The sequence below is a fragment of the Streptomyces sp. x-80 genome, assembly GCF_046549095.1.
Taxonomy (GTDB): domain Bacteria; phylum Actinomycetota; class Actinomycetes; order Streptomycetales; family Streptomycetaceae; genus Streptomyces; species Streptomyces celluloflavus.
Genome location: NZ_JAJPWM010000004.1, coordinates 57,672 through 173,014 on the forward strand (window position 1 = coordinate 57,672; position 115,343 = coordinate 173,014).

Sequence of the window (115,343 nt, forward strand, 5' to 3'; positions counted from 1 at the left end):
GCGGACGGTACACCGTGACGAGCGAACAGGTCGCGCGCGATGGCCTTGTTGCGGCAGACCTGCATCACCTCCGGCGCCACGGTGGGCAGACCAAGCTGCCGCGCGAGGCGGGCGACGGGGACGAGGTACCACTCCGTCCACGTCATCACCCCCGCCAGCCGGTGTCGCTCGGAAAGGACCCGCCCGGCGGTGGCCAGGGCCGACGGGTCCGCGGGATCGGCGACCTCGTAGTCGGTGACCAGGGGACGTTCCCAGGTCGGGTCGGCACCGGCGATAAGGACGACGTCGAAGTGGGCGGCCACGCTCTCCAGGCAGTAGGAGCGGTACGCCTTGGCCTGCATATCGGCGGCAGCGACGACCACGATCGCGGGACGATCGGACATAGGAAACTCCAGCAGAAGCAGACGGGCAACGGAGGTCGGGAAAAGGACGGTTCAGCCGCTGGCCGCGCGGACAGCGGGGTGGGCTCGCAGCCGTGCGAAGGCAGTGGCCAGGCCGACGGCCTGAATGACGGCGCAGCCGGTGATGACGTGGTCGAGCATGCTGGGCGGAGTCGCGGCGACCAGGAGGCCGGCGAGGGGGAAGGGCAGCAGGAGCAGCAGGATGGTCAGGGAGAGGGTGCCGGCGGCCTTCTCGGGCGGGATGAGGCGGGAGCGCAGGGTGCGCAGCACCACGGTCATTCCTCCCTCCCCCGCCATGAGGACGGCGATCACCATGAGGTAGGTGGCGTAGCTGTGCGCGGTAGCGACCGCCAGGCACGCCGAGGCCGCGATCAGCGCCGACACCGCGCCGACGGGCCACAGGCCGTAGCGGCCGATCGCAGTGCGGCAGAGGATGACGGCGAGCAGGGAGGTGACGGCGGCCGCCGACCAGACCAGGCCCACGTCGGCGCTGGAGTGCCCCAGTTCGGTGACAACGATGACGGGGGCGGCGGCCTGGAGCAGGCCGACCGCGAGATTGGACACGGTCAGCCCCGCCACCAGCCAGGCCAGGGCCGGCAGGGAGCGCAGGGTGGCCCAGCCGGTGCGCAGCCCCCTGACGACCGACAGTGGACCGGCTGGCGACGGCCGGCGTGGCTGCTTGGGGGCGAGGGCCGCGCCGAGCAGCGAGAAGCAGGCGATCGCGGCCAGCATCCCGGCAGCTCCGGTCCATTGCAGCAGCAGACCGGCGAGTGCGGGCCCGGCGAGGGTGGCGACCTGGTCGATCCCCAGCAGGACCGACTGCACCCGGTGGGCGCTCTCGCCTGCTTCACGACTGGCGGCGGCGCCCGCAGTCTCGGCCGCGAGGTAGCTGAACTGCGTGAGCGCGCCCGTCAAAGCGGCGAGCACCATCACGGTGACCGTCGTGCCACTCCCGTGCGTTTGCGCGGGGAGGACGAGGGCGGCGGCCAGGGCGACCAGGGCCCGCGCCACCGAGGCGAGCCGGAACACCGCCGTGGTGCCGTACCGGTCGACCATCGCCCCGGCCAGCGCGAAGGACGCAAGGCGCGGGATCCACTCCAGCGCGAACGCCAGCCCGGTCAGCGCCGCAGAGCGGGTGGTGGCCAGGACCAGCAGCGGAATCCCGTACGTCGCCATGGCCAGCGCCCCGGCGTCGGCGCTGCGCGGCAGGTAGATGCCGCGCAGCAGACCGGACACCGCACCGCGGCCATGTCCTGGCCCAGGGCCGGATCTCACGCAGCGCACTCCATGTCGTCCGCTGTGGAGTGGTGCACGGCTGTCGCAAGGAGGGAGGGGTGTGCCCCGATCCACCGGGACAACGATGCCCACGGCCGGTGCAGCCCCCGCACCGCATCGGCAGTCGGCAGCAGACCGGCGTCCACCACCCGCCCGGCCGCCCTCGTGTCGTCGACCGCACCGATCACGGCACAAAGGACCGGTCCCCGGCCGAGCAGTGTGAGGGTGTCCTGGACGCGGGTGACGAAGTCGCTTGTGAGCGCAGGGTAGTTGTGGGCTCGGGCCCAGCGGGCGGCCTGGTCGTAGACGTCAGCGAGGCCGGCGCCGCTCTCGGTGAGCAGGTAGCAGGGCCTGTTCTTGTGTCCCGCGCGTACCAGGCCGTGCTCCCGGCCGGCCGCGAGGGCATGGCGGACCTGGTGGCGGCCGAGGTCGGCGAAGGTGCGCCCCAGCATGCGGTGCCGAATAGGGCCGTTGTCGTCGATTTCGCTGACCAGCCGGATCAGACCGGGGTGGGAGAGCATGGTGACCGCGTGGGCCGTCTGCTCGGCGGTGGGCATCGGGATGTGGCTCATCGGCGGTGGCCTCCTGCCGGGGAAGGGGAAAGGGGGCGGGCAGGGATCTGATGCGAGAAGAGGTCACCGGCCTTCCAACGGGCGGCAGGCGGCTGCGTCGACAGCGCCGGGCCGGCCGGCACGGCCGGTGACGCGGCTGTCGGCAGGCGGGACTCCTGCGTGATCCACGTGCCCGGCCCGGCCTGGGACGGGGCCGGCCCCTGCCCCCACACCGGATGGGCGGCGGCCTCGGCAAGCGGGCGCCCGGCCGCCCACGCCGACACCGCCCCGTAGACGGGCGCCAGGGCACGGCCATGGGTGGAGAGCCGGACATCGAGGGTGTCGCGGATCTCGACGAGGCCGTCGGCGGCCAGCCGCCGCAGTGGCGGATAGACGGCGCTCAGGCCGTGGTCCGGCATCGCCATCGCTCTCACCGTCGCGGCGCTGGTGGCACCTGCGCGTGCTTGAAGGGCCCACAGAATCGGGGTGGCGTGGCGGGGCGTGAGCAGCATGATGGTGTCCTCGGCGTTCTGGGCCGGAGGGATGCGTTCGGGCCCCGCCACGCCGGTGGTCTTGTCGACGACGAGGTCTTTCTCCAGGTGCGTGTTGCCCCACGTGGCAATCACGGTCAGGACAGGTATCAGGGCGGCGCCGCGGTCGGTGAGGCCGTAAGTGACATGCCGCGGGGTGTATTGGGTTCGCTCGACCAGGCCGGCCTCGGTGAGCTTGCGCAGCCTGGGGTGGAGCTGGCCGTCATGGAGCCAGGGAAGACGAGGTTTGACCTCCGCGTAGCGCAGCGGCTTCGCGGACAAGGTCATCAGCACCCACACGCTCCAGAGCGGGCTGATCATCTCCAATGACTCGGTGACGCGCGAGAGATCGGCATCGGTGGCGGGAGGCAAACCGGTGGTGGCCAAGGGGGAACTCCTGGACGAGGGGCAGGGTAGGCAGGTCAGCGAGTACGGGCGGCGGCAGAGGCCGGAGCAGGAACGAGAGCAGCGGACGGGGCCGGCGTCGTCAGCGGGGTCTGCGGGACGGGAACGCGGTGCAGGCTCTGGAGGACCGCGCTCACACTTTTGGCGTGGGCGTCGCGGACGACGACGGATTCGGAGATGCGGCGCGCGCAGTCGGCGATGTGACCTGCCTCGTGGGAGCCGATCTGTCGTTCCTTGGCGGCCAGTTGCCGCAGCCGCTGGAGCTGGAAGTCGATGTTGCGCTCGGCGAAGGCCAGGTCAGTGTGGCTGCCGAGCAGGGCGGCCAGCATGCTCTCGCGGGGGTTGGTGTCAGCGAGGGCTTCGAGCTGGGCGAGTGGCGCTCCGTACAGGTCCTCGATGCGTTCGCCGATGGTCTGGGCGGTGGGGTACATCAATCAGCAGGGCTTTCACGGTCGGCGGGCCTGCGCTGCCCCGGCACGCGCGGGTGCCGGGGCAGCAGGGGCAGCGGGAGGCAGGGCCATGGTGATCTTCGGCTGGGCGAACTGCACGGGCCTGGCCAGTGCCGGGCCCGGTGGGGGCATGGTCCGCAGCAGCTCACCCAGGGCAACGCGGTAGTCGTCGCGGATGCTGAGGGCGGCCTTCAGCAACTCGGCGTCCATCCGCAGGTCATCGGCGGACAGTTCGCCCATGTCACGGCCGGCGGCGGTGGCCTCGTGGACCCGGTCGCGGACACGGGCGACCTGTTCCTCGGCCACGGCCAGGAACGAGCGCAGCTCCAGCGCCCGCCGCAGGGCCGCAGTCGCCTCGGGAACGGTCGCAGCCTCGTACAGGTCGCCGACGGGGGACCCGAAGACTCCTTCGAGCAGGCCGTCCTGGCTGCTGGGCTTGACGCTCACACTCACCGCGACACTCCCCGGACCGATGCAGCCGGGACGACAGGGCGTGCCGGGGAGCTGGTCTGCAACGCCGGCCCCCGGTGGGCGCTCGCGGCCACGTCGCGCCAGGCACCGGGACCACGCCTACCCGGGGCGTCCGGGTCGAGGAGGAACCGCACGACCATGGCCCGCCCGTCCCGTACGGTCACTGCGGCATTCACCTGATGCGCGAGAGCCATCGCGGGATCGTCGAGTTCACCGGTCTCGGTGCCGAGCACGGCGACGAGGGCGTCCTCGGCCTTCTCCAGTGCCTCCTGCGCCTGGGCGAGGTGGCCGTACCAGCGGACGGCTTCCGTGGCCTCGCGGTGGGCCTGCGGAGCCGCCGCCACGGCACGGCGCAATTCCGGAAGGCTCATGTGAAAGCGTCGCTCGATCTGCTCGGTGATGACGCCCATCACGTCGCCGACATCGTCAGACACAGCGAATTCCTTTCGTCTCCGGGGAAAACGGACAGGTACAGGCTCCGGGCCAGAAATAGCCACCCGCCCGGAGGGCCGCTTAGTGGAGGCAGGTGTAGACGGTGGGGTGGACGTAGATTCCGGAAACCCAGCCCTTCACTCCGGTCGTCTTGTCCGTGATGGAGACCCATTCGCCGTACTTGGTCGTCGTGTGGACCGTGAACTTATGGGACTTGTAGAGGATGCCGAGCGCCGTGGAGTTCACCGTTGCCTTGGAGCGGATGGTCACCGCGCTCGTGTGGACCGTGTAGGGGCCGACCTTGTTGCAGGATGCGGCTGTGGCAGTGGCTGGAGCCGCGGCGGTGGCGGCCGGGGCGGTGACGACAGGCAGGGCCAGTGCTGCGGTCACGGCGGCGGCACTGGCAATTCGGGAAAGACGCAAGGGAGTTCTCCTTAAAGGTGGGGTGAAATGGAGGATGCAGATGTCACTGCGGTGGCAGGGCTAGTCGAGGCGCATGCGGATCTCGTGGAGAATCGGTGCGCATAAGAAGGGCCTCCAACAGGAACGCGGAATGCGACCCGGGCAGATGCCGTGCGGGCCAAGTTCAAGAGTCCGGAGAATCCCCGGTTTCGCTAACCGGGCATTGGCCGCTATGCTCCGGCCGCGGCGCTTGTGGTAGGCCGCGCCAAAAGGTGTGCGCGAAATTCACCGCCCGCGGCCGCGGGGCGGTGTGGCAGGAATGGGGCGCGCCGGTGCGGCGGGCAGGGTGGTGCGGTGCCCGGATGGTGGTGCGGTCAGTGCGGGCGTGTCCTCGCCCGCCCACCAGTTCTCCCACCACTCGCTGGCGGCCTCCGCGGTGGCGAAGCCGCCTTCTCGCAAGGTGTGTGTCCCGTTGCCGAGGTCGGCTTCCTCCAGCAGGATTCGGAACGGAAGCGGTGTGCGTTCGTCGGTGGCTCGCAGGAGCACCGTGGTCTGTGGATTCGCGGAGGTGTCGTCGGTGTGGCTGTGCAGGAGGGCGAAGTGATCGCCCCGGTCGCTCATCAGCCGCTGTTCCAGGGCCCTGGTGGCGTCATCCGCCGCGGTGGTCATGCCCGGCCGGAGGCCGATGGCGTCCGGCGGGCAGCCGCGGGCGATCAGCCAGGACTGGGCCATGGACGGGAGCGGCAGAGTCGCGTGCTGGAAGCGGAACGTGCGGTCTTGCGTGTCGCGGTGCAGGTGGAGGGCGACGAGCGGGGGCTCGCCGGGGATCCCCCAGGTCACGGACCCGTCGTGGATGACGTAGTAGCTGTGGCGGTCACCGTCGGTGTGGTGCTCGGCCAAGGCGGTGAACGTGTCCCGGTTGATCTCGATGCTCTGCCAGAAATGTTTCTCGACATGAGCGGTGGCAGGGTCGTATCCGTCGAGGCGGAAATCAATTTCGGCTGGAGGCATAGGACCTTTCGGATCCGGAGCGGCGGACAGGCACGGACTGAGTCGCGGTCAGCGGCGGGAGTGGCCCTGGGCAGGCCAGGCACCGGCCCGCTGCGCGGGGGCGGTGGCACTCACGCTCGTGCGGCGTGAACTGGCGAGGGTGGTGCGGCCGGCGTCGGTGAGGGCGATGGGCTGCCCGGCGTGGACGGGGTGGGAGGCGTCACGCACCAGCAGGCCGGCCTCTTCCAGGCGCTGAAACTGGCTGTAGGCGACGCGGGTGCCGGAGGCAGTGACCACCGACAGGCGGTGGGTGAGCAGGTGCTCATGCAGCTTGGCGCCCTGGGCGACGGCCAGCAGCGCGGCAATGTCCGGCGCGGGCAGCTCCGGTGCCTCGCTGGGGCCCTGCGTGTCCACACCCCTCTCGATGGGCTCCAGCGCGGCCAGGACCTTCCCTTGGCGGTCGTCGCGAGTGGCCGCCGCATCCTCCAGCTGGCAAGTGGTGCGACCGATGCGTTTGAGGAGGGCTGCTTCGACGGGGACCTCTCCGGAGGTCAGGCGATGGAGCAGGACCCGGTAGAAGGTCACCGACGTCTCAGCCTGGACAAGGTCGCGGTGGGCATCGGCCAGACGCGTGCGCGGCGCGTCGAGGAGATCACGGTCGCGGTGCTCCCACAGCCGGTCGATGCTGTGGCTCACGGCCGCTTCGATCCGGTGATCGAGGGCAGTCGGCGCCTTCTTCGCCGCAGGCGGCGCAGGGGTGGAGGGCATGGAAAAGCGGTTCCTCTAGGTGGTGTCACGGCGGCCTGCGGCCTGGGCAGGAGTCCCGCGGGATGCGGATTTCGAAGTGGTGCCGTCGCGTGTGTGCCGTGTGGCCCGAGGCCACGGGGAGCCGGAACACCGGGCGGTTCGCTCCTGTGCGGGGCGTGACCCGGTGAGGCGGGTGGTCAGTGGGAAGGGGCCGGCAGGGCGGCGAGCAGTGCACCGCGCCGGTAGGACTTGCGGCGGCGTCCGTCGGTCAGAGTGATGTCCCGGGTGGAGACCTCGTACTGGGCCAGGAGCTGCGCGAGGCGGGGCTCGGTGAGGTCGGCGTAGCGCCAGCGGCCCTCGGCCACCCCCGGCAGATCCCGGAGTGCGGCAACAAGGTCAGCGGATGCCACGGCGTCTGGATCGCCGAGCTCGGCGAAGACCCGGAGGGTTGCGCGCACGATGCTGTCCGGCTGCGGGCGTTCACCGGGGCAGGAGGGGAAGTCATCGTCTTCGGTGTCGTTCTCACCGTCAGTGCTGGCGCAGCAGCAGGCTGTGGAGAGCAGTCGGGCGAGTTCGTCTCCCGCCGTGAGGCGTTCGACAAGTAGATCGGTAAGCGTCTCCAGCTGCTCGGTGGCACTGGCGCCGGGAGCGCCGGCGCGTTCCGCTAGGTCGAGGAGCTCCTGATCGAGAAGCTGTATGTCGGTGAAGGTGTCGAGGATTGCGCGGTGGTGAGGTATCTCCGGCGGCGGTTCGGTCTCCAGCAGGGCGGCGAGGGAGTTGAGGAGAGCGGGGAACGTCGTCATCGGAGGGGGCCCTTCGGTTTGGGGGAGGGTGCGGGGTGGGGCAGGCCGGGCATCGCGTAGGGCGGGGCTGGCTTGGGGATCGGGCGCGTGTCCAGTTGCGGGGAGCGGGCGCGGGCGGCGTGGGTGAGTGCGCTCACGGGCCGGCGGTTCATGCCCAGGCGTGCGGCGACCGTGTCGTATACGTCGTTGCGGGCCCTGGGCCGTACGGCCACCACGTGTATCTCGGTGGTGTGGGTGGAGGTCGCCGGGGCCGGGCGCTGGGTGTAGACGACGCGCCAGGCGTTGCGCGAGTCGACGTACAGCTTGCGCAGGCCGGACAGGTCGCCGGTGAGCTTGCTCCCGAACAGGTCGGCGTTGACGACGTCCTGGAGCTGGGCCAGGGCCAAGTCGCGGATGTCACCGGGGGCTTGGAGAAGATCGGTCAGGGCCCGGGGATCGAAGCTGAGACCGAACGCCGGCTGTCCTCCGGTCATGCCGCGGCCTCGCCCGGCTCCCCGTCCTCCGGCTCGTGGGCGCCGGTGCGGGAAGTCCGGGCGGACGGCTTCGGTCCGGGCAGCACACGGTGAGCGGGCCTGTCCGGGTCAGTCATGCACGCGGACAGCGGCCCGCCCGGGGCCCGGACGGTGGCCATGGCGTGGGTGAGGAAGTCGCGGTGCCACACGAACAGACCGCTGAGGCCGGCTTCGGGGTCCTTGTGCTGCTGGTAGGCCATCCACAGGGCGTGCAGCCAGGCCACGACGTCGTCGTGCTCCTGCCACTGCTCGCACCACGGCGCGGCGGTAGTGACCTCCGCTCCGTAGACCGCCATGAGGCAGTCGTCCACCCAGTCGCTGAGGGTGTCGAGTTCGTTCTCGTACTCCTCGTCCTCCAGCTCCAGGATGGGCCGCGGCTCCGGTGGCGCAGACTGCACCGGCATGCCCGGCAGCCCCGGCATGCCGAAGGCGGGGAACGGGGACGGCGCGGGCGCGAAAGCGAGGCTGTCGAGCTGCCGGGCCTGTTCCGCAGACTGGTCAAAAAGCTTGCGGACGCTCGCCTCGATGCTCTCCAGGCTGGAATCGGGCAAGCGGATCGGTTCCATTGTCCCGTCGTCGCGGGGGTCTATGGATTCAGGCACGAATGGTCTCCTTACAGCCGCAGCCTGTGTGGGGAAATATGGCTTCAACCATCCGGACGATCCCCGGTTTCGCTAACCGGGGATTTCCTGCTATCTAGCCCCGGTGCCGGGAAGGGGCGGGTATCCACGACGCATCTGCCCGCCCCTGATGCGCGGCGAAGACGTTTAGGCGGACAGGACGAAATCGTCCTGGGAGAGGGTCTGTTGAATGGTCTCGGTGAGCCGGTCGGCGGCAATCTCTGCGTAGTGCCGGGTCTTCTCGACGCCGATGAAGTCGCGTCCCTCCAGCAGAGCTGCCACTCCCGTCGAGCCGCTGCCGGCGCAGAAGTCGAGCACCGTGCCGCCGTCCGGGCAGATCTTCACCAGTTCACGCATCACTTCGACGGGCTTTTGCGTGATGTGCTGCCGACTCTTGCCCGAGGGCTGTGAGGCGCTGTAGAGGCCGGGCAAATAGACCGGGTTACGGGAGCCGTCGATGCCGCCGTTGGACGCCCAGACGACGAACTCGCAGTTCTGGGTGAACCGTCCCTTCTGGGGCCTGGCCTGCGGCTTGTGCCAGGCCAGGACACCACGCCACAGCCAGCCGGCGGCCTGGATCGCGTCCGTGGTGACCGGCAGCTGACGCCAGTCGGTGAACAGCAGCGCGGTGCCGCCGGTCTTGGTCAGGCGATGGGCTTCGGTCATGATCTGTGTCAGCCAGAACCCGTAGGAGCGCTGGTCCATGTTCTCGCCCGTGAAGTCCGGCAGGGCGTGCCCGGCGTCGGCGGAGGTGTACTTCTGCCGCGCGGTGCGGCCCGTACGTTCCTTCGCGGTCCGACCGCCGGAGTTGTACGGCGGGTCGGTGATGACGGAGTCGACGCAGTCGTCCGGCAGTCCGGCCAGGACGCTCAGCGCGTCACCCTCGTGCAGGGAAAAAGGCAAAGGTGTACCCCAATTCGGGTCGGGAGGTGAGAGAGAAGCACTCCGGCTCTCGCGTATGGTCCCCGCGACTGAAGGCGGGCAGGATGAACCCGCGGGCCGTATGGCGGGGTGCGAGGGGAGGTACCAAAACAGTAGGCCACGAATGCCGGTTGAGCAGTGTCGCCACCGAAGGCCCTCGGATCACGAGGTCATTACCGGCTATTTCGCCAGCCGGGAATCGTCGCCTACTGTTTTGGAACTGCCCGGCGAACACCGCCGATGGCGCTCCCCGCTCATGCCCTGGAGGCAATCTCTGTCCCGGTACACCTGACCCGCCACCCGGCTCGCGGCGCGAGAGGCAACTCGCGCCCGCCGCCCGGCCCCGATTCACCCACCACCGGCCGCCGCACCCTTTCCACCCCTGCATATGCGCCGCCGGGCTTCACTTCCAAGGACACCCGCTGTGACACGCCCCTGCCCTCCCCTGCCTGAATGCCGACCCGCAGCCAACCGCCGCCTGCCGGGAGGCGGAAGGGATTGAAAGGCGCGGCAGCCGTTGTCGGCATCATCTGCCTTTCCTCTCTCCTCCTCGCCGGTACCGCCGCGATGGCCTCGGCCGGAAGCAGCGCCGCCTCACACACCGCCTCCTGCGCTACGGGCGCGGGCATCGACACCGGTGCCGTCGCCAAGCAGGTCGCCGCGATCCTCGGCGGCAAGAGCGCCGACAAGAACGTCCATGTCGAGGGCCTGGACCTGCCCGCCGAGCAGATCCCGAACGCCAAGGCCATCGTGGCCACCGGCATCTCGCTCAAAGTGCCCGACCGCGGCCAGGTCGTCGCACTGACGACCGCGATGCAGGAATCCCGCCTGCGGAACCTGAACTACGGCGACAGGGACTCGCTCGGTCTGTTCCAGCAGCGCCCCAGCCAGGGCTGGGGCACCGCCGAACAGGTCCGCGATCCGGTCTACGCGAGCACGAAGTTCTACACCGCCCTGCTCGCCGTGCACGGCTGGCAGCAGCTGACCGTCACCCAGGCCGCACAGATGGTCCAGAAGTCGGGATTTCCCGATGCCTACGCGCAATGGGAACAGCTCGCGCGGGCCTTGCAGAAGGCCATCGCCGCGACCCTTCCCAAGAGCGACACGGACAAGCCCGGCGGTAGCGAGGGCGCGGCCGGCGTCGGCGGCTGTGCGCCGGGCGAGGACGGCTCCGGGTACGGGCCCATCCCCGAAGGCACCGTCCCCAAGGGATACAGGATCCCGGGGAGTGCTCCGGCCACGGCCCGCACCGCTCTGACCTGGGCAATGCACCAGCTCGGCACCCCGTACCAATGGGGCGGCCACTGCACCGACTCCCATGGCCCCGACCCCATGGGCCGCTGCGATTGCAGCAGCCTCATGCAACAGGCGTACGCCCACGCCGGCATCAAGCTCACCCGCACCACGTACACGCAGGTGGGCGAAGGGAAGGCGGTCTCCCCGAAGGCCCTGCAGCCAGGTGATCTCCTGTTCGCCCGCGGCACCGCCGCCCGGCCCGAACACGTGGGCATGTACATGGGGCAGGGGCTCGTGATCGAGGCGCCGCGCACATCCAAGCCCGTCCGGATCACGCCGATCAAGGACTGGGCAATCCTCGCCGCCCGCCGCGTCATCTGACGCCGTGCCCGCCCGGACACCGTGCGGCCGCCCCCTCTTCTTCCCCCTTCCTGCGCATGCAAGGAGTTCCCCATACCCATGTCTCTCGCAGACCGCGTCTACCTCGCCTTCGACCCAGGCATTTCGCCGAAGGAGGGAGGGCTGCCCGGCCTGTCCGTGCTGAAGAACGTCGTCAGCAGCGTCAACCTGTTCGGGATCGTGGCCGTCGTCGGTGCCCTGGCCATCTCGCTCGGCGTGTGGGCCTGGGGCCACCACACCGGTGGCCACCAAGCCGAAGCCAACGGTAAGAAGGGCGCACTCGTGTCCGCTGGTGCCGCACTCGGCTTGGGCGCAGCAAACGGGATCGTGGCCTTCTTCTCGGCCATGGGAACGCAGGTCCACTGATGCCAAAGCGTTCGCGCCCCTCACTGTCGGGCTTTGGCGCCCGGTGGTCGGCCAATCAGCGCATCCTGATCGTCGCGCTCGTCGTCGCCGTGCTGCTCGTCGTCGCCGGACTCGCCGCTGTCTTCACCGGCCGCAGCGACCAGCGTGACAAGCCCCCCGCGCCCGCCACTACGGCGGGCCCCACGCCGTCCGAGACGGCGCCGAAGCCAGCGCCGGGTTCGGGCTCGGTGCCAGGGCCTGCGCGGATCAGCGAGCCGGTCGCCTATGCCAAGGCCGCGGCCGCCATGCTGTGGTCCTACGACACCCGCGACACCAGCCGTGACCAGCAGCTTGCCGGCATGACCGCGTGGATGACGAAGGAGACCAAGTACACCGACTGGTCCTCCCTCTCCGCGCAGGTCCCCGACCCGGTGCTGTGGTCGCGGATGGCCGACAACGCGCAGCACGCCACCGCGACCGTCACCGAGGCGCACTATCCATCGGCATTCCAGCAGGCTCTGGCCAACGATCCGTCCGCGCTGACCGAGGCGTACATCTACGCCGTCACCGTCACCGGCAAGCAGCAGATCGTCTGGAAGAACGGCGGCGGCGGAGCGGAGGACCGGTCCCTCACCCTCGCCGTCCAGTGCCGCCCCTCTCACGACTGCGCCCTGGTCTCCCTCGCTCCCCGCGTCGCGCCCTGATGCGCCACTGACTCAGACAAGGAGGCATCTCCGCAGTGGACTTCTGCTCCATACCCGTCGCGGGCAAGCTCTGCGACGCCGCCGACGCGATCGACTTCGTCACCGACCCCGGCAAGGCTATCGGCGCCTGGATCGCCAAGAGCAGCGGCGAGCTAGCCGCTACGGCGGCAGACCTGGCCGCCAAGGCCGTCGACGCCACCACCAAGGTGGACCTGAACGCTGGCTGGTTCCGCGACAATTACGCACTCATCCTGCCGATCGGCTTGGTCCTGCTGGTCGCCACCTTCTGCGCCCAGCTCATCCGCGCCGCCGTCCGCCGCGACGGGCAGGCCCTGGCCCAGGCATTCACGGGCACCGCGGGCGGAGTGCTCTTCGCCTTCGCCGCCATAGCGCTGACCACCGTCGCCATCGAAGTCGTCGACGCTTTGTCTGCCGGGCTTTTCAAGGCCGCGGGCAGCAGCATCGAAGAAGCCGTTCGGCGCATCGTCCAGGTCTCCGAGATCGGCTTCATATCCGGCCTCGGCTGGATGGTGACCTCCATCGCCGCCATCGGCGCCGCCATCGGCGCCGTCCTCTACTGGTGCGTAATGATGGTCCGCAAGGTCGGCATTCTCGTTCTGGTCACCCTCGCCGTGTTCGCCGGCGCGGGAGGCGGCTGGGAAGCTGCCCGCCGCTGGCGCAAGGGCTGGATCGAAGCCACCGCCACCCTCGTGGTCAGCAAGCTGCTGATGACGATCGTATTTCTGCTCGGTATCTCCGCCATGGGCCGGACCGAGGCCAAGGACGGACTCGCCGCCCTGGCCGATGTGATGTCCGGCATCGTCGTCATGGTCCTGGTGCTGCTCTGCCCCTACGCCACTTTCAAGTTCGTGCACTGGGCGGCTGAGGGATCGGACGGCGAATCCCTCCACCGCGCCGGTGGAGCCGGTGCCCAGATCGCCAAGCAGCACGGCGAACGCGCCGGCCGCAAGGTCGCCTCCATGGCCGCCACCGCCGGAAGCGGCGGCGCGGCAGCAGGAGCGGGCGCCGCTCCCCAGGGCCCCGACTCGGTACCCGGTGGACAGTTCCCCGGCGACATCGCTGCCAACCCCACAAGTGGCGGCCAGGACAGCAAGGAGGGCAGCGGCTCGGGCATCTCGCCTGGCGGTGATGCGCTCAAGACCAGTCTGGAGAAGGTCGTGCAGCCCCCGCCGACCAGCGCAAGCCAGGACACCAGCAGTCAGTTCGGCGGCGCTCCCGGACAGGGCAGGCCCGCCTCCGGATCCCCGGCCAGCCAGGGCGGCGAATGGATCTCCCAGCCTGCGGCCGACACCTCGGCACCCCCGCCGCAAGGCGCTCCCCCGGCCCCGGACTCGGCTGGGGGCCCCTCGGTCCCGCCGCCTGTGCCCACCGGCATCTGATCTTCCCGACACCGGGCGGGACTCACCACGCCACTGCTGGTGTGTCCCGCCCCGGCCACCGCCCGCGCCTTACGGAACAGCCCTCTTGTCTGAACTCTCCGTCACACCCCTCACCGTCAAGTTTCCGCACAGGTCCCGACGCGGCATCCTTCTCGGTCTGTCCCTTCCCCAACTCGTCTTGGCCTCAGTCGCGTTGGCGCTGCTCATGGTCACCGTCGTCAGCACCGGCATCCTCGGCGCGCTCACCCTCACCCCCCTGTGGGCGGTGGTCGCCGCCCTAGTCGTGATCCGCCGTCACGGACGCTCCCTGATCGACTGGGCCCCGATTGTCGTCCGCTACGCCCACCGCCGGCGCACCGGGCAGACCATGTGGCTGGCCCGGCCCGCGTCCCGCCCCCGCCACGACGGCCTGCTGCACCTGCCCGGCACCAATGCCTCGCTGCGAGTTGTCACCCCCGGCGACTCAGCGACCCAGGCCGCCGCTGTCCACGACCCGCACCACCAGACCCTGACCGCCGTCGCCCGCGTCTCCTCCCGTGCCTTCGCCCTTCTCGACCCGGCCGCCCAAAACCACCACGTCGCCGGATGGGGCCGGGCCCTGGCAGGCATCGCCCGCACCGGACACGTCGCCACCGTCCAAGTGCTGGAGCGCACTGTCCCCGACTCCGGTGACACCCTCGCCCGCCACTGGGCCCAGCAAGGCCGGCCCCAAACCCCAGTCGCCGGAAAGGTCTACGCCGACCTCGTCGCCTCCGCCGGCCCAGCCGCCGCCCCGCACGAGACGTATCTGGCGATCTCCCTCGACCTCAAAGCCGCCAAGCGGCTCGTCTCGCAGGCCGGCGGCGGACTCACGGGCGCATTCACCGTGATGCAGCAGACCACGTCGTCGATCGCACAGGCAGCACGCGGTGCCGGGCTGACGGTGACCGGCTGGCTCAGCGCCCGCGAGATCGCCGCCGTCATCCGCACCGCATACGACCCCAAGGCGCTCTCCGGCCTCCAGCAGTGGTCCCAGACCGGCCGGGCCGAAGCCGACCCGGCGGCGGCCGGGCCCGTCGTCCAGGTCGAGGAGTACGACCGAGTGATCACCGACTCAGCCCGCCACACCACCTACTGGGTCGAAGACTGGCCACGGACCGAAACCAGCCCGGGGTTCTTGCACGGGCTGATGTTCACCGCCGGGGTACGACGGAGCCTGTCCCTCATCTATGCGCCACAGGCACTTGAGTCGGCGCTGCGCGATGTCCAGCGCAAGAAAGCCACCATCATCGCCGACGCCACCGAACGGCGCCGCCGCGGCCAAGTCGACTCCGAAGCCGACAGCATCGAATACTCCGACACCAAGATTCGCGAACGCCAGCTCATCGCGGGACACGCCGACGTCGCACTGACCGGACTTCTCACCGTCAGCGCGGAGACCGACGCCCTGCTCTCCGCGGCCTGCGCGCAGATCGAAACCGCCGCCGTCACCGCCCAAGTCGACCTGCGCCGACTCTACTTCCAGCAGCCCGATGCCCTCACCCTGGGCGCCCTCCCCCTCGCCAGAACCGCCCTGTGACCCACAGCTTCCGCACATCAACGAGGTCCAGCTGCTTGATCCGCTGCGCACGCAGCCCCCTCCTAGGGGCGGTGGCGGGTGGAGATCCGCAGTCCACAAGACACCGGCCCCACGCGACGCGGACAACGTGACCGGCCAAAGCCACCCAAGCCCCCGCACGCCGCCAACCTACGTCGGCCTGCGGCACGAGCAGGCCCGCACCCTGGCCACCCGCACCGCCTCCGCCGACGCACCTCTCTCCCGGCCGGCCCCGCATCACGCCCGCGCCGCTCGGGCTGCCCCTGGTTGGACCGACCGTCACTGCCCCTGCCATTGCGGCAGGAAGGATCCCCCTCTTGTCCTCTCCCTCCCCTGCCGGTGACGCGCACCCCTATCTTCGCGCCGCGACCGCCGGCCTACGCCACCACGCCCGCTCCCTGAGCACCGCCGCGCCGTCACCGCCCCGTCCCGCCGACCGCGTCCATCTCGATCTTCTCCATGCGCACCTCACCGTGCTGCACCAGCTGCTCGACCAGCTCGCCGCAGCGGCTCGGCCGCCACACCCAGCAACCGGTCGGCACTTGGCCACCGCGCACACCCGGCTGTGGCAAGCCACCGCCGCCGTCCACGACGCCTTCCACACCCAACCGACCATGCAAGACCAGGAGTGCCACCCCGAACGGCTGCCGGAAGGCCCGCCAGTACTGACCATCTGCCAGCGCCACCTCGCCGTCAGCCATACCGTCCGCCGCAAAACCACCCCCACCGACCTCAGCAGCCCCCTCCACGGCCACACCACCACCTGCACCGTGTGAGCGGACCGCCGCCGAAACGAGCCCTCGATGACCCACCGGCCCGCGCGCCGCGCCCGACGCGCCAGCGCCAGCCCGCTGTTCACCCCGCACGGCACCGACCGCGCCAGCCGCAAGGCCGCGCGCAAACAGCTCGTCGAAGCCACCGTCAAGGCCCGCGTCGAGGCCGCCGCACCAGCCGGACACGAATCAGCCGAAGAGGACATGCCACTCGCCCTCTACCCGGCAGCCGGCCGCCCCGGACCCGCCTCCGCCCGCGGCAACAAACTCAAGCTCGCCGCCCACCGCATGACCACCGCCACCGCTTCCGGGGCCTACCCCTTCCTCGCCGAAGGCGGCCTCGGCGCCGACGGCACCTACATCGGCCGCGACGTCCACGCCGAAGCCGCCTTCTGTTTCGACCCGTTCGCGCTGTACGGCAAGGTCGAAGGCTTCACCAACCCGAACGTTTTGCTGGCCGGGGTGATCGGGCAGGGCAAGAGCGCGCTCGCGAAGTCCTTCGCGCTGCGCAGCGTGGCCTTCGGCTACCGCGTCTACGTCCCGTGCGACCCCAAGGGCGAATGGACACCGGTGGCCACCGCGCTCGGCGGCACTTCCATCGCGCTCGGCCCCGGCCTGCCCGGCAAGCTCAACCCTCTTGACGCCGCCCCGCGCCCCGCGTCGGTCTCCGAGGCCGACTGGGCAGGCGAGATCCGCAAGCGCCGCCTCTTGCTGCTCGGTTCCCTGGCCCGCACCGTCCTCGGTCGCGACCTCATGCCGATGGAGCACACCGCCCTCGACGTCGCCCTCGATGCCGTCGTCACCCAGGCCACCGCCACCGCCCGCACTCCGTTGCTCGGTGACGTCGCCGCCACCCTCAACAACCCCGGAGCGCTGGATGCCGCCGGCGGAGCCATGTCGGGACGCCTGGGCGACGCCGCCCGCGATCTCGCCCACGCCCTGCGCCGGATGGTCCACGGCGACCTCGCCGGGATGTTCGACGCGCCCTCGACCGTGGCCTTCGACCCCCACTCACCGATGCTCACCATCGACCTATCCCGCCTCGGCGGCTCCGGCGACGACACCGCCCTCGTCCTGGCCATGACCTGTGCCTCGGCCTGGATGGAATCAGCGCTCACCGACCCGAACGGCGGCCGGCGCTGGATCGTCTACGACGAAGCCTGGCGCCTCATGCGCCACCCCGGCCTCCTTCAGCGCATGCAGTCCCAATGGAAGCTCTCACGCGGCCTGGGCATCGCCAACCTCATGGTCATCCATCGCCTATCCGACCTGCTCACCGCCGGCGACGCCGGATCCCGCGGACGGGCCCTCGCCGAAGGGCTCCTGGCCGACTGCTCCACCCGCATCGTCTACCGGCAGGAAACCGACCAGCTCCACGCCGCAGCCGCCCTGCTCGGCCTCACCTCCGTGGAAACCGAGGCCATCGCCCACCTCAACCGGGGCCGCGGCCTGTGGAAAGTCGCCAGCCGGTCCTTCATCGTCCAGCACCTTCTCCACCCCCACGAAAGTCACCTCTTCGACACCGACGCCCGGATGCATTGAGCCCCCCGTGAATTCACGAATCCCGACTTCACGATCCCAATGAGTCCAAAGGTCAGCGAGTTCGCCTATGCCCAACATCACCCACCCCGACTCCCCCTCGCGCACCCGCCCCGAGATCACGGTCGTCATCGCGACCCGTCTGCGCGAGGACCGTCTCGGCTACCTCACCGCCATGCACGCCAGCCTGACCCGGCAATCGGTCCCGTGGGAAGCGGTGATCGCCGTCGACGGCGCCGACCCAGACCGCCTCCCCGCCCCGCTCGCCGCCGACGATCGCGTACGCACCATCGCCCTGCCGCGTCCGGTCGGCGCCTCCTGCGCCCGCAATCTCGCCCTCAACGAAGTCCGTACCCCGTTCGTGAACTGGGCGGACGACGACGACGTTTTCCCGGATCACGCGATGGCTGCACGCCTCGACACCCTGCAGTCGACCGGGGTGGGCTGGTGCGCCGGCTGGAGCGAGGACCTCCACCCCGACGGCACCACCACGCTGTGGCGCTGCCCGACGCCGCCCGGCCGGCACGAGGCCGGCGACGTGTGGACGTACTGGCCAACGCCTGCCGACACCATCCCGATCGGACCGACTACGATCCTCGCCCGCACCGAGCTGGTACGTGCCGCCCCGATGGGCGGACTCGTCCAGGGCGAGGACTACATGACCGCGGTCGGCATCACCGGCCTCGCCCCTGGCATATCGCTGCGCCTGCCCGTCTACCGCTACCGCAAACATGCAGGTCAGATGACTGCCCAGCCTGAGTTCGACCAGCTGGAGGCTGCCGTCCGCGAGCACGCCTGGCAGTACGGACGCGCCCTGCGTTCCGCCGTCCACCGGATGCCGGCACACCTGGCGCTCGCCCCGCACGTCCCCGCCGAAGGAACCGCTCTGTGAACCTCACCGAACTCGCCCTATCTGCTGCGTCAGGTAGAGGCGACGCCGGACAAGCCTGCGAGATCACGCTGTTCACCAGTGCCCGCGACGGTGTCATCGCACTCGTCGACGGCGACAACTGGCGCTGGGCACGTACCGCTCTGGACGTCGCAGGGTTCGAGAAGTCCACCGACGGCAACCATGCTCTCCCGCTGAGGGACCTCGACCGCGCCCGAGAGGCCCTGCTCACCCTCGGCGTGGTCGCCCAGACGGCCCAGACCAAGATCACACCGAGCAGCGAGACCTACATCGGCGACTTCGCCCGCGACCTGGCCGAGCACCTTCCCGGCCAGTGGCGCGTGAAGGTCGAGAGCTACGCGATGCGCGTCTGGCAGGAGGACCTCGCCGACGGCATGTGGAGCACCGGTCCCATCGCCGCCACGCTGCATTCCTACCGTGTGCGGTGGGCGGCCGTGCTGCTGCGTGACGACGGGGCCGAACTCGCCATCATCCGCGACCCGCAGCACGACCTGTACCACGTCGGCGCAATCCACCCCAGCAACCTGCTGCCCGACGGGCTCGTCACCCCTCCCGCAGGCGTGACCGTCCAGCCGATGCCGGGCACAGCTGCCAAGCACATCCGCTCCCACCTGCTGCCCGCCTACACGCGAGCCGTGCTCCACTGTCAGGTCAACTCCCTGGAGGAGGACCTGGCCTGGACACACAAGGCGTACGCGTCGGGCGCGGTCCCGGAGCCGCCGCCGACGGATCTCGTCGACGCCTTCGCCCGGTTCACCACGACGGCGCCGCACGTCACCGCCGCTGTGCGCGCCCTGGCCGCACTTAACGAGGACGACGCCGCATTCATCCAGCGGGTGGACGATGTCATCGCCGCACCGGCGCAGACCACTGACGCGACCACTGCTGCGGTCCCCCACGCCGATCCGATGACCTGGTGGTTCGCCGACGGCGGCGCGGGCCTCATCGACCTGGCCCGCCGCGCCGTTCCCGACAGCGAGCCGCCCGCCACCGAGGCATCCCTCCGAACTTGTGCCCCCACACATGCCCTGCCGCCCGCACCAGCCCGGCGCGCCACCGGCCCTCGCCACTGACCTGCGGCGCCCTCACCGGAAGGAGACTCTTCCTCTTTGGATCCTGACACCCACTTCGTTATCGGCACCCACCCCCAGCACGGCTACGTCGCCGCCTTCAACTCCTCGATTCCCACCCATCTCGCCGACTGGTTCCTCACCCGGGTTGGGTTCGAGTCTGTCCCTGGTGAGCCGGGCCTGTACCGGCTCACCGAACCCGAGTACGACGGTCCGCGCCGCGCCCGCCAGGCCGCCCAAGCCCTGAGCACGCAGAATTACGCCGTACACGTCGACGCCGATGTCGCCCACGCACCGGCCAGCCCACCTCGCTCGCCCCGGCCGAGCGGAGTCGCCGAACACCGCAGCCGCATCGCCCAGGCTGCCGCCGGCCGATCGCCCCAGCTCAGTGCGGCGCCGACGACTCCGTCGCCCGCCACGCGCCCGATTCCGCCGAAGCCTACTTATGCGCCCACCGTCCACCTCACCGCCTCTGCTGCCGGACGCAGCCGATGAGCCCCGCTCCGGGGCCGATCCTCATCACCCGGGGGCAAGGCGGCGAGGTCGACGTCGAAGGCGCCTTCGACGCCTTCGCCGGACAGATCCTGCTCCGGGCGGGCTTCCTCTTTGAACCGTCACTGCGCGGCCACTGGGTCCGGCTGCCATTCGACATGGGACGAGCCTGGGAGAACGAACGGTCGACCTGGGCCGCGGAGATGCTCACCACCGCCCGCTACCCCGTGCACCTCGACCCGGGACTCGACACCCGTCTCACCCCACCCACCACGTCCTCGGGCCCGATCCGTCCGCCCGCCCGCGATGACCGACCAAACACCCAGTTGCGAGCATCACGCCGCTGAACCCGACCAGGAGGACCCGATCACCGACGCCCCCGATCTGTCAGACATCCGCGAACTCATGGCGAAGAGCGGTGACTTCCGGGTAAGGATGGCACTCCTAGACCGCGAGACCGAGACGGCGCTCGACGCCGTCCGAGACCGGTACGGGCGCACCGTCCGCCCCCAGGAAGCAGCCGCGATCCGCACCCGCCGCACCCAGGCAGCTCTCGCCGGCTACCAGATCGACCTCGCCTCCTCCGCTGGCCCCCTGCTGGCCGCGGCCCGCAACGCCCTCGACGCGATCCCGGCCACCGCCCACACCCAGGCGTGGCGCGACGTCCTCGACTCCCTCGCCACCTCGCACACGGAGATCCTGCGCGCCGCCGGCCAACCCACCGGGCGTGAGCAGCAGGCGGTGTGGGCGCACCTAGCGCACTGGGCGGAGCACGGCTCGATCGCCGCCCACCTCGCCGACCAGCACCACCAGTGCGGGCCCGAATTCACTGCCGAGGACCAGCAGATGTGGACCGTGAAGGCCCGAGCGGCGCGGGGCCGAGGTGAGCTGGACCTGATCGAGTCCTGGTACGCGGCCGACGGCCGGCGCATCACCCTCGCCTACCTGATCCAGGACGACACCTCCGAAGTGATCGCCCTGGCCGGGGACCCCGACGCACCCGGCTGGTGCGTGATCGGCCGATACGACAACGAGTACGTCGCGGGAAAGGCGCTGCCCCGACCGGTACCGCCCGGTGTCCTTCGCCCCGACGGCGCCTCCCGGTTCGGCCGCCCGGAGCCCGCTCCAGAGCTCCCCGTGCAGGAACTGCTCCGCGACGTCGCCGAGGCACGCTGCACGGGGGACGTCTCCGAGGCCCTGCTCGCGGCCACCGACCAGGGCCACGCCCCCGGACCACTGACGCACCTCCAGCACCTCGTCAGCGATGCGGCCGACTTCTCCCACGCTCTGGAAACCGTGCAAGGCCAGCGCATCGGCGCCCGGCTCGACGCCCTCGGCCGGCAACTCGGCCTGCTCGCCCGCGAGATCCACGACGCGGCAGAGGACCTCGGCGCGACCGTCGCCGTCCTGCCCCCGCACCGCACCCCCAAACCGCCCCGGACCCGCTCGCGCCCCGCCCTGGAGACGACGCCTCCGACCGCACCGCCGCAGCCCACCACGACGAACGCGCACCGCCCATAGCGGCGGCCCCCGTTCCAGAATGCTCCCGTTGCCCCTGCCCCTCGACGGCCCCGTCACCATGCATCACCTGCCGCGCGATGCCGGGCAGCCCCCACGTCTCCCGCCCCTCGGGGGCACCCTCACCGGCCGCCTTCCCAACGGCATCGCACCGTTGGAGGCCGGGCTTCGGGCCTCGCGGCCGAGCGTGCTCCCCGACCGCAGCTACCGCACGCCGCCCTCGCCTCCACGTGCAGCCCTGCTATCACCACCGCCGCCCTTGGCCTGGCCAGCACCCTCATCGTCGTGACCGCGCCACCGCAGTCACCACCGCCGTACCCACGCCTGAGCAGGCACCCCAACTTCCCGTTGCCGTACGTCATTAAGGAGAGATTCATCTATGGCTGTTGTTGGTACACCCGGCTATCAGAACGTGCGGAAAGGCAAGTCAGGTAGCTGCGGGGCGGTGAGGCCCGCCCTGGAGCGTGTCGGCAGTCATTGCCCATCGTTCGTGGTCCAGCCACGCACCGTTGATGTGCTGGAAGCTCCGGGCCCGCCTCGCCTTCGCCCAACACCCCACCGCTTTCCCGCCACCACCGATAGGAGATCCGCCTTGCCCGACGCACCAGCAGAGCCGTTCATGACGATCCGGCACACCATCACCGGCGAGATCACCACCACCGGCTACAACGCCGCTGCCCGGCGGATCCTGCTCCAGGCCGGCTTCGAAGAGACGCCAGGCTGCGCCTGCCGAGCGACGGAACCCGGTACGGAGCGGACGCACGGGCCTGCTCGGCAGCCAGCGAGCTGCTCGTCGCCGGCCATCCCCTGCACCTGGACCGAGCCCTCGGTCGGCCGGTGAGCGCCGACGGTACGCCCCGGTTGGCCCGGTCGCCGATGGCGGCACAGTCCGTGATCCGCTCCGAGAGCGGCCAGCCTCTCCAGCGCATCGCCAACCCCGCCCGCACCCGCACCTGTTGAAGGGGCCTCGTTTTGACCACGCCCGGAACGCCTACCAGTCCAGCCCGCACCAAGGGCGGCGAACTACGGGCCAAGGTGGCCCGACTGCTGGCCGACCGGCCGGCGGACACGCTCACCATCGGGGACATGGCCAGGCAGCTGGGCCACTCCCACGGCGCCGTCCGTAACGCCGCCCTCACCCTGGTGCGACGCGGCGAGGCCGACCAAGGCGGAACCGGACAACCGGAGTTCCGCGCGAACGCGAAAACCGCCGCAGCCGCGCAGACCGCTGTGATCAGCCCACCGGGCACCCATTCTCCCCGCGCCCAGCCAGCCACGGCCCGCACGACCATTCCCGCAGCAGCCACGCCCAGGCAGACCGGCCCGATCCGCCGCGCGGGGGGCCAGCTCTACCACCCCCGGGAGCTGGCCGATCTGCCCGACGTCGAGGCGTTGAATCGCTTGCGCGACGCCGACGTGCCGGTGCTGCTCTACGGCCCTCCGGGCACCGGCAAGACGAGTCTGGTCGAGGCGGCGTTCCCGGACCTGCTCACCGTCGCCGGTGACGGCGACACCACGGTCGGCGACTTGATCGGCGAGTACACACAGGACGACGCGGGAGCCTACGTCTTCCAGTACGGTCCGCTGGTCACCGCGATGACCGAGGGCCGCGCCCTGCTGATCGACGATGCCACCTTGATCTCACCGAAGGTCCTGGCGGCGCTGTATCCCGCGATGGACGGGCGCAGGCAGATCCAGGTCAAGGCCCACAAGGGCGAGACCATCAAGGCCGAGCCGGGCTTCTACGTGGTAGCGGGCCACAATCCCGGCGTCCACGGGGCGGTTTTGACGGAGGCGCTCGCGAGCCGGTTCAGCGTGCAAATCCAGATCGGCACGGACTATGACCTCGCCCTGGCGCTGAGGGTCGATGCCCGGGTGGTCCGGGTCGCCCGACACCTCGCCCACCAGGTCGAACTCGGCGAGCTGGGCTGGGCCCCCCAACTGCGAGAGCTGCTCAGCTACCAGAAGACCGAGGCCGTCCTCGGCACCAAAGCCGCGCTCGCGAACCTGGTCGGCATCGCTCCTGTGGAGGATCGCGACGCCGTCGCCGCCGCCGTCATCAAGGCTGCCGGCGTCAAGAAGGTCGCGCCCCTCACCCTCGGCAAGCAGCTCCCCGCCTCAGCCGCCCGGCAGCCCCCGGGCAGCACCGGCTCCGCACACCGGGGCCGCTCGCGATGAGCGCCCACCACCACGTCCAGTCCCCCGCCACCACGCCGGACGACGACGCCGACCTCGCGCGCTGGGACGACGACGGCGCCCCGCCCGCGCAACCCCGTTCCTCCCCGGACGCGTGGCTGCGCGTGGGAGCCGAACTCGGCGATCGGCTGGTCGCCCTCTCCGGCCGCCAGGACCTCCTCGTCACCTGCCGCCCCGGCACGCGCAGCGGCGCACCGGCCGCGTTCTTCCCCACTCTGGGCGAGGTCGAGTTCGACGCCGGCCTGTTCGCCCCGCTCCAGCCCCACGAGATCCATCCGCGGATCGTGGGCGACGAGGAGCGGTATCCCGCCGCCTGGGGAGTGTTCGTCCACGAGGCCGCGCACGCGGCCCACTCCGTCTGGACGGAGCCTGCCGGAGTGAACCCCCGTGTCGTCGAGGCCGCGCTCCTGCTGGAGGAGAGCCGTGTCGAAGGCGCACACCTGATCACGCGGCCCACGGACCGCACGTACCTGCGCACCAGTGCCCGAACCCTGGTCATGCCCGACATCGCCCACCCCACCCTCCAGGGCATCGAGCACGCCGCCGCCGTGGCGGCCCTGGTCCTCGGCCGCCGTGACGTCGGCATCCTGGACGCCGGCGAGACCCGGGCCGTCGCCGATCTGTGCGAAAAGGTGCTGGGCGCAAACCTGCTGGCCACACTCACCCGCATCTGGACCGCAGCCCACCAGTGCGCCGACCACGACGCCACGACCATGCTCGCGCACGCTCAAAAATGGTGCGACGCTCTGGACACCGCGGCCCCCGCCCTGCCCGTGCCGGAGAACCTCACCGATCTGCTGTCCGGCGCCGTGGGGGTCGTCATGGACAGCACGGCAGCCACCGACGCCGCCGACCTCGCGGCACAGGCCGCAGCGACCAACGCCATGGCCGCGCAGTCCAAGGCGCAGGCTCAGGACCGCGCCCAGCGGGCCGGCCAGCGACGCAAAGCCGCCGCCACCGCCAAGTCGGTCTTCAACGCCCGTGGCACCACCGTCACCCCCGACGGCACACCGGCGCCCCGCGGCAACCCGGTCACCGGCACCCGCAGGCCCACCGCCGCCGAGCAGAGTGCCGCCGCGCGCCTGAGCCGCGCCCTGCGTGCCGCCGCCTACCGCGAGCGGACCGAGGAGCGGACCACCAGCCCCACCCCGCCCGGCCGCCTCAACATGCGCGCGGCCCTCGCCCGCGACGCTCAGCGCGCGGCCGGGTCGGTCCCCACCGCGGAACCGTTTACCCACACCCGCCGCCGGAACTCCCCCACCCCACCGCTGCGTGTGGGTATCGCCGTCGACGTCTCCGCCTCCATGCGTGCCGCCTGCGCGCCCGTCGCGTCCGCTGCCTGGATCGTGGCACGCGCAGCAGCCCTGACCGACCCCGACTCCCTTACCGCCACCATCGCCTATGACATGCACCTGACCGCATTGACCCGACCCACCCACCGAGCACCAGAGCGCGTGACGACGTTCGATGCCAACGGCCGCCACCACAACCTCGGCGACGCCATCGACGCACTCGACCACGGCCTCGAACTCAGCCGCCCCGGCGCCGGCCGCCTCCTCGTGATCGTCACCGACGCCCGGTACGGCAGCGACGAAACCGCTCAAGCCGTCACCCGCGTCAAGCAGCTCACGACCGCCGGCTGCGCCGTACTCCAGCTCACCCTCACCGCCAAGTCCCACCACTTGCCGGGGACCACCTTGCTGCACCTGCCCCAGCCCTCCAGCGCTCCCGTCGCCATCGCCACGGCGGCCACAGACGCCATCCGCAGGACACGCTGAGACGACGCAGAAGGCGGAAGCGTCCCCGAGACCACCGCCAAGCACTCCAGACCACCTCCGTCCGCCGCATGAATCGTGCATCTGATGCACGACCCTCCGCAACGACGCAGGCCACCACCCCAACCGCCAACGAAAGGCACTCGATTTGAAGCCCCAGACCAGCAGCCCGACCTCGAACGTAACGCCCATCAAACGGAATTCCCCGGGGGTCCGTAAGCAGTGGACCGTCGAGCACCCATGTGGCCACGCGATCGTCCATGACCTGTCCGACCGCCCCGCCGACCGCCGGGCCGGATTCGCCCGCTGGCTTGCGACACGCGACTGCACCGACTGCTGGAAGGCCGCCCGCGACAGCGAGGGCGCCAGCAAGGAGGAATGGCTCGCCGCAAAGCGCGCCGAGGAGCAGCAAGCCGCGAAGGAGTGGGCCCAGCAGTTCGACATGCCTCCTCTGGAAGGGCCGGAGCGCGCCCTGGACTGGGGCGAGCGCTCGCGCCACCAGCTGGTCACCGCCGCGCACACCGCCCTGGTCATCGAGGGCAGCTGGGACGAGGCGGACTGGTCCGGCCTGGAGGAAAAGGCCCGTGCTCTCATGCAGGCCGGGTGGTGGATCGACCAACGGGAAGCCGATGGCGCTGACCTGCTGGAACTGCTCGACGCCGCGACCGACGACGACCGCGGTACGGAGAATCCGTACCGGTAGACCGCCCGCTCGTAACCGACGATCCCCGGTTAGCGAAACCGGGATTTCTCCGGACTCTTGAATCCTCCCCACCGCCAACCGCGCTGTTCATGGAAGGACTCCCTCTGTGCCCGACGGCCTCATTCGCCCGCCGTACGTCCCCGTCGACGTCCTCACCCCCGACCGGGACATCGTCCACGGCCATTTCACGCCCGGCGACCAGGTTGTGATCCTCAAGGGCGTGGCCGGCGGGGAGTTGTGGGGCGACGCCATGACGGTCGTTACCCCCTCGTGGCACACCCCGACCGACGAGGACGGCTGGCGGCTGCGCGACCCCAACGGCGGGGAGCGCACCTACGTCACCGGCCACCCCCGCTACCTCGTCCACCTCTCCCGCCGCTGCCCCGACTGCCTCATCTACCTGCGCGCCATGGAGGACTACCTGCTGCCCAAACTCGCCGACACCGCCCGTATCGACTGCGGCTGGTACAGCCTGACCGCTCTCGACCAGCTGGTCCACGTCAACGACGCCCGGAGTGGCCGGTGACATGCTCCGGCAACCGCCCGGATCGTGACGTGGCCTTGGAGAAGGTGCGCGCCACCGCCTGTGCCTCGATGGCCTCTGGCGAGCACTGGCCACGGAGGCTGGCGGGCCTGCTCGGTGACGTCGGTGCCACCTGGCAGGAGTCCGCCGAGGTGTGTGCCGATCTTGCCTGGCGGGCACGCGCTGAGGGACACAGCGCGCTGTTGCTGCTGGAGCCGGACCAGGTGAGCCGTGCCGACGCGGACCCGGTTACGGCGCGTACGTATCGGCACGTGTACGCGGGAACGCTGCGCTACGACTTCCGCTGCCGCAGCATCGAAACCCTCTTCCACAACATGCCAGGCGTGGACCACCTGGACTGCTACAGCCGCGCACTGTGGGCCTTCGCGTTGCTTGGACAGTCCCGTACCGCCGGAGTCGCTCTTGAGCAGCGGGTTCTCGACGAAGCCGGCGACCACCCGAAATCCCTGCACGTGCTGCTGCACGGACTGTGGCTGGGACACGCCCTGCCTGGCCGTGAAGAGCTCATGCTCCAGGTGCTGTCCAGGCCGCCGTTCGCCGCGCGCACTGACCCGATCGCCCTGTTCCGCGAGGCATCAGTCCTGCGTCGCTTGGGCCGCTACCGTGCCGCGCTGGCATCGATCAACCGTGCCCTGGACCTGCTGCCGCCCGGCGACCCCGCCGTGCACACCGACTTTGTCCGCGAGCGTGCGCTGGTCTGCGCCGCCGACGACCTCGCCCGGATCAGCGGTCACGGCGCGGAAGGAGGCCCGGCGTGATTGCGCGCGTACGTGCCCGGGGCATCGACGCCACCGAGACCCTTGCCGAGGCCCTCGACCGACCCGTCTCCGACCAGGAGGGCCTGGCCGAGTACACCGTGGCCGCGCACTGGCCCGGCCTCGACTACTACACCCCCGACGACGAGCAGAGAACTTGGCTGTCGACCGACTGGGCCGACCACCTGGACGATCCCTCCTGGCAGCACCCTTACGTCGCCAGCCCTCAGGACGACCGCCGCGCCATCTGGCACGCCGACGTATGCCTGGACCTCAGCGACCGCACCCTCACCGGCCTCGAATGGTCCGAGATCGCGCACCGGCTCGCCCGCACCGCAGGCATCCACACCCCCGGTGACGAGAACGGTTGCCGCTGGATCGCCGTGCAGGCCCAGACCGGCCGCCTCGACCTGATCGCCAACCTGATACGCCCTGACGAGACGTGGACACAGCAGCCGCACCGGCTCGGTCAGCTCCTGAGCGACGAGTGCCGCCGCATCGAGAGCGACCTCGGCCTCATCACGCCTCGCACCGGCCCCGACCCTGCACAGGCCGCTCGCTTCGCTGCCCGCCACATCGCAGGCCAGGACGAGCCCTCAGCGGAATCCGTCGAGGCCGCCGCACAACTGGGCCAGCTATTGAAGCGACTCGCCGACGAACACACCGGGCCACTGGCCACCGTCCGCGGCCTGGTCGAACACGCCGCACACCGCCTCGACCGTCTCCCGCACGCCTACGGCCCAGCAGCCGGACACCAACTGGAGCTGATCGCTCGCCGGTTGCACGGCCTCCAACTGGACCTCGACGTCACCGCCGCGGCCCTGCCCACAGCCACACGGACGCCGCCTCCCGTCGCCCGGCCCCCCGCAGTCGCCGCGGCCGGCCGAGGCCGACTGCCCCGCTGACCACCATCAGAGAGAACCACCGACTTGGCCCTTGCCGACCGCACCCTGACCCTGCGGCGCGATGTGCACTCCGAGGAAGTCCTCGCCCGCGGAGGGGACCCCGAAGCCCACAGCATCCTTCAGCGCACCGGCTTCGTCCCCGTCGTCCGGTACCACGAGACCTACCACCGCCTGCCCACCGGGCTGGACGCGGCCGAGGAGAAACGTCTCGCCACCCGGGTCGTGGCCCGCCTGCGAGCCGTCCGCTATCACGTCGGCTGCGACGACGCCTTCGCCACCGGTCTGCGCGAACCGCACTACATCCCTCTCGGCACCCGAGTCGCGTACCTCGCCGAGCGCATCCGCGAAGCCGAGAGCACCGAAGACGTCGCCGATGCCCTCACGGAGCTGACCGCCGCCCACGACGGCATCCTGACCGCTTTCGCCGACGTCCTCACCGCCACGTCCGGCTTCTACCAGGACCTCGGGCGCAAGGCCGACCCCCACATTGCGGAGCGGCTGCGATACCTCGCCGCCGAAGCGCTCGGCGTCATCACCTCCGACCTCCGGCACACCCGCAACGAACTCGCCGACCGGCACGAGGCGCACCCGCGACGCACTACGTGCAGCGGTGAAGTACCGCCCCGTGAACGCGAGGCGTCCGCCGTCTGTGCCTGCCCACCCCCGCCCTCCCTGCGCCGTCGCCCGGACGCCGGCGCTGAACTCCCCTGCACCGAGGAGACCATGCCCGCCCTGAGAGACAACCGCGACCTCGAATCGTTCGCCGCCGCCCTCGCCGACGAACTGCCAGGCCAGTGGCACAGCCAGTACCGCCGACACACCGAGTATCGCGACCAGTTCGCCCTCGTCGAAGACGTCTGGGACATGAACATGGTCGCCCACGCCATCGTCGACGGGGTCCTGGAACACGACGCCGTGCTGACCCGCGACGACGGTGCCCGCCTGTATGTCATCGGCCGACCGCGCCACGACAACGAATTCCTCGTCGGCGCCATGGCCCCCGGCTTCGCCCCGGAGGCATTCCGGGGCGTGCGCGAGCCGGACGGCATCGCCGTCCCCGACGACCCGTACTGCGCGGCGGACGACATCACCGTCGATCTGCTGCCCCGCTACGACAAGGCCGTCGCGAAGGTCCAGCACAACGCCACCCACCCCACGCCGCCCGCACCGGCACCTGCTCCAGCCCCGGAGCACGTGGTCCTGACGTGGTTCGGCGACGGACTCCTGGCCGCAACGACCAAGAGCCCGGAAGCGGCGAAAGCCCTGCACGACAACGGATTTACCTGGGATCCCCGCGAAATGGCGTTCGTCCTGTCCGGCGACGACACCACCCACCAAGCCCACTGTGTGCAGGAGGCCGGGGCGCAGCTGGCCCGCCACGGCATCGGCGTCATCACTCGCCACCCGCCGACCCGGTCCGCGCTGGAGACCACAACTCCGCCCGCGCCACCGCACCTCAAGCCAGCCTCTCACAGCCGATGAACACCGGCAATGAATGACTGCTCTGCGACGTCACCATCGACCGAGCGCCGAAGCCCACGACGTCGCGGCGTACCGGCGAGATCACCGCTCCCATGACGGACTGCTGCCCCACCCAATCCAGACACTGATCGCCGCCTGGACGCCCTGAGCGCAGCACCCGGGCGGCCCAGGGCGCGGACGGGGCCTCGCCCAGCAGCTGATGCACACCGCCACCCGTCCTCCCATGCCGGCAGACCGAGAAGATCCGCAGCCAGCGGTGCCGAAGAGCGCCTGGCCGCCTCAGCCCCCGCACCACGCCTTCCACGGGCGATGGCCCGAACCACGAACAGGAGCCCACGTGGGAACCCGTGCCGACGAATACGGCACCGACGTCGAGATCTACCGCAAACCTCTGACCTCCACCCTCCACGCCGACACCGCCACCGGCGCCCCCGAAAAGCTCCTCGCGCTCCTCGACAGCCTCGGACTGGAGCGCAAGACCGTAACAACCGCTGGACCCGTCTACGTCTGGCACGAAGCCCCCGAGCAACTCACCGAAGCCGAGCAGAACAAGCTCGTCAGCCGCGCGGTCCCCTCCCTGCTCGTGTCCGGATACCTCGTCAACATCTCCTCCGACGCCTTCGACCCAGACGCCTACAGCGAAGCCGCCGACGAGGTCAGAGCCAAACGCTCCGGGGCGTCCACTGCGGCGTCCTCCCCGGCTGCCGTCCAGCCCCCCTCCACCAGCCCAGGGCGCTCCCGCCGCAGCGCCTGACGCCGCGCCGTCCCGGCCTCGTCCGAGCCGGGGCGGCGCCCTACCACACACTCCTGGAGCACCCTCGATCCCCGAACCCCACCGCACACCACCCCCGATCACGGCTACGCGCCGGCCCCGCCTGGCCGCCTTCCTCTTCCGCCACTACCTGCACCCCTGCGCCGTCGGAAGCAGCACACACGCCATGTCTCTCGCCGCCCGCCGCCGCGGCCTCCGTTCCTGACCCTTCGCCCTCCGGCTGCCTCGATTCCTTGTCCGGGAGGACCATGATCGACACCACGCCCTACCCCGTACGCCTCGCCCACGACATCGCCCGCCTGATCGACACGCTCGACGATCACCTCGTCCAGGCACCGGCACAGGATGCCGCTCTCATCCTCGGAGAGGTCCTCGACGCCGAAGACGGCGTCCTCGGCCGGCTGACAGCCCTTCTTGCCACGGGCTCCTACGTCACGATGAACCACGCCCAGCGCGGGACGCTCCCGCCCGAGATGGGCCCGGCTCTCGGCCGCGCCTCCAACGAACTGTACGACCTGTGTCTCAACCTCGAAGAGCACGCCGCCACTCTGCGGAAGCCCCCGGCACCAGCAACCACCGCGACCAGCATGCCGCCGACGCCACCGGCACCGGCTACCGAAGCCAGGCGGCGTCGATGAAACGGCAGCAACGGAATAGCTGGGGTCCCACCCACCAGCAGGCCGAGCAGCACTACCTCGTCGAGCCCCGCCACCTCGCGGGTGGCGGCGACCTACGGCACGTCACCGAATACCTGCGCGCCTCCGGGTGGAAGGACCGCTCCAAGTCCCGCGGTCCGATCGTCTTCGACAGCCCCGACCGCATGGTCCGCGTCGGCTTCGACCCCACTACCCCACCCGGAGGCTGGGCAATCCGCGCAAACGCCACCAAGTACCAGGACGCCTGGCACGCGATCCTCGGCCCGCAGGTTCCCGTCGAGATCGTCGCCGGTTTCACCGACGCCCTCACCAAGCCCCGCTCCGCGCATGCCCCCGACGTGTGGGAGCCGTTGCAGCAGCGCGGCTGGAAGACCAAGCAAGGAGCGCACTTCACCGCTACCAGCCCGGACGGCAACGCATTCATGCAGTTCCATCGGTCCGCTCCCGGCCAGGCGCACTGGTGGGCAGGGGCCCGCACCGAGCATGGCCGGACCTGGGACGCGACGTTCACCCCGACCACTCCGATGCATCTCCTCCAGAGTTTCTCCGCCGCGCTGGCCGACCCGCAGCCGGTCATGCGACCGCGCGGACACGTCCCGCACAGCACCCGGATCCGCACGACCTCCGTGTCCGTGCTGCCCTCCGAACTGGGCACCTGGCAGCAGGCTCGTATCACCGCCGCCCGCGCCGCCGCCTGGGCCCGCACCGCCTGGGCCACCACTCAGCCCCGCAGGGCTCCCGCCGCCAGCGCGTACGCCTCCCGGACCGGGAGCGCCCGGTGAGCCACGAACACTTCTACTCCCGCACCAACGGCCCCACCATCCACCGCATCAACCAGGTGCGCTACCTCGACGAGGTGGCCCCGCGACACCTCGCCGGTGGCGGCGACCCACGGCACGTGACCGAGTACCTGCTCGCCGCGGGGTGGAGCAACCACTCGGTGCCCGGCTACCCCCACGTCCTGCTGGAAAGCCCAGACCGGCAACTGCACCTCACCCTGGAGCCCACCGCGCCCGAGGAACGCGACACCTGGTGGCGCGTCCACCCCGCCGAACGCACCAGCTGGTCCGCGCATTTCGGCGGCCACACCCCCGTCGAGATCATCGCCGGCTTCACTGATGCCCTGGCCCACCAGGCGCCACGAGCGAGGACGGAGACGACCGACCTGTGGCACATCGCCGCGAGCCACGGCTGGCCCAAGCAGCTGGAAGGCACCAACCAGGCGGCCCTCTCACCCGATGAGACCGCAATCCTCGCGCGAGTTCAGGCCCCGGGTCTCCACGACACCTCGACCTGGCGGTGGAAAACCGAAGTCTCCGTCCCCCTCGCCGAGCAGCGCCGCCGGTGGCTGTGGGGGGCCTCCATCGACGACACGGCCCCCGCCGCGGCACTCACCGGATTCGTCACCGCCCTTACCGATCCCGCGCCCCTGCTTCGGGACGAGGGCCAGACCACCGGCCACACCTTCGGATACCTCAATTCCACCAGGAGTGCCGTCTCACCGGAGCACAACCGCCGGCTCCACCTGCAACGGCTCGAAGCCGCCCAGCGCTCCAGGCCATCCCAGCCGCCCCCGGTCGGCCGGATCTCGCCCCCGGGACCGGCACACCGACGCAAGCGCCGCTAGCCGAACTTCCGGACCCGACGGACCGACACTCCCCATCGCACAAGGACATTGATGCCCAACACCCCTGCACCCAGCCCCGAGCAGGTCGCGCAGGCCACGGACACCCTGGCCCAGGTCAAGGACTACCTGCGCGCCGGCCCGCCCCTGGCCGACGTGCTGCCGCTGCTCGCTCCGCTCCTCGACGAGGACACCGGCGTGCCCGTCCTGCTCGGTGACGTCCTGCGCGGCACCGCCCACCTCGTAGCCCAGCAGGCCACCCGGCCCCTGACCGACAAGACCCGCCGGATCATCGACAGCCTGCTGGAATCCTCCCGTGACGTCACCGACTGGCTCATCCTGCACTATGACGTGCAGCGGCTGAACGCCCAGTCCGTCGATACCGCCAACGCATCGGACAACCGGTGAGCGACTTTCCGGAAGCCCCCATGCCTGCGCCTGCTTCTTCCCCCGCCCCGCGTGCGCCCAGCGCCACCGAGATCTCCAAGGCGCTGGACGTCCTGTATTACGCCGAGCTGTATCTGCGCGAGCCGACGTCCGTCCCTGATGCGCGGGCGGTGCTGGCCCAAGTCCTGGATGAGGAATACGGCGTGCCCATGGCGCTCGGCAACATCCTGCGTTCCGCTGCACGTCTGATCGAGGGGCACGCGCTCCTGCCATGGCCCGTCGAGATCCGCGACATCATCGCCAGGCTCAGAGCAGCTGCCCCTGAAGTGACCGACTGCCATGACCTGCACTGGGACATTCACCGCCTCGGCGGTCTGCCGTTCGACTCCATAGTCCCGTCGAGCAGCGGCAAGTGAGCCACCCGTACATCTCCACTCGCGCAAACGAGCCGCACCACACCATCTGGCTCGAGACTCATCCTCGGCACCTGGCCGGGCGCGGCGACCCTCGGCGGGTCACGCAGACGCTGCGGGCCGCGGGGTGGAGGAACCACTCCGACCCGGACTATCCCCACGTCGTCCTGGCCAGCCCCGACTACCGGCACACCCTGGTACTGGAACCCGAGCCGAAATCGTACGCCTCCTGGTGGCGGATCTGCGGGCAACACGAGGACCGCCTGTGGTACACGGAGTTCGGCGCCAACACCCCGTCGAAATCCTCGCTGCCCTGACTGACGCCCTCCGCGGACCGCAGGGCGAGCAGCTCGCCGCCGCCCACGAAGCACGTCTCAAGACCGTCCGCGCCACCGCCCGCAAGGCCCGGCGGACCGCAGCGCTACAGACCAGCGACGCCCCGGTACCCACCGCCGCATTCGCCACGCCCGCCCGGAACCGCTAGCCGCGAGCTGGGCGCCGACGGCGCCCAGCTCGCCTCCCCCTGCCCCGCCGGGCCCCGCCTTCCGCGAGAACGCCCTCGCCAAGCACCACGCCAACTGCTGGGACTCCCTCGATGACTGGGCCACCCACGGTCATGCCCTCCGTGAGATCAGCCACGCCGCACGACATGCCCCCTCGCCCCTGGCCCCGCCGCCGACCCGGCCGGCCATCCCCGCCCCCAGCCGGACCGTCTCGGTGCGGAGGTGACCGTGCCACAGTCCCGCTCGACCGTCGAGGTCTCCACTTGCCGACCCGAGCCCGCTTCCGCGTACCGGCAGCCCGAGCAGCCTCCCCACGCTCAACCCGAATCTCGTCACCCACACATGGCGGGAAGTGACCGCATTCCAGGCCGTCTTCGACCCGGAAGACCACATACGCGCACTCGCCACCCGCCACGCCGCCCTGCCTGCAAGGCCGAGCGCACCGCACCGGCCGCCAGCCAGCCCCAGTCGCAGCCGCTGCTCCCTTCGCCCCCGAACCGAAGCACGTAGCCCTTTGCCTCCTTCCTCCACCAACAGCACCGACGGGTACGACATCGCCTTCCGCCTCCTTCTCGGAGTCCTCGCTGTCGTCGTCCCCCTGTCCCACCTCGCCTGGCTGTCCGGCAACATCACCGCGCACTTCACCGGAGCCGCCTGGGCACCCTACGAGCCCACCACCGCCCTGCTCCACCCGAACCAGCTCTGGCCTCAGGCCGGGGAAACATCTCTGCTGATCAGCACCCGCATCGTCCCTGTCACCGTCCTTCTCGCCCTCGGCGCCGCGGCCGGCCTCCTGTGGGCCCGCCACAAGAACCACAGCGGCGGCCGGAAGAAGATCGCCGGGATGGCCAAAGCCCGAGACATCGAACCGCTGATGGCCAAGGCGATCACCAGCAAGGCCCGGTCCCTGCGTCCGAGTCTGAAGAACGCCAAGTACATCGACGCGAAGGACACGGGCGTCCTCCTCGGCAACCTTCAGGAGACGAAGCACGAGGTCCGCATGGGGTACGAGGACGTAGCCGTCGCGATCATGGCCCCGCGGTCCGGCAAGACCACCTCCCTTGCCATCCCCTCGATCCTCAGCGCACCCGGACCGGTCGTGCTCACCAGCAACAAAGCAGCAGGCGACGCCTACACCGCCACCCTCGACGCCCGCAGAGCAGTGGGACGGGTGTGGTCGATGGACCCGCAGCAGATCGCTCACGCCACCCGCGGCATGTGGTGGAACCCCCTCGCCGACGCCACGAGCCTCGACGGCGCCGGCAGGTTGGCAGGGCACTTCCTCGCCGCCTCCGTGGACGCCTCACAGCAGGGCGACTTCTGGTCCAAGGCCGGCAGCAACATCCTCTCGCAGCTCTTCCTCGCGGCAGCGCTCGACGACCGGCCGATCACCGACGTGATGCAGTGGCTCGCCTTCCCCGCCGACCGAACCCCACTGGACATCCTCCGCGACCACGGCTTCGCCGCCGTCGCCTCTCAGCTCAAGGGCACCGTCGAGGGGCCGCCGGAGACCCGAGACGGCATCTACGAAACCGCCCGCCAGTACGCCGCAGCCCTCCTCAACTCCGACATCGCCGCGTGGGTGACTCCGCAGAAGGATGTGGAGGAATTCAGGCCGAGAGAGTTCGTCACCTCGACGGCCACCCTGTACTTGCTGTCGAAGGACGGCGGCGGCGGCGCGGCGGCACTGATCGCGGCATGCGCGGACAGCGTGATGCGCGCCGCGACTGCTCAGGCCGAGCGTGCCGGCGGACGTCTGGACCCGCCGATGCTCGCGATCCTCGACGAGGCCGCCAACGTCTGCAAGATCTCGGACCTGCCGGACCTGTACTCCCACCTCGGGTCGCGCGGCATCATCCCGATCACCATCCTGCAGTCCTACCGCCAGGGCCAGAAGGTCTGGGGCGATGCGGGCATGGACGCCATGTGGTCCGCTTCGACCGTGAAGGTCATCGGCTCCGGCATCGACGACCCGGATTTCGCCGACAAGCTGAGCCGGCTGATCGGCGACCACGACGTAGAGACCACCTCCACCTCGCACTCCGAGTCGGGGAAGTCGACCTCGGTGTCCATGCGACAGGAGCGGATCCTGCCCGCCGACGCAATCCGTGCCCTGCCCAAGGGCACCGCCCTGTGCTTCGCCACCGGCATGCGCGCCGCCATGCTCGACCTGCGCCCCTGGTATCTGGAGCCCGGCTCGGAGGAATTGTCCGCCGCGTCCGCCCGCGTATCGGAGGCGATCACCGCCCGCGCCCTCGCCAAGCACACGCCGACCCAGTCCGACTTCGGGAAGGCCGCGTGAGCGACAGCAGACGCGGCCACCCTCCGTGACGACCTCCGGACATCGCGCCTCCAAGCGCATGGGTGCCTCGATAACGCACTGCACACCCGCGCCCACCGGCCGACACACGAGTCAACACCGACGGCCTTGCCGAGGGTTGCCGGCCATCCACCGCACTACCGGGGCCGCTGACCACCTCACCCCGCCATTGGACCTGCCACGTCATCCGCTCGCTTCCTCTCCCCCTCCCTCGTCCTCGTCTCACCGCTGCACGCCGCTGGCGAAGGCGCCAGCCTCGGCGTTTTCAGAGCGATCAAGAGCCAAGCCCCCAACTGGAGTCACCGGTCACACTCAGGCACCGGGGAGATCACCATGAAATCCCCGGACGGCGCCACGACGCTCAGCTACCACATGCTGGCTTCCGGCCCGGCTCCCCGCTGGACCGTCGCCCACACCGGCCCCCGCCCCTGGACCGCGAACGTCTCATGCAACACACCACGCGAGCTGGCCCACGCCCTACTGAGGCCGATGACACGGCCCATCTCTCAACCCATCAGTGATACCCGCCCGTTGGAAGATCTGGCCGACGACCTCAACAGAGCACGATGGAAGCGCACCGCGTACGGCACGCGGACGGTATATCTCTCCCCCGACCGCCTGTGCATCCTCGCCCACACCCCCCACGAGGAGACCGCCTGGCAGATCGTGACCCAGGCACCGACCGGCGACGGCTCCGAGCGCTGGAATCTCTCCCTGAGCCAGGATGCTCCGCCGCATCTCGCCCGCAGCGCCGTCAGCCAACTCGTGCGCGACGAACCGGTATTGCGTCGTCTGCGGGAGATCCCTCGCCCGCTGCACCGCTACGCCGGCATTGCCCCCATCGCCCACCTGTCAGGGCCACCGTCTCCGCCCGATCCCCCCAAACCCCCACCGGGCCGGGGCAGATGAGACGAAGGACCCTCATTTGGCGAGCCCCAACCACGACCTGGAGACGCCCTGCATACCTACGAACCCATAGACCTCGAAGACATGTCCCCGAGCCAAGCCGTGGACGCCGTGATCGCCGACATCCGCGATCACCACATCACTGCCGATGAAACCGGTCTGTTCAACGCCATGCGGCACATAGATCGACCTACTGTGCGATCCGACCGCCCGCATGGCCGCAGACGTCGAGCACCAGCTCCCCCCTGACATGAGCGGCCTCCAGCCTGCCGAGCCCCTCGCCGAGACGGCCGCCCACCTCAGCCGGGCCGTCATCCACTACGCCCAGGCCCTCGCCCCGCTCATCACCCTCACCACCGGCCCACAGGACACACTCCAGCAGCAGCTCGACTCGCAGGACCACCACAGCCGTCTGCGTCTGCGGGTCCACCTCGACGGCGCCAGCCGCGCCCTGGCAGCAGCCCGCACCGCGCTGGAGGCGCCCCAGCCCCCTGCTGTCCCGAACGCGCCCGCCCCGGCGCCGGCACACGCCCCGGCCGCCCGCCGTCGCACATGACGACCACCTCTGTAGCCGCACCCAAGGCCCCTGTGGCGCAGGGTGCGCGCCGGTGGCTTACCCCGCGCCTAAAAGCCCCGCCCTTCTCGTCCCCTTTCTCGGAGTCGACCATTCCCGCATACGAACCCCACGACCTCGACGACCTGACCAGTGCCGAGGCCCTCGACGCCGTCCTCGATGACCTCCGCACCTATCGGGTTAACCCAGGTGCCGGCGGCCACTTCAACGCCCTGCGCCAGGCCGACCTCCTGGGCCACCTGGCTCTGCGGTTCGCCGGCGACGCCTACCACACCCACACCGGCGACATTGAGTCCGCCAACCCCACCCAGGATGCCCTCACCGCGCATCAGACAGCCGCCACGATCGGACGGGCCTTCGCCCACTACACCCAAGCCCTGCCCGCCCTGACCAAGGCCAGCGACCCTGCCAACCAGAGCACCCTCAAAGGGCAGGTGGAGGCCCTCACGCACCACTCCGCTCTGCGCCGGCACCTCGACGCCGCCCAACGCACGCTCGATGAAGCCCGGCACGTATTCAACGGCGTCACCCCCCTGCCGACGAACAGCCCGGCCCCAACCGTCACGAAGCCGCCTGCACCGCCCAACCCGCCGCACGGTCACGGCCGGTAGAAGGGTGCTGGATGTAGGGATATACGTGCCGGGGAAACGGATGGAACGGGGAACCGATCGCATATATCGACACTATTTTTGCATTCCCTGGGCTGAAGGGGTACTTGGCCGTGCCCAACGGGAAAGGGCAGCGACCAATGGGACTGCCGCGCAGCCGCGTCGACATGTGGCAACTTTTCCACTACCGCCTATCGACTTCGGGAGCTGACAGCCCGAAGAGCCTTCCACGTGGAGTTCAATTGAGGGGTTTGCCGCCCTCGCCTGTTTCCCTAACTGACATCGAGGTCCGGATCGACCGAGCCTTCGAGCCCCCCAGCGATGAGGGTTCTTCATGCCCGGATTAGGAGACACACCATAGCCGCGACCGCCGCACGCGGCCCGATCCGTTGGCTACATCTCCTTGGAGTCACAACGCCTTCCGACACCCCGACAGCGCACGACCTCGCCCGCGCCCTCGCCGACCAGATCCACCCCGACGCCGCGCCCCGTGACGTGATCGTCAGCTTCCGCGTCCGGCCGCAGGCGGCAGCCAAATTCGGCCACCGCTCCCGAGGCGGACCAGTCACGGTCTTCGCCCAAGCACTGCACGCCCACCTCTTCGGCCTCCCCGCGGACACCGGCCCGCTGCCCACGGCCCTCGATGCGCTCCTGCAAGCCACACACGCCGCGACCAGCCCAGAGCAGAAGACCGCGATCCTGCAACAGCTCGCTGACCAGCTCCGCAACGCCATCGCGATCATCCAGGGCTACCAGTACGCAGCCCAATGGGACCAACTCCCCAACGACATCGCTGAACAGCTCCGCCACGCCCACGACCAGGCCCAGCAGGTCGCCGAAACCCTCGACCGCGTCGCGCCCGCCCTCAGCAGCCGGCCCTCCACGGAAGCCTCACCCGGCCCGCAACCGCAACACCCCCACGTCCTGCGCGCCGCTACCCCCGCGACCGCCCTGGCTCCACCGGCCGGACGCCGCCGCTGACCTCCGGCGACAGCACCCCGGGAAAGCCCCTGCCCTGGCCGCCTCGTTCGCTTGGGCCCTGCACCCGACCGTCTTCGCAAAGACCCGTGCCTGATTCCCTCGCACCGGCCAAGGCCCTCTCCCACCTGACCATCGGCGGACTTGCCTGGGACCGTGCCTGCGGACCACGCACACACGCTGACTGCTCGGATCACCGACGCACAGGCCCTCGCTCGTGCCGCCCTGCGGCTGCTCCTCGACCTCGCATGGGGCCAGCCGCACACGCTGCCGGGGACCTGCTGCTCCTCGAACGCGTCGCGCAGAGCGCCAAGGCCGGCCAGGACGCGGGCGCCGAACTGACCGCAGCCCTCGCCCGCGCCGTGGCGAACAACACCGCTGTGCCGACGCCGCATCAGGGCCGGTCGTCCTCATCGGCCCCTCACCCCAGCAGTTCATCGAGTCGGCCGCCGACCTCCTCGACCGCATCCCCGCCCTCTACCACGCCGTACACCGCGACCGGCTGATGCCGCCAAATCCCTCACCACGCCAGCCGCTTTGAGGGCGCGCCTTCCGTTTCCCCTACACCAGGACAGACCATTTCAGATCAGCCTAGATTCCGTGCCCTTTCTCTGGGTGCGGGAGTTCAGTCCAGCACCCTCCTCGCCCTGTCGGCCAACGGCGTCCTACCGAAGGCCGATTACGCGATCTTCGCCGACACGGGCTGGGAGCCCAAGGCGGTTTACGCGCACCTCGATCGCCTCGAACGCGAGGTAGCCAAGCCCGCAGGCATACCGATTCTGCGCGTCTCCGCCGGGAACATCCGCAAGGATGCCTTGGACCCGGATCACCGTTTCGCCTCCATGCCCCTTTACGTCCTGAACAAGGATGGAAAGTCCGGGATGATGCGACGGCAATGCACCGGCGAGTATAAAATCAAGCCCATCAAGAAGAAGACGCGGGAAATCCTCGGTTACCCCTATCCCATGCGTGTCCCTCGGAGCGTATTTATCGAGCAGTGGGTCGGCATCTCGACCGACGAATTCCACCGCGCTAAGGACGCCGATGTCAAGTACATGCGCAACTGTCACCCGCTCATCGACATGGGCTGGTCCCGTGGCGATTGCGTCCGCTACCTCACGTCGCTAGGGCTGGCCGACACGCCGAAATCCTCGTGCCTTGGCTGCCCCTTCCACGGGAATGCGCAATGGCGGCATATCCGCGACACAAGCCCGGACGAGTGGCGCGACGTCGTCGAATTCGACGACGCCATCCGCAAGGGGAACGCCCGAGCAAACGCCGGCGGAAACACATTGCTGGGCGAGGCGTATCTCCACCGCTCCCGAGTGCCGCTGGCCCAGGCGCCGGTCGACCACGTCACCGCCGCCGAGCGGGCTGCCCGCCAGGACGAGCTGACGGATACGGACGAGGCGGAGCTGGGCGTGGTGGACGGCTGCTCGCCGTGGGCCTGCCGCGGTGAAGTCCAGGCGCAGCAGGACGACTTCGGGCTGGCCGCTTGATCCTCGACCTCTTTGCCGGACCGGGGGGATGGAGCCACTCACTGACCATGCTCGGGGTACGGGACGTGGGGCTGGAGTGGGATGAATGGGCCTGCAAAACACGCACCGCGGCGGGCCAGTTGACGATTCGGACCGATGTGGCGATGTATCCGACGTGGCCGTGGGTCGGCCGGACACAGGGATTGATCGCCAGTCCGCCCTGCCAGGCATGGTCGATGGCCGGCAAACGCCTGGGGCTGGTGGACCAACCGCTGGTGCACCAGGCGGTCGACGACCTCGCCGCCGGACGCGACACCCGCAGGCACCTCCTGGCCGCCTGCCGGGACGAGCGGTCCCTCCTGGCCGCCGAACCCATGCGCTACCTCCACGCCCTGCACGGAGGCGGTGAGCCGGAATGGGTCGTCATGGAGGAAGTACCACACGTCCTGCCCCTGTGGAAGCAATACGCGGTCATCCTGCGCAGCTGGGGATTCTCCGTGTGGACCGGCATCCTCAACGCCGCCGACTTCGGCGTACCGCAGACCCGGAGGCGGGCGATCCTGCTCGCCTCCCGGGTTCGCCCCGCCGTGCCCCCGCCGCCGACGCACGCCAAGGTCGCCGAGCCGGAGTCACTGTTCGGTCCAGGCCGAGCCCGGTGGGTCAGCATGGCGGATGCTCTGGGCTGGGGCGCTACCGACCGGCCCGTGCCCACCGTCTGCGCCGGCGGTGGGCCAGGCGGCGGGCCGGAGCCCTTCCCCTCCGGCTCCCGCCAGGCCCTCGCCGCCGCCCGCAACCATGGCCACTGGCAGCCCCAGCAGGACGACACGCACCAGGTCATCGAATCGCAGACGCGAGGAGCGGGCTGGACCACCCGGCACGGCCCCCGGGCCCCCACCCCCGCACACGCGCCGACGCACGCCCTCCCCAGCAAAGCCACCCAGTGGAAGTGGTCGCTGCGCAGCAACAACCAAACCAACGCCACTGTCAGGAGGTTCGACGAGCCGGCAGGGACCTTGTTCTTCGGGCACCGCGCGAACGAGTGCACCTGGGTCGCCGAACCCGCCGGCACGCTGAGCGAGGGGGCAGCCCGGACCGCGCCGGATCCGATCCGGATCACTGCCCGCGAGGCCGGTCTGTTGCAGACGTTTCCGGGTGACTATCCCTGGCAGGGCACCAAGGGCCGGCAGTTCGCCCAGATCGGCAACGCCGTCCCCCCGCTGCTCGCAGCCCACCTCCTCGCCCCGCACCTTCGCCGCGACGACTTCGCCCTGGCCGCCTGATGCCTCCCGTACCCGACCCCGGCGAGGACGCCCTCGACGTCCTCCCGTCGCCGACGCCGGGGGACTTCGCCGAGCAGGCCCTCCTCGGGGCCCTCCTCCTCGAACCTCAACGCCTGGGCGAGGTGGCCGAGATCGCGCCCGACTCGTTCGCCACTGCTGCGCACAGCGCCCTGTTCGGCGCGATCAGCTCCCTGCCGGCCCCCGCCCCAGTCGAGCACGCACAGAACACCATCTGGTTGGACAAGGTCCTCACCGTCGCCCGAAAGCAAGCCCGTGGGCTGAGCGCCTCCTACCTCCACACCCTGATCCAGGTCTGCCCACGGCCCCGGCACGCCCCCACCTACGCGCGGATGATCGTGGCCGAGCACTCCCGCCGTACCCTGCGCACAGGCGCCCAGCGCCTGGCGCAGACCGCCCGGGACCTCTCACTCCCCCACCCGGTCCCCGCCACCCTCACCGCCGCCGACGCCCTCGCCACCATCGTCGACGGCCTCGCCGCGACGTTCCCGCTACACCCTGGCCCCCTGCCCCGCACACCCCCACAGGCCCTGACGACAGCACACGACGACGGCGACGAAGCGGTCGACGAGGAGCGGCTGCTGCTCGCCACCGCGGCGGCACACCCCAGCGCCGCCGAGGAGATGCGGTGGCTGACCGCCTCGGACTTCACCCGCCCCGTGCACGCCGGGCTGTGGCAATCCCTGACCGCCCTGACCCGGCGCCGCACCCCCGTTGACCCGGTCACGATCCTGTGGGAGGCCCAGCAACGCGGCCTGCCGATTGCCGGCAGCGAACCCGCGGAACTGCTCGGCCTTCTCGGGGCACCGGCCGCCGACGCACCGCAGTACTGGGGCGAGAGGGTCCTCCAGCGCTCCCTCCTGACCACAGCACACCACGTGGGCCGCCGCATCGAGGCGTTCACCGACGACCCAGCCACCACGCCGTACCAGCTCACCGTCGGCAGCCGCCGCGCGCTCGCCGACCTGTCCGCCGTGCATACCCGATGGCAACACGCCACCTCACCCGAGCCGACGAGCAGACCCCCGCGCACCAAAGCCACAGCTACGCCCCGGGCCAGCCCCCCGCAGACCACCGCTCCACCCGCCGCACGTATCTCCCGCTGACCCAGAGCCCACCAGTGGCCGGCCCCATAGCCCGGCCGCCGCCAGAAAGGAGCCCTCTTGGCGACAACTCCCGCCATCAACGCGCACGTCCACCTCGACACACACCTCACACACCCCAGCGCCGTAACGGCCACCCTCACGGGCTCCCAGGCCCACATCCCCCTCCAGGGTCTAGAAGCCGCCGACTGGCACATCGTGGCCGAGAACACGCTGGTCCTGGCCCGCATCGACCACGAGGAGCCCTACTGGGCCGAGAAGGCCGCGCAGCACCTGGCCGCCGACGGGATCACCGTCGAGATCACCCCCCGGCTCCAGAAAGCGATCGACGAAGAATGGACGTGGGCCGACTACCCGATGCCCTGGTGCACCCGTACCGAGATCCGCGAAGTCTCCGTCGAGGCCCAGAAGATCTACGACGACATCCGTCACGGTCGCCTCCTCATCCACGCCCACGCCGAGGACAGCCACACCACCGTCGCGGTCGGCACTTACCTCGACAGCGGCAAAAGCGTCCACCTCCACGGCGAGAACCACCTGCGGCAGGTCACCGAAACCTTCGACTCGCCCGCCCGGGCTCTGGTGTCCTTCGAACGGTTCCACGGCGACACCATGCGCCTAGGACCCGCGCCGATGACCGACACCGAGCGCGCCGCTACGGAAGCCCGGACCTCACTCGGCGCACCGACCACCGCGCCCGAGCCACCCGGCCCGGGACCGGAGACTGTGCCCGCCTATGCCGCCGACCCCGGCGACCACGACGCCCTGCTCGACGAATTCCTCGGCACACACGGCAACTGAGGGAAGTGGCGCACCTGGTCCGACGACACCACCCACGCCATCCACGAATCCCAGACCCTGCGCATCGAGCTCGTTCACGAAGCCCCTACCCACGAGACCGCCTGGGTCGTGGCCGCGTACGAGACGCCCGTCTCGGACCACACGTGGCACCTCACCGCGACCGGCGCAACGCCCGCCCCCGTACTACAGGATCTGCTGGTTGACCTTGCCGACGGCGACGAGTGGAACATGGCCGGCGCCGCTCCCGTGGACGAGACGACTGTCGCCGCCGCCACGATGCCCCTCGCCGACGCCGGATGGAAGCACACCGCGGACGAGCGCTGGATCCGGTGGACATCCCCCGCCAGAGATGCGGGAGTCCAGTTCGACTCCTTCGTCGCCCAGTATCCGAACCAAAGCCTCGCCACCTGGACAGTCTGGGCAGGTCCGAGCCTCAACCGCGCCACCTGGATCCTCACAGCATCTGCCCACACCCCCAGCTCGCTGCTGGCCGGCCTCTACGAAAACCTCGCCCACGGAGACGGCACCCGCCGGCACAGTTCCGGCACGCGGCACAAGCCCCTTCATCTACCCACCGCACCGCCCGCGGTCACTTTGCCCGTCCCCGGAACCCGGCCAGGCCCACACCGCTGACCGGTGCTGACCCACAGCAGCCCAGCTCACGGACACGGATTCTGTGAGGCGGGCGGGGTCCGTGGGCGCCACTCCCACATCGGGGCTCGAAGCCCGGGGATAGCCTCGGGCGTACCACGGTCCGCCCGCCTCCCCCGCTCTGGCCGAGAGCGGGGGCCTTCACCGCCATACGGTGAACGCCTCCGGCATCGGCCTGGGGTGGGCGGTTTTTTCGTCGGGCTGTTACCGGGATCTCGGTCGGCCAAGGACGTGCCGGTAGATCGTCTGCGTGCTGACTCCGAACGCCCGTGCCGTTGCGGTGACGCTTGCCTGGGGGGCGGCAAGCATGTCGCGAGCGCGCACGATCTCCTCCTCGCTAAGCGGTTTCGCCCTCTGAAGAACAGGAGCATTGCGCGAGGAAGGGTCGTAGCCGAAGGCGATGCCATCGTCGTACGGCACATCGGAGGCCATGCAGTAGTAGAGGGAAAGGATCACTTTGCGTCCCAGCTTGCGCAGCGCCGTAGCATTCGTGTCGCCTGCGTCGCGACGCCGCCGGTAGTACGCCTGTGCGCCCGGCGAGTGATTGGCCATGGAGAAGGCGACCGTATGCATGGTGCTCCGTAGATGCGCCGATGACGCGCGACGGAACGCGACACTCACCGTCTGACCAGATGCCCAGGTGACAGGAGCCACTCCCGCATAGGCGGCGAGGGAGCGTCCACTGCCGAACCGTTCGACCGGCCGATCCCCTATCTCCGCAAGGAGATAGGCACCAAGGATCGCGCCGATCCCTGGAACGCGGGAGACCAATGCGTGATGCCGGTGCGCGGCGTAGCGATCAGCCAGCTCCGGCGCCAGGGCATCGGACCGCTGGACTGCCTGGTCCACGGCTGCGACAAAGTGCCTGATCCGTACGGCCTCAGCGGCTTCAACCTGGGGGTCGAGAAGCATGGACGGACGGCAGAAGATCAAGTGAAGCCGCTCCGCCTCGTCTTCCACTGCCCTCGTCCGGCCCGCCTGAGTCAGCAGTGCCGCCAAGCGCTCGCGGCCGAGGCCGGCTGCGGCGCTGGGGCTGGGGGAAGCCGCGAGGACACCACGCGCCTGGGCGCTCAGCAGCCCGCCGACGCTCGGCGGCCATGCGGACACGGCCGCCGGCCAGAGCCGGACGAGAGCTGCCCGCAGAGCGTGTGCCGCTTCGATACGGTCGGCCACGGCCGCCCGGTGGGCGTGCGCTACCACCCGAAGCGCTTCGGCTGCGGGTGAGTGTGAGACAACCGGGCGGCACTCTCCCGCCAGGACCAGGGACGCGATCAGCCGCGCATCGGCGCGATCCGTCTTGGGAATACCGCGGGCGGCGCGGTGACGGGCCGCGCGGGTGGGGTCCACGTGAACCACCGCCATTCCCGAGGCCGCCAGAGAGCGGGCGAAATGGATGTGAACGTCCTCGATTCCGAGGAGGGTAGCTCGCCACCTGCGCCCGAGCGGCGCCAGGAATTCCTTGTATCTGGCGACCGGATCCGGGCTGTCGGCGTAGACGATCCGCGTTTCCCCGAGAACTGCGCCTGACCGATCGAGGACAGCGATGTCCAACCATCGGTCTGACCAGTCGCACCCTGCGTACAGCATTCCCCACCCCCACGGTAGAAAAACCTACCATCGGTAGGAAAATCTACCACCATGGCGAGTACGGCAGGCGCTTCGGAGTCGGAGAGAATGGACACGTACATGCGGGATCAGCCGACGAGGACGACAGGGGCCGAGGTGGCACAGGAGGTCATCCCCCGGGAACACCTGGCCGACGGCGAGTGGCCAACCGGCACCCTCAGCCAGGACGCGCCTCTCGGTGCCTACCTGGGTCAAGCCATCGCCCGCACGCTCATGAACGCCGCCAGCGCGCAAGGGCTCAGCAGTGTCCGAGCACTCGCGCGGCGGGCGGGCGTCACCCATCCCACGGTCAAAGACATTCTGGAAGGGAAGAGGCTCCCGACCACTCACACCCTCCTCCTCCTGGAAGCCGCGGTGCAGACGCCGCTGTACCCGGCGGATCTTTTCCTCCAGGCAAAGAACTGACGCCCCAGCGGAGGCAATACGCCCCTGCTCGGCCGCTTACTACTCGGCCGCCAGGGCGTGCAAGGGTCAACCCCTGCGCTACCCAACAGGCACCGTACGCCCGACCACACCGCGCCCCTGCGGCATGGCGGAATCGGTCGGGATCCATGACAGACAGCGAACGGCGGGCACCGGCGTGCATCCTGGCGCTCTTCACTGACTTCGCAGATCGGGTGGACGGGCCCGGTTCGCCTGCGCGCCAACCACTCGCCACACTCGGCAATGCATCGGACTAGGCGGCTCTGCCCGGGTGGGCACTGGAATCCGCAGAAAACGGAGCGCCTTGGGAAGGCGGCAATCTAGCCATGGAGCCCCGGTTAGCGAAACCGGGGCTCCATCGGATCATTAATGGTCCACCGCCATCCCACGTCCGCGCGTCGAGAGGAAGCACCACGCCACCACCCCACAACTGCACAACCCACCCGGCCGTACGATCAGAAGAAGAGCAGCTACGCCGCGGCGTAGCTGAGGCGGAACAGGTCCCGGGCCCGCTCCAGATCCCGCTCGGTGCGCAGTTGCACCTCCAGGTCGCCGGTGCCGTGGTGGCCGAGCCCCGTCACGTCCCGGGTGAACCCGGGCATGAGGTCCAGCCCCTTCGGATCCGCCTTCAAGTAGACGAGCACCTTGGTTTGCTGGGGCGGGATGACGCAGGCGAAGTTCCGCAGCCGCTGGTAGGCCGCGTACTGCTTGCGCTGGACCCTGGTGACGCCGGCCCCGAGGCTGAGGAGCATCTCATCGGCGGCTTCGGCCAGTTGCGCCATCGCCCCGGCCTGCCTACGGGGTGATGGCGACCCGGCCGCGTGGCGGCGTGCCCGCCTGCTCGCAGTCGACTTTCCGGTGACCGAGGCCACGACCTCAAAGCCGATGTGGTCGTTGCCGAAGAACCGGTAGCGGATTAGGTCGATGCTGCGCCGGTGCTCGCGCACGGCGTGGGCGTCATAGCGGGTGAAGTCGCCGGCAACACAAATCAGCCTGGGTGCGCTCCACAGGACCTGGGCCGCCGCTGATGCCCCGAGCCGGTCGCGGACCAGGCTGTCGAAGGCGCTCCTGTGCGCCGTGAGCCACGACATGTAATACAGGCCCTGGTTGATCACACCGGCGTCGGTGCCACGCTTGTACTCGACGACGACCGGTGCGCCGTTCTCATCAATCCCCAGCGAGTCGATCCGCCCGCCTTCGACGCAGTCGATGACGTACTCGCTCGCCAGGAACCGCACACCCAGCATCGTCTCCATATGCGCCTCGACGAGGTTCTGCACATCCGCCTCGACCTCAGCAAGACGCGGCGTGACCTCAGTCACGCCGCACTTCGTATAGAACAGCTTCAGCCCCGACACTACCCCTCCCTGATCTTGCGGTGCCGAGGCGCAACGTCGCAGCCGGTGGGATTATTTCCCGGCCGGACGCCATAGGGTCATGGGGTCTAGGCATACCACCCTAAGCGGACATATGAACACATTCCGAGTTGTGGGACATGCGTGGGACCGTGCACCTAACACACCGTCAGATAGGTCCGTGACCTGCGAAAACAGCTGGGACACCGACGGCCTCCGGAGCCGTGTGCGCAGGTTCGAATCCTGCCGGGGGCACTTCGATGAAGTGCCTGAAGACCCCGCACTCAGCGAGTTCGCTGAATGCGGGGTCTTTCTGCATGTGCAGGCGAGTGCGGTTCGCCGCCGTCCGCGTACGTCACCGTGGCCAGCGGTTCCCGCGCCTGACGAGGGTTGGCGGCCGGCCGGCGGTCAACCTCCTGAACCGCCCGCTCGCTCCGCTTGCGGCTCTCCCGACTCGGCGGGTTCGAGGGCCGTATCTCCAACTCGACGCCGTATGCAAGGACATGGCAGACCACCACGCGCCGCCGCCGGTACGTCCGCGTGGTGGCAGGCCCCTCGTCGAGCTTGCGCGGAGGGCGATGGCCGTGGGTGGGCGCATATCGTCCCGGTCGGTCCTGACCGTGAAGGGTTCTCGCAGGTCGGCGCGGTGGCCGCCGACGACGCGTGCGACGGCCTCGGCCGGATGGTGCAGTGCAGCGGATGCCGGGCATCGGCCGCTTGCCGGGACTGTGGAGCGCCTGCGCAAGCCCTGTCTCGGAAGGCAGCGGCGTGGTCGCGGCAGTCGATCCGCGCCTCGGGATGAGCCCGCGGTCATGCCGCGGAGGTGTGCGCGGTGCGGTCCGCGAGAGCGTCGATGGGGCGGTGGGTGGTCATGTCGACGGGGATCGCCGCGTAGGTGCGGCGAGCTCGTCGGCCCCGGCGTCGAGGATCGCCTTGCGCGGCTCGTCCTGCCCGACGGGGCCCTGGCCGACGGGTATCTGCTCGCCCGTCGCCCGTCGCGGCCGCTGCCCGCCGGTGCCGGACGCGACGCGGGGTGCCCACGAGGATCGGTACGGGGGCGGGCCCGAGGAGAACGGCGGGGGCGTCGGAGACACCGTGCCGTTCCGCCGCTGGTCGCGGGAGGTGTTCTGTTCGTCCCGCGCCGCCGCGCTCGGGTGTTACTGTGACGCCCGATCGATCTCGATCGCAGGATTGTTACTCCCTGAGGACGTCACCGTCGTCGCCGCGTGCGATGCCACGGCGACGTGCCGCTTGAGGGGAGGCAAGGCCTGGGTGGCGCCGTGTGCGCGACCCGGGCCTTTTTTGTTGCCCGGATCCGGGCGTGAGAGATCGCGGACCGATGCAGGACGGCAAGAACCGAAGGATGCAAGGACGCATCATGAACACACCCGCACCGGGCCCCGACGCGCTGGCGGAGAAGATCCTCCGCGACGTCGGCGGACCCGAGAACATCGAGAGCCTCACGCACTGCGCGACGCGGCTGCGCTTCCAGCTCCATGACGGGGAGAAGGTCGACCAGGCCGCGCTGGACGCCCTCGACGGCGTCATGGGCACGGTGCCGCAGTCCGGCGACCGCTTCCAGATCGTGATCGGCGGAGCCGTCGCGAACGTCTACGCCAGGATCATGAACCAGCCGTCGATGGGCGGTGGCGGCAAGCCCCGCCCGCAGTCCGACGCCGAGGTCAAGGCCGCGATCCGCGCCAAGAGCCGGGGCCGCTTCGCCTGGCTCGACAACTTCTTCGAGTACCTCTCCGACTCGTTCCGCCCGCTCATGGGCGTGCTGCTGGGCGCCTCGCTGATCATCGCGATCGCCTCGGTCCTCGACGCCGTGGGCGTGATCGACTTCCGTGCCACGGACAAGTCCGCCACCTGGGTGTTCGTCGATGCGATGTGGCGCTCGGTGCTGCACTTCCTGCCGATCATGGTCGCCTACAACGCGGCCAAGAAGCTACAGATCGACCCGTGGGTGGGCGCCGCCGTGATGGCCGCGGTGATGACCCCGAACTTCACGAGCATGATCGGTGCGGACTCCAAGATCCCCGGCATCACCTGCACCACCAACGCGACGCTGGGCGCCGAGCAGTGCGTCGCGAGCGTCTTCGGGCTGCCGATGCAGCTGAACGACTACAGCGGCCAGGTGTTCGTGCCACTGCTGATGGTCGCCCTGCTCGCCCTGCTCTACAAGGGGCTGCAACGCATCTTCCCCGAGAACGTGCAACTGGTCTTCGTCCCGTTCTTCAGCATGCTGATCATGATCCCGGTGACCGCCTTCCTCATCGGCCCCCTGGGGGTCTGGGCCGGCAACGGCATCGGCGCGGGCCTGGCGTGGCTGAACGGCAACGCCCCGATCATCTTCGCGATCTTCATTCCGCTGCTGTACCCGTTCCTGGTGCCGCTGGGCCTGCACTGGCCGCTGAACGCGCTCATGCTGCAGAACATCAACACCATCGGCTACGACTTCATCCAGGGCCCGATGGGTACCTGGAACTTCGCCTGCTTCGGCGCGACCGCCGGCGTGCTGCTGCTCTCGATCCGCCACCGTGAGCAGATCATGCGCCAGACCGCCACCGGCGCCCTGGCCGCGGGCCTGTTCGGCGGCATCTCCGAGCCGTCGCTGTACGGCATTCATCTGCGCTTCAAGCGGATATACCCGCGCATGCTCGTGGGGTGCCTCGTGGGCGGTGTGATCGTGGGCGTCCTGGGCGGCGTGGACACCGGGGTCTTCGCCTTCACCTCCCTGCTGACCATTCCGGTCTTCTCCCCGATGGGCACCTACGTCATCGCGATCGCGGCGTCCTTCGTCACCTCGATGGCGCTCGTGTACCTCTCCGACTACCGCACCCCGGAGCAGCGCGCCCAGGCCAACGCCGAGCGCGACGCCGCCGAGGCCGCAGCAGCCGCCGCTCGCGGCGAGGCCGCGGCGGCCGATGACCGCGCGGTCGCGGCGGCCGATGACCGCGAGCTCGTCGGCGTCGGCGCCGCCGCGGGCGCCGTCGGTGCTTCCGCCGGCTCCGCCACGGGGTCCGCCGCCGCGGCCGCTGCTCCCGCCGCTGCCGGGGCGGGTTTCGAGCTCGCGGCGCCGGTCGCGGGCCGTGTGATCGGCCTCGACGAGGTCCGGGACCCGGTTTTCGCCTCCCGCGCGCTCGGCGAGGGCGTGGGCATCGAGCCGGCCGACGGCCATGTCGTCTCCCCGGTCGACGGTGAGCTGATCACCGTCGTCGGCACCGGCCACGCCTTCGGCATCCGCACCGTGGACGGCATCGAGGTGCTCATCCACATCGGCATCGACACGGTGCAGATGAAGGGGAAGGGCTTCGACGTGCGTGTCGAGTCCGGCCAGCAGGTCTCCGCCGGCGACCACCTCGTCGAGGTCGACCTCGACGCCGTGCGCGCCGCGGAGCACCCGACCGTCACCCTCATGACCGTCACCAACACCGCGGACCTCGCCTCGGTCGAGCCGCACACCGGGCAGGACGTCGCCGCCGGCGCCCCCGTGGTGACCGTGCGGCGGTGACGATCCGCCATCGATCCGGCGCGCGCACGCGCCCCCATGCGGGACGTGCGCGCGCCGCGTCGGTCCGGGAGCACGGACGGCGGGCGATGCGGGATCATCGGACAGGATCGGACCACGGACGGGAAGGCGGGCCGGCGGTGAAGGCGCTGCGTGTCCTCAACAACAACGTGGTCCTCGCGCGCGACAAGAAGGGCCAGGAGGTCATCCTCACCGGGCGCGGCATCGGCTTCAGCTCCCGCCAGGGCAAGCCCATCGACCCCGCGCTGATCGTGCGCGTCTTCGTCCCGGCCGATGGCCGCGACCCCGACCATCTGAGCGAGGCCCTCGCGCTCATCGATGAGGAGGTCCTGCGGGCCGTCGTGATCGCCCTCGGCGAGGCCGGCATCGAGGGGCGCGAGTCCACTCGCCCCACCCTCGCCATCGCCGTCGCCGACCACGTCGCCGGCGCGCTGGACCGGGCCGCGCGAGGCATCGTCATCGAGTACCCGCTGTGCGCCGAGGCCCGGACCCTGTACGCCACCGAGTACGCCCAGGCGCAGCTCCTGCTGGCGGCCGTCAACAAGCGCGTGAGCCCGCAACTGGCGGCCTCCGAGGCGACCGCGCTCGCGTTGCACCTGGTCAACGCGGGCTTCGCCTCGGGCGACCTGTCCTTCACGTACACGATGACCGGGGTCATCCAGCAGATGCTCGCCGTCGTGACGGAGCGGTACGGGCTGGACGTCTCCCAGGAGTCCATGAGCGCGGCGAGGTTCATCACCCATGTGCGCTACCTCTTCGTACGGATCCAGCAGCATCGGCAGCTGACGGGCCAGGAGTCCACGATCGGCAAGGGCATCCGCCAGCACTACCCGGAGGCGACCCGCACCGCGCAGCGGCTGGCGACGATCGTCGAGCTGCGTCTGGGGCAGCATCTGAGCGAGGACGAGGTCTCCTACCTGGCGCTCCACGTGGCCCGCATGACCATGGAGGCCGACGGCACGGCCGCGTGAGACCGCGACGGGCGCCGCAGGACCCGGTGTTCCGCTCAGTCGGGGCGGGCCGGGAGCCGCATGCGGACGCGGTAGCCGCCGCCGTCGGCGGGGCCCGCCTCGAAGGTGCCGTGCAGCATGTCGGCGCGTTCCTTGAGACCCACCAGGCCCTGCCGGGCGCTCGGGAGGGAGAGGGACGGCCGGGTCGGCGGAGTGTTGGTGACGGTCACCCCGATCTCGTCCGTGTCGTGCCCGAGTGCGACGCGGGCGGTGGCTCCGGGGGCATGTTTGCGTACGTTTGTCAGGGCTTCCTGCACCGTGCGGTAGAGGGCGCGTTGCGCGGGTGTGCCGACGGTGGCGGGGAGTTCGCCGGTCAGCTCGACGGGGATGCCGCTGGTCTCGACGAGCCGGTGCAGGTCGGCGAGGGTGGGCTGCGGGGTCAGTTCGGTGGCGGCGCCGCCGGAGGCGCGCAGCAGCGAGACCATGGTGCGCAGTTCGTCGAGGGTGCCGACGCTCAGTGCGCGGATGGTGCGCGCGGCCTCGACGGTGTCGGTGTCCTTGGCGGCGACCTGCAAGGCGCCCGCCTGGATGGCGATCAGGCTGACCTGGTGGGACACCACATCGTGCATCTCGCGGGAGAGCTGGGCGCGTTCGCGGGCGAGCACCGCCTGTGCGTGCAGTTCCCGCTCGTGGTCCTTCGCCTCCTCGATCTCCACCAGCCGCCGCGACAGGTCCCGGCGGGCCTGGACGAGCTGGCCGAGCAGCACGGGGGCGGCGGCCGTGGCGAGCGGGTAGCCGAAGTAGACCAGGGTCCAGGGCCGGGCGTAGGCGTCGGCGACGTCCAGGGGGGAGGGGACGGCGGTGGCGATCGCGGCCAGGGCGGCGCAGCCGGTGAGCAGCCGGCGGTCGCGGGAGCGTACGGCGAGGGTGTACAGGGCCGCCAGCGGGGCCACGATGACGTCTTCGAGCAGGGTGACCGGCAGCGTGAGCAGGAGGACGGTCAAGGGGAATCGGCGGCGGAGGACGAGGGCGGCGCAGGCGACGGCGGCCAGCACCAGACCCTGTGATGTCTCGTTCCACAGGTTGAGCCGGACATCGAGCGCGGCGAGTGCGACGAGCCCGGCGTCGGCCAGCGGCGCGGGGATGCGCTCCCGAAGACGCTGCCACCGTCCGGCCGTCCCGGCCGTCCTCGTCATCGCCCGCCGCCCGGCCGTGCCCGGTCCGCCTCCAGCAGGCCCGCCCGCTGGGCGAGCAGCGCGGCCTGCACCCGCCCGCCCACGCGCAGCTTGGTGAGGATGGCGCTGACGTGGTCCTTGACCGTGCCGGTGCCGAGGTGCAGCCGGGCTCCGATGTCCGCGTTCGACAGCCCCTCCGCGACGTGTACGAGCACGTCCCGCTCCCGGTCGGTCAGCCGCTCGACGCGGGCCGACTCCTCGTCGGCCTCGGCGGCGGGTCCGGTGCCGGGATGACCGCGCAGGAGGGTCCGGGACGCCTTCGGGGACATCACGACACCGCCCGCGGCCAGGCTGCACACCAGGTGGGCCAGTTGATCGGGCTCGGTGTCCTTGAGCAGGAAGCCGGCCGCGCCGGAGTGCAGCGCGGTCAGGACGTACTCGTCGGTGTCGAAGGTCGTCAGCATCGCCACCACGGGCGGATCCGGCTGCGCGCGCAGCTCGCGCAGGACGGCCAGCCCGTCCACGTCCGGCATCCGGATGTCGAGCAGGACCACGTCCGGGCGGTGCTCGCGGACGGTGGCGACGGCTTCCGCACCGGTCGCGGTCGCGACGACCTCGATGGCGTCCGACGCGTTGAGGATGAGTCTGAAGCCGGACCGGACCAGTGCCTCGTCGTCCACCACTACCACCCGGATCACGTGTGCTCCGCCTCGTCACTGTCGTCGGGGTTGCTGTCGGGGTTGTTGTCGGGATGTGCTGTCGGGGTTGTTGTCAGGGTTGCTGTCGGGTCGTGCCGCCTAGGGCCGGGGGGGTTCCCGGGCCCCGGCCCTAGGCCCTGCACCATCAGTGTCCTTGCCGTGCTCGCCGACTTTGCCGACTTTGCTGTGCTTGCTGTGCTTGCCGTGCTTGCCTGCCCGTCGGTCGTGCGGCCCCGGGTTCCGGCCCGTACGCCGATCGCCGTCCCACCGAGCCTAGAGTCCGGCGCGGCCGGGGCGTCGGCGCGTGCGGTGTCTCCGGCCGTCCGGAGGGGCTGTTCCGGCCGGGCGGCGGGGGCGGCCCGGCCGGACGCCGGATACCCCGTCCACCAGCGCTTTTCCAGTCTGGAGGCATGTCACAGCACACAGTCACCGCAGCGCCTCCGCCCGAGCGGACGCCGGCCGTCGTCCCGGACAGCGGGAAGGCTCCCCTGGGCCGGCTGGTCGGGGTGGATCTGGCTCGCGGTCTGGCGGTCTTCGGCATGTACGCGGCACATGTCGGACCCGACCCGGACCGGGGCGGCGGCACGGGCTTACTGATGGAGCTGGCGCACGGCAGGGCCTCCGCGCTGTTCGCCCTGCTGGCCGGCTTCGCCGTCGTCCTCATCACGGGGCGCACCACGCCGAAGACCGGACGGGCCGGCCGCCAGGCCGTCGTCAAAGTGGTCATCCGGGCCGTCATCCTGCTGACCCTGGGCACCGCGCTGACCCTGACCGACACCCCGGTGCAGGTGATCCTCGCCTTCTACGGGCTGTACTTCCTGCTCGTGCTGCCGCTGTACCGGCTCGGCGCCGGGCAGCTGGCACTGATCGCGGCCGGTGCGGCGCTGGTCTTCCCTCAGGTGCTGTACGCACTGGAGCGGGTGTTCGGCGACGATGTCCTCCGGATACCCGGCGAGCCCGCCGGCCTTGCCTCGCTGCTCTTCACCGGCCTGATCTCGCTGCTCTTCGCCGGTACCTACCCGGCCCTGACCTGGCTTCCGCTCGTCCTGGCCGGTATGGCCATCGCCCGCCTCGACCTGGCCGCCACCACCGTCCGCATACGCCTCGCCGTGACCGGCGCCGCCCTCGCCCTCGCGGGTTACGGGGGTTCCTGGCTGGCCCTGCGCCTCTTTCTCGGTGCGGCGACGCCGGCCTGGTGGTCCGACACCGCGGATTTCCCGTCCGCCGGCACTCCGGGCCGGCTGCTGGTCGCCTCCCCGCACAGCGAGACGACCCTGTCGATCCTGGGCAACGCGGGCGTGGCGATCGTGGTCCTGGTCGCATGCCTCGCGGGCATGGATGCCTTCCCCCGCCTGCGCCGCCTGGCCGGGCCGGTCGTCGCGGTCGGGTCGATGTCGCTGACGGCGTACGTCTTCCACATCGTCGGCATTCAGCTCCTGGGCATCGAGGAACTGCCCGGCTCGCCCCTGCCCGTCCTGCTCGGCTTCATCGCGTCGGTCACCGTCTTCGCCACCGTCTGGTCCCGCTTCTTCCGGCGCGGGCCGCTCGAATGGCTGATGAGCAAGGCGACGGAGAGCGCCCGGCATGTGCGGTGAACCGGCTTGGGGATACCGGCTGTCGGGATACCGGCGTGGGGATACCGGCTGTACGGATACCGCCGGTACAGGGGCATCGGTACCGCCGGTACAGGGGCATCGGGGTTCGTGCCGTGCGTCGGCGCGCGGCGGCCGGCGGGCCGGTCCCCGGACCGGGGGCCTGCGCCTGCGGCCTGGGCGGTGGCGCGCCGCGGCTCCGGTACGTGCCGGGCGGGCGGTCCGGCACCCCGCCGACGCGCCGGACCGGTGGAGCGGTGGAGCGGCGGAGCGCCGGACCGGCGGACCAGCGGACCGGCGGAGCGGCCCGCCGCCTCGTGGCGGCTGTCCTGTGCGTACGGGGGGGGGAACGAACCGGACGGGCCGTCAGGCGGCGGACGGCCCGCCGATTCGGTCCGTTCGGCCGTACGGCGCTGCCGCGTTGCCGCGTTGCCGATCCGGCCCCGCCGTGCGGGGGCACCGAGGCGCGGTGTCACCTAGGGGCGCGGCGCGCGGCCGCCCGTACGCCGTGCCCCGCGACGCCCCCGGCCCCACCCGCCCCGTTGCGGCTCTCGCTCGGCGGCGGAAAGCGACGACCGGGCACGCGGCCATTCGGCCAGGTGCCCGGTCGTGGGGTCGTCGCGAAAAGGGGCGGTCAGCCGTCGAGGCGTACCGGCAGGGACTCGATCCCGTAGACGATCGACAGTTTCCGGAATGCCAGCTCCTCCGGTTTGGCGTCCAGCCGCATATGGGGGAACCGGCGTACGAGCGCGGGATAGGCGGCGCGGAGTTCCATCCGGGCCAGTTCCGCGCCGACGCAGCGGTGGATTCCGTAACCGAAGGCGAGATGCGAGGGAACGTTGCGTGACGGGTCGAACCGCTCCATCTCCGGCCCCAGTTCGCCGTCCCGGTCCGCGCCGCTCAGGGAGCACAGCACCACATCCCCGGAGGCGATCTGCACGCCGCCGATCTCCAGGTCCTCGCGCGCGAAACGCGGGAACGCGACCTGTACGACGGTCAGGTAGCGCAGCAGCTCCTCGACATAGCGCTCGACCACCTCGTCGCCGTCCTTCAGGGCGGCGAAATGCTTCGGGTCCTGGAGGAGGACCAGGGCACCGAGCGCCAGCATGCTGGCCGTGGTCTCGAAACCGCCGGTCAGCACGCCGTCGGCCAGGCCCGCCAGTTCCTCGTCGCTGACCGAGTCGCCGTGTTCCTTCACGATCATGCCGAGCAGACCGTCGCCCGGATTCTCGCGCTGCTTCTTGACGACGTCCCGGAAGTAGGAAAGCGATTCCGATATGGCGCCGAAAGAAGCGTTCGCACCGCTGAAAAGGTCGAAGCGGGCGGCGCTGAGCCGCTCGAAGTCCGCACGGTCCTCATAAGGCACACCGAGGAGTTCACAAATAACCAGGGAAGGGATCGGCAGCGCGAAGGAATGGACGATGTCCACCGGTTCGCCGTTCTTGCCGGCGCGCTCCATGGCGTCCAGACGCTCTTCGACGATCTCGTGGATACGCGGCGTCAGCCGGCCGAGCCGGCGCATGGTGAATTCGGGGGTGAGCAGCCTGCGCAGCCGGGTGTGTACGGGCGGATCGGCGAAACCGAGACCACCGGGATTCTGGTCGGCCCCGGCACCGGCCTTGCCGACAAGGTTGGTGAAATCCGAGCTGAAGGCGTTGCCCTTTCCCAGTACCGCCTTGACTTCGTCGTAGCCGGTGACCAGCCAGACGTTGGCGGCTATCGGCACCGGGAGCTTGGTGATGGGTTCCTTCTCCCGGACGGCCGCCAGCTCGCCCACCGGGTCGAGTCCATCGCGCCGCAAAGGCATCAGGACAGACTCGGGCAAGAAAGACATTCGAGACAGGTCGAAGCCTTTCTTCTGTGTTCTCGCCAGATACATGCGGCCGGCCCAGGCGATGATCCGGGAGCGGAGAGTCGTCATGACGTTAATACTGCCTTTCGTCGAGGGAGATGGTCGCCCGCACCCGGTACCCCAAGGAAGCCGGGACAGCGCGGGACCTCCGCTCGGCGTGTATTGATGTGACGTATGCCATAGCCCCTCGCTCGCGGCGGTCATGGTCCAGGCCCATGCCGTCGACCGGTCGTCGGTCGTCCGCATCCAGCGTGACGAGCTCGGCCTTAGTTCTTTTCGTTCTGATGGAGTTTACAAACTGCCATTGCCCGCGATCACGGAACAACCCTTGGACGCCCCTGGGAAGACCCTGAATCATCCCCTACGACTCCCGGCGAAACGTCTACGAACGACTACGACTTCCGACGCAGACCCCGCCCCGCGACCTCCCCGGCTCCCCCGGCCTCCCGCACCGCCCCGTGGCCGGGGGATGGCCACCGCCTCCCGCCACACGGCCGCCGCACCGACCGGGAGCCGGCCCGCGCGCCGCGCCGCCACGGCATCCGACGGCGCCCGAGCGCGCCCGCACCGGGCGCGAACGCCCTGATTTTTCGGGCCTGACACTCTCACGAACAGTGATGAGTTGCGAACTCTCCGTTGCCTCCTTACCGTGAGGCGAGCAGGACAGGCAAAACACATCAAAGCGACACAAAATCGCACACGCGGCCGAGCTTGGGCGCAGATATCGCGCCAGCAGCGACGCCGCCCCGCCCCGTCCGTCACCCGGCGCCCGGCGACCTCCACTCGAACTCATCCCCCAGGGATCTTCCCCTCCGCAGGAGGAAGCGCATGTTTCCGAAGTCGAAGTCCGGCAAGCTCGCCCTCTGCGTCCTCGCGGGCGCACTGACCTCCGCCGTCGTGACCGGTCCGGCCCTGGCGTCCGGCGACGACGGCGAGCACGGCCGGTTCCGGGGCCGCGTCGTCGCCAGGGGCGGTCTGCTGGTCCGCTCGGGTCCGAGCGAGCACCACCGCGTGGTGGGCCACAACCGGTACGGCCGGATCGTCCGCATCGAGTGCAAGGTCACCGGCGAGAACGTGCGGGGCAACCGGCGCTGGTACAAGCTCGCCGACGGCAGGTACGCCTGGTCGTCCGCCCGCTACATCGTGAACATCGGCGAGCTGCCGCACTGGTGCTGACCCGGTCGTCGGGCGGGCACCGGCCGGACCCCCGCCGGCGCCCGCCCGACACCACCACCACGAACCGCCCGCCCGGCCCCACCGCCCCCGCCCATCGGGCCCGCCCTCCCCCACCCCGAACGCCACAACCTCCGCAACCGCCAGACCTGCATAACCGTCATAACGGAAATATGGGCCGCCACTTGCTACGTTGCCGGGCATGACGTCAACGGCGACGGCGGCCATCGCGACCCCGGCGGACACTCCCCCGCCGACCCCGCCGCAGCCCAGCCGGCGCGGCGTCGAACTGGCCCTCCTGGTAGGCGCCGTGCTCATCAGCGTCTGCGGCTATCTCGGTGTGGGCCTGGTCAAACAGCACGCCGTACCGGCCGACGCGGCGGGCTACGGCGCCGGGCTCGGCAGCCTCGCGCTCCTTGCCCACGTCGCCGTCCGCCTGCGCGCCCCGTACGCCGATCCGCTGCTGCTGCCGATCGCCGTGCTGCTCAACGGGCTCGGGCTGGTCTTCATCTTCCGGCTCGATCTGGAGACCCCCGACGACCAGGCCGCGCCCACCCAGCTGATCTGGTCCGCCGTCGGCGTCGCGCTCTTCACCGCCGTCGTGGTGCTGCTGCGCGACCACCGCGTGCTCCAGCGGTACGCCTACCTCTGTGCGGCCCTGGCGCTGCTCCTCATGGTCGCGCCGGGCCTCTTCCCGGCCGTCAACGGGGCGAAGATCTGGGTCCGGATCGCGGGGTTCTCCCTCCAGCCGGCCGAGTTCGCCAAGGTGCTCATCACCGTCTTCTTCGCCGCCTATCTGGCCGCCAACCGCAGCGCGCTGGCCCATACCGGCCGCCGGGTCGGCAGGCTGCGGCTGCCCGCCGGCCGGGTGCTCGGCCCGATCGTCACGATCTGGCTGCTCACGGTCGGCGTCCTGGTCCTGGAACGTGACCTGGGCACCTCTCTCCTCTTCTTCGCGGTCTTCGTCATCCTGCTGTACGTGGCCACCGGGCGGACCGGCTGGATCGCGGTCGGCCTGCTGCTCGCGGTGGCCGGCGCGGCCGCCGTCGGCACCGTGGAGCCGCATGTGCACGGCCGGGTCGAGGACTGGCTGCACCCCTTCGCCGGTATCGAGGCGGGCAAGGGGCCCGGCCAGCTCGCCCAGTCGCTGTTCGCCTTCGGCGCGGGCGGTGTGCTCGGCACCGGTCTCGGCCGGGGCGGTTCGCCGCTGATCGGCTTCGCCATGAAGTCCGACTTCATCCTGGCGACGTTCGGCGAGGAACTGGGGCTGGCCGGGCTGACCGCCGTCTTCCTGCTCTACGCGCTGCTGGCGGCCCGCGGCTACCGTGCCGCCCTGGGGCTGCGGAACCCGTTCGGCAGCCTGCTGGCCGTCGGCCTCGCCGCGCTGCCCGCCGTCCAGGTCTTCGTGATCGCGGGCGGGGTGACGGGGCTGATCCCGCTGACCGGCATGGCGATGCCGTTCCTCGCACAGGGCGGCTCGTCCGTCGTCACCAACTGGATCATCATCGCGCTGCTGCTGCGCCTCAGCGACCGGGCCCGCGCACCCGTGCCGCCGGACCGCGACGGAGCCGCCGCCGGCCACCCGGGCCCCACCGGCCCCGGCCCCCACGGCGACGGCCCCGGCCCCCTCTCCACCGTCGGCGGCAGCGCCGCCGTCCCCGCCGCCCGCGAGGCCGGACGGTGATCCGCGGCATCCGGCACGCCGCGGCCTTCTCGCTGCTGCTGCTCGTCGCCCTGCTGGTCAACTCCTCGCGGGTGCAGGTCTTCATGGCCGACGCGTACGCCGGGAACCCGGCCAACCGCCGTGCCGCGATGGCCCGTTACGGCCAGCCGCGGGGCGCCGTGCTCGTCGCGGGCCGGCCCGTCACCGGCTCCCGGGACAGCGGCGGCCGGCTGCGCTACGAGCGCACGTACACCGAGGGCCCGCTGTACGCGCCGGTCACCGGCTACTCCTCGCAGAGCTACGGCACCTCCCTCGTCGAACGCGCCGAGGACGGCATCCTCGCCGGCACCGACGGCCGGCTCACCACCTTCCCCTGGTGGGACGAGATGACCGGCGCCCGGCGGCCCGGCGGCAACGTCTCCACCACCATCCGGCCCGCGGTGCAGCGCGCCGCGTTCGACGGGCTCGGCGGCAAGAAGGGCGCGGTCGCCGCGGTCGAGCCGCGCACCGGCCGGATCCTCGCGCTGGCCAGCACCCCCTCGTACGACCCGAACCTGCTCTCCGGCAACGGCCGTTCGGTCACCGACGCCTGGCGGCGGCTGACCGGTGCCGCGGACCAGCCGATGCTCAACCGGGCCATCCGGCAGACCTATCCGCCCGGCTCCACCTTCAAGGTCATCACCGCGGCGGCCGCGCTGGACAGCGGCACGGTGCCCGATATCGACGCCCCGACGGGCGCCCCCGACCCGTACGCCCTGCCCGGCACCACCACCCGGCTGGACAACGCGGCGGGCGACTGCGCGGACGCCGGCCTCAAGGACGCCTTCCGGGCCTCCTGCGACACCGTCTTCGCGCATCTGGGTGCCGAGATCGGGCTGCCCGGTATGGTCGCGGCCGCCCAGCGGTTCGGCTTCAACGACGACCGGCTGCGCATCCCGTCCCCCGTCGCGCGGAGCAACTTCGACACCCGGATGGACACCGCGCAGGTCGCGCTCTCGGCCATCGGCCGGTACGACACCACCGCCACCCCGCTCCAGATGGCCATGGTCGCGGCGGCGGTCGCCAACGACGGCGTGCTGACGCCGCCGTATCTCGTCGACGCGGTGACCGATGCCCGGGGGCACGCCGTCGCCAGCGCCCCGCACCGGCCCTCGCGCCAGGCGGTCGGACCGGCCGCCGCCCGGCAGCTCCAGGAGCTGATGACCGATGTCGTCGAGAACGGCAGCGGCGCGCAGGCCGCCATCGAGGACGCCGTCGTCGGCGGCAAGACCGGCACCGCCCAGCACGGCGCTCACCACGAGGGCACGCCGTACGCCTGGTTCATCTCGTGGGCCAGGGCGAAGGAGAACAGCGAGTCCGCGGTGGCGGTGGCCGTGGTCGTCGAGGACGCGGCGGCCGGCCGCGCGGACATCAGCGGCGGCAGCGCGGCACCGATCGCCCGCGCGGTGATGCGGGCCGCACTGCGCTGACGGGTCGTCAGGATCCACGCGTCACACACCACGCACCGGGCGTCGCCCCCGTCACGGTGTACGTGCCCGGCGCCCGCCGTGACCTCGCGGCACAATGGCCGCATGGCCGACACGACCCCGGACCCGCTCCCGCCGACGCCCCCGGCGCGGCCCCCGTCGCTCTCCCTCGCCGAGGTGGCGGCGCTGGCCCGGCGCGCGCATGAGGGCCGGACCGACAAGGCGGGCCGTCCGTACGCGGAGCATCTGGCCGCGGTCGCGGCGGGGGTGCGCGAGCGCGGCGGCAGCGACGAGCAGATCGCCGCGGCCTGGCTGCACGACGCCGTCGAGGACGGCGTGCTCGCTCCGGAGTGGCTGGCCGGCGCGGCGCTCACCGGGGCGACCAAGGCCATGATCACGGCCGTCACCAAACGCGCGGGCGAGCCGGCCGAGGAGTACGCCGCCCGCATCCTGGCCACGCCCGGCGCACTGCTGGTCAAGGAGTCCGACCTCGCGCACAACGCCGATCCGGCGCGGCTGGCCGTCCTGGACGCGCCGACGCGGGCCCGGCTGACGGCGAAGTACGCGCGGATGCGGGCGCTTCTCGGACTGGCCTGAACGGCCGGGCCGGGGAACGGATCCCACGGGCCGCGGCGGCGACGCCACGCCCGGCGCGGCGGGCCGCACGGACCATCGGCCGGCCGGGCCACCTGCCGCGCGGCCCGGTCGGCCGACCGGGCCGGGGGCCGGGGCAGCCACCGGCCAAGAGCGTCGCGGGCCGAGGAAGTCGCAGGTCGAGCCGGTCACAGGTCCAGGCATCGGACGGCCCGCACAGAAAGGTGCCGTGCACAGCTACCCTGCGCCGATGCGCCCTTCGCACCCGTCGCGGCCCCCGGCCGCAGCACAGCCGTCACCGCAGCCGTCGCAGCCGTCGCAGCCGTCAGAGGCTTCCCGGACACCGGAGCCGCGCGCGGCCCGGGTGATCGCCGCCCTCGCCGGCGTCGGCGTCCGGCGCCACGCCACCGGACAGGTCATCCTCGACGCCGTCGACTGGACCGTCCGGTCCGGTGAGCACTGGGCGCTGCTCGGCGCGAACGGTGCGGGCAAGACGACCGTCCTGCGGCTGGCCGGCGCGCTGATGTTCCCCACCGTCGGCACCGTCGAGGTGCTCGGCCACCGGCTCGGCTCGGTGGACGTCCGCGAACTGCGCGCCGCCATCGGCCTGGTCTCCGGCGCGCAGCAGGTGCCGCAGGGCGCGACCGGCCACACCGTCGTCCTGACCGGCGCCACCGGGACCGTGCAGCCGCTGTGGCGGAAGTACGACGACGCCACCCGCGAGCGGGCCCACGGACTCCTCGCCGAGCTGGACTGCAAGGAGCTGGCGGACCGCCCGTTCGGGGTCTGCTCGGGCGGCCAGCGGGCCCGGATCCTGATCGCCCGCGCGCTGATGGCCGAGCCCTCGCTGCTGCTGCTCGACGAGCCGTTCAACGCGCTCGACCTGCCCTCCCGCGAGGACCTGATCGACGCGCTGCACCGACTGGCCCTGGGGCGACCGGAGTTGGCGACCGTGACGGTCACCCATCACCTGGAGGAGCTGTCGCCGGCCATCGGCCACGCGCTGCTGCTGCGGGACGGCCGGGTGACGGCGCGCGGTCCGGTGGCCGAGGTGCTGACCGGTGAGCGGATGACGGCCTGCTTCGGCCGCCCGATCGAGGTCTCCCGGCACGAGGGCCGCTGGCTGGCCCGGTCGGGCAGGCGCTGAGGTCGGCGGCGCCGACCGCGCCTCCTCAGCCCGCCCCCTCCTCCGCCGCGCCCTGCGCGATCGCCGCCGCGACCTCCGCCGTGCGGGCCTGTTCCTCGGCGGCGAAGCGCTGGGCGTCCAGCTCTTCGGCGAGTTCCTCGTCCTGGGCCATCAGCAGGTCGAGGTTGGCATCGCCCATCTCGTAGACGCCCAGGTCGGCGTAGGCGCGTTGCAGCCGCTCGCCCCAGAGGCCGATGTCCTTGACGCACGGCACGATCCGGCTGAAGAGCAACTTGCGGAAGAGGTGCAGGAATTCGGAGTTCTCGGTGATCTCGGCGGCCTCCTGCCGGGGTATGCCGAAGTTCTCCAGGACCTCCAGGCCGCGCAGCCGGTCGCGCATCAGATAGCAGCCCTCGATGACGAATTCCTCGCGTTCGCGCAGTTCGGCGTCGGTGAGCTGGCGGTAGTAGTCGCGCAGCGCCATCCGGCCGAAGGCGACATGGCGGGCCTCGTCCTGCATGACGTAGGTGAGTATCTGGCGGGGCAGCGGCTTGGTGGTGGTGTCGCGGATCATGCCGAAGGCGGCCAGTGCGAGGCCCTCGATCAGCACCTGCATGCCCAGGTACGGCATGTCCCAGCGGGCGTCCCGCAGGGTGTCGCCGAGCAGCGCCTGAAGGTTGTCGTTGACGGGGTAGAGCATCCCGATCTTGTCCTGGAGGAAGCGGCTGTAGATCTCGGCGTGCCGCGCCTCGTCCATGGTCTGGGTGGCGGAGTAGAACTTCGCGTCCAGGTCGGGGACGGATTCCACGATCCGGGCCGCGCACACCATCGCGCCCTGCTCACCGTGCAGGAACTGGCTGAACTGCCAGGAGGTGTAGTGCCGGCGCAGCTCGCCGCGGTCCTGCTCCGTCAGCTTGTCCCAGTACCGGGTGCCGTACAGGGCCATCGACTCGTCGGGGGTGCCGAGCGGGTTCCGGGGGTCCACTTCGAGGTCCCAGTCGATCCGCGTGGCGGCGTCCCACTGCCTGTCCTTGCCCTTCTGGTAGAGGGCGAGCAGCCGCTCCCGGCCGTCGCCGTACTCCCAGCTGAAGCGGGCCGAACCGGTGGCGGGCACCGTCCACAGGGCGTCGCCGGGGCCCTGCACATAGAGATCTCGGGTCGACACGAGCGCCTCCTGATTCACCGAACCCCTTGTCACGGGCGGTCGTTGGCAGGCTCACACGCTTCTTACCGGCGGGTCAATAAGTCGCACACAAGGGATTGACGTCCTTGCTGACACGCAGTCTCATAATACGTGACCGCGGGTAACCCCACTAGCGAGGTACCACAGCCATGACGAGTGTGACGACGACGACCGCGATGACCGTGCCGGACACCGAAGTCCTGCGGGACGCCCTCGGGCTGCTCAAGGACCGGGAGCAGGTGGCCGAACGACTGCTGGAGTCCTCCGCCAAGCACTCCTACGACCCGGACACCGCGCTCGACTGGGACGCGCCCCTGGAGGACGGCAAGTGGTTCTGGCCGCCGGAGCTGGTCTCGCTCTACGACACCCCCCTGTGGCGGCGGATGTCACCGGAGCAGCAGCAGGACCTGTCCCGGCACGAGGCCGCCTCGCTGGCCTCGCTGGGCATCTGGTTCGAGATCATCCTGATGCAGCTGCTGGTCCGGCACATCTACGACAAGCCGGTGACCAGCGCACACGTCCGCTACGCGCTCACCGAGATCGCCGACGAGTGCCGGCACTCCAAGATGTTCGCGCGCCTGATCCAGCGGAGCGGCGCACCGGCGTACCCGGTCTCCCGCCTCAACCACCAGCTCGCCCGCGTCCTCAAGACCGTCTCCACCACCCCGGGTTCGTTCGCCTGCACCCTGCTCGGTGAGGAGATCCTCGACTGGATGCAGCGGCTGACGTTCCCGGACGAGCGGGTGCAGACCCTCGTACGCGGGGTGACCCGTATCCATGTCGTCGAGGAGGCCCGGCACGTCCGCTACGCGCGCGAGGAGCTGCGCCGCCAGATGGTCACCGCACCGCGCTGGGAACGGGAGTTGACCCGGATCAGCTCCGGCGAGGCGGCCCGGGTCTTCTCCGTCGCGTTCGTCAATCCGGAGGTCTACGCCCGCGTCGGCCTGGACAAGCGTGAGGCCGTCGCCCAGGTGAAGGCCAGCGGCCACCGCCGCGAGGTCATGCGGACCGGCGCCCGGCGGCTCACCGACTTCCTGGACGAGATCGGCGTACTGCGCGGCGTGGGCCGCCGGTTGTGGACGAGCTCGGGACTGCTGGCCTGAGGGCGGACCGGACGGCCGGCGCGCGGGCAAGGGGCCCGGACGCCCGCGCCGGGACGGGTGCGCAGGCGCGGCCCGGCCCGGCCAAAGGCCCACCGGCGCGTACGCGCACCTGTGCGAAGGGAAATCCGGGGCGGTTACGCTGCTGTCCATGAACGGCAGCGGCACCGCCCCAGCAGTACCCCGACCCGCCTACCGCAGACTGAGCGTCGAGCAACGCCGCAGCCAACTGCTCGGCGCGGCCCTGGGCCTGTTCGCCCAACGCGCCCCCGAGGACGTCTCGCTGGACGATGTCGCGACCGCCGCCGAGGTCTCGCGGCCGCTCGTCTACCGCTACTTCCCCGGCGGCAAGCCGCAGTTGTACGAGGCCGCGCTGCGCAGCGCGGCCGAGGACCTCGAACGCTGCTTCGCCGAGCCGCAGTCCGGTCCGCTCACCCAGCGGCTCTCCCGCGCGCTGGACCGCTATCTGACGTTCGTCGACGGGCACGACACGGGGTTCAGCGCACTGCTCCAGGGCGGCAGCGTCGTGGCGACCTCCCGGACGTCCGCGATCGTGGACCAGGTGCGGCGCGCCGCCGCCGATCAGATCCTGCGCCATCTGGGCGAGCCGGAGCCCGGTCCGCGGCTGCGGACGGCGGTCCGCATGTGGATCACCGCCGTCGAGGGCGCCTCGCTGATCTGGCTCGACGGCGGCAAACAGCCTCCCCTCGACGAGCTGCGCGACGGGCTGGTCGACCACTTCATCGCGCTGCTGGCCGCGACCGCCGCCCGCGATGCGCAGACCGCGCGGGTGACCCGGGCGGCGCTGGCGCTGGAGACCCCCGACGGCCCGGTCGGCGATCTGGTCCGCCGCCTGCTCCCGCTCGTGCGCGACGCGTCCCATCTGCTGTGAGCCACGGCGTCAGGTCTGTTGCGCGGTGCGGCGGCGGACCCGCCGCAGCCCACGGTGACGCGCCCGCCGCCCGCCGCGCCCCCGGCCCGCGACGTGGCGGTGCGCCCCGGCGGCGCGCGGCCCCGCCAAGGGCTGTCCCGTCATACCTGGTGGATCAGCGCGCGGCGTCAGATGCGGTGCATCGCAAGGCGGAGGAGCGTCCGCATACCGGGTGTATGTGGACGTTCCGACAACGCGGCGAGGTGCCGTAGCTGTCGTCGCGCGCCCGCCAGGTATGACGGGACAGCCCTTGGGCGCACGCGGGGTGTGACACTGAAGGCGTGAGAAGCGAGAACACCCCCTTCGTCGGCGGACCGCTGGACGGCCGGGTGCTGCCGGTGCTGCTCGGCGCGACCGGCCAGCCACCGAAGACGTACGAGATCCCGGTGCCGAACGACGACGGGCGGCCGCCGACGCTGTACCTCTACCGGCGCGCCCCCGGGCGGGTGGGACGGCTGGGGCTGCCGAGCGGCTGGAAGTACGAGTACGACCCGGAGGGCAAACCGCCGGGCGGCCCCAAGTGGCCGTGGCAGAAGCGGAGTTGACGGGGCCGGAGACCGGCGCCACGGTCATCGGCGCGACCGCCGCCCCGGCCATCACCTCGGCCGTCGACGCGTCTGCCGCCCCGTCACCACCACCGGTGAGCCCCGCGGCCACCGCCGCACCCACCACCGAGTCTGGTCCGGACCATTGACACTAGTGGTCTAGTCCTGTTTGCTGCCTGCCCAGGGGAGCCGCCCCAAGCCTCCCTGGCCGGCCCCAGCCCGCAGGGGCGGCTCCCCTCCCGCTCGGCCCGCGCACCCCCCACTCCAGCGCCGTCGACCGAAGGAGCAGCCCCCATGCGTCTCCGTTCCCGCCGCCCCTCCCCCACCGGCCCCACCCGGCACTCCCGCCGGCACCCCCGGACCCGGCCCGCCGCGCTGGCCGCCGTCGCGCTGGCGGCCGTCCTGGGGCTCACCGCCCAGCCGGGGACCGCGCGCGCCGCCGCGGCCCCGGAGACCGCTCCGGCCGGCGCCCGGCCGGGGACCGCCGCGCTCCCCGCGCACACCCTCGTCGGCTACCTCCACACCAGCTTCGCCAACGGCTCCGGCTACACCCGGCTCGCCGACGTTCCCGACAGCTGGGGGATCATCGATCTGGCCTTCGGCGAGCCGACCTCGGCCACCTCGGGCGATATCCGCTTCGCGCTCTGTCCGCAGGCCGAGTGCCCGGGAGTGGAGTCCGAGGACGAGTTCAAGGCCGCGGTCAAGGCCAAGCAGGCGGCGGGCAAGAAGGTGCTGATCTCCATCGGCGGGCAGAACGGCCAGGTCCAGCTCACCACCACCGCGGCCCGCGACGCGTTCGTGCGGTCGGTCGGCGCCGTCATCGACCGCTACGGCCTCGACGGCCTGGACATCGACTTCGAGGGCCACTCGCTCTCCCTGGACGACGGCGACACCGACTTCAAGAACCCCACCACCCCCGCCGTCGTCAACCTCATCTCCGCGGTGCGGACCCTCAAGGCCGAGTACGGCGCGGGCTTCACGCTGACCATGGCGCCGGAGACCTTCTTCGTCCAGCTCGGCTACCAGTTCTACGGCTCCGGGCCGTTCGGCGGACAGGACCCGCGGGCCGGCGCGTACCTCCCGGTCATCCACGCGCTGCGCGACGACCTCACCCTGCTGCACGTCCAGGACTACAACTCGGGCCCGATCATGGGGCTGGACGGGCAGTACCACACCATGGGCGGCGCGGACTTCCACATCGCGATGACGGACATGCTGCTGACCGGCTTCCCCGTGGCGGGCAACAAGGACAACGTCTTTCCCCCGCTCCAGCCGTCCCAGGTCGCCATCGGCCTGCCCGCCTCCCCCCTCGCGGGCAACGGCTACACCCCGCCCGCGCAGGTCACCGAGGCGCTCGACTGCCTGACGAAGAACACCGGCTGCGGCGGCTACCAGCCGCACGGCAGCCGGCCCGGTCTGCGCGGTCTGATGGCCTGGTCGGTCAACTGGGACCGCTACAACAACGGCGAGTTCCAGAAGAACTTCGACAGCTACTTCGGCGGCAGCTCCGCCGGACGCGCCGACCGCCGTTCCGGCGGCTGACCGAGTGATCCGACCGCCGCGCCCCTCGCCCTTCCGCCCCCATTCGCCCTAAATGTATGACTGTCATGACACGATCCGGATCGCGGCCGGCCGCTCGGCCGGACGGTCGGTCAGGTGGTCGGTCAGACGGTCGGACGGTCCGGGTACGGAGTACGCGGCCGGGCGGCCACGGGAGTCGGAGGTGGGCGTGTGTCCGGACGGTTCCCGCGCTGGGCGGGCGCGCTGGCGGTCGTCGGCGCCGTGACCCTGACGCTGCCCGCGTACTCGGTGCTCGCCGAACCGGGACCGGCGCCACCGCACACGGGGGCACCGGGCACCTGGGCCACGGACACCGGCGCCACGGCCGGCGGCGCGTCGGGTACCGGGCCGCCGGAGACGGCGTCGCGGGACACCGGCGAGGGCGGCCTCGGGCGGGTCACCGAGGGCGTCGACGGGGGCGGCACCGAGACCCGCACCGGCACCACCACCGGCACCGCCGCGGGACCGGAGACCCGTACGGGCACCCGGCCGGACCCGGACGCGGGGGTGGACGCGGAGCGGGAGACCGGGGCGGACGCCGATCCGGACGCCGGCGCCGAGGACCGTACCGGGGCCGGTACCGGCCCCGCCGTCCGTGACCCCGGCGCCCTGCTCGGACGGCTGCGGACGCTCTACCGCGCGAGCGAGGCGTCCGCCGCGGCGTACCGGGAGAGCCGGGCGGACCTCAGGACGGCGCGGCAGCGGGCCGAGGCGCTCACCGCCCGGCTGGCGGCGGCGCGTGCGCGGCTGGCCGGCGGGCGGGCCGACGTGGGACGGCTGGCGCGGCAGCAGTACCAGGGGGCGGGGCCGGGCGTGCTCGCGTCGTATCTGCGGATCCTGTGGGCCAGGGATCCGCAGCGGGCGATGGACCGGGGCCAGGTGCTCCGGCAGGCGGCCGGCGGGCAGGCCGCCGTCGTCGCCCGGCTCACCGCGGAGGAGCGGCGGGCCGGCCGGCTGGCCCGCCGGGAGCGCGCCGCGCTCGCCGAGCAGCGGCGGCTCACCGACCGGTGCAAGGAGCGGCGGAACGCGGCGCGGGCCGGGCTCAAGGCCGTCGAGCGGCTGCTCGCCGGGCTCTCCGAGGAACAGCTCGCCCGGCTGGGCCGGCCGGGGGCCCCGGTCGCGGACGGCCGGGGCGCGGCGGAGATCAGCCGACCGGCTGCCCGGTGAACGAGCCGAGGTAGGCGTTGGCCTTGTCCGGGTCGTAGAAGAAGTTCTCGAAGTCGGCCGGGTTGTTGAAGCCGTTGGCGAAGCGGTCGGCGACGGGCTGGAGCTGGCCGGCCGCGCCGATGATGTTGAGGACGTGCTCGGGCGGCGGCGCCAGCATCGCGTTGGTCCACTTCGTGACGTGCTGGGCGGTCTGCCAGTAGCGGTCGAAGGTGGCCTGCATCCACTCCGCGTCGAACGGCTGGTCGCCGCGCTCGACGATGGAGGCGAGGTAGGCGGCGGCGCACTTGGAGGCCGAGTTGGAGCCCTGGCCGGTGATCGGGTCGTTGGCGACGACGACATCCGCGACGCCGAGGACCAGACCGCCGGAGGGCAGCCGGCCGATGGGGTGCCGCACGGTCGGGGCGTAGCGGCCGGCCAGTGTGCCGTTGGCGTCGGTCAGCTCGACCTCGGTGGAACGGGCGTACTCCCAGGGCAGGAACCGCTTCAGCAGCTCCAGGGTCATGGCGAGGTGCTCGTTCGGGTCCTTGATGCCCTGGAAGGCGTCCAGCGGGCCGCCGGGTACGCCCTCCCAGAAGAGGATGTCGGCGCGGCCGGTGTTCGTGAGCGTCGGCATGACGAAGAGCTCGCCGACGCCAGGGACGAGGTTGCAGCGCACCGCGTCGAACTCGGGGTGCTCGGGGCGCGGGCCCATGCCGTGGACGTAGGCGACGGAGAGCGCCCGCTGCGGGGCGTCGTACGGCGAACGCGACGCGTCCCGGCCGAACATGGAGACCAGCTCGCCCTTGCCGGCCGAGACCAGCGTCAGGTCGTAGCGGCTCGCGAAGAAGTCCAGGTCGGAGACGGCCGCGCCGTGGATGACGAGCTGGCCGCCGCGCTGCGCGAAGGTCTCCATCCAGCCGGCCATCTTGACCCGCTGGTCGACGGACTGCGCGTAGCCGTCCAGTTTGCCCACCCAGTCGACGGCGCGCGAGGCGTCGGGGGCGGCGACCGAGACGCCCAGGCCCTCGATGCGCGGGGCCTGGCTCTCCCAGAAGTTGACGCCCAGGTCGCGCTCGTGCTGGAGGGCGGTGTGGAACATGCACTGCGTCGACATGACCCGGCCGGAGCGGATCTCGTCGGCGGTGCGGTTGGACATGAGGGTGACCTCGTAGCCCTTGGACTGGAGGCCCAGGGCGAGTTGGAGACCGGACTGACCGGCTCCGATGATGAGTATCTTCCGCATGGCGGCGCTCTTCTCTGCTTACTGTGCTGCTGCTTCAGGGGGGTGGCGTCGTGGGCGGGCCCGCCCCGCGGCGGGCCCGGCGTGCTCGTGGGGCGGCGGCCTATTCGGGCGTGACGTCCAGGGCCTGCCCGACCAGCGCGAGCAGCGCCTCGATCACCGTGGCCCGCTTGCGCGCGTCCATGATCACGATCGGCACGTGCGGCGGCACCGTCAGCGCGTCACGGACGTCCTCCGCGGCGTACGCGGGCGTCCCCTCGAAGTGGTTGACCGCGACGACGTAGGGCAGCTGGCAGCTCTCGAAGTAGTCCAGTGCCGGGAAGCAGTCCTCCAGCCGCCGGGTGTCGGCCATCACGACCGCGCCGATCGCACCGCGCACCAGGTCGTCCCACATGAACCAGAAGCGCTGCTGTCCGGGTGTGCCGAACAGGTAGAGCACCAGTTCCTGGTCGAGGGTGATCCGTCCGAAGTCCATCGCGACCGTGGTCGTGGTCTTGTCCGGGGTGGCGCTGAGATCGTCCGTGTCGGCGCTGGCCTGCGTCATCAGCGCCTCGGTCTTGAGCGGCGTGATCTCCGAGACCGATCCGACGAACGTCGTCTTGCCGACGCCGAAACCGCCCGCCACCACGATCTTGGTGGCGACCGGTGCCTGCGTGCGGTCCGTCTGCCAGCTCTGCAACCCCGCCTCGGCGGCCGGTGCCACGGCATCGGCCCGGCCCACGGAGCCGGTGGTCGACGCCGGCCCGGCCGGTATCGTGTCAGAGCCGTTGAAGTCCACTCAGCACCCTTTCGAGCAGCGCGCGGTCCGGCCGGCCGGTGCCGTGCCCGGTGCCGTAGACGCGAATCTTTCCCTGGTCGGCGAGATCGCTGAGCAGTACGCGGACCACGCCCAGCGGCATCTTGAGCAGCGCGGATATCTCCGCGACCGAGCGCATCCGTCGGCACAGCTCGACGATCGCGCGCATCTCCGGCATCACCCGGTCGCCCCAGCCGCCGGACGTCAGCTCGCGCCGCTCCTCGGGGGCGTCCAGCGCGGCCACGAACGTCTCGACGAGCAGGACGTGGCCGAACCGCGTCCGGCCGCCGGTGAGCGAGTACGGCCGGACGCGTGCGGGTTTCCGGTCCCCGCCGCGTACGGGGAGTTTGGCGGTGGGGCTCACTGGGCGCTCTCCATCGACTTGCGCAGCTCGCTGCGGAGTTCGGGGGTGAGGACATGGCCTGCCCGGCCGACGAACAGCGCCATGTGGTAGGCGATGACGCTCATATCGCAGTCGGGGGTGGCGTGGACGCCGAGCAGTGAACCGTCGCTGACGGCCATGACGAAGAGGCTGCCCTCGTCCATCGCGACCATCGTCTGCTTGACGACTCCGCCGTTCATCAGCTTCGCGGCGCCGTTGGTGAGGCTGCCGAGCCCGGAGACGATGGTGGCGAGGTCGGCGCTGGACCCCCTGGGCCCGTTGTTCTCACCGGTCTGCGCCGCCTCGTCCGCCCGGTCGGGGTCCGAGGACAGCAGCAGCAGTCCGTCGGAGGAGACCACGGCGACCGAGCGGATACCGGGCACCTCGTCGACCAGGTTGGTCAGCAGCCAGTGCAGATTCCTTGCCTGACTGCTCGGACCGCGTCCCTGAGCAGTGGGCGCTTGCGCGTTCAATCGCGTGCCTCCTCGACAACGTGGCTCTCTCCCGGGGCCCCCGCGCCGTCGGTGTCCTTCTGTGGGATGGTCTGCTCCGCTGTTCGCTCCGCGATCTCCGCCTCCACCTCGCGCCGGCCGTCCCGGGCCCCTTGCTGGAATCCCCCGAGCCGGCGCCGCAGTGCCTCGGCGTGCGCCGCGCCGCTCTTGCGCGGCGCGGCGGCCGGCTTCTGCTGCGCCACGACCTTGGGGGTCCGCTTGGGCAGTCCGGTGACGGTGGTCCGCCGCTGTCCCTGCTCCGGTACGGCGGCGGGGGCGTCGGCCGGCCCGGCTCCCGGGACCGCGTCGCCCGCGGCCGCGTGGGCCGGTGCGTCGTCCGGTGCCGGTGCCGGTGCCGGTGCCGCGTCGGTCGCGGGACGGCTGTGCTGGTCCGGTCCGACGGCGTACGGGTCGGACGCGGCGGGCCGGACCGGTGCGGCGTGCCGGCCGCCGCCGGGGGCCGGGGCCGCCGGGGCGTCGGCCGGGGCCGTCGCCTCGTCGGGCCGGGTGTGCTCGGCGGCGCCGGTGGCGTACGGGCCGGACGACCGCGGGCCGTACGGGCTCGGGTCGGGCGCGGCATGGGTGGTGGGGCCGGCCGGCCCGCCGAGACCGGCCGCGTCGATGGCCCGCTCCGCCGCGGCGACGAGGGGATCGGTGGCGGGGGTGAACGGCCGGCCGGGGGCCGGACCGGTCCCCTGGCCGGTGTCCTGCCCGCCGTCCCGGTCCGGGACGATGACCGGGAGCTGGATGGTGGAGTCGTCGAAGGGCGCGGGGCCGGGGGCCGGGGCCTGCGGTGCGGCGGGCTCGGCGGGCACGGCAGGAGCAGCCGGTGCGACAGGTGCGGCCGGTGCGGTGGCCAGGTCGGCGCCACTGTCCGCGGCCGCACCGGGGCCGCTGTCCGCGCCGCCGTCCGTGCCGCCGGGCTCCGTACGGTCCGCGGTGTGCGGTGCGTCGTCGGCGTCCGCGTCGGGCCGGCCGGTCGCCGGATCGGTCCGCGGCATCCGCGTCTGGAGGGTGTTGGAGTTCGCCTCGGCGACCGAGCCGGGCAGGCTCGGTGCGGCGCCCGCGGCGGTGGACGCCGCCGGTCCGCCGACCGGGTCCGGGGCGGCGGGCAGGATCGAGCCGGGCAGCACGACGACGGCGGCGATACCGCCCTGCTCCTGTTCGCGCAGCTGCACCCGTACGCCGTGCCGGGCGGCCAGCCGCACCACGACGTACAGTCCGAGGCCCAGCGCCTCGTCGATGGTCTCGGCGGCCGCCGCCCCCGCCGCGTCCGCCAGCCGGGCGTTGAGCTCCGCCATCCGGTCCGCGGTCATGCCGATGCCCTCGTCCTGCACGGAGAGCATCACCTCGCCGGTCTCCAGCAGCCAGCCGGAGAGCTCGACATGCGCCTCCGGCGGCGAGAACGAGGTGGCGTTCTCCAGGAGTTCGGCGACCAGGTGGCTGATGTCGTCCGCGGCGAACCCGGCGACCTGGGCGTGCGGCGGCAGGGACCGGACGCGGACCCGCTGGTAGCGCTCGATCTCACTGATCGAGGCGCGCAGCACGTCCAGCAGCGGTACGGGACCCGGGTGGCCGCTGCCGTGTTCCGCGCCCGCCAGGACGAGGAGGTTCTCGCTGTTGCGGCGCATCCGCGCGGCGAAGTGGTCCAGCTTGAAGAGGGTCTCCAGCCGCTCCGGGTCCACCTCGCTCTCCTCCAGCGACTCGATGACGCCGAGCTGGCGCTCCACCAGGCCGAGGGTGCGCAGCGAGAGGTTGACGAACTGGCCGTGCACGCCGGTGCGCAGCGCCGTCAGCCGCTCGGTGAGGTCGGCCAGTTGCTCGGTCAGCTCGGCGCGCTGCCCGGTCAGGTCGGCCAGCTGCCCGGTGAGCTCGGTCAGCTGCCCGGTGCGGGCGGCCAGCTCCCTCTTGAGCTCCACCCGCTCGTCCTGGAGCACATCGCGCTCGGCGACCAGCCGCTGCCGGCCGCCGACCAGCCGGGTGCGCTCGCCCTCCAGCTCCCCGGTCCGCACGGCCAGCTCGCCGACCTTGCCGTGCAGCGCGTTGACGGACCGTACGGTGGCGGCGAACTCGTCGTTGCGGCCCTTGAAGGCGATGGGCTCCTCGTGCGACGGGTCGGCGGCGACCCGCTGGGCGCCGAGCCGCAGCGCGGCGAGCGGGCGGGTCATCGAACGCGCGGCGGAGACACCGGCGCCGACCGCGACCAGCAGGCAGAGCCCGGCGAGCGCGATGCGGATCTCCAGTGCCGTCACATCGTCGTCGCGCAGCCCGCCGAGCCGCTCGGTGTCGGCGGTGGCCATCGCGGACTCGACACCGCGCATCAGCCCGACGCGGGCGGTGAGGGCGGCCCGCACCCGGTCGCGGCCGATCGTCTGGTCGGCGGTGTCCAGGCGCGGCTGGGCGGTGAGCCGGGTCAGGTAGTTCTCGGCGTTGGTGACGTCGGTGCCGTTGACGGTGCGGTCGTAGCGGTCCCGCGCGCCGGCGCTCGCGGACTGCGCGAAGTCGGCGAGCGCGCCCTGTTCGCGGGTGTGCGCGAGCTGGGCGGCGGTGGTCAGCTTGGTCTGCGGGCCGCCCGCGCCCAGTGCGGCGAGCAGCAGACCGCGGGTGGCGGCGGCCTGGTCGGTGGCGCGGCCGAGGGCGGGCAGTGCGCGGGTGTCGGCGTCGGCGCCGTTCGCGCGGGCCGGCAGTCCACGGGCGATATCGGCACTGATCGCGCCGAGCGCCTGGACGGCCTTGGTGTACGCGGTGAAGGTGTCCTCGGCCGATCCGGGCCCGGACAGCGCCTTCTGACGGGTCTGCGGCAGTGCGGTGAGGAGGGTGTCGGCGGCGGTGAACACCGCGCTCTCCCCGGCGGTGCCGTGGGACTTCGCGCGCAGCTCGGTGATCTGCCGGTCCACGCGGGCGCGCTGGTCCTCCGGGACCCCGGCGCCGGACTTGCTGCTGCGGCCGCCGGCGACGTAGGCGGTCATGGCGTCGCGCTCGTCGGCGAGGGAGTGCGCGAGCGTGATGGCGCGCGCGTTCAGCTCGGCGAGGTCGACGAGTTGCTGGCTGGTGTGGGTGTTGTCGACGGCGGTCATGACGCCGGGCGCACCGGCCCCCAGGACGGCCACCGCGACGACGGCGACGGCCCCGACGAGACGGTTGCGCACCCGTGCGGCGGGGCGCCCTCTGCGGTCTCCACCGCTGCCCGCCGTCCCCGGACCGGGGACCGGACCCGTGCCCGGTCCCGAGACCGAACGGGCCGGTGATCCCGGCTTCCCTGCGCCGCCCCGAAGCCGCTTCTTCCGCACCGCTGCTCGCATTCCTGTCTCGCCTGCCCACGCCGTGTGGCCTCGCGGACCCGGCTCGCTCCTCCGCTCGCGGGGCGGATCTGCGCGGAGACCGCAGCAGCGCACACGTCCGCGAAGGGAAACAGCCCGGCTCTGCGCGTTGCGACGAACGTCCTGGCCCACCCCAATGATCCGGGAAACGACCATTCCACCGGCGCTGCGCAGTGGCTCGGCAACACATGCCCGACCACCTGAACGAGTGAACATCAATCCGAGTTTGACCATCAACTTCCGCGCACCGGCGGGACGGGCCGCAACCTCGCGCAACCCCCCGGCGGGTTTGGAGAACCGCCGCGGTCCTGAAAAGATGCGCGCCCGCATCCCGCCCGCCGCCCTGGTCCGGACTTTCCGTCCGCCGGCGGCCCGGCCGCCCGCCCGCGCCCGGGAAGCGTCCCGCCGCCGGGAGAATACGGGCGGCTCCGGCACACTCGTTCCCATGCGCATCGAACTCGCCACCGAACCGGGCGATCCCCAACGACCGAACGAGGACTACGCATCGGTCGCTCTTCCGGCCTCCGGCCAGGGCGGAGTCCTGGTCCTGCTGGACGGTGTGACACCGCCGGAGGAGGCGTACGGCTGCGTCCACTCCGTGCCGTGGTTCACCGCGCGCCTGGGGGGTGCGATGCTCGAACTGTCCGGTTCACGGCGGGATATGACGCTCGCTGAGATCCTTGCGGCGGCCATCTCCCGGACGGCCGATATGCATCGATCGACCTGTGACCTTTCTCACGTCCGCACTCCGCAGGCGACCGTGGTCACCGCGCGCTGGTGCGCGGACACCGTCGAGTACCTCGTACTGTCCGATTCCGTCCTCCTGCTGGAGCGGCCGGACGGCACGGTGTGGCCGGTACTGGACCCCCGGCTGGACGAACTGCCGCCCGCGGTCCGCGCCCGGGAGGCCGCGGTCCGGGCGCTGCCCCGCGGCTCCGCCGAACGCGCCGCCGCGGGCCGGGCGTACGGCCGCGCGGTCGAGGCGCTGCGCAACGCCGAGGGCGGCTTCTTCACCGCGGCCGCCGATCCATCCGTGGCCGCCCGCGCGGTGACCGGCCGCGTCCCGCGCGGCGAGGTCCGCTCGCTGACCGCCCTCAGCGACGGGGCGGGCCGCTGGGTCGAGGTGTTCCGCGAGGGCTCCTGGGCGGACTGCGCGGCTCTGGTGGCGAAGCAGGGACCGCAGGCGCTGATCGACCAGGTCCGGGCGGCCGAGGCGGCGGACCCGGACGGCGCCGCGCACCCGCGCGGCAAGGCGCGGGACGATGCCGCGGTGGTCTTCGTGGCGCCGTGACCACGGCCGCGGCCGGATGCCCGACCGGGGCCCCGTCCGCCGTCAGGGCCGGTGCCGGGGCGGCGGAGCCCGCTCCGGGCGGGCCGGCGCCGAGGGTACGGGAGGCCGGCTGCGGGACGGCGGCGTACGCGCGCCGCGGCGGCCCTCAGCCGTCCCTCAGCAGCACTCACCCTCCTGCTCGGCGTTGAGCTGGTGCAGCAGACGGGCCAGGTCGGCGACCTCGGTGCGGTCCCAGGAGGCGAGGCGGCGGGCGTACTGGGCGCGGCGTCCCTCGCGGACCCGGGAGAAGCGGTCCCGGCCCTCGTCGGTGATGCGCACCAGGACCGCCCGGCCGTCGGCCGGATCCGGTTCGCGGGCGACCAGTCCGAGGTCCTCCAGGGCGTGCAGCTGACGGCTCATCGTGGCCTTGCCGACGCCGAAGAAGCCGGCCAGGTCGGTGGCGCGCTGCGCGCCGATGTCGGCCAGCCGGACGAGGAGACCGTAGGCGGCCGGTTCCAGATCGGGGTGGACCTCGCGCGCCATCTCACCGGACGAGGCGCGGGCGCGGCGCAGGAACACCGCCAACTCGCGTTCCAGAGCCAGGAATACGTGATCCACATGATCTACGTGGTCCGCGTGCGGCGCGTGGTCCGTGGCCTCTGGCCCGCCGTCCGCCGCCGTACCGTCGGCTCCGGTGTTGTGCACGTCAGCGACCTCTCCCGCTTTCCCGAGAATGAAAATTTCCTGCCGCCGCGACAGAAACCGCAGCTTGGCCAGTATTTCGCAGGATTAGACCAACGACAGCCCCGCGACCCTCTTTTGTCACGCCGGTCTACGCGCGTATCGTCATTTCTGGCATGACCACACCAAGTTCCAGAGGCTCCACCAGGTGCCCCGCACACCGCACCGTGCCCTCGCGCCGGTGCACCCCTGCCGTCACCGCCTTCCCCCCTCAGGTCAGCTCACCGAGCTCTTCGGAGGCACGCATGCCCGCGTCCAGATCCGGCTCCCCCCACCGCCCCGCGCGCTCCCTCGCGACCGCGGCCGGCATCCTCCTCGCGACCCTCTCCCTCCTCCTCGGCCTGCCCGGCGCCGCCGGGGCCACCGCCGCGTCCGCGCGGCACGCGCCGGAACCCACCCACCCCGGCCAGGACTGGGCCGGTTCCCAGATCGCCGCGCACGAGGGCACCGCCCCGGGCGCCCCGCCGCCGGCCGCGCTCACCGCCTCCGTCGAGGGCGTGGACGTCAGCGGCCACCAGGGCAACGTCGACTGGCAGTCGCTCTGGAACAGCGGGGTCCGCTTCGCCTACGTCAAGGCGACCGAGTCCACCAGCTACACCAACCCGTACTTCGCGCAGCAGTACAACGGCTCGTACAACGTCGGGATGATCCGCGGCGCGTACCACTTCGCCACGCCGGACACCTCCAGCGGCGCCGCGCAGGCCACCTATTTCGCCAATCACGGCGGCGGCTGGTCCAAGGACGGCAAGACGCTGCCCGGCGCGCTCGACATGGAGTACAACCCCTACGGCGCGACCTGCTACGGCCTGAGCGCGACCGGGCTGGTCAACTGGATGAAGGACTGGTTCGCCACCTACAAGGCGCGCACCGGCCGGGACGCCGTCCTCTACACCTCCACCAGCTGGTGGTCGCAGTGCACCGGCAACTACACCGGGTTCGGCACCATCAATCCGCTGTGGGTGCCGCGCTACGGCTCCTCGGCCGGCGAACTCCCGGCCGGCTGGGGCTTCCACACCATCTGGCAGTACACCTCCACCGGCCCCGCCGTCGGGGACCACGACCTCTTCAACGGCGCACAGGACCGCCTCCAGGCACTCGCCAACGGCTGACGACGCCCGGCCGCGGGCCGCGACCGGCGCGGTCCCCGGCCGGCACCCGCGCGGCCGGACGTACGGCGGCGCCCCGCCCGCACGAGGTGTGCGGACGGGGCGCCTGCCCGGTCCCGGCCGCGTCCGTCACGCCGCGACCGGAACCTCCGGCGCCGCGCCGGCCGCGGTCACGGCCGGTGTCAGCGCCAGCTCCAGGACCTGGCGGACGTCCGCGACCGGGTGCACCCGGAGGGCCTCCAGGATCTCGGCCGGCACCTCGTCCAGATCGGGTTCGTTGCGCTGCGGAATGATCACGGTGGTGATGCCGGCCCGGTGCGCCGCGAGCAGCTTCTGCTTGACGCCGCCGATCGGCAGCACCCGCCCGGTCAGCGAGATCTCACCGGTCATCGCCACGTCCGGCCGGACCTGCCGGCCCGACAGCAGCGAGGCCAGGGCGGTGGTCATCGTCACGCCCGCGCTCGGCCCGTCCTTGGGGACCGCACCGGCCGGTACGTGCAGATGCACCCCGCGCTCCTTCAGATCGGCGACCGGCAGCTCCAGCTCCGCGCCGTGCGAGCGCAGGAACGAGAGCGCGATGTGCGCGGACTCCTTCATCACGTCGCCCAGCTGTCCGGTCAGCTGGAGGCCCGACGCACCGGTCTCCGCGTCCGCGAGCGACGCCTCGACGTACAGCACGTCGCCACCGGCACCGGTGACCGCGAGACCGGTCACCACCCCGGGCACCGCGGTCCGCCGCCCGGCCGGGTCCTGCGCCGACTCGGGGGTGTGGTGCGGGCGCCCGATCAGCGGGCGCAGCTGTGCGTCGCCGATGGTGAACGGCAGCTCCCGCTCGCCGAGTTCGTGCTGGGCGGTGACCTTGCGCAGCAGCCGGGCGACGGCCCGTTCCAGGTTCCGCACGCCCGCCTCGCGGGTGTACTCGCCGGCCAGCTTGCGCAGCGCCTCGTCCGTCACGGCCACCTCGCCGGGCTCCAGACCGGCCCGCTCCAACTGGCGGGGCAGCAGGTGGTCCCGGGCGATGACGACCTTCTCGTCCTCGGTGTAGCCGTCGAGCCGCACCAGCTCCATGCGGTCCAGCAGCGGTTCCGGGATCGCTTCGAGGACGTTGGCGGTGGCCAGGAAGACCACATCGCTCAGGTCCAGTTCGACCTCCAGATAGTGGTCCCGGAAAGTGTGGTTCTGCGCCGGGTCGAGGACTTCCAGCAGCGCCGCGGCCGGGTCGCCCCGGAAGTCGGAGCCCACCTTGTCGATCTCGTCGAGCAGCACCACCGGGTTCATCGACCCGGCCTCCTTGATGGCCCGGACGATCCGGCCGGGCAGCGCGCCGACGTAGGTGCGCCGGTGGCCACGGATCTCCGCCTCGTCCCGGACGCCGCCGAGCGCGACCCGGACGAACGAGCGCCCCATGGCGCGTGCGACGGACTCGCCGAGCGAGGTCTTTCCGACGCCCGGCGGCCCGACGAGCGCCAGCACGGCGCCGCCCGCCCGCCGTCCGCCGCCGTTTGCGGCACCCTCGCCCGCCGCCCCCGCGGACGGCCCGCCGACCAGCCCGAGCCCCCGGTCCGCCCGGCGCTTGCGGACGGCCAGGTATTCGGTGATCCGCTCCTTGACGTCCTCCAGGCCCGCGTGGTCCGCGTCCAGGACCCGGCGGGCACCGGCGATGTCGTAGGCGTCCTCGGTCCGCTCGTGCCACGGCAGTTCCAGGACGGTGTCCAGCCAGGTCCTGATCCACGAGCCCTCGGGGCTCTGGTCGCTGGACCGCTCCAGCTTGTCGACCTCCTTGAGGGCGGCCTTGCGGACGTCCTCGGGGAGGTCGGCGGCCTCGACCCGGGCGCGGTAGTCGCCGCCCTCGTCCTCCGGGTCGCCGTTGAGCTCGGCCAGCTCCCTGCGGACCGCCTCCAGCTGGCGGCGGAGCAGGAACTCCCGCTGCTGCTTGTCGACGCCCTCCTGGACGTCCTTGGCGATGGACTCGGCGACGTCCTGCTCGGCGAGGTGTTCGCGCAGCATGTCGGTGGCGGACTTCAGCCGGGCGACCGGGTCGACGGTCTCCAGCAGCCGGAGCTTCTGCTCGGTGGTCAGGAACGGCGAGTACCCGGAGTTGTCGGCGAGCGCCGAGACGTCCTCGATCTGCTGCACCCGGTCCACGACCTGCCAGGCGCCGCGCTTACGCAGCCAGCTGGTGATCAGCGCCTTGTACTCGGTGACGAGCTCACCGACCGCTCCCGGCAGCCGGTCGGGCACCGGTTCCTCGACGGCGGTGCCCGCCACCCAGAGCGCGGCACCGGGCCCGGTCGTACCGGAACCGATCCGCACCCGTCCCAGGCCCCGGATCAGCGCCCCGGGATCGCCGTCGGACAGCCGCCCGACCTGCTCGATCCGCCCGAGCGTGCCGATGCCCGCGTAGGTGCCGTCGACCCGGGGCACAAGCAGCACCTCCGGCTTGTTACCCCCGGAGGCGGCCGCCTGCGCGGCCTCCACCGCGGCCCGTACATCCGCGTCGGACAGGTCCAGCGGCACCACCATGCCGGGCAGTACGACCTCGTCATCGAGGGGCAGCACGGGCAGTGTGAGCGAGGTGGACGTCGAAGCCATGATCTCCCCTTCGGCAAGCAAGTTGAGCTGTACTCACTCAATGCGGAGGGAGGGGCGGATGTTCCCCGGAGCGTGTTCGCTGTGAGCGATCGGCGGGACCGGCGGGACCTGCCGGAACCGGGGACCGGCGAACCGATGGACGGGCGGACCGAGGGATCTGTGGACCGGCGGATCGCGGAGGTGTGGGGCGGGCGGCGGCGGGGAGCTGCGGCCGGGCACCGCGGGCGGTGGCTCGTCGTGGGCGGTGGCTCGCCATGACCGGTGGCTCGTCGTGGCCGGTGGGCGTCATCTGACGGTCGTTGAGGTCCGGCGACGCGCGAACCGGGGTTCACCACGGCACCAGCGAAGGCCGAGGAAGCCGATGGAGTGGCGGGAGCCGGTGAAGTGTGGAGGGAGCCGGTGAAGTCGGTGAACACGGCCTGCCGCACGCTTCGTCGGCAGGCCCCTGTCCGGCCGCGCGAGGCCGGTCGGCGGCGGCACGGACCCGGGCGAACCGCGCGAACCGGATTTACCCGCCGGGGGCTGTCGCGTCACCGCCGGAACTCGCCCGGGGCGCCGGGCCGGCTACCAGTGTCCGGGGCGGCCGAGGGCCGACGGCAGTCGGGTGCTCAAGTCGCCCTTGGCCGCGTTGAGCTGGGCCTGTGTGAGGAAGATGCTGCCGGTGAGGTCGGCACCGCTCAGGTCGGCGCCGCGCAGATCGGCACCGATGAGGTCGGCCAGGCGCAGGTCGGCGCCCGTGAGGTCGGCGCCGATCAGGTAGGCGCCACGGAGATTGGCGCCCCGCAGATCGGCCTTCCGGAGCCGCGCCCCCATGAGATCGGCGCCCCGCCGGTTCTTCTTGCGGCCGCCGGTCCCGGCCCGGACGAGTTCACTGGTGCGCAGCAGCAGGGTGTTGACCTCACCGCGGTGCGCCGCCACGTCCAGTTCGGCCAGTTCCGGGGCGCTGCCGCGGGTGAGGCGTTCGGTCCGCTCCAGGGCGCGGCGCAGCTCGTCGTGGACGGGGCGGGCCGGCGGCAGGGTCAGCGCTTCGGTCAGGTACCAGAGGAGTTCGTGGAGCTGCCGCATGACGGGGAACACCTCCGTCATCTGCCGGACGGTGCCGGGCGCCTGCCGCCAGTCCCGGCCGCCGAAGGTGACCTGGGAGACCTTCTGGCCCGCGCCGAAGCAGTCGAAGACGGTGCAGCCGGTGAAGCCGCGCCCGCGCAGGTCGGCGTGGATGCCGCAGCGGGAGTCCGTACGCAGATGGTGGCAGGGCCGCCCGGCCTCCTTGTCGTTCGCGAAGTCCGCCGAGGCCGCGAACGGCAGCACGACACAGCACAGTCCGAAGCAGCTGCCGCAGTCGGCGACCAGATCGAGCCGCCGGCCGGGGTCGATGGCGTCGGGAATCGGGGGTTCGCGGTCCTCGGACACGGTGCGGGCACTCCTGCGACGGGGAGGCGCCGCTGCTCAGCGCACTCGGAAGGGGGTGCCATTCTCCCAGGCACGGCACTCGGCCCGCCCCCGCCCGGCCTTTTCCGCGCGCGGCGCCGGCCGGCCCGCCCGCTCCCCCGGCACTGCCACCGGCCCCGCCTGCCATCCGGCCCGGGGCATGACCGGAGAGTACGTACGGGTCACGGCCGCCGAGCCCGGCCGGGCCCCCGGTGATCCCGGGTGGGCGCCCACCACGAACGGCTGCGGCCGTTCTTCCGCACGACCGCGCACGATGAGGGCGGGATGCTCATACGGCAGGGACTGCGGGGACGGCGGGGCCAGCCGGGACTGCGGGGGCGGCGGGGACACGGGACAGCGGAATCGAGGGACCGGGGGTCAGGAATCGGGGGAGCCGGGGGATTCCGGGGATTCGGGGAAATGGGGGACCGCGGAATCAGGCGACCGGGGGACCGGAAAAAAACCTGGTTGGCGGAATCGGGGAGAGGCCACGGCCCCTGCGCCCCGCCACGACCGCAGCGCCGTGACACGTCCGCAGCGCCGGTGCCCGGCTCCCGGGCGGCCGCCCCCGGATCTCAGCGCGGGCGTCCGCCGCGCAGTGCCGGATGGCCCAGATCGCCGAGGAGCGGTACGGCCGAGGTGCGCCGGTCGCGCCAGCGGCGCAGCAGTGGCCAGCTCGCCACGCCGAGGGTGAGGGAGAGCAGATGGCCCCAGTTGGTCATCGGGTCGGCGTAGGCGAGCAGATCGGCGACGGCCACGTATCCGGCGCCGAGGACCAGCGGCCAGCGCAGCCAGGCCGGGAGCAGCCCGGCGAGCGCCCCGGTGCAGGTCATCACGCCGAAGCTGATGCCGTAGTCGAGGCGCTCCAGGGAGCTGTCCGGCAGCCCGCCGGCGGCGACCGAGAAGCCCACGGTCAGTTCGGTCGCCACGGTGGCCAGCGCATGGCCGCCGAAGAAGACGGCGGCGGTGCGCAGCCCGCCGATGCGCCGTTCGAGCGCCGTCAGGACGAAGACGAAACCGAGGGCGTACGCGGAGGTGAGGCCGCCCGCTATCCACAGGGCGCTGGCGACGAGCACCAGCAGCGGGGCCTGGGCGAGATGGACGACGTCCGTGCTGGAGCCGCGGAGCAGCTCGGAGACGAGCGTGGGGTCGGCGTGGTCGGCGAAGAGCGTGGTCGCCACGAGGAGGGCGGCGTAGCCGAGGGTGAAGGGTGTGCCGAGGGGGGTCGGCAGCAGCAGCCAGGGCCGCCCCCGCCGGCGGGGGCGGCCCGCGGGCGGGCCCGCCTCCGCCGGGCCGGCCGCGGGGGCGGCCGCCGTCGCGCCGCGCTGCCGGGGAATCCCCGCCAGACCGGCCGGCCGCACCTCGCCGTCCGGTGTGGTGTCCGTCGTCCCCATCCTGCTCACCACCCGAGGCCCTTTCCGTTCGATTCCTGTTCGATTTCCATTCGATCCGCCCCGCCGATGCCGCCGGTTCCACCGGCCCCACGGCCTCCGCCGCCGGCGCCGGTCCGGCGCCGCCCACGGCGTCTGGACAACGTGCGCGACCAGCCTGCGCGTTCAACCCATGAGCCAGCTGTGTGCGTGAGCTTCATCACACCGGACAACCTTCGCTGGGCGCGGCCGGTCGGTGACGACCGGCCCGCGCCACGGTCCAAATCGGTGGACCGGCGGACCCGGGCACGACCAAGATGACCGCATGGCTCCCGTACTCCCCTCGCACCCCACGGCCGGCCTCCCGGAGGCACCACGCACTCTCGACCGCCGGGAGGGCCCGTACGGCGAGGTGGCGCTGCGGCAGCGGGACGGGGGCCCCGGCGCACCGCCGGTCTACGAGATCATCGCCAACGGCTGCTTCCTGATGGACACCTCCGACGGCCGTTCCGAGCGGCTGCTGATCGACGCCGCGCTGGCCGAGCTGCCGGCCGCCCGGCCGCGGCCCGCCGTCCTGATCGGCGGTCTCGGCGTCGGCTTCTCGCTGGCGCGGGCGGCGGCCGAACCGCGCTGGGGCCGGATCGCCGTCGTGGAGCGGGAGGCCGCGGTCATCGACTGGCACCGCACGGGTCCGCTGTCGGCGGTCTCGGCGACGGCGCTGGCCGATCCGCGCACCGAGATCCTGGCCACCGATCTGGTCGCGTACCTCCGCGCCGGAGCGGACGGGGACACCTACGACGCGCTCTGCCTGGACATCGACAACGGGCCCGACTGGACGGTCACCGACGGCAACGGCAGCCTCTACTCCCCCACCGGTCTCGCCGCCTGCCAGGACCGGCTGACACCGGGCGGAGTGCTCGCCGTCTGGTCCGCGCAGCCGTCCCCCGGTTTCGAACAGGCTCTTCGAAATGCCGGGTTCAGCGGGGTACGTACGAAAGAGATCCCCGTTGTCCGAGGCGTCCCCGACGTGGTGCATCTCGCGCGTAAGGGCGCGTAGCCGACGGTCACATCATGCCCTTACGCTGCTGCCCAGCACTACGCGACCGGGCACACGGGGACATGCAGGGGCGGGCGATGGACCAGACTCAGACCAGCCAGGGCGGCACCGCCGCGGCCACGCCGGGCGCCCAGCGCCGGGTGCTGGTCGTCGAGGACGACCCGACGATCGTCGACGCCATCGCGGCCCGGCTGCGCGCCGAGGGCTTCCAGGTGCAGACGGCCACCGACGGCCCGGCCGCCGTCGACACCGCCGAGGCGTGGCAGCCGGACCTGCTGGTCCTGGACGTGATGCTGCCGGGCTTCGACGGCCTGGAGGTGTGCCGCCGGGTCCAGGCCCAGCGGCCGGTGCCGGTGATGATGCTCACCGCCCGGGACGACGAGACCGACATGCTCGTCGGCCTCGGCGTCGGCGCCGACGACTACATGACCAAACCGTTCTCGATGCGCGAGCTGGCCGCCCGGGTGCATGTCCTGCTGCGCCGGGTGGAGCGCGCCGCGCTGGCCGCGCACACCCCGCGCAGCGGCATCCTGCGCCTCGGTGAGCTGGAGATCGACCACGCCCAGCGCCGGGTGCGGGTGCGCGGCGCCGACGTCCACCTCACGCCGACCGAGTTCGACCTGCTGGTCTGTCTGGCGAACACCCCGCGCGCGGTGCTCTCCCGCGAGCAGCTGCTCGCCGAGGTCTGGGACTGGGCGGACGCCTCCGGGACGCGCACGGTCGACAGCCACATCAAGGCGCTGCGCCGCAAGATCGGCGCCGAGCGCATCCGCACGGTCCACGGCGTCGGCTACGCCCTGGAGACCCCGGCCGCATGACGTGGCGGTGGCGGGGGCCCGCGCGGGGGCTCTGGGCGCGGATCTGGGACGGGTTGCGGCCGCTGGACCCGTACCGCTCCGTCAAGGCGGCCCTCGGCGCGCTGGTCATCGTCTCGGTGATCATCACGACACTGCTGGTGTTCGTCGCGATGCACTCGGCGACCGAGCTGCGGGTGATCACCATCTTCTCGATCATCGCGTCGCTGCTGATCACCCAGTTCGTGGCGAACAGCCTCACCGCGCCGCTGGGCGAGATGACGGACGTGACGCAGTCGATGGCGCACGGTGACTACACCCGGCGGGTGCACTCGGCGCGCCGCGACGAGTTCGGTGATCTGGCGGACGCCTTCAACCGGATGGCGGCCGATCTGGAGGCGGTGGACACCCACCGCAAGGAACTGGTCGCCAATGTCTCGCACGAGCTGCGCACCCCCATCGCGGCGCTGCGGGCGGTGCTGGAGAACGTCGTGGACGGTGTCTCCCAGCCCGACCCGGAGACGATGCGGACGGCGCTGAAGCAGACCGAGCGGCTCGGCCGGCTGGTCGAGCACCTCCTGGACCTGTCCCGGCTGGACAACGGCGTGGTGCCGCTGCACACCAGCCGCTTCGAGGTCTGGCCCTATCTGTCCGGGGTGCTCAAGGAGGCCAACATGAGCCGTGGCGCGGCGACGCTGGCCGGCTCGGGCACCCACACCCGGACGGACGTCCATCTGCATCTCGATGTCTCCCCGCCCGAGCTGACCGCGCACGCCGACGCCGAGCGGCTGCACCAGGTCGTCGCCAATCTCATCGACAACGCGATCAAGCACAGCCCGCGGCACGGCCGGGTCACGGTCCACGCACGGCGCGGCGAGGGCCCGGGGAGCCTGGAGCTGGATGTCCAGGACGAGGGCCCCGGTATCCCCGAGTCGGAGCGCTACCGGGTCTTCGAGCGGTTCAACCGCGGCGGACCGGGGACGTCCGGCCCCGGGAGCGACGGCGGTACGGGCCTCGGCCTGGCCATCGCGCGCTGGGCGGTGGATCTGCACGGCGGCCGGATCGGCGTGGCCGAATCCCCACGTGGCTGCCGCATCCGCGTCACTCTTCCGGGGCTGGAGCCAGCTCGGAGCTGACGGCCTGTGGCGTAGGGTCGGTGGTGGGAGCACTGATCAGGGGGTGCGACGGCGCCGCGAGCTGTCCGCACGCAGCCAAACCCCGTGTGTTTCCCGCCAAGTCATGCTCTGAAACCCACCGGTGAATGTGACGTGCACGACGAGTGACCCTCCCGGACTGCATTAAAGGTCCTGGGAGGCGTAGCCTTTATTCCCGCTGTCCACCACCTTAGGAAGCGGAAGAGGGCGGTTGCCGCCGTGTCGCTACAGTCCCCCAACAGCTCGAGCATCTCGACCGACCAAGAGGGGCAGGGAAAGAACCCTGCCGCCGCGTTCGGTCCCAATGAGTGGCTCGTCGACGAGATCTACCAGCAGTACCTCCAGGACCCGAACTCGGTAGACCGAGCCTGGTGGGACTTCTTCGCCGACTACAAGCCGGGCGGCGCCACGGCGCCGAGCCAGCCGACGGAGGCCATCGCCCCCGCACCGGCCGCCCCGGCGACCCCGGCCGCTCCGGCCGCCCCGACCAGGCAGGCCACGCCGGCCGGCCCCGCTGCCACGAGCGCTCCCGCAGGCTCCTCGGCGCAGCAGGGCGCGGCCCCCGCCGCCCCGGCTCCGGCGAAGCCCGCGCCGAGCGCTCCGGCGCCCGTCGCGGCCAAGCCGGCCGCTGCCAAGCCGGCCGCCGAGCCCGCCGCCGCGCCGACCGGTCCCGAGTTGGTCACGCTGCGTGGCCCCTCGGCCGCCGTCGCGAAGAACATGAACGCCTCCCTGGAGCTGCCGACGGCCACGTCCGTGCGCGCGGTGCCGGTGAAGCTGCTGTTCGACAACCGCATCGTCATCAACAACCACCTCAAGCGCGCCCGCGGTGGGAAGGTCTCCTTCACCCACCTCATCGGGTACGCGATGGTGCAGGCTCTCAAGGCCATGCCGTCGATGAACTACTCCTTCGCGCAGAAGGACGGCAAGCCGACGCTGGTCAAGCCCGAGCACGTCAACCTCGGCCTGGCCATCGACCTGGTCAAGCCGAACGGCGACCGCCAGCTCGTCGTCGCGGCCATCAAGAAGGCCGAGACGCTGACCTTCTTCGAGTTCTGGCAGGCGTACGAGGACATCGTCCGCCGGGCCCGCGACAACAAGCTGACGATGGACGACTTCACCGGGGTCACCGCGTCGCTGACGAACCCGGGCGGTATCGGCACCGTCCATTCCGTGCCGCGGCTGATGCCCGGCCAGGGCCTGATCCTCGGCGTCGGCGCGATGGACTACCCGGCGGAGTTCCAGGGCACCTCCCAGGACACCCTGAACAAGCTCGGCATCTCCAAGGTCATGACGCTGACCAGCACCTATGACCACCGCGTGATCCAGGGCGCCGCCTCCGGCGAGTTCCTGCGCGTGATGAGCCGGCTGCTGCTCGGCGAGAACGACTTCTTCGACGACATCTTCAAGTCGCTGCGGATCCCCTACGAGCCGGTCCGCTGGCTGCGCGACATCGACGTCTCGCACGACGACGACGTCACCAAGGCGGCCCGGGTCTTCGACCTGATCCACTCCTACCGGGTCCGCGGCCACGTCATGGCCGACACCGACCCGCTGGAGTACCACCAGCGCAAGCACCCCGACCTCGACATCATCGAGCACGGCCTCACCCTGTGGGACCTGGAGCGCGAGTTCGCGGTCGGCGGCTTCGCCGGCAAGACCATGATGAAGCTGCGCGACATCCTGGGCGTGCTGCGCGACTCGTACTGCCGCACCACCGGCATCGAGTTCATGCACATCCAGGACCCCAAGCAGCGCAAGTGGATCCAGGACCGCGTCGAGCGCTCGCACAAGTCGCCCGAGCGCGAGGAGCAGCTGCGCATCCTGCGCCGGCTGAACTCCGCCGAGGCGTTCGAGACGTTCCTCCAGACGAAGTACGTCGGCCAGAAGCGCTTCTCGCTGGAGGGCGGCGAGTCCGTCATCCCGCTGCTGGACGCGGTCATCGACTCCGCGGCCGAGTCGCGGCTGGACGAGGTCGTCATCGGCATGGCCCACCGCGGCCGGCTGAACGTCCTCGCGAACATCGTCGGCAAGTCGTACGCGCAGATCTTCCGGGAGTTCGAGGGCAACCTCGACCCGAAGTCGATGCACGGCTCCGGCGACGTGAAGTACCACCTGGGCGCCGAGGGCACCTTCACCGGTCTGGACGGCGAGCAGATCACCGTCTCGCTGGCCGCGAACCCCTCCCACCTGGAGGCCGTCGACCCGATCGTCGAGGGCATCGCGCGCGCCAAGCAGGACCTCATCAACAAGGGCGGCACGGACTTCACGGTCCTGCCGGTCCAGCTGCACGGTGACGCGGCCTTCGCGGGCCAGGGTGTCGTCGCCGAGACGCTGAACATGTCGCAGCTGCGCGGCTACCGCACCGGCGGCACGGTGCACATCGTGATCAACAACCAGGTCGGGTTCACCGCCCCGCCGGAGTCGGCCCGCTCCTCCATGTACGCCACGGACGTGGCCCGCATGATCGAGGCGCCGATCTTCCACGTGAACGGTGACGACCCGGAGGCCGTGGTCCGCGTGGCCCGGCTCGCCTTCGAGTTCCGTCAGGCGTTCAACAAGGACGTCGTCATCGACCTGATCTGCTACCGCCGCCGCGGCCACAACGAGTCCGACAACCCGGCCTTCACCCAGCCGCTGATGTACGACCTGATCGACAAGAAGCGCTCGGTGCGCAAGCTCTACACCGAATCGCTCATCGGTCGCGGCGACATCACGCTGGAAGAGGCCGAGCAGGCGCTCCAGGACTTCCAGGGCCAGCTGGAGAAGGTCTTCACCGAGGTCCGCGACGCGACCACGGCCCCGATGACCCCCGAGGTGCCGCAGCCGCAGGCCGAGTTCCCGGTCGCCGTGGACACCGCGATCTCCCAGGAGGTCGTCAAGCGGATCGCCGCCTCCCAGGTCAACATCCCCGACCGGGTCACCGTCCACCCCCGACTGCTGCCGCAGTTGCAGCGCCGCGCGGCCCAGGTGGAGGACGGCACGATCGACTGGGGCATGGGCGAGACCCTCGCCATCGGTTCGCTGCTGATGGAGGGCACCCCGGTCCGGCTCGCCGGCCAGGACTCCCGCCGCGGCACCTTCGGCCAGCGCCACTCGGTGCTCATCGACCGCGAGACCGGCGAGGACTTCACCCCGCTGCTCTACCTCTCCGAGGACCAGGCCCGTTTCAACGTCTACGACTCGCTGCTGAGCGAGTACGCGGCGATGGGCTTCGAGTACGGCTACTCGCTGGCCCGTCCGGAGTCGCTGGTCATGTGGGAGGCGCAGTTCGGTGACTTCGTCAACGGCGCGCAGACCATCGTCGACGAGTTCATCTCCTCCGCCGAGCAGAAGTGGGGCCAGACCTCCGGCGTCACCCTGCTGCTGCCGCACGGCTACGAGGGCCAGGGCCCGGACCACTCCTCGGCCCGGATCGAGCGCTTCCTCCAGCTGTGCGCCCAGAACAACATGACGGTCGCCATGCCGACGCTGCCGTCGAACTACTTCCACCTGCTGCGCTGGCAGGTGCACAACCCGCACCACAAGCCGCTGGTCGTCTTCACCCCGAAGTCGATGCTGCGTCTGAAGGCCGCGGCGTCGAAGACGGAGGAGTTCACGACGGGCGGCTTCCGCCCCGTCATCGGCGACACCACGGTGGACGCGGCCGCTGTCCGCAAGGTCGTCTTCTGCTCCGGCAAGGTCTACTACGACCTGGAGGCCGAGCGCGAGAAGCGCGGTGCGCTCGACACGGCGATCGTCCGTATCGAGCGGCTCTACCCGCTGCCCGGCAAGGAGCTCCAGGCGGAGATCGCCAAGTTCCCGAACGCCGAGAAGTACCTGTGGGCCCAGGAGGAGCCGGCGAACCAGGGTGCCTGGCCGTTCCTCGGTCTCAACCTGATCGACCACCTGGACCTGGCCGTCGGCGCGGATGTGCCGCACGGCGAGCGCCTGCGCCGCATCTCGCGCCCGCACGGCTCGTCCCCGGCCGTCGGTTCCGCCAAGCGTCACCAGGCGGAGCAGGCCCAGCTGATCGCCGAGGTCTTCGACGCGTAGTCACCGGCACCGGCAGTGACCGAAGGGCCCGTCCCCGCATCTCGCGGGGGCGGGCCCTTCGGGCCGGGTGCCGCACCTCGGGGCGGTACCGCCTATACGGGCTGCGGTTCGAAGTCCCAGTACGGGCGCCGGCGGCGCCGGGCGGACAGGGTGTGCGGATGCTCGGCGCCCAGGGTCTCGGCGAGCTGCTGGACGGCCTCCTGCTCCAGCTTCGCCGCCTCCTGGCCGCGGCGCAGGGCGCGCAGGTCCTCGGCGAGCGCCGTCTTGGCGGAGAGGGTCAGCGGATGGGTCGCGCCCAGCGCCGCCTTGGCCCGCTCCAGGGTGTCGTGGCTCAGCTCCACCGCGCCGTCCTCGTCCTCGACGCGGTTGCGGGCGGCGGCGGTGTTCAGCGCGCAGCCCAGCGTCCAAGGATGGTCGGGGCCCACGATCCGGGTCATCTCGCCCAGTGCCCGTTCGGCGATGGCCAGCGCCTCCGTCAGTTCCCCGAACGCGCCACGGACCAGGCCGGTGTTGCCCAGGGTGCCGATGGTGTACGGGTGGTCCGCGCCGGCCATGGCGCGGTAGCGCTCGGCGATCTCCTCGGCGAGGTCGCGGGCGTGCCCGAGGTCGCCGTGCTCGCGCAGGAAGGTGGCGTAGTCGGCGCCCACCATCAGCGTCTCGGGGTGCCGGGGCCCCTGCACCCGGCGGGACCGCTCGACGAGGTCGGCCATCAGGGTCTCGGCCCGCATGAGTTCGCCGGAGCGGCGCAGGCAGAGCGCGAGGTCGTGTTCGGCGCGCAGCGTCTGCGGGGTGTGCGAGCCCATCACCTGCCGGTGCAGCCGGGCGTTCAGCTCCTGGCTGGAGGTGGCGTCGCGGTAGCGGCCGAGCAGCCGCAGCATCCGGGCGTAGGAGGCGCCGGCGTTGAGGGTGAGGTGGTGGCGGGCGCGCAGCTCGCGCTCCCGGAAGGCCAGCACATCGCGGAAGGTGCCCAGCGCCTCGTCGTAGCGGCCGAGCAGGGCGAGGGCGGAGCCGAGGTTGTGCCGCGAGGAGAGGGTGCGGGGCGCCTCGGGGCCGAGCACCTCGGTGTAGGTCCGCCATACGGTGTCGAAGAGGGTGTACGCCTCCTCGTACGAGCCGAGCGCCATCAGCGTGCCGGCCAGGCCGTCCTGGGCGCGCAGCAGATCGGAGTCGGCCGCGGTGCGTTCGGCGGCGAGCTGGTCGACGATGGCGCTGCCGACCGCCTCGGCCTCGCGGTAACGGCCCATCCGGCGCAGCATGTTGGCGTGCTGGTGGGTGAGGACGAGCATGGTGCGCCGGGTGGGCTCCATGCGGGTGCTCCAGCGCGCGAGGAACTGTTCGCACAGCCGCAGGCCCATGCGGTTCTCGCCGCGCACCCGCAGGTATTCGATGCAGTTGAGCAGGAGTTCCTGGACGGCCGGTTCGGGGCTGTCCAGGACGCCGGCCGGCTCCAGGTGCGGGATGAGTTCGGCGTAGCGCTCCCAGTAGCGGGTGTCGGAGGGGTTCTGCGGGTCGGCGGTGACCAGTACCCGGCAGACCGTCGCGGACATCTGGTCGCGCTCGTCCTCGGTCATGTCGCTGCGCAGGAAGCGGTGGTAGAGCCGGTGCATCTGCGCGGTCTCGACGGCCGGGTCGGAGTCCTCGGAGACCTGGTAGTCGAGGCGGACGGCGGTGGATTCGGTCAGCCGGCGCAGCGCGGTGTTCCAGCTGATCGGCTCGGCGGCGAGGTCCGCGAGGTGTTCGGGCAGATCGCCGCGGCGGGCCTTGGCGAGCATCGGTACGGGGATGGCGTCGGGGGTGAAGAACGCGAACAGCTTGAGGAGTTCCACCGCGGCGGGGCTGCGTTCGCGCAGGGTGTTGAGGGTTATGGCCCAGCTGGTCTGAAAGGCCATCGGGTAGTCGGAGGAGATGCGGATGCCGACCAGGCTGGGTTCGCCGCGGCGGATCAGCTCGATGTACTCCTTGGGGGACATCGGGTTGGCGTCCAGCCAGGCGGCGGTCTGCGCGAGCAGCAGCGGCAGGTCCTGGACGGCCTCGGCGAGCAGGTCGGCCTCCAGTGGCGTCAGCCGCGGCGCCCGGCGCCTGGCGTAGGCGACGCTCTCGACCCGGTTGAAGGGCCGCACCTCGATCTCCTGGGCGCTGCCGGATCCCGACCAGTCGCGGGTGAGCGTGGTGATCAGGACATGGCCGCGGCCGTCGGGGACGAGGTCCTCGATCTGCTCCATGTCGTCGGCGCTGTCGAAGACCAGCAGCCAGCGGCGGTAGGGGCGGCCGACCCGCAGCGCCTCGTGGACGGCCCGGATGCGGTCCCCGAGTTCATGGCCCACCGGGAGGCCCAGGCGGTTGGCGAGTTCGGCGAGCTGTTCGCGGGCGGCGCCGCGGTTGGTGGCGCTGATCCACCACACCACGTCGTAGTCGTTGCCGAAGCGGTGGGCGTATTCGGCGGCGATCTGGCTCTTGCCGACGCCGGAGATGCCGTACAGCGCGATCCGGGTCTCCAGCGGCGGGCCGGCGCCGAGGCCGCCGTCGGCGAGCTTGTCGTGCAGCTCCTCCAGGACGTGGTCGCGGCCGGTGAAGCGGTTGTTGCGGCGCGGGACGTTCCAGACCTCGGGCGGGTCGTTGGGGAAGCGCGGGGCGGCGGGGGACGGTTCGCCGCGTGGGCGCCGGGCGGGGGTGACGCCGAGGCGTTGCAGGACGCGGCGGTTGGCCTCTGCGGCGTCCAGGTCACGCAGGTCGGCGGGGCGCAGCACGGCGGCGGTGGCGGGCAGCTTCTGGGTGGCGACGCTGACGGCGGCGAACCGGTCGGCGTGCGGCGTCACCACTTCCTGGAGCGCGTCCGTCCACTCCTCGTGGGACTTGGGTCCGAGCCGGAAGTACCAGTCGTCCAGCACCATCAGGAGGCGGCCCTCGGCGGCCAGCAGTCCGGACAGCTCGTCGGCGAGCGGGGTCTCCGGGACGGGGTCCCAGCGCAGCAGGGTGGTGCCGTGGCCCAGCTGCTCCAGCTGGTGGGAGATCCACGCCGCCCAGGGCCGGTTGAATCCGGCGTAGCTGATCGTGATGTGTTCGTGGGAGCGGGCAGGACCGGAGGTGCCGGCGGGACCCGAGGAACCGGAGGAACCGGAAAATGTCGGCTGATCGGCCATGCGACCGTCTCCCTGGGATGCGGTGGTGCGCGCGTGCAGAGGCTGTGCGTGGGCGGGCTGTTTGGCACGATAGCCCAAGTGTCGCTCCCTGTGACGACAGTGCGTCAGGCGATCTTGTGGGCAGTGCGGTGGGGCTACATCGCGGCGGCCAGCCGGGCGGCGATATGCCGGATCAGGCGTTCCAGATCGGCGCAGTAAACGGACGGATTGGCGAATCCGCTGGGGCCGGCGCGGTAGCGGTGCGCGTAGTTGCCGCCGCCGCACACCCGCATCAGGGCGCAGCTGCGGCACTGGGCGCCGAGCGCGTCCGGGCCGTGCCGGCGGGCGGCCATACCGGGGTGGGCGAGGGCCTCGTCGAAGCTGTGGTGGAAGACGTCGAGGCCGGTGGCGGCGGCGCCCTCGTAGGTGGATTTGAGCGAGTCGACCTGTTCGATGGCGCCGTCGGTGTCGACCACGAGGGCGACGACCGGGGAGAGGCCGACCGCTTCGCTGGAGCTGGGGCGGCCCAGGAGCAGTCCGATGATTTCGGTGAAGAGCCGCACCCGGGGACCCGGTCCGCCGTCCCACCAGAGATCGAAGACGGTGCACAGCCAGTCGCCGTACGGGGTGCGGCGCGCGGGGCCCAGGGGGGCGGGCGGCGGGCTGGACCAGTTGGCGTGCGGGAGGAGGAAGTCGAGCACGGGCGGGCCGAGGGCGCGCAGCGAGCGGTAGACCTCGGCCGGGTCGGTGGTGATGTCGATGGTGGACAGGATGCCGGCGAAGACGCCGGGGCGGTCGGCGAGCATCCGTACGGCGCCGGAGACGGCGGGCCAGGAGGAGCGTCCGGCGTGGTCGACGCGGCGGTGGTTGAGACCGGGGGTGCCGCCGTCGAGGCTGAGGCCGAGGCGGAATCCGGCGGCGCCCAGGGTGTCGATCAGCTCCGGGGTGAGCAGGGTGCCGTTGGTCTGCACCCCGAATTCGGCGGTGCATCCGGCGGGCAGCGCGGCGCGGAGAGCGGCGGCCTGGTCGAGGAGCGGGCCGGGTCCGGTGAGCAGCGGTTCGCCGCCGTGCAGGTCGATGCGGATCTCGCGCAGGCGGTGGGCGCGGGCGTGTTCGGCGATCCGCAGCGCGCTCTGGCGGAGGATGGCGGTGGGTACGAGCCGCGGGCGGGCGCGCCAGCTGCGGTCGGGTCCGGCGTAGATGTAGCAGTAGGTGCAGGCTAGGTTGCACCGGCTGTGCATCTTCAGGACGAACTGGCGGAAGGGCACGGTGGTCCTGCCGGTCTTCACAGCCACCACGGCGCGGTCCCCCTGCTCTCGTCGGCGTCCGGGACCCTCAACTCCCGCCCGTTGACTGATACATGGCACCACCACCGATCGAGGAATCGAATTGCCGCGACAACTGGCCGATTCCCTTGCGCGTTTGCCCAAAAACAACTGCTTCTGACCGTCAGTGCAAGAGTTTTTCCGGGCCGTCTTCGTAGTACGCCACCGCGTCCTCCGCCGACGGCCAGTTGCGCAGCAGCAGCGCCGCCACTTCTCCCAGCACCACGTGGTCCGTCCGCGCCGCCAGACCGGCCACGTCCACGCCGCCGAAGTCCGGCAGCGGTTCGGCCGACGGACCGGACGGGGCGGCCCCGGCCGGTTCGGTGCGAGGGATCGTCGCCACGCTGCTCTCCTCTGGGCCGGCTGGACGGGGTGTTCCCGAACTCCCGTCCACAGAAACACGTTCCGCCCCGCGCGACCAGGCGGCCGACGGGGCGCGGGGGCGCTCAGGCGGGGGATTCCAGGGCGCGCATCCGGGCCCGGGTGCGCTGGGCTTCCGGGCCGCTCTCCTCAGCCGCGTGCTGCCACTGCTCCCAGCTCTCGCGGTAGGCGAGCAGCGCCGGCTGGGGGCCCGCGGTGTCCTCCAGGACCTCGCCGCGCCGGTGGTGGGCACGGGCCGCGAGCAGCGGGCTGCCGCCCCGGCGGGCGTGCGTCGCGGCGCGCCGGTAGCAGGCGGCGGCCCGGTCGTGCCGCTCCCGGGAGCCGAAGCGGCGGTCCAGCAGCAGCTGGACATCGCCCACTTCGAGCCATGCCTCGGCCGCGACGAGCGGCGGCACCCCGGAGCCGCGGGCGGCCAGCTCCAGGATCCAGTCGGCCTCGTGCAGATCGGCGAGCGAGTGCTGGCGTTCGTGGCGCAGCCGCAGTGCGCGGCCGAAGGCCAGCCGGTGGCCGCCCAGCTCCGGATCCTGCGGCGCGACCCGGGCCAGCGCCTCCCGCAGGACGTGCACCGCGTCGTTGGCCAGCCGCCTGCCCGGTTCGGGGTCCGGCTCCAGCCGGGCCCGCAGCAGCAGCGCCGCGCCGCGCTCGGCGAGCAGCGCGCTGTGCTCGGGGGAATCGGGGACCGTCAGCCGCTGCGCGGCGGCCAGCGCGGCGATGGCCTCGTCCAGGGCGCCCGGCGCTCCCGTCCGGGTGTGCACGGCGCGCTGCGTGGCCGCGATCCGGCGCAGGCTGTCGGCCTCCAGGGCCGGTTCGACGAGGGCCTGCGCCATCGCGCGGGCCCGCTCCAGAGTGGGCAGCACGGACGGCAGTCCGGTGCCGCCGGTCAGCGAGCGGGCCGCCGCCAGATCGAGCAGCGTCTCGCAGACCAGCCGGTCGGCGGCGCTGCCGCGGCGACGCAGCAGCAGGGCGGCGGTGTCGAGGTCGTCCGCGGCACGGACGGCGAGCGCCTCAGCGGGGCGCGGCTCGGCGGGGCGCTCGCGGCCGGCCCGGCGGGCCCGGTCCAGCAGGACGCCGCCGCGCGCGGCGTACACCTCGCCGGGGACCTGTTCGCCGCTGGGCCACTGGTCGAGGAGGGTGGTGAGGGACCGTTCCGCCTCGTCCAGGGGGTCGGGCGGACCGGCCCCCTCGGGAGCGTCGGCCCCCTCGGGAGCACCGGGCGCCTCGGTGGCCGGCGGCAGGGCGGCCGTCCGGCGCAGGACCTGGGTCCGTAACACCGTGCTCTCCAGGAAGCGCGGGTCGAGCAGGCTCATCAGTCCACAGGCGGCGTGAAGTTGGCGCGCGGCGTCCACCAGCGCGGCGCGCTCCTCCGCCGGTGCGCCGGCGCCCGCGCGCTCCCGGGCGCGGGCGTACCGCACCCGGCCGAGCACGATCAGCGCCCGGATGCGCTCCGCCGCCCGGCCCGCGGCCTCCGCCGGCGCCGGCCCGTCCGTCGCGGCCGTCGCGTCGGTCTGGTCGTCGGCCGGGCCCGGCGGCGCGGTGGCCCGCTCCGCGGCGCGCACCGCGCGTTCGGCCTCCGCCAGGGCGTCGGGCTGGCGCCACTTCGCCCAGGCGTGCAGGAGGGCGCGGGCCAGGTCGGTACCGGCCGGCGGCAGCCGGTGGGCCGCCGCGCGCAGCAGCCGGACGGCCTCGATCAGGTCCCGTACGGCGTGGCCCTGTTCGTAGCGCTCCAGGAGGGCGGCGCCCTCGGCGGCCGGCCCGTCGCCCGGGTAGGGCGGCTGCTCGGGCGGCCGCAGCGCCGGCTCGAAGCGGCGCAGGACGTGTTCGGAGACCCGGGCGAACGGTTCGGGGACGGGGCGCCGGCCGGACTCCGGCTCCCGGCCGCTGCCGGAGAGCATCGCGACGGCGACGGCCGGGAAGTTGCGGGCGCCGCGGCCGAAGGTGCGCTCCACGTAGAGCGAGCAGTGCTTGAGGACCAGCGCGGCCTCGCCCGCGCTCAGCCGGCCGAGCAGCTCGTCCCGTACACCGGGCACGAAGTCGTACCACGGGCCGCTCGCCCCGTCCGCCTCCCCCGCCGGCCGGTCCGCTGCCGGGAGTTGGGTGACCAGGCCGCCGAGCAGCACCTCGGCCAGCTCGGCCGGTCCGGTGTGCGGCAGCATCGCGCGCTGTACGAGCTGGATGACCGGCAGCGCCAGCGGGACCGCCGACAGATGCACCGCGAGCAGCCGGGCGTCCGGTGAGGCGGACCGGTCGAACTCGCGGACCATACGGGCCGGTGCGGAGGGCGCCGCCGCGGCCGGGCGGCCGCCGGGCTCCGCGCCGTGGTCGGCGCGGACCACACAGGCGGCGCCGCGCAGCGACAGACCGGCATCGGCCGCGGCCAGCCTGGCCCAGGCGCCGAGCGCGGCGGGCGTCGCGGAGAGCACCGGGATGGCGCGGCCGCGGCCGGCGTCCGGCGCCGGTCCGGGCGCCGCGGGGGCCCGGCGGCGCCTGGCGGGCCGGAAGCCGAGGGCCTGGTACGGGCCCTGGCGGCGGATGAGGGTACCGGCGACGGCGGGCAGTTGGGTGCGCGCCCACATCCGCTGCGGCAGCGGCTGGACGACGGCGACCGGCGCGTCGGCCGCCCAGCGGTGGAGCAGCCGCTGGAGCCGGCCGTCCTGCCACAGCGGGCCCGCGCAGTCGCTGACGACGACGGTGAGGTGGTGGCCGGTGGGGTCGTGCAGCTGGCCGGCGGGGCGCAGCGGCCGGCCGGGGCCGGGGGCCGCGGCGACGCCGACGTCCGGGCCGTGCGGGTGGAGGTAGTGCACCGTGACGTCACGGAATGCGCCCACCCGCTCGCAGACCTGGCGCAGGTCGTGCAGCATCTGCTCCCAGACGGCCATCGAGGACGAGCCGTCCATCAGCAGCCGCAGACCGGCCTCCCGGCGGTGCACCCCGCGCAGCACCGGGATGACCGTCTCGGCGTGTGCGGAGAGTTCGGCGGTGGCGGGCTCGTCCAGCTCCCGGCGGACCGGCGCGACCGGCGGGTGGTAGCGCTGGACGGGCCGCAGGGCGCGCTGGAGCGGCAGCAGTCCGGGGAAGGCGGCGGCGATCGGGACGGCGACCTCGCCGAGCCGGTGGCGGTCCGCGCCGGGCAGCCGCCCCTCCCGGGCGGGCCGCAGCTCCGCCTCCTTGCGCCGGGCGCCGTCCCGGGACGCGTACGGGCCGCCGGGCTCCGGTGCGGCCGCCACGCCGGGCTCCACGGGTCCGGCCGGACCCACGGCGAAAGTGGCCGGATCGCTGCGGCCGGCGGCAGCGGAACCGGCCGCGCCGGTGGCGTCCTGGGCGGCCCGCGGATCACCTGGCGTGATCCACTGGGCGAGCCAGAGGGCATCGGCCATCCCCCGGGCGTCGGCGGGCAGCCCCGCCGCGGTCAGCCGGGCGACGAGCTGGTCGAGGGGTCCCGGACCGGACTCCCCCACAGCCACCGCGTTCACCTCGTCCGGTCAAGAGGCCGCATGAGCTCGGCCGTCAGGCGCCGTCGGGTCTCCTCCTCGTCCTCGTCCGTCCAGCCGGCCTGCTGTGTGAGGTGGATGGCGTTGAACAGCTGGTCGACGGCGCGTACATCGCCGGGCTCACGGTCCAGGAAGCGGTCGATCACCGAGGCGTGGCGCTCGGCGGCGCCCTCACCGAAGTGGGCCCGCACCATGGCGGCGAGCCGCTCCTTGTCCGGCACGGGGATGTGGAGGTGGATACAGCGGCGCAGCAGGGGCGCCGGGAAGTCCCGTTCGCCGTTGCTGGTGAGCACGATGAACGGGAAGGCGTGGCAGCGCACCCGGCCGTCGCGCACCGTCACCGGCGCGCCGTCGTCGCTGAGCACCCGCACCTCGGGGGCGGATCCGGCCAGCCGCTCCAGCTCCGGAATCCTGAACTCCCCCTCCTCCAGGACGTTGAGCAGGTCGTTGGGCAGGTCGATATCGCTCTTGTCCAGCTCGTCGACGAGCAGCACCCGGGGTCTGGCGGCGGGCAGCAGGGCCGTGCCCAGCGGGCCGAGGCGGATGTAGCGGCCGATACCGCCGCCGGGCTCGCCGGTGTGATCGGTGTCCGGGGCGGGCGCGGCGGCGCCCTCCGGGGCGTCCTGGCCGGTGGACGGCGGGGTGGCGCGGGCGATCTGGAGGTCCTGGAGGCGGCCGATGGCGTCGTAGGCGTACAGACCGTCGCGGAGCGTGCTGCGGCTGACGACCGGCCAGCTGAGCACCCGGCCGAGGCCGAGTTCGTAGGCGACCGAGTGGGCCAGGGTGCTCTTGCCGCTGCCCGGGGCGCCGGTCACCAGCAGCGGCCTGCGCAGATAGAGCGCGGCGTTGACCAGCTCGCGTTCGGTCTCGCCGGGCCGGTGGTGGCTGGCCTCCCTGCGCAGCACGCCGAGCCGGCGCTCGGAGGCGGGGTCGAGGGCGGCCGGCGGCGGTACGTCGGGCCCGCCGTCGAAATCGCGCCAGGGCGGGGGCGGCGGGAGCTGCTCGATTCCGTCGTGCGGTGCTCCCGCGCCGCGGTAGATGAGCCAGTCGCTCACGTCGGAACTCCTCGTCGCCGGCCAGCCGTCGGGCAGGGAGCGATGGTCGCGGCGGACCGCCCCGGAGACGGTGGCGTCCGCCCCGGCCCTTCCCCCACGCCCGCCACGCACACTCACGAATCAATGTCTCATGACGCTATGACAGGAGCGAGCCGTACGGAAGCTCACGGGGGCGGTTTCCGGTCTCCCGCACCGCCGCCCTGTGCTGCCAAGTGCCGCACAGCGGACGTGACTTGCGATATCCGGCGGCGCCGGTCCGGTCGCGGCGGCCGGGCGCATGCGGGGCGTACGGGCGCGCAGGGGCGTACACGGGACGGGGAGGACCAGGGAGGGCCGAGGGGACCGGGAGGACGGGGCGGACGGCGGACACCGGCCGCCGGCGCGGGCCGTTCCGGCGGCTGGGTCGCGGCGGCCGGCCGGCGTCACCGGGGCGACACCTGCGGCCGGGCCGCGAAGAGCTGCGGGATGGGGTCCTCGGGGTCGTCGTAGAGGAGCACCAGATCACGGGCCCAGTGGGCGCTCTCCTCCGCGGCCTTCGCCCGCAGCTCCCGGACCAGTTCGGGGAGGCGGGCCAGTGAGCCGGAACCCTGGAGCAACTCCCGTACCCCGCGGTGGAATTCCTCGCAGGAGGCGTCGCAGGCCCGCTCGCCGTGGCCGGCCGCGGACCACAGTCCGGCCGGGAAGCCGGTGTCCAGGGCGGCGCCGACCGCGTCCCGGCCGGACCCGTCGGCGACCGTATGGCACAGCGCAGGCACCGCACCGTCCGCCGCCACCTCCAGGAGCCGCCAGACCCCGCCGGCGGAGCCCCCCGCCGCTCCCGCGCCGCCCTGGCGGGGCGGCGGGACGCGCAGCGCGTGCAGTCCGGGGGCGGCGGCGACGCGCTGCCAGCGGCGCAGCCAGGCCGGGTCGATCTCCTCGCGGCGCCCCTGGTCGCGCAGGATCACCGCGCGCCCCGGGCCCACCGGCCGCGCCCGTGCGGTGCGCCGGGTCGAGGCCGCGACCTCCCAGCGGTCGGCCGGGGTGTGCCAGTGCCCCTCGGGGACGGCGACCTCCAGGCGCACCCGGGCGCCCGGTCCCGCGTCGTCGTCGGCGCGCAGCAGCCGGGCCCCGAGCCGCCGCACGACCTGCGCCCGCGCCTGCTCGAAGGGCACCCCGCCGTCCGACTCCTGGACGTCCACCCGCAGCCACTGCCCCCGGCCGTACCCCTCGCTGACCGACCAGTTGAACAGCTCGCCCCCGCCGTCCTCGTAGAACAGCGGCTCGAACTCGACGAGTACGGAGCGCGGGCGGCGCCGCACGGGACCGATCCGGCGGCGGTCCTGCGGCTGGAGCACCACCGCCTTGGCCTGGACGAACTCCGCGAGGTGGGCGGCGTGTTCGCGCACCTCGGCGGCCGCTTCGCCGGGTGCCTCGTGCACCTCGTCCGCGACCAGCTGCGCCACGATCCGCAGATAGTGCACGAAGGCGCGGAGTTCGGTGTACGGGTCGCTGCCCTGGTAGAGCGCGCCGTGGCCGTCCCGCCAGGTGCGCAGCACCCAGGCCCCGGGGCCCTCGCCCCGGTCCAGCGCCTCGCCGACGGCCGCCGCCACGACGAGCGGATCGCGCGGCGCGGGCAGCCGGGCGAGCAGGTCGAGCGCCTGTAACCGCTCCTGTACGCCCCACAGCCGGCCGCGCCCCGCCATGATGGCGTGCTGGGCGTCGAACCAGGTGGGCCCGCCGGGGCGGCCGAGGTCCTGCCCGCTCCAGTGCCAGCGGTCGTGCAGGCCCATCAGCGCGTGGTACGGGTCGGGGCCGAGCCCCGTGGCGCCCGCGACGAGGTGTTCGGGGCCCAGCCCGCGCAGCGCGGTGACCGGCACCGCGAGTCCGACGTGGTCCTGCTGGTGGCGCCCCTTGACGATGCCGACCACCTCGCCGCGGTCGCAGTCGAGCAGCGGCCCGCCGGACGCGCCGGGGGTGACCCGGACATCGCTGCCGAACTGGAGCCCCCGTGCGTCCCGGGCACCGAACCGGACCGCGATGAACGGATCGACGGCTCCCCCGGGCGCGCCCGGAGCGCCGCCCGCCTCACGTACGCCGCCCGCCTCGCCCGCATCGCCCGCCTCGCCGCCGCCCCCGTCACGTACTACGCGTTCGTGCGCGGCATCCGTACGGGGCGGGCGGTCCGTCCCGGGCCGGTCGTGTCCCCGGAAGATGTACGCGTCCTCCAGGAGCGTCGCCGGCTGGTCGCTGAGCCAGGCACAGGGGTGCTCGATGTCCGGGTCGAGCAGCCGGACCAGGGCGAGATCGGCGCGGGCGGCGCCCGGTCCGGCCGCCGGGTCGGGCCGGCTCAGGTCGTACACCAGCCGGGCGGCCGCCGGCCGCCCGCCGAACGCGACGCCGAACACCCCGTCGGGGCCGGTGTCGCGCCGCCGCCCGTCGCTCGCGGCGAGCACATGGGCGCAGGTCAGCACCCAGCCGGGGGCGATCAGCACACCGCTGCCCCACAGCCGGGTGTCCGGTGCGTCCGGTGCGGCGCGCAGGGCGACGGTGGTGCGTCCGGCGTGTTCGAGGAGTTGTCCGTACCTCGCCCGGTCGCCGCGGCCGTGGGCCCGCTCCTCCGAGGTCGCCATCAGCGGCCCGGGTCAGCCGGCTCCCGGCGGCCGGCGGGCCGGCGGGGGGCGGCGGACTGCTCGCCACCGGGCACGCTCCCGTCCTCGCGCCGCCAGGTGAGCGTCACCGAGAGGTTCGCCTTCGCCTCACCGTCCGCGAGGAGGGCGACGGCCTTGCCCGGTTTGGCCGAGACCTCCACGCCGAAGGTCACGCTGGTCTCGTGCGGTGCCACCCGCTCGGTGGCCTGCCGGACGCTGGCGGCGACCCCGCCGATCACCTCGCGGAGCCCCTCGACCCGGGCGCCGAGCGCCTCCCAGGCGCCGACGTCCTCGAAGTCGGCGTACTCACCGTCCGGCCCGACCGGATCGTCCAGCCCCGCGGCGTCCAGTCTGGAGACCCGGGCCCAGACCTCCGTACCGTCGGGCAGTGCGATGCGTTGCGCGCGATCTTGCATCACGGCCTCCTGCTCCCCGTTGGCGGCAATTCCCCATCACCGCAGGACCGTTGACAGGCGCTCAGGTTAGCTCCCGGGTGCCCGCGGCGCGAGAGCCGTGCGGGCCTGCCTATCCTGGCCGGAATGTCCCATGACCCCTGGTGGAGCGCACGTGTATTTCACTGACCGCGGTATCGAGGAGCTGGAGAACCGGCGCGGCGAGGAGGAGGTCACCCTCGGCTGGGTGGCCGATCAGCTGCGTACGTTCGTCGACCTGAACCCGGATTTCGAGGTGCCGGTGGAGCGGCTGGCGACCTGGCTGGCCCGGCTCGACGACGATGAGGACGAGGACTGAGGCGAGGGCTGAGGACGAAGGCTGAGGGCGAGGACCGGCGAAGGAGGCGTGGCGGCCCGGTACCGGCCGGGGCGCCGGCGCTCGGACGGGGACGGGGACGGGCAAGCGGCGCGGGGCCGGCGGTGCGCCCGTCACGGCACGGGGTGCGCTTGACTTCCCGAACCCGCGATATATCGTGTCTAAAGAAGACGCGATATGTTGCGTTGTCCGCCTGCCCGGGGAGGCCAGGAATGTCAGACCGGACCGAGTGGTCGATCTCCGCACCACAGAAGCTGGAATTCGAAGCGCCCGTCACGGCGCTGAACGTGCGCGTGATCGGCGGCACCGTCAACGTCGTCGGTACTTCGGACGGCAGCCCGCCCCGCCTGGAGATCAGCGAGCTGACCGGCCCGCCGCTGCTCGTCTCGTGCCGGGACGGCGTCCTGTCCATCGGGTACGAGGACGTCACCTGGCCCAGCTTCCTGGGCCGGCCCGACCCCAAGGAATGGGGCCGCGGCCTCTTCGACCCCAAGGAGTGGCGCCGCGGCCTGCGCGACCTCAAGGGCTGGAAGCTCACGGGATGGCACCGGAGCGCGGTGGTCTCGGTGACCGTCCCGGCCGCCACCCGCGTCGAGGTCGGCGCGGCCACCGCGAGCACGGTGATCTCCGGTATCTCGGGGCGTACGGAACTGCGCGGCGTCTCCGGTGACGGCACCCTCGCGGGGCTGACCGGCCCGGTGCGGGCCGACACCGTCAGCGGCCGGATCGAGGCCCAGGCCGTCACGGGCGAGCTGCGGTTCCACTCCGTCTCGGGGGATCTGACGGTGATCGAGGGCGCGGGCGGTTCGGTGCGCGCCGACTCCGTCAGCGGCGACATGGTCCTGGATCTGGACCTGCCGCCCGCCGCCCCGGACGGGACCGCCGCCGCCCGGACGGACATCAGCCTGACGACGGTCTCCGGTGAGGTCGCCATCCGGCTGCCCGACCCGGCCGACACCCGGGTGACGGCCAACACCACGAGCGGCACGGTCTCCAACGCCTTCGACGATCTGCGGGTCAGCGGCCAGTGGGGCGCCAAGCGGATCACCGGCTCGCTCGGCGCGGGCACCGGCACACTGAAGGTCACCACCGTCTCCGGAGGGCTGGCCCTGCTCCGCCGCCCCCACCGGCACCCCCACAGAGAAGAAGGTGCGCTGAGCATGCCCCCCGTCTTCGCCCACGGCCGCCTCCGGCTCTATCTCCTCAAGCTGCTGGACGAAGCCCCCCGGCACGGCTACGAGATCATCCGCCTCCTGGAGGAGCGCTTCCAGGGCCTGTACGCCCCCTCGGCCGGCACGGTCTACCCGCGGCTGGCCAAGCTGGAGGCCGAGGGCCTGGTCACGCACGCCACCGAGGGCGGCCGCAAGGTCTACTCCATCACCGACGCCGGCCGGGCCGAACTCGCCGACCGGGGCGGCGAGCTGGCCGATCTGGAGCTGGAGATCCGGGAGTCGGTGGCCGCGCTGGCGTCCGACATCCGGGAGGACGTCCGCGGCTCCGCGCGGGACCTGCGCCGCGAGATGCAGGAGGCCGCCCAGCAGGCCCGCAAGGAGTCCGCCGCGAGCGCCTTCGGGGGCGGCGCCAAGGGCGGGCGGAGCGGCGCCCCGCAGGACGGCGGCACCGGCCGCCCCTTCCCGGACGCCTCGGACTACATCGACGGCACGTTCGCCGACAAGGACTCCTGGCGGCAGGCGAAGGAGGAGTTCCGGCGCGCCAAGGAGGAGTGGAAGGAGCAGGCGCGGCGGGCGAAGGAGGAGAGCCGGCGGGCCCGGCAGGACGCCCAGCGGGCCCGTAAGCAGGCCCGGGACGCGCAGGTGTTCGCGCGCGAGGAGGTCCAGCAGGTCATCAAGCGCGTCCAGGAGCAGGCCCAGGAGCATGTCCGGTCCGGCGACTGGGCGGGGGCGGTGCGCGAGGCGCTGTCCGAGGTGTCCCGCGAGGTCGGGCGCTTCACGGGCGGGCAGACCGGCGCGGACCACGGCGGCGCCCGGGACCGGACCGGCCACGGCGGCGCCGACGACGACGCCACGCGGGTGACGGTCGAGCGCCTGGACCTGTCCAAGGAAAGCCCCGCGGGCGAGGCGGAGCCCCCGGCCCCCGACTGGGCGGGCGAGCCCGGCAGCGGCGATCCGGCCCGCGACTTCGACCGGCTGCTGGACCGCTTCCGCGACGATCTGCGGGACGCGGCGCGCGATCACGGCGTCACGGCGGAGCAGCTGCGGGAATCCCGCCGCCGGCTGTCGACGGCCGCCGCCCACATCGGCGCACTGCTGCGGGATCCGGGGCAGTACTCCACGCTCACCGATCCGGACGATTAGCCGGTCACGGCGCACCGGGACGGGCGGGACGACGGGGGATACGGGGAACAAGGGGACAACGGGGAACGGGCGGGGCGGAGTTCACCAGGACTCCGCCCCGCCCGTACGCGTTTCTTCCGTCCCCTCGGACCCGCCCGCCCCTGCCGTCCCCGCGGTGGAACCCCGCCCCACCCAACTGTCCGGCAATTACGTAGAGTTGCTTACGGCGGCCTGGGTTCACCGCACGTAATCGGGGAAGTCAGTCTTTCGCACGGCTTTTCGCCCGGCACCGGGACGTGGGGGCCTCAGCCGCCGGCTCCGCGGACCGCCGGCCGTGCCCTGGCCCCCGGACCACGGTCAACTCCCCCTGTCTGTAAGCATCGTGAAGGCCATGAGGTAAAGCGATGTTGGAATACCTTTCGGTCGCCCGCCGGATGTGGCACCAGTTCGAGCCACTGCACGCCACGCTCTACTTCGCCCCCGAGGCCCGTCAGGTCGCCGCGGGCCTCGGGTACGACGTCGCCTCCCGCTGGCCCAGCTACTTCGCCTGGCGGACGGCCCCGCTGGGCGCGGCCGGGCCCGAGCTGGTGGCCGCGACGTACTACAGCTTCAGCCCCCGGATGATCGCCCGCTATGTTCCGCAGATCTGGGCCACGGCGGACCCGGCCAAGGTGCTGGACGCGCGGCTGCGGGCCATGGACCGCGCACTGGTCCCCCTCATCGGCGGCCGGCTGAGCGCCACGCAGCTCGCCGAGGCGGCCCGGCTGGCCCGCCAGGCCGCCGAGAACACCGGCCTCGCGGCCCGCCCGCTGGCCGCCGCCAACCGCGATCTGCCCTGGCCCGACGCCCCGCATCTGGCGCTCTGGCAAGCCGCGACCATACTGCGCGAGCACCGTGGCGACGGCCATCTGGCGGCGCTGCTGACCAGCGGACTCGATCCGTGCGAGGCGCTGGTGTCGGTCGCCGTGGTCGGCGCCGCACCGGCCGCCGGCTTCGTCGGCCGCGGCTGGAGCGCCCAGGAGTGGCACGACGCCCGGCACCGCCTCGCCGCCCGCGGCTGGATCGCCCCGGACGGCACCGCGACCGAACTCGCCCACCGGGAGCGGGCGGCGATCGAGCGGATGACGGACCGGCTGGCCGCCGGCCCCTGGCGGGCACTGGGCCGCTGCCGCGCCGAACGGCTGGCCCAGCTGCTCGGCCCGGTACTCGACGCGGTCTTCGAGGCCGGTTACGCGCCCCGGCGCGGCACCCCGGGAATCGGCGCGGTGAAGGCCGGCCACCCGTAACCCGGCCACCCCCGCCCCGCGGACCCCGCCGCTCCCCCGTCCCCTCGGCCGGCCGCCCGCCCCGGTCCGCCCGTTCCCTCAGCCGGCCGCGGCCGCGCGCGCCAGCACCCGCAGCACGGCGTCGTGCGTCACGCCGTGGTCGGCGAGCACGGCCGCGGCCGGTCCCGGCCCGGCCGTCAGGGCGATCAGCAGATGCTCGTCGCCGATGTGCCGGTCGCCGCGGCCGAGCGCGATCCGCAGGGACCGCTCCAGTACGGATTTCGCCTCCGCGGTGAACGCACCGCGCGCCCGCTTCCGGCGCCCGCCCGGCTTCGCGGCCGCCAGCGCGCCGACGCCGTGCTCCCGTTCCACCCGCGCCACGATCTCCTCGACGTCGATCCCGAGCCCGGCCAGCGCCGCCGCGTCCGCGGACGAGACGCCCCCGCGGCGGCGCACCGCCGCCAGGGCGGCCACCACGGACTCCCGGCGTCCGTGGATGCCGAGCGCGCCGAGCGCCGCGGCGGCGGGCGAGTCCGTACGGTCCAACAGCGCGAGCAGCAGCTCCGGTTCGCCGACCGCGGCTGCGCCCGTACGGTCCGCGTGCGCGACGGCTCCGCGCACCACCGCGCGCGCGTCCTGCGTGAACTTCTCGAACATCAGCGCCTCCCGTGCTTCTTGTGGACCGCCTGCCGGCTGACCCCCAGCTCGGCGGCGATCTCCTGCCACGACCAGCCCTTCGCCCGCGCGCTGCGCACCTGCACGGCTTCGAGCTGCTCCAGCAGCCGGCGGAGCGCGGCCACGGCGCGGAGCCCGGTCCGGGGGTCCTGATCGCCCGCCCGCTCGGCGAGATCCGTTGCTTCGGTCATACGTGTCAATTTACGTTGACACTCGACAGGCGTCAACCCTCGTTGACGCCAGGATCGCCGCGCACCCTGACTCCCTTGACCTCAAGCGCACTTGAGGGGGAAGGCTTCCGAACAGCGGAAACCCACCGCAGAACGGAGCCCGCGATGCGCCTCACCACCGATTTCCCCGATATCCGGCGCGCCGACGCCGGCACCGCCCTCGTCAGCTCGTGGCTGGTGCCCACCGCCGGTCTCCAGCGCCCGGCCGCCGACGCCGTCCACGCCGAGTGGGAGCACCAGGAGCGCCCGGCCGCGATGCTCTCGCTCAGCACCTTCCTGAGCACCGACGGCGGCCGCCTGCTCCACTACGCGCAGTGGACGAACGACGACGACCACCGGGAGTGGGCACGCACCCGGCGGGATGCGGCCGTCAGCCGGATCGACGAGGCGGTGCCCGGCATCCGGCGCCCCGGGCTGGTGCGCTACCGGCGGTACCGCAGCTACGTACCCGAGCGGCCGGCCGGGCGCCGGCCGGGCCTCCTCGCCGTACCGGCGTTCGCCACGGACGGCCCGGCCGCCCAGCGCACCCTGGCCGACACCGTGCTCGGCGTACTGGCCCGGGAACAGGTGCCGGGGCTGCTCGGCGCCCACTTCCACCTGAGCCAGGACGGCACGAAGGTGCTCAACTACGCCGAGTGGGCGGACCTCTCGGCGTGGCGGGAATTCGCCGGCCACGGTGTGTCGGCGGAGCTGGCGGCGGCGATCCGCGCCATGGACGGCGTCACGCCCGTCCCCCCGGAGTTCCCGGTGTCCCCGGAGCCGCCGGAGTCCGGGGCGCCCCCGATGCACGCCGTGGCTCGTTACCAGCTGTACAGAAGCCTGGTCAATGTGCCCGTCCCGACCAGCACCGCACCCACGGCCACCGGCCGCGCCGCCACTTCCCCGCGAGGAGACTGAGATGACCTACCCCGACCCCCGCTACCTGGGCGACCACGGCGAGATCAGCGCCGTCCACCGCCCGGCGGACACCGCACCCGACATCGTCAGCGGCACCCAGCGCACCCACTACCTGGCGACGCACGCCGCCACCGGGGGCGAATTCGGCCTCTACCGGCTGGACATGGACCCCCGGGCGCCCGGGGCGGCCACCCACTTCCACCGGGCGATCTCGGAGTCCTTCTTCATCCTGTCCGGGGCGGTGCGGCTCTACAACGGCGAGCGCTGGACCACCTGCCGCGCGGGCGACTTCCTGTACGTACCGGTGGGCGGGCTGCACGCGTTCCGGAACGATACCGACGACCCGGCGTCGCTGCTGCTGCTCTTCGCACCGGGCGCGCCGCGCGAGGAGTACTTCGAGCGGGTCGCGGAGATGTCCCTGCGCGGCGGCCGGGAACTCGACGAGTTCCGGCTCCGGCACGACAGTTACTTCGTGGACGGAGCGCCGGACGGCGCGTCGGAGAGCTGACCTCGGCCGGGCGTGGTCCGCAGTGGGCGGCCCCGCGCTCCGGCCGGGCCGAGGAGGCGGTCGAGGTGGTAGTCGAGGATGCGCGACACCTCGGCCATCGTCCGGCGCCCGTGCAGCACGTCCAGGCCCAGCCCCGTGACACCGGACACCAGCAGATCCGCCTCGTGCCGGGGGCCGGTGTCCGAGGCCGCCCGCCCGGCCTGCCCCGCCGCCTGCCGGATCAAGGTGTCCACCAGTTCCTCCAGTGGGTGGCTGCCGTGCAGGAGGAGCGCGGCCAGCTCGGGGTCGGTCAGGCTGCGGACGTAGTAGGCGAGGAACACCCGCAGCGCCGTGCGCCGTTGCTCGTCCACCGGCAGGAACGTCATCAGGACGCCGCGCAGCACCGCGCGCGGATCGCGGGGGTCGGGCAGCCGCGCCAGCCGGTCGCGAGCGCGCCGTTCGTTCTCCTCGTGCAGCAGCCGGAGCGACTCGACCAGCAGCCGGCGTTTGCTGCCGAAGGCGTACTGGACCACCCGCAGCGACACCCCGGCCTCGGCGGCGACCTCGCGCATGCTCGCCGACTCCAGACCGCGCCCGGCCGCGATCCGCCACACCGCCTCGGCGATCTCCCGACGCCGCCGGGCCGCCGCGCTCGCGGCGGACACCTCGGTGTGCGGGGCGGCGGGCCGCGTGGTCGCCGCGCGCTCCCGCTTCCGCCGGCGGTACGCCTTCGCCTGACAGCTCCGGGAGCAGTACGCGGGCGGCCGCCCGCGCTCCGCCGCCGGCAGCCGCGATCCGCACACCAGGCATCCGCCCGTTCCCTTTTCCGCACGCACACAGCCAGCCTACCGCGCTACAGAGCGTGACGAATATCGGAGAATATCCCTGCTCGGAGACGGATCGGAGCTGCGAATACAGGCCCAAGACGCGCGCGGTGGAGCACCGGATCCCGAGCATTAATGGATACAGTCGTACCCCTTCACGCCGACAGTGCGACGACGGCCGCGACCCCGTCCGTCCCCATCTCGGCCGCCGCCGCCCGCGCCCCCGTGAGCCACACCGCGTCGAACCGTGCCAGCGCCACCACCGGCTCCCCCGGCGTACTCAGCCGCGTACGCCCCTCCAGCGCCATCACGAGCACGCCCTGCCCGGCGGACCGGCCGCCGTCCGGCCCGGTACCGGTCCCGGCCCCGCTCCCGGTCCCCGCCGCCACCCGCCGGACCCCGCGCACCATCTCCACCGTCGCCCGCGCCCGCCCCTCCCGGAGCATCACATTCAGATTGACGACCGGACCGTGGAGCAGCCGGCCGACGGTGGCCGCGCCGCCGGGGAAGGCGCACGGCCGGTAGCGGTCCGCGCGCAGCCCGGAGGTGCCCGCCACCGTCAGTTCCGTACCGGCGCCGGCCACCACGGTGAGGATGCGCCGGACGCCGGGCAGCGGCGAGTACGGCCCGTCCGCCGTCACCTCGGCCAGGCTCACCCGCCAGTCGAAGGTGTCCCAGCCGGCGCCCGGCGGGTGGACCGCCACCTCCCGGGTCACCCCACCGCCGTTGCGCCAGGCCACGGCGGTGCGCCCGGCCGCCCGCAGGATGCGTGACGCGTCCAACTCGCCCCCGGCTCCGCTCACTTGCCGCCCCCGCCCTCGCGTACCCCTCAGACCGTGAGGACGACCTTGCCGAACAGGCCACCCGCCGCCATCTTCGCGAAGCCCTCGCGCGCCCGGTCCAGCGGCAGCGTCGAGTCGATCACCGGCCGGACGCCCTTGGCGGCGCAGAAGCTGAGCAGCGACGCCAGCTCCTCCTTGCTGCCCATCGTCGAGCCGACGATCCGCAGCTCCAGGAAGAAGATCCGGTTGAGCTCCGTGCGCTCGGGGTGGAAGCCGCTGGTGGCGCCGGAGATGACGAGGGTGCCGCCGGGGCGCAGCGACCGGACGGAGTGCGACCAGGTGGCGGCGCCGACCGTTTCGAGCACCGCGTCCACCCGGTGCGGCAGCCGCTCCCCGGTGCCGAACGCCGCCTCGGCGCCCAGCTCTTCGGCCCGCCGGCGCTTGGACTCGTCCCGGCTGGTGGCGAAGACCCGCAGCCCGGCGGCGGCGCCCAGCACGATGGCGGCGGTGGCCACCCCGCCGCCCGCGCCCTGCACCAGGACGCTCTCCCCGGGCCGTACGCCCGCGTTGGTGAAGAGCATCCGGTACGCGGTCAGCCAGGCCGTGGGCAGGCAGGCGGCCTCCTCGAAGGTCAGCTCCTTCGGCTTGGGCAGGACGTTCCAGGCGGGCACGGTGACCTGTTCGGCGAAGCTGCCCTGGTAGCGCTCGGTGAGGATGGAGGGCTTCTCGCCGGGGCCGACGCCGTGCCCGGTCTGCCCGATGACGGAGTGCAGGACGACGTCGTTGCCGTCCGCGTCGGTCCCGGCGGCGTCGCAGCCGAGGATCATCGGCAGCGATTCCTCCGCGAGCCCCACACCGCGCAGCGACCACAGGTCGTGGTGGTTGAGTGAGGCGGCCTTGACGTTGACGGTCGTCCAGCCGGGGCGTACCTCGGGAGCCGGCCGCTCCCCCAGTTCGAGCCCGTTGAGCGGCTGGTCACGGTCGATGCGGGCGGCGTAGGCAGCAAACATGATCCCAACGTAGGCCGCGGGTGCGCGCGACGGTAGCGCGCAGGCGTGTGACACGCGCCGCGCCCACGCGCCCACCGGTGGACCGGGCCCGTCCCGGCGCCCGGCCGGACCGGTCCCGGGCAGCAAAAAGGGCCCCGCCCGGGGTGTTCCGCACCGCCCCGGGCGGGGCCCTTCCGTCAGCCGGCGGTCAGCGGCGGGCCACCCCGTCGGCGCGGGCCGCGGCGGCCACGGCGGCGGTGACGGCCGGGGCGACGCGCTCGTCGAACGGCGAGGGGATGACCCGGTCGGCGGCGAGCTCGTCGGCGACGACGGCGGCCAGCGCCTCGGCGGCGGCGAGCTTCATGCCCTCGGTGATCCGCGAGGCGCGCACCTGGAGCGCACCGGCGAAGATGCCGGGGAAGGCCAGCACATTGTTGATCTGGTTCGGGTAGTCGCTGCGCCCGGTGGCGACCACGGCCGCGTACTTGTGCGCGACGTCCGGGTGGATCTCCGGGGTCGGGTTGGCCATGGCGAAGATCAGCGAGTTCTTCGCCATCGACGCCACCGCCGCCTCCGGCACCGTGCCGCCGGAGACCCCGATGAAGACATCGGCACCGGCCAGGGCGTCCTCCAGCGAACCGGTCAGCCCCGCCTTGTTGGTGAAGCCGGCCACCTCGCGCTTGATGTCCGTGAGGTCGTCGCGGTCCGCCGAGACGACGCCCTTGCGGTCGCAGACCGCCACATCGCCGATGCCCGCCTCGATGAGGATCCGGGCGATGGCGACACCGGCCGCCCCGGCGCCCGAGATGACGGCGCGCAGCGCGCCGAGCGGCCGCTCGGTGAGCCGGGCGGCGTTGCGCAGCGCGGCGAGGGTGACGACGGCGGTGCCGTGCTGGTCGTCGTGGAAGACCGGGATGTCCAGCCGCTCCTGGAGCCGCCGCTCGATCTCGAAGCAGCGGGGGGCGGAGATGTCCTCCAGGTTGATCCCGCCGAAGGAGGGGGCGAGCCGGACGACGGTCTCCACGATCTCGTCGGCGTCGGTGGTGGCGAGCGCGATCGGCACCGCGTCCACCCCGCCGAACTGCTTGAAGAGGATGGCCTTGCCCTCCATCACGGGGAGGGACGCCTCCGGGCCGATGTCGCCCAGGCCGAGCACCGCGGTGCCGTCCGTGACGACGGCGACGACCTGGGACTTCCAGGTGTAGTCGTGCACCAGCTCGGGCTGCTCGGCGATGGCGCTGCACACCTTGGCCACGCCCGGTGTGTACGCGAGGGACAGGTCGTCCGCGTCGCGGACCGGGACGGTCGCCCGGATGGCCATCTTGCCGCCGCGATGCAGCGCGAAGGCCGGATCGAAGGGCGCGTCGGGGCCGCTGTCCGGGCCCGCGCCCGACTCGGCGCCCGCGTCCGCGGCCACGTCCGCGTCCAGGCCGGTAGTGCTGTCGCTGCGAGGATTGACGATCTCCGCTGCCACTTGTTCAACCCCTTTATTCGTAAATCAGTTGAGGGTGTGACCACTCCCTGGTCAAGGGGTGGGCGGGCACCGCGTCCGCGCCCGGCGCGACGGATGGCCACCGCGCGGGGGAGGTACGGACGCCGGGCGCGCCGCACACGCGCCCTGAGCCCCGGATGAGGGGTGTAACGGTCCTTTCTACCCGACGGGCGCGGGCCCCGACGAGTCGGATTCGCGACCCCACGGATCATGGTTTCGACAATAGCGGCGAACTGCACATAAGCGCAGAAGAGTCACCCCCTGCTGTCCGGATGACGA

At 72.0% G+C, this 115,343-nt stretch carries 105 protein-coding genes, 1 tRNA gene and 1 pseudogene (1 of these 107 only partly in view); 65 read left to right on the forward strand and 42 right to left on the reverse strand.

Going from position 1 to position 115,343, the window contains the following annotated elements; all coding sequences use genetic code 11:
- The 14 genes from ACLJWH_RS08310 to ACLJWH_RS08375 all read right to left on the reverse strand — a co-directional run.
- Nucleotides 1-383, reverse strand: the 5' end (the start) of a protein-coding gene (locus tag ACLJWH_RS08310; protein WP_411140954.1) for an ATP-grasp domain-containing protein. 871 nt of this gene lie to the left of the window's left edge; 383 of the gene's 1,254 nt are visible here — the first part of the coding sequence; it begins with the start codon at nucleotides 381-383; its stop codon lies off the left edge, out of view.
- Between the two features lie 51 nt (nucleotides 384-434).
- The gene (locus tag ACLJWH_RS08315; RefSeq protein ID WP_411140955.1) at nucleotides 435-1,676 is read right to left on the reverse strand and encodes an MFS transporter; all 1,242 of its coding nucleotides are present in this window, start codon (nucleotides 1,674-1,676) and stop codon (nucleotides 435-437) included.
- A complete protein-coding gene (locus ACLJWH_RS08320) occupies nucleotides 1,673-2,248 on the reverse strand; it encodes a hypothetical protein (RefSeq protein WP_411140956.1) in 576 nt (191 codons plus the stop codon). The genes ACLJWH_RS08315 and ACLJWH_RS08320 overlap by 4 nt, the downstream gene beginning before the upstream one ends.
- Complete coding sequence (locus tag ACLJWH_RS08325; protein WP_411140957.1) at nucleotides 2,245-3,144, reverse strand: winged helix-turn-helix transcriptional regulator; 900 nt, start codon at nucleotides 3,142-3,144, stop codon at nucleotides 2,245-2,247. The genes ACLJWH_RS08320 and ACLJWH_RS08325 overlap by 4 nt, the downstream gene beginning before the upstream one ends.
- A gap of 35 nt (nucleotides 3,145-3,179) precedes the next feature.
- Nucleotides 3,180-3,593 (reverse strand): hypothetical protein, encoded by a 414-nt coding sequence (locus ACLJWH_RS08330; protein ID WP_411140958.1) that lies wholly within the window; start codon nucleotides 3,591-3,593, stop codon nucleotides 3,180-3,182.
- 15 nt (nucleotides 3,594-3,608) lie between these two features.
- On the reverse strand, nucleotides 3,609-4,064 hold the full coding sequence (locus tag ACLJWH_RS08335; protein ID WP_411140959.1) for a hypothetical protein: 456 nt from the start codon (nucleotides 4,062-4,064) through the stop codon (nucleotides 3,609-3,611).
- Nucleotides 4,061-4,516 carry a hypothetical protein gene (locus tag ACLJWH_RS08340; protein WP_411140960.1) on the reverse strand — a complete coding sequence of 152 codons (456 nt, stop codon included), beginning with the start codon at nucleotides 4,514-4,516 and terminating at the stop codon, nucleotides 4,061-4,063. Before ACLJWH_RS08340 ends, ACLJWH_RS08335 begins: the two co-directional genes overlap by 4 nt.
- Before the next feature lie 79 nt (nucleotides 4,517-4,595).
- Complete coding sequence (locus ACLJWH_RS08345; RefSeq protein WP_411140961.1) at nucleotides 4,596-4,937, reverse strand: SH3 domain-containing protein; 342 nt, start codon at nucleotides 4,935-4,937, stop codon at nucleotides 4,596-4,598.
- 264 nt (nucleotides 4,938-5,201) lie between these two features.
- Nucleotides 5,202-5,927 (reverse strand): hypothetical protein, encoded by a 726-nt coding sequence (locus tag ACLJWH_RS08350; RefSeq protein WP_411140963.1) that lies wholly within the window; start codon nucleotides 5,925-5,927, stop codon nucleotides 5,202-5,204.
- Between the two features lie 48 nt (nucleotides 5,928-5,975).
- A complete protein-coding gene (locus tag ACLJWH_RS08355; RefSeq protein WP_411140964.1) occupies nucleotides 5,976-6,674 on the reverse strand; it encodes a hypothetical protein in 699 nt (232 codons plus the stop codon).
- 176 nt (nucleotides 6,675-6,850) lie between these two features.
- Nucleotides 6,851-7,456 (reverse strand): DUF3631 domain-containing protein, encoded by a 606-nt coding sequence (locus tag ACLJWH_RS08360; protein ID WP_411140965.1) that lies wholly within the window; start codon nucleotides 7,454-7,456, stop codon nucleotides 6,851-6,853.
- Nucleotides 7,453-7,929, reverse strand: a complete 477-nt coding sequence (locus ACLJWH_RS08365) for a hypothetical protein (protein WP_411140966.1) — start codon at nucleotides 7,927-7,929, stop codon at nucleotides 7,453-7,455. Before ACLJWH_RS08365 ends, ACLJWH_RS08360 begins: the two co-directional genes overlap by 4 nt.
- Entirely contained in the window at nucleotides 7,926-8,534 is a 609-nt protein-coding gene (locus tag ACLJWH_RS08370) for a DUF4913 domain-containing protein (RefSeq protein ID WP_411141342.1), read from the reverse strand. The genes ACLJWH_RS08365 and ACLJWH_RS08370 overlap by 4 nt, the downstream gene beginning before the upstream one ends.
- A gap of 201 nt (nucleotides 8,535-8,735) precedes the next feature.
- Nucleotides 8,736-9,491: a DNA-methyltransferase gene (locus ACLJWH_RS08375; RefSeq protein ID WP_411140967.1), complete on the reverse strand. Its 756-nt coding sequence runs from the start codon at nucleotides 9,489-9,491 to the stop codon at nucleotides 8,736-8,738.
- Nucleotides 9,492-10,007: 516 nt separating this feature from the next.
- Between ACLJWH_RS08375 and ACLJWH_RS08380 the strand changes: the two genes are divergently transcribed.
- The 38 genes from ACLJWH_RS08380 (at nucleotide 10,008) to ACLJWH_RS08565 (ending at nucleotide 44,885) form a co-directional block, all read left to right on the forward strand.
- Entirely contained in the window at nucleotides 10,008-11,126 is a 1,119-nt protein-coding gene (locus ACLJWH_RS08380; RefSeq protein ID WP_411140968.1) for a C40 family peptidase, read from the forward strand.
- A gap of 72 nt (nucleotides 11,127-11,198) precedes the next feature.
- Entirely contained in the window at nucleotides 11,199-11,510 is a 312-nt protein-coding gene (locus ACLJWH_RS08385) for a DUF6112 family protein (RefSeq protein WP_411141343.1), read from the forward strand.
- The gene (locus ACLJWH_RS08390; protein WP_411140969.1) at nucleotides 11,510-12,193 is read left to right on the forward strand and encodes a hypothetical protein; all 684 of its coding nucleotides are present in this window, start codon (nucleotides 11,510-11,512) and stop codon (nucleotides 12,191-12,193) included. Before ACLJWH_RS08385 ends, ACLJWH_RS08390 begins: the two co-directional genes overlap by 1 nt.
- A gap of 35 nt (nucleotides 12,194-12,228) precedes the next feature.
- Nucleotides 12,229-13,593, forward strand: a complete 1,365-nt coding sequence (locus ACLJWH_RS08395) for an ATP-binding protein (protein ID WP_411140970.1) — start codon at nucleotides 12,229-12,231, stop codon at nucleotides 13,591-13,593.
- Nucleotides 13,594-13,678: 85 nt separating this feature from the next.
- Complete coding sequence (locus ACLJWH_RS08400; protein WP_411140971.1) at nucleotides 13,679-15,151, forward strand: SCO6880 family protein; 1,473 nt, start codon at nucleotides 13,679-13,681, stop codon at nucleotides 15,149-15,151.
- A 335-nt stretch (nucleotides 15,152-15,486) separates the two neighbouring features.
- On the forward strand, nucleotides 15,487-15,945 hold the full coding sequence (locus ACLJWH_RS08405; RefSeq protein WP_411140972.1) for a DUF6238 family protein: 459 nt from the start codon (nucleotides 15,487-15,489) through the stop codon (nucleotides 15,943-15,945).
- 27 nt (nucleotides 15,946-15,972) lie between these two features.
- Nucleotides 15,973-17,484, forward strand: a complete 1,512-nt coding sequence (locus ACLJWH_RS08410) for an ATP-binding protein (RefSeq protein WP_411140973.1) — start codon at nucleotides 15,973-15,975, stop codon at nucleotides 17,482-17,484.
- A 172-nt stretch (nucleotides 17,485-17,656) separates the two neighbouring features.
- Nucleotides 17,657-18,373: a glycosyltransferase gene (locus ACLJWH_RS08415; RefSeq protein ID WP_411141344.1), complete on the forward strand. Its 717-nt coding sequence runs from the start codon at nucleotides 17,657-17,659 to the stop codon at nucleotides 18,371-18,373.
- A complete protein-coding gene (locus tag ACLJWH_RS08420; protein WP_411140974.1) occupies nucleotides 18,370-19,464 on the forward strand; it encodes a hypothetical protein in 1,095 nt (364 codons plus the stop codon). The genes ACLJWH_RS08415 and ACLJWH_RS08420 overlap by 4 nt, the downstream gene beginning before the upstream one ends.
- Before the next feature lie 36 nt (nucleotides 19,465-19,500).
- Nucleotides 19,501-19,956 (forward strand): hypothetical protein, encoded by a 456-nt coding sequence (locus ACLJWH_RS08425; RefSeq protein WP_411140975.1) that lies wholly within the window; start codon nucleotides 19,501-19,503, stop codon nucleotides 19,954-19,956.
- Nucleotides 19,953-20,300, forward strand: coding sequence for a hypothetical protein (locus ACLJWH_RS08430; RefSeq protein WP_411140976.1), 348 nt, complete (start codon nucleotides 19,953-19,955; stop codon nucleotides 20,298-20,300). Before ACLJWH_RS08425 ends, ACLJWH_RS08430 begins: the two co-directional genes overlap by 4 nt.
- Nucleotides 20,260-21,474, forward strand: a complete 1,215-nt coding sequence (locus ACLJWH_RS08435; RefSeq protein WP_411140977.1) for a hypothetical protein — start codon at nucleotides 20,260-20,262, stop codon at nucleotides 21,472-21,474. The genes ACLJWH_RS08430 and ACLJWH_RS08435 overlap by 41 nt, the downstream gene beginning before the upstream one ends.
- A 616-nt stretch (nucleotides 21,475-22,090) precedes the next feature.
- Nucleotides 22,091-22,312 (forward strand): hypothetical protein, encoded by a 222-nt coding sequence (locus tag ACLJWH_RS08440; protein WP_016572176.1) that lies wholly within the window; start codon nucleotides 22,091-22,093, stop codon nucleotides 22,310-22,312.
- A 194-nt stretch (nucleotides 22,313-22,506) separates the two neighbouring features.
- On the forward strand, nucleotides 22,507-23,649 hold the full coding sequence (locus ACLJWH_RS08445) for an AAA family ATPase (protein ID WP_411141345.1): 1,143 nt from the start codon (nucleotides 22,507-22,509) through the stop codon (nucleotides 23,647-23,649).
- Complete coding sequence (locus ACLJWH_RS08450) at nucleotides 23,646-25,445, forward strand: hypothetical protein (RefSeq protein ID WP_411140978.1); 1,800 nt, start codon at nucleotides 23,646-23,648, stop codon at nucleotides 25,443-25,445. Before ACLJWH_RS08445 ends, ACLJWH_RS08450 begins: the two co-directional genes overlap by 4 nt.
- A gap of 250 nt (nucleotides 25,446-25,695) precedes the next feature.
- Nucleotides 25,696-26,145, forward strand: a complete 450-nt coding sequence (locus ACLJWH_RS08455; RefSeq protein WP_411141346.1) for a hypothetical protein — start codon at nucleotides 25,696-25,698, stop codon at nucleotides 26,143-26,145.
- Nucleotides 26,146-26,251: 106 nt separating this feature from the next.
- A complete protein-coding gene (locus ACLJWH_RS08460) occupies nucleotides 26,252-26,671 on the forward strand; it encodes a hypothetical protein (RefSeq protein ID WP_411140979.1) in 420 nt (139 codons plus the stop codon).
- Nucleotides 26,672-26,700: 29 nt separating this feature from the next.
- Nucleotides 26,701-27,447 (forward strand): hypothetical protein, encoded by a 747-nt coding sequence (locus ACLJWH_RS08465; protein WP_411140980.1) that lies wholly within the window; start codon nucleotides 26,701-26,703, stop codon nucleotides 27,445-27,447.
- Nucleotides 27,444-28,349 (forward strand): hypothetical protein, encoded by a 906-nt coding sequence (locus ACLJWH_RS08470; protein WP_411140981.1) that lies wholly within the window; start codon nucleotides 27,444-27,446, stop codon nucleotides 28,347-28,349. The genes ACLJWH_RS08465 and ACLJWH_RS08470 overlap by 4 nt, the downstream gene beginning before the upstream one ends.
- Before the next feature lie 24 nt (nucleotides 28,350-28,373).
- A complete protein-coding gene (locus ACLJWH_RS08475; RefSeq protein WP_411140982.1) occupies nucleotides 28,374-29,831 on the forward strand; it encodes a hypothetical protein in 1,458 nt (485 codons plus the stop codon).
- Nucleotides 29,832-30,168: 337 nt separating this feature from the next.
- The gene (locus ACLJWH_RS08480; protein ID WP_411140983.1) at nucleotides 30,169-30,585 is read left to right on the forward strand and encodes a hypothetical protein; all 417 of its coding nucleotides are present in this window, start codon (nucleotides 30,169-30,171) and stop codon (nucleotides 30,583-30,585) included.
- A 266-nt stretch (nucleotides 30,586-30,851) separates the two neighbouring features.
- A complete protein-coding gene (locus ACLJWH_RS08485; protein WP_411140984.1) occupies nucleotides 30,852-31,241 on the forward strand; it encodes a hypothetical protein in 390 nt (129 codons plus the stop codon).
- The gene (locus ACLJWH_RS08490; RefSeq protein ID WP_411140985.1) at nucleotides 31,238-32,041 is read left to right on the forward strand and encodes a DUF317 domain-containing protein; all 804 of its coding nucleotides are present in this window, start codon (nucleotides 31,238-31,240) and stop codon (nucleotides 32,039-32,041) included. The genes ACLJWH_RS08485 and ACLJWH_RS08490 overlap by 4 nt, the downstream gene beginning before the upstream one ends.
- Nucleotides 32,038-32,886, forward strand: coding sequence for a DUF317 domain-containing protein (locus ACLJWH_RS08495; RefSeq protein WP_411140986.1), 849 nt, complete (start codon nucleotides 32,038-32,040; stop codon nucleotides 32,884-32,886). The genes ACLJWH_RS08490 and ACLJWH_RS08495 overlap by 4 nt, the downstream gene beginning before the upstream one ends.
- 51 nt (nucleotides 32,887-32,937) lie before the next feature.
- Complete coding sequence (locus ACLJWH_RS08500; RefSeq protein WP_411140987.1) at nucleotides 32,938-33,291, forward strand: hypothetical protein; 354 nt, start codon at nucleotides 32,938-32,940, stop codon at nucleotides 33,289-33,291.
- 20 nt (nucleotides 33,292-33,311) lie between these two features.
- A complete protein-coding gene (locus tag ACLJWH_RS08505; protein WP_411140988.1) occupies nucleotides 33,312-33,686 on the forward strand; it encodes a hypothetical protein in 375 nt (124 codons plus the stop codon).
- On the forward strand, nucleotides 33,683-34,000 hold the full coding sequence (locus ACLJWH_RS08510; protein WP_411140989.1) for a hypothetical protein: 318 nt from the start codon (nucleotides 33,683-33,685) through the stop codon (nucleotides 33,998-34,000). Before ACLJWH_RS08505 ends, ACLJWH_RS08510 begins: the two co-directional genes overlap by 4 nt.
- Before the next feature lie 700 nt (nucleotides 34,001-34,700).
- Entirely contained in the window at nucleotides 34,701-36,488 is a 1,788-nt protein-coding gene (locus tag ACLJWH_RS08515; protein ID WP_411140990.1) for a type IV secretory system conjugative DNA transfer family protein, read from the forward strand.
- A gap of 549 nt (nucleotides 36,489-37,037) precedes the next feature.
- Entirely contained in the window at nucleotides 37,038-37,415 is a 378-nt protein-coding gene (locus ACLJWH_RS08520; RefSeq protein ID WP_411140991.1) for a DUF317 domain-containing protein, read from the forward strand.
- 211 nt (nucleotides 37,416-37,626) lie between these two features.
- Nucleotides 37,627-37,968 (forward strand): hypothetical protein, encoded by a 342-nt coding sequence (locus ACLJWH_RS08525; RefSeq protein WP_411140992.1) that lies wholly within the window; start codon nucleotides 37,627-37,629, stop codon nucleotides 37,966-37,968.
- The gene (locus tag ACLJWH_RS08530) at nucleotides 37,965-38,597 is read left to right on the forward strand and encodes a hypothetical protein (RefSeq protein ID WP_411140993.1); all 633 of its coding nucleotides are present in this window, start codon (nucleotides 37,965-37,967) and stop codon (nucleotides 38,595-38,597) included. Before ACLJWH_RS08525 ends, ACLJWH_RS08530 begins: the two co-directional genes overlap by 4 nt.
- A 318-nt stretch (nucleotides 38,598-38,915) precedes the next feature.
- Nucleotides 38,916-39,575: a hypothetical protein gene (locus ACLJWH_RS08535; protein ID WP_411140994.1), complete on the forward strand. Its 660-nt coding sequence runs from the start codon at nucleotides 38,916-38,918 to the stop codon at nucleotides 39,573-39,575.
- 245 nt (nucleotides 39,576-39,820) lie between these two features.
- The gene (locus ACLJWH_RS08540) at nucleotides 39,821-40,078 is read left to right on the forward strand and encodes a hypothetical protein (RefSeq protein ID WP_411140995.1); all 258 of its coding nucleotides are present in this window, start codon (nucleotides 39,821-39,823) and stop codon (nucleotides 40,076-40,078) included.
- Between the two features lie 105 nt (nucleotides 40,079-40,183).
- Nucleotides 40,184-41,071, forward strand: coding sequence for a hypothetical protein (locus tag ACLJWH_RS08545; protein WP_411141347.1), 888 nt, complete (start codon nucleotides 40,184-40,186; stop codon nucleotides 41,069-41,071).
- 47 nt (nucleotides 41,072-41,118) lie between these two features.
- Nucleotides 41,119-42,330 carry a DNA cytosine methyltransferase gene (locus tag ACLJWH_RS08550; protein ID WP_411140996.1) on the forward strand — a complete coding sequence of 404 codons (1,212 nt, stop codon included), beginning with the start codon at nucleotides 41,119-41,121 and terminating at the stop codon, nucleotides 42,328-42,330.
- On the forward strand, nucleotides 42,330-43,454 hold the full coding sequence (locus tag ACLJWH_RS08555; protein WP_411140997.1) for a DnaB-like helicase N-terminal domain-containing protein: 1,125 nt from the start codon (nucleotides 42,330-42,332) through the stop codon (nucleotides 43,452-43,454). Before ACLJWH_RS08550 ends, ACLJWH_RS08555 begins: the two co-directional genes overlap by 1 nt.
- Nucleotides 43,455-43,511: 57 nt before the next feature.
- Complete coding sequence (locus ACLJWH_RS08560; RefSeq protein WP_411140998.1) at nucleotides 43,512-44,252, forward strand: hypothetical protein; 741 nt, start codon at nucleotides 43,512-43,514, stop codon at nucleotides 44,250-44,252.
- 57 nt (nucleotides 44,253-44,309) lie between these two features.
- On the forward strand, nucleotides 44,310-44,885 hold the full coding sequence (locus tag ACLJWH_RS08565) for a DUF317 domain-containing protein (protein WP_411141348.1): 576 nt from the start codon (nucleotides 44,310-44,312) through the stop codon (nucleotides 44,883-44,885).
- 222 nt (nucleotides 44,886-45,107) lie between these two features.
- On the opposite strand, the gene ACLJWH_RS08570 is transcribed toward ACLJWH_RS08565, so the two are convergent.
- The gene (locus ACLJWH_RS08570; protein WP_411140999.1) at nucleotides 45,108-46,490 is read right to left on the reverse strand and encodes a transposase; all 1,383 of its coding nucleotides are present in this window, start codon (nucleotides 46,488-46,490) and stop codon (nucleotides 45,108-45,110) included.
- 87 nt (nucleotides 46,491-46,577) lie between these two features.
- On the opposite strand from ACLJWH_RS08570, the gene ACLJWH_RS08575 reads away from it, so the two are divergent.
- Nucleotides 46,578-46,934 (forward strand): helix-turn-helix domain-containing protein, encoded by a 357-nt coding sequence (locus tag ACLJWH_RS08575; RefSeq protein ID WP_411141000.1) that lies wholly within the window; start codon nucleotides 46,578-46,580, stop codon nucleotides 46,932-46,934.
- Nucleotides 46,935-47,422: 488 nt separating this feature from the next.
- Here the strand turns inward: ACLJWH_RS08575 and ACLJWH_RS08580 are convergent, their stop codons facing one another.
- Nucleotides 47,423-48,310, reverse strand: coding sequence for a DUF5655 domain-containing protein (locus ACLJWH_RS08580; RefSeq protein WP_411141001.1), 888 nt, complete (start codon nucleotides 48,308-48,310; stop codon nucleotides 47,423-47,425).
- Nucleotides 48,311-48,482: 172 nt separating this feature from the next.
- Here ACLJWH_RS08580 and ACLJWH_RS08585 point away from each other — a divergent pair.
- From ACLJWH_RS08585 to ACLJWH_RS08595, 3 genes are all read left to right on the forward strand, one after another.
- Nucleotides 48,483-48,559, forward strand: a tRNA-Arg gene (locus ACLJWH_RS08585).
- 1,126 nt (nucleotides 48,560-49,685) lie between these two features.
- On the forward strand, nucleotides 49,686-51,821 hold the full coding sequence (locus ACLJWH_RS08590) for a glucose PTS transporter subunit IIA (protein WP_411141002.1): 2,136 nt from the start codon (nucleotides 49,686-49,688) through the stop codon (nucleotides 51,819-51,821).
- A gap of 137 nt (nucleotides 51,822-51,958) precedes the next feature.
- On the forward strand, nucleotides 51,959-52,810 hold the full coding sequence (locus ACLJWH_RS08595) for a PRD domain-containing protein (protein ID WP_411141003.1): 852 nt from the start codon (nucleotides 51,959-51,961) through the stop codon (nucleotides 52,808-52,810).
- A 35-nt stretch (nucleotides 52,811-52,845) separates the two neighbouring features.
- Here ACLJWH_RS08595 and ACLJWH_RS08600 read toward each other — a convergent pair whose 3' ends face one another.
- Complete coding sequence (locus ACLJWH_RS08600; RefSeq protein ID WP_411141004.1) at nucleotides 52,846-53,985, reverse strand: sensor histidine kinase; 1,140 nt, start codon at nucleotides 53,983-53,985, stop codon at nucleotides 52,846-52,848.
- Nucleotides 53,982-54,662, reverse strand: a complete 681-nt coding sequence (locus tag ACLJWH_RS08605) for a response regulator (protein ID WP_411141005.1) — start codon at nucleotides 54,660-54,662, stop codon at nucleotides 53,982-53,984. The genes ACLJWH_RS08600 and ACLJWH_RS08605 overlap by 4 nt, the downstream gene beginning before the upstream one ends.
- A 410-nt stretch (nucleotides 54,663-55,072) precedes the next feature.
- On the opposite strand from ACLJWH_RS08605, the gene ACLJWH_RS08610 reads away from it, so the two are divergent.
- The gene (locus ACLJWH_RS08610) at nucleotides 55,073-56,257 is read left to right on the forward strand and encodes a DUF418 domain-containing protein (protein WP_411141006.1); all 1,185 of its coding nucleotides are present in this window, start codon (nucleotides 55,073-55,075) and stop codon (nucleotides 56,255-56,257) included.
- A 631-nt stretch (nucleotides 56,258-56,888) separates the two neighbouring features.
- Here ACLJWH_RS08610 and ACLJWH_RS08615 read toward each other — a convergent pair.
- A complete protein-coding gene (locus ACLJWH_RS08615; protein WP_411141007.1) occupies nucleotides 56,889-58,175 on the reverse strand; it encodes a cytochrome P450 in 1,287 nt (428 codons plus the stop codon).
- Between the two features lie 759 nt (nucleotides 58,176-58,934).
- Between ACLJWH_RS08615 and ACLJWH_RS08620 the strand changes: the two genes are divergently transcribed.
- The 5 genes from ACLJWH_RS08620 to ACLJWH_RS08640 all read left to right on the forward strand — a co-directional run bounded on the left by ACLJWH_RS08620 (nucleotide 58,935) and on the right by ACLJWH_RS08640 (nucleotide 64,149).
- Entirely contained in the window at nucleotides 58,935-59,282 is a 348-nt protein-coding gene (locus ACLJWH_RS08620) for a hypothetical protein (protein WP_411141008.1), read from the forward strand.
- A gap of 199 nt (nucleotides 59,283-59,481) precedes the next feature.
- Nucleotides 59,482-60,963 (forward strand): FtsW/RodA/SpoVE family cell cycle protein, encoded by a 1,482-nt coding sequence (locus ACLJWH_RS08625; protein ID WP_411141009.1) that lies wholly within the window; start codon nucleotides 59,482-59,484, stop codon nucleotides 60,961-60,963.
- On the forward strand, nucleotides 60,960-62,411 hold the full coding sequence (locus ACLJWH_RS08630) for a penicillin-binding transpeptidase domain-containing protein (protein WP_411141010.1): 1,452 nt from the start codon (nucleotides 60,960-60,962) through the stop codon (nucleotides 62,409-62,411). The genes ACLJWH_RS08625 and ACLJWH_RS08630 overlap by 4 nt, the downstream gene beginning before the upstream one ends.
- 102 nt (nucleotides 62,412-62,513) lie before the next feature.
- On the forward strand, nucleotides 62,514-63,005 hold the full coding sequence (locus tag ACLJWH_RS08635; protein WP_411141011.1) for an HD domain-containing protein: 492 nt from the start codon (nucleotides 62,514-62,516) through the stop codon (nucleotides 63,003-63,005).
- 361 nt (nucleotides 63,006-63,366) lie between these two features.
- Nucleotides 63,367-64,149: an ABC transporter ATP-binding protein gene (locus ACLJWH_RS08640; protein ID WP_411141349.1), complete on the forward strand. Its 783-nt coding sequence runs from the start codon at nucleotides 63,367-63,369 to the stop codon at nucleotides 64,147-64,149.
- Between the two features lie 25 nt (nucleotides 64,150-64,174).
- On the opposite strand, the gene ACLJWH_RS08645 is transcribed toward ACLJWH_RS08640, so the two are convergent.
- A complete protein-coding gene (locus ACLJWH_RS08645; RefSeq protein WP_411141012.1) occupies nucleotides 64,175-65,293 on the reverse strand; it encodes a ferritin-like domain-containing protein in 1,119 nt (372 codons plus the stop codon).
- 167 nt (nucleotides 65,294-65,460) lie between these two features.
- Here ACLJWH_RS08645 and ACLJWH_RS08650 point away from each other — a divergent pair, with 167 nt between their 5' ends.
- From ACLJWH_RS08650 to ACLJWH_RS08675, 6 genes and pseudogenes are all read left to right on the forward strand, one after another.
- Nucleotides 65,461-66,414 carry an AurF N-oxygenase family protein gene (locus ACLJWH_RS08650; RefSeq protein ID WP_411141013.1) on the forward strand — a complete coding sequence of 318 codons (954 nt, stop codon included), beginning with the start codon at nucleotides 65,461-65,463 and terminating at the stop codon, nucleotides 66,412-66,414.
- Between the two features lie 148 nt (nucleotides 66,415-66,562).
- The gene (locus ACLJWH_RS08655) at nucleotides 66,563-67,303 is read left to right on the forward strand and encodes a TetR/AcrR family transcriptional regulator (RefSeq protein WP_411141014.1); all 741 of its coding nucleotides are present in this window, start codon (nucleotides 66,563-66,565) and stop codon (nucleotides 67,301-67,303) included.
- 320 nt (nucleotides 67,304-67,623) lie between these two features.
- The gene (locus ACLJWH_RS08660) at nucleotides 67,624-67,887 is read left to right on the forward strand and encodes a hypothetical protein (protein WP_094791756.1); all 264 of its coding nucleotides are present in this window, start codon (nucleotides 67,624-67,626) and stop codon (nucleotides 67,885-67,887) included.
- The gene (locus ACLJWH_RS08665; protein ID WP_411141015.1) at nucleotides 67,884-68,036 is read left to right on the forward strand and encodes a hypothetical protein; all 153 of its coding nucleotides are present in this window, start codon (nucleotides 67,884-67,886) and stop codon (nucleotides 68,034-68,036) included. Before ACLJWH_RS08660 ends, ACLJWH_RS08665 begins: the two co-directional genes overlap by 4 nt.
- A 334-nt stretch (nucleotides 68,037-68,370) precedes the next feature.
- Nucleotides 68,371-69,429 (forward strand): annotated as a pseudogene (locus tag ACLJWH_RS08670) (chitinase); the annotation flags it as partial.
- Between the two features lie 189 nt (nucleotides 69,430-69,618).
- The gene (locus ACLJWH_RS08675) at nucleotides 69,619-70,614 is read left to right on the forward strand and encodes a hypothetical protein (protein WP_411141016.1); all 996 of its coding nucleotides are present in this window, start codon (nucleotides 69,619-69,621) and stop codon (nucleotides 70,612-70,614) included.
- On the opposite strand, the gene ACLJWH_RS08680 is transcribed toward ACLJWH_RS08675, so the two are convergent.
- The 5 genes from ACLJWH_RS08680 to ACLJWH_RS08700 all read right to left on the reverse strand — a co-directional run bounded on the left by ACLJWH_RS08680 (nucleotide 70,592) and on the right by ACLJWH_RS08700 (nucleotide 76,651).
- Nucleotides 70,592-71,836, reverse strand: a complete 1,245-nt coding sequence (locus ACLJWH_RS08680; protein ID WP_411141017.1) for a styrene monooxygenase/indole monooxygenase family protein — start codon at nucleotides 71,834-71,836, stop codon at nucleotides 70,592-70,594. The two genes, ACLJWH_RS08675 and ACLJWH_RS08680, sit on opposite strands and share 23 nt — an antisense overlap.
- Before the next feature lie 100 nt (nucleotides 71,837-71,936).
- Nucleotides 71,937-72,554 (reverse strand): GTP-binding protein, encoded by a 618-nt coding sequence (locus tag ACLJWH_RS08685; protein WP_411141018.1) that lies wholly within the window; start codon nucleotides 72,552-72,554, stop codon nucleotides 71,937-71,939.
- A gap of 37 nt (nucleotides 72,555-72,591) precedes the next feature.
- Nucleotides 72,592-72,993 (reverse strand): DUF742 domain-containing protein, encoded by a 402-nt coding sequence (locus ACLJWH_RS08690; RefSeq protein WP_411141019.1) that lies wholly within the window; start codon nucleotides 72,991-72,993, stop codon nucleotides 72,592-72,594.
- Nucleotides 72,990-73,484, reverse strand: a complete 495-nt coding sequence (locus ACLJWH_RS08695) for a roadblock/LC7 domain-containing protein (protein WP_411141020.1) — start codon at nucleotides 73,482-73,484, stop codon at nucleotides 72,990-72,992. Before ACLJWH_RS08695 ends, ACLJWH_RS08690 begins: the two co-directional genes overlap by 4 nt.
- On the reverse strand, nucleotides 73,481-76,651 hold the full coding sequence (locus ACLJWH_RS08700; RefSeq protein WP_411141021.1) for a nitrate- and nitrite sensing domain-containing protein: 3,171 nt from the start codon (nucleotides 76,649-76,651) through the stop codon (nucleotides 73,481-73,483). Before ACLJWH_RS08700 ends, ACLJWH_RS08695 begins: the two co-directional genes overlap by 4 nt.
- A gap of 616 nt (nucleotides 76,652-77,267) precedes the next feature.
- On the opposite strand from ACLJWH_RS08700, the gene ACLJWH_RS08705 reads away from it, so the two are divergent.
- Complete coding sequence (locus tag ACLJWH_RS08705) at nucleotides 77,268-78,113, forward strand: hypothetical protein (protein ID WP_411141022.1); 846 nt, start codon at nucleotides 77,268-77,270, stop codon at nucleotides 78,111-78,113.
- A 156-nt stretch (nucleotides 78,114-78,269) separates the two neighbouring features.
- Here the strand turns inward: ACLJWH_RS08705 and ACLJWH_RS08710 are convergent, their stop codons facing one another.
- Nucleotides 78,270-78,797, reverse strand: a complete 528-nt coding sequence (locus tag ACLJWH_RS08710; RefSeq protein WP_411141023.1) for a MarR family winged helix-turn-helix transcriptional regulator — start codon at nucleotides 78,795-78,797, stop codon at nucleotides 78,270-78,272.
- A 281-nt stretch (nucleotides 78,798-79,078) separates the two neighbouring features.
- Between ACLJWH_RS08710 and ACLJWH_RS08715 the strand changes: the two genes are divergently transcribed.
- Nucleotides 79,079-79,942 (forward strand): lysozyme, encoded by an 864-nt coding sequence (locus ACLJWH_RS08715; RefSeq protein ID WP_411141024.1) that lies wholly within the window; start codon nucleotides 79,079-79,081, stop codon nucleotides 79,940-79,942.
- A gap of 126 nt (nucleotides 79,943-80,068) precedes the next feature.
- Here ACLJWH_RS08715 and lon read toward each other — a convergent pair whose 3' ends face one another.
- The 3 genes from lon to ACLJWH_RS08730 all read right to left on the reverse strand — a co-directional run bounded on the left by lon (nucleotide 80,069) and on the right by ACLJWH_RS08730 (nucleotide 85,353).
- A complete protein-coding gene (lon, locus tag ACLJWH_RS08720) occupies nucleotides 80,069-82,531 on the reverse strand; it encodes an endopeptidase La (RefSeq protein WP_411141025.1) in 2,463 nt (820 codons plus the stop codon).
- A gap of 564 nt (nucleotides 82,532-83,095) precedes the next feature.
- Nucleotides 83,096-83,941, reverse strand: coding sequence for a pentapeptide repeat-containing protein (locus tag ACLJWH_RS08725; RefSeq protein WP_411141026.1), 846 nt, complete (start codon nucleotides 83,939-83,941; stop codon nucleotides 83,096-83,098).
- A 593-nt stretch (nucleotides 83,942-84,534) separates the two neighbouring features.
- The gene (locus ACLJWH_RS08730) at nucleotides 84,535-85,353 is read right to left on the reverse strand and encodes a rhomboid-like protein (RefSeq protein ID WP_411141027.1); all 819 of its coding nucleotides are present in this window, start codon (nucleotides 85,351-85,353) and stop codon (nucleotides 84,535-84,537) included.
- A 301-nt stretch (nucleotides 85,354-85,654) separates the two neighbouring features.
- Between ACLJWH_RS08730 and ACLJWH_RS08735 the strand changes: the two genes are divergently transcribed.
- The 4 genes from ACLJWH_RS08735 to ACLJWH_RS08750 all read left to right on the forward strand — a co-directional run bounded on the left by ACLJWH_RS08735 (nucleotide 85,655) and on the right by ACLJWH_RS08750 (nucleotide 92,366).
- Nucleotides 85,655-86,386, forward strand: coding sequence for a spermidine synthase (locus ACLJWH_RS08735; protein ID WP_411141028.1), 732 nt, complete (start codon nucleotides 85,655-85,657; stop codon nucleotides 86,384-86,386).
- A gap of 77 nt (nucleotides 86,387-86,463) precedes the next feature.
- The gene (locus tag ACLJWH_RS08740) at nucleotides 86,464-87,204 is read left to right on the forward strand and encodes a response regulator transcription factor (protein ID WP_411141029.1); all 741 of its coding nucleotides are present in this window, start codon (nucleotides 86,464-86,466) and stop codon (nucleotides 87,202-87,204) included.
- Nucleotides 87,201-88,316 (forward strand): ATP-binding protein, encoded by a 1,116-nt coding sequence (locus ACLJWH_RS08745; RefSeq protein WP_411141030.1) that lies wholly within the window; start codon nucleotides 87,201-87,203, stop codon nucleotides 88,314-88,316. Before ACLJWH_RS08740 ends, ACLJWH_RS08745 begins: the two co-directional genes overlap by 4 nt.
- Before the next feature lie 237 nt (nucleotides 88,317-88,553).
- Nucleotides 88,554-92,366, forward strand: coding sequence for a multifunctional oxoglutarate decarboxylase/oxoglutarate dehydrogenase thiamine pyrophosphate-binding subunit/dihydrolipoyllysine-residue succinyltransferase subunit (locus tag ACLJWH_RS08750; RefSeq protein ID WP_411141031.1), 3,813 nt, complete (start codon nucleotides 88,554-88,556; stop codon nucleotides 92,364-92,366).
- A 92-nt stretch (nucleotides 92,367-92,458) separates the two neighbouring features.
- Here the strand turns inward: ACLJWH_RS08750 and fxsT are convergent, their stop codons facing one another.
- The 7 genes from fxsT to ACLJWH_RS08785 all read right to left on the reverse strand — a co-directional run bounded on the left by fxsT (nucleotide 92,459) and on the right by ACLJWH_RS08785 (nucleotide 104,777).
- A complete protein-coding gene (fxsT, locus tag ACLJWH_RS08755) occupies nucleotides 92,459-95,506 on the reverse strand; it encodes an FxSxx-COOH system tetratricopeptide repeat protein (protein WP_411141032.1) in 3,048 nt (1,015 codons plus the stop codon).
- 134 nt (nucleotides 95,507-95,640) lie between these two features.
- Nucleotides 95,641-96,783: an FxsB family cyclophane-forming radical SAM/SPASM peptide maturase gene (locus ACLJWH_RS08760; protein ID WP_411141033.1), complete on the reverse strand. Its 1,143-nt coding sequence runs from the start codon at nucleotides 96,781-96,783 to the stop codon at nucleotides 95,641-95,643.
- A gap of 151 nt (nucleotides 96,784-96,934) precedes the next feature.
- Complete coding sequence (locus tag ACLJWH_RS08765) at nucleotides 96,935-97,153, reverse strand: YxD-tail cyclophane-containing RiPP peptide (protein ID WP_411141034.1); 219 nt, start codon at nucleotides 97,151-97,153, stop codon at nucleotides 96,935-96,937.
- Nucleotides 97,154-97,256: 103 nt separating this feature from the next.
- On the reverse strand, nucleotides 97,257-100,652 hold the full coding sequence (locus ACLJWH_RS08770; protein WP_411141035.1) for an SAV_2336 N-terminal domain-related protein: 3,396 nt from the start codon (nucleotides 100,650-100,652) through the stop codon (nucleotides 97,257-97,259).
- A gap of 5 nt (nucleotides 100,653-100,657) precedes the next feature.
- A complete protein-coding gene (locus ACLJWH_RS08775; protein ID WP_411141036.1) occupies nucleotides 100,658-101,734 on the reverse strand; it encodes an AAA family ATPase in 1,077 nt (358 codons plus the stop codon).
- Between the two features lie 422 nt (nucleotides 101,735-102,156).
- The gene (locus ACLJWH_RS08780; RefSeq protein WP_411141037.1) at nucleotides 102,157-104,343 is read right to left on the reverse strand and encodes a trypsin-like peptidase domain-containing protein; all 2,187 of its coding nucleotides are present in this window, start codon (nucleotides 104,341-104,343) and stop codon (nucleotides 102,157-102,159) included.
- Nucleotides 104,343-104,777 (reverse strand): CU044_2847 family protein, encoded by a 435-nt coding sequence (locus ACLJWH_RS08785; protein WP_411141038.1) that lies wholly within the window; start codon nucleotides 104,775-104,777, stop codon nucleotides 104,343-104,345. The genes ACLJWH_RS08780 and ACLJWH_RS08785 overlap by 1 nt, the downstream gene beginning before the upstream one ends.
- Before the next feature lie 151 nt (nucleotides 104,778-104,928).
- On the opposite strand from ACLJWH_RS08785, the gene ACLJWH_RS08790 reads away from it, so the two are divergent.
- The 3 genes from ACLJWH_RS08790 (at nucleotide 104,929) to ACLJWH_RS08800 (ending at nucleotide 108,709) form a co-directional block, all read left to right on the forward strand.
- Nucleotides 104,929-105,111 (forward strand): DUF6104 family protein, encoded by a 183-nt coding sequence (locus tag ACLJWH_RS08790; protein WP_052856492.1) that lies wholly within the window; start codon nucleotides 104,929-104,931, stop codon nucleotides 105,109-105,111.
- Between the two features lie 1,178 nt (nucleotides 105,112-106,289).
- Nucleotides 106,290-107,444, forward strand: a complete 1,155-nt coding sequence (locus tag ACLJWH_RS08795) for a helix-turn-helix transcriptional regulator (protein ID WP_411141350.1) — start codon at nucleotides 106,290-106,292, stop codon at nucleotides 107,442-107,444.
- Nucleotides 107,445-107,827: 383 nt separating this feature from the next.
- Complete coding sequence (locus ACLJWH_RS08800) at nucleotides 107,828-108,709, forward strand: SCO6745 family protein (protein WP_411141039.1); 882 nt, start codon at nucleotides 107,828-107,830, stop codon at nucleotides 108,707-108,709.
- A 78-nt stretch (nucleotides 108,710-108,787) separates the two neighbouring features.
- On the opposite strand, the gene ACLJWH_RS08805 is transcribed toward ACLJWH_RS08800, so the two are convergent.
- Nucleotides 108,788-109,345: a Clp protease N-terminal domain-containing protein gene (locus tag ACLJWH_RS08805; RefSeq protein WP_411141040.1), complete on the reverse strand. Its 558-nt coding sequence runs from the start codon at nucleotides 109,343-109,345 to the stop codon at nucleotides 108,788-108,790.
- On the reverse strand, nucleotides 109,345-109,554 hold the full coding sequence (locus ACLJWH_RS08810; protein ID WP_411141041.1) for a helix-turn-helix domain-containing protein: 210 nt from the start codon (nucleotides 109,552-109,554) through the stop codon (nucleotides 109,345-109,347). Before ACLJWH_RS08810 ends, ACLJWH_RS08805 begins: the two co-directional genes overlap by 1 nt.
- Before the next feature lie 144 nt (nucleotides 109,555-109,698).
- On the opposite strand from ACLJWH_RS08810, the gene ACLJWH_RS08815 reads away from it, so the two are divergent.
- Nucleotides 109,699-110,490 carry an antibiotic biosynthesis monooxygenase gene (locus ACLJWH_RS08815; protein ID WP_411141042.1) on the forward strand — a complete coding sequence of 264 codons (792 nt, stop codon included), beginning with the start codon at nucleotides 109,699-109,701 and terminating at the stop codon, nucleotides 110,488-110,490.
- 1 nt (nucleotide 110,491) lies between these two features.
- Nucleotides 110,492-110,998: a cupin domain-containing protein gene (locus ACLJWH_RS08820; protein WP_411141043.1), complete on the forward strand. Its 507-nt coding sequence runs from the start codon at nucleotides 110,492-110,494 to the stop codon at nucleotides 110,996-110,998.
- Here the strand turns inward: ACLJWH_RS08820 and ACLJWH_RS08825 are convergent.
- From ACLJWH_RS08825 to ACLJWH_RS08840, 4 genes are all read right to left on the reverse strand, one after another.
- Entirely contained in the window at nucleotides 110,956-111,813 is an 858-nt protein-coding gene (locus ACLJWH_RS08825; protein WP_411141044.1) for a TetR/AcrR family transcriptional regulator, read from the reverse strand. The two genes, ACLJWH_RS08820 and ACLJWH_RS08825, sit on opposite strands and share 43 nt — an antisense overlap.
- Nucleotides 111,814-111,956: 143 nt before the next feature.
- A complete protein-coding gene (locus ACLJWH_RS08830; RefSeq protein ID WP_411141045.1) occupies nucleotides 111,957-112,604 on the reverse strand; it encodes a HutD family protein in 648 nt (215 codons plus the stop codon).
- 26 nt (nucleotides 112,605-112,630) lie between these two features.
- On the reverse strand, nucleotides 112,631-113,593 hold the full coding sequence (locus tag ACLJWH_RS08835; protein ID WP_411141046.1) for a zinc-binding dehydrogenase: 963 nt from the start codon (nucleotides 113,591-113,593) through the stop codon (nucleotides 112,631-112,633).
- A gap of 187 nt (nucleotides 113,594-113,780) precedes the next feature.
- Nucleotides 113,781-115,046, reverse strand: a complete 1,266-nt coding sequence (locus ACLJWH_RS08840; RefSeq protein ID WP_411141047.1) for an NADP-dependent malic enzyme — start codon at nucleotides 115,044-115,046, stop codon at nucleotides 113,781-113,783.
- Between the last annotated feature and the right edge of the window lie 297 nt (nucleotides 115,047-115,343).

Bases quoted from the DNA above. Each gene is read 5' to 3' on its own strand.
- ACLJWH_RS08320 (WP_411140956.1), bottom strand. From the start codon at position 2,248: ATGAGCCACATCCCGATGCCCACCGCCGAGCAGACGGCCCACGCGGTC.
- ACLJWH_RS08330 (WP_411140958.1), bottom strand. From the start codon at position 3,593: ATGTACCCCACCGCCCAGACCATCGGCGAACGCATCGAGGACCTGTAC.
- ACLJWH_RS08350 (WP_411140963.1), bottom strand. From the start codon at position 5,927: ATGCCTCCAGCCGAAATTGATTTCCGCCTCGACGGATACGACCCTGCC.
- ACLJWH_RS08355 (WP_411140964.1), bottom strand. From the start codon at position 6,674: ATGCCCTCCACCCCTGCGCCGCCTGCGGCGAAGAAGGCGCCGACTGCC.
- ACLJWH_RS08360 (WP_411140965.1), bottom strand. From the start codon at position 7,456: ATGACGACGTTCCCCGCTCTCCTCAACTCCCTCGCCGCCCTGCTGGAG.
- ACLJWH_RS08365 (WP_411140966.1), bottom strand. From the start codon at position 7,929: ATGACCGGAGGACAGCCGGCGTTCGGTCTCAGCTTCGATCCCCGGGCC.
- ACLJWH_RS08370 (WP_411141342.1), bottom strand. From the start codon at position 8,534: ATGGAACCGATCCGCTTGCCCGATTCCAGCCTGGAGAGCATCGAGGCG.
- ACLJWH_RS08390 (WP_411140969.1), top strand. From the start codon at position 11,510: ATGCCAAAGCGTTCGCGCCCCTCACTGTCGGGCTTTGGCGCCCGGTGG.
- ACLJWH_RS08410 (WP_411140973.1), top strand. From the start codon at position 15,973: ATGACCCACCGGCCCGCGCGCCGCGCCCGACGCGCCAGCGCCAGCCCG.
- ACLJWH_RS08415 (WP_411141344.1), top strand. From the start codon at position 17,657: ATGCACGCCAGCCTGACCCGGCAATCGGTCCCGTGGGAAGCGGTGATC.
- ACLJWH_RS08430 (WP_411140976.1), top strand. From the start codon at position 19,953: ATGAGCCCCGCTCCGGGGCCGATCCTCATCACCCGGGGGCAAGGCGGC.
- ACLJWH_RS08435 (WP_411140977.1), top strand. From the start codon at position 20,260: ATGACCGACCAAACACCCAGTTGCGAGCATCACGCCGCTGAACCCGAC.
- ACLJWH_RS08440 (WP_016572176.1), top strand. From the start codon at position 22,091: ATGACGATCCGGCACACCATCACCGGCGAGATCACCACCACCGGCTAC.
- ACLJWH_RS08450 (WP_411140978.1), top strand. From the start codon at position 23,646: ATGAGCGCCCACCACCACGTCCAGTCCCCCGCCACCACGCCGGACGAC.
- ACLJWH_RS08485 (WP_411140984.1), top strand. From the start codon at position 30,852: ATGATCGACACCACGCCCTACCCCGTACGCCTCGCCCACGACATCGCC.
- ACLJWH_RS08490 (WP_411140985.1), top strand. From the start codon at position 31,238: ATGAAACGGCAGCAACGGAATAGCTGGGGTCCCACCCACCAGCAGGCC.
- ACLJWH_RS08500 (WP_411140987.1), top strand. From the start codon at position 32,938: ATGCCCAACACCCCTGCACCCAGCCCCGAGCAGGTCGCGCAGGCCACG.
- ACLJWH_RS08505 (WP_411140988.1), top strand. From the start codon at position 33,312: ATGCCTGCGCCTGCTTCTTCCCCCGCCCCGCGTGCGCCCAGCGCCACC.
- ACLJWH_RS08525 (WP_411140992.1), top strand. From the start codon at position 37,627: ATGGCCGCAGACGTCGAGCACCAGCTCCCCCCTGACATGAGCGGCCTC.
- ACLJWH_RS08530 (WP_411140993.1), top strand. From the start codon at position 37,965: ATGACGACCACCTCTGTAGCCGCACCCAAGGCCCCTGTGGCGCAGGGT.
- ACLJWH_RS08535 (WP_411140994.1), top strand. From the start codon at position 38,916: ATGAGGGTTCTTCATGCCCGGATTAGGAGACACACCATAGCCGCGACC.
- ACLJWH_RS08540 (WP_411140995.1), top strand. From the start codon at position 39,821: ATGGGGCCAGCCGCACACGCTGCCGGGGACCTGCTGCTCCTCGAACGC.
- ACLJWH_RS08550 (WP_411140996.1), top strand. From the start codon at position 41,119: ATGCTCGGGGTACGGGACGTGGGGCTGGAGTGGGATGAATGGGCCTGC.
- ACLJWH_RS08555 (WP_411140997.1), top strand. From the start codon at position 42,330: ATGCCTCCCGTACCCGACCCCGGCGAGGACGCCCTCGACGTCCTCCCG.
- ACLJWH_RS08570 (WP_411140999.1), bottom strand. From the start codon at position 46,490: ATGCTGTACGCAGGGTGCGACTGGTCAGACCGATGGTTGGACATCGCT.
- ACLJWH_RS08575 (WP_411141000.1), top strand. From the start codon at position 46,578: ATGGACACGTACATGCGGGATCAGCCGACGAGGACGACAGGGGCCGAG.
- ACLJWH_RS08590 (WP_411141002.1), top strand. From the start codon at position 49,686: ATGAACACACCCGCACCGGGCCCCGACGCGCTGGCGGAGAAGATCCTC.
- ACLJWH_RS08600 (WP_411141004.1), bottom strand. From the start codon at position 53,985: ATGACGAGGACGGCCGGGACGGCCGGACGGTGGCAGCGTCTTCGGGAG.
- ACLJWH_RS08610 (WP_411141006.1), top strand. From the start codon at position 55,073: ATGTCACAGCACACAGTCACCGCAGCGCCTCCGCCCGAGCGGACGCCG.
- ACLJWH_RS08615 (WP_411141007.1), bottom strand. From the start codon at position 58,175: ATGACGACTCTCCGCTCCCGGATCATCGCCTGGGCCGGCCGCATGTAT.
- ACLJWH_RS08620 (WP_411141008.1), top strand. From the start codon at position 58,935: ATGTTTCCGAAGTCGAAGTCCGGCAAGCTCGCCCTCTGCGTCCTCGCG.
- ACLJWH_RS08625 (WP_411141009.1), top strand. From the start codon at position 59,482: ATGACGTCAACGGCGACGGCGGCCATCGCGACCCCGGCGGACACTCCC.
- ACLJWH_RS08635 (WP_411141011.1), top strand. From the start codon at position 62,514: ATGGCCGACACGACCCCGGACCCGCTCCCGCCGACGCCCCCGGCGCGG.
- ACLJWH_RS08650 (WP_411141013.1), top strand. From the start codon at position 65,461: ATGACGAGTGTGACGACGACGACCGCGATGACCGTGCCGGACACCGAA.
- ACLJWH_RS08655 (WP_411141014.1), top strand. From the start codon at position 66,563: ATGAACGGCAGCGGCACCGCCCCAGCAGTACCCCGACCCGCCTACCGC.
- ACLJWH_RS08680 (WP_411141017.1), bottom strand. From the start codon at position 71,836: ATGCGGAAGATACTCATCATCGGAGCCGGTCAGTCCGGTCTCCAACTC.
- ACLJWH_RS08705 (WP_411141022.1), top strand. From the start codon at position 77,268: ATGCGCATCGAACTCGCCACCGAACCGGGCGATCCCCAACGACCGAAC.
- ACLJWH_RS08715 (WP_411141024.1), top strand. From the start codon at position 79,079: ATGCCCGCGTCCAGATCCGGCTCCCCCCACCGCCCCGCGCGCTCCCTC.
- lon (WP_411141025.1), bottom strand. From the start codon at position 82,531: ATGGCTTCGACGTCCACCTCGCTCACACTGCCCGTGCTGCCCCTCGAT.
- ACLJWH_RS08730 (WP_411141027.1), bottom strand. From the start codon at position 85,353: ATGGGGACGACGGACACCACACCGGACGGCGAGGTGCGGCCGGCCGGT.
- ACLJWH_RS08735 (WP_411141028.1), top strand. From the start codon at position 85,655: ATGGCTCCCGTACTCCCCTCGCACCCCACGGCCGGCCTCCCGGAGGCA.
- ACLJWH_RS08740 (WP_411141029.1), top strand. From the start codon at position 86,464: ATGGACCAGACTCAGACCAGCCAGGGCGGCACCGCCGCGGCCACGCCG.
- ACLJWH_RS08745 (WP_411141030.1), top strand. From the start codon at position 87,201: ATGACGTGGCGGTGGCGGGGGCCCGCGCGGGGGCTCTGGGCGCGGATC.
- fxsT (WP_411141032.1), bottom strand. From the start codon at position 95,506: ATGGCCGATCAGCCGACATTTTCCGGTTCCTCCGGTTCCTCGGGTCCC.
- ACLJWH_RS08780 (WP_411141037.1), bottom strand. From the start codon at position 104,343: ATGGCGACCTCGGAGGAGCGGGCCCACGGCCGCGGCGACCGGGCGAGG.
- ACLJWH_RS08785 (WP_411141038.1), bottom strand. From the start codon at position 104,777: ATGCAAGATCGCGCGCAACGCATCGCACTGCCCGACGGTACGGAGGTC.
- ACLJWH_RS08795 (WP_411141350.1), top strand. From the start codon at position 106,290: ATGCCCCCCGTCTTCGCCCACGGCCGCCTCCGGCTCTATCTCCTCAAG.
- ACLJWH_RS08800 (WP_411141039.1), top strand. From the start codon at position 107,828: ATGTTGGAATACCTTTCGGTCGCCCGCCGGATGTGGCACCAGTTCGAG.
- ACLJWH_RS08805 (WP_411141040.1), bottom strand. From the start codon at position 109,345: ATGTTCGAGAAGTTCACGCAGGACGCGCGCGCGGTGGTGCGCGGAGCC.
- ACLJWH_RS08810 (WP_411141041.1), bottom strand. From the start codon at position 109,554: ATGACCGAAGCAACGGATCTCGCCGAGCGGGCGGGCGATCAGGACCCC.
- ACLJWH_RS08815 (WP_411141042.1), top strand. From the start codon at position 109,699: ATGCGCCTCACCACCGATTTCCCCGATATCCGGCGCGCCGACGCCGGC.
- ACLJWH_RS08820 (WP_411141043.1), top strand. From the start codon at position 110,492: ATGACCTACCCCGACCCCCGCTACCTGGGCGACCACGGCGAGATCAGC.
- ACLJWH_RS08835 (WP_411141046.1), bottom strand. From the start codon at position 113,593: ATGTTTGCTGCCTACGCCGCCCGCATCGACCGTGACCAGCCGCTCAAC.